The sequence below is a fragment of the Streptomyces sp. 5-10 genome, assembly GCF_014712245.1.
Taxonomy (GTDB): Bacteria; Actinomycetota; Actinomycetes; order Streptomycetales; family Streptomycetaceae; genus Streptomyces; species Streptomyces violaceusniger.
On record NZ_JACVYG010000013.1, the window covers coordinates 1 to 115,343 of the forward strand.

Here is a 115,343-nt window from a genome sequence, read left to right on the forward strand (position 1 = left end):
CGCCGCGGCAGCCGCAGGGCGCGCCCGCCGCCGGAGGGCCCATCGACTACCAGCACCCGGGCCGCCGTACGGCCGCGCCGCCCACGCCCCCGCCCACGGCGCCGCCCGCCGCCCCCGGGCAGCCCGCCCAGCCGGTCGCGGGCGACGCCTCCGGCTGGTCCATGGACGAGCGGCTCTACAACCAGGTCTGGGGCATGTTCGAGGACCTGGCCCGGACGACCGCGGCCTACCGCAGTGCCGTCGACTTCGCCGAGTCCCGCATGGAGCAGGAGCTGGACCGGGTGCTCTCCGACCCGCGCACCCGGGTGGGCCCGGCCGCCGACTCCGCCCGCGCCGAGGCACGCGCCAAGCACACCGACCTCGTCGAGCAGGCCCGGGCCGCCCTCGATCGCGATCTGGCGCAGCTCATCGCCGAGGCCGAGGTGGTGGAGCCCGCGCTGCCGCCCGCCTACGCCCGCTGGGACAGCCCCGTATGGCAGGCGTACCAGGTGCCCATGGAGGTCCCGATGGCCTTGCGCCTGGGCGATCTGAGCCTCCCGGAGTGCGCCGATCTGCGCATCCCCATGCTGGTGCGGCTGCCGCTGGAGCGCGGGCTGTGGATCGACGCCGGGCGTTCGGGCTCGTTCGACGGGCCGGCCGACTCGGGTGAGCTGCGCAGGCTGGCGGCGGACGCGGCGGTGGCGATCGTGGCGCGGATGCTGGCGGTCTATCCGGCGGGGGAGTTCGCGGTGCATGTGATCGACCCGGCGGGTTCGGCCGCGGGCTCGTTCGCGCCGCTGGTGGGGTCCGGTGTGCTGGCCGAGCCGCCGGCGGCCGGGGCCCAGGGGGTCTCGGCGGTGCTCGCCGCGCTGACCCAGCGGGTCGACCTGGTGCAGATGGCGATCCGCAGCCGGGCCACGGACGCGCTGCCGCCGGATATGGACACCGCCGAGCAGCTGCTGATCGTCCATGACTTCCCGCACGGCTTCGACGACCGGGCCGTCACCCAGCTGCGCTATCTGGCGGACGAGGGGCCCTCGGTGGGCGTGCATCTGATGATGGTCGCCGACCGCGAGGACGCGCGGGCCTACGGTCCGGTGCTGGACCCGCTGTGGCGGTCGCTGCTGCGGCTCACGCCGGTGGCCGACGACCACCTCGCCGACCCCTGGGTGGGCCATGCGTGGACGTACGAGCCGTCGATGGTGCCGCCGGGCAGCCGGGTGCTGGGCCAGGTGCTGGGGGAGGTGGGGAGGGCCGCGCAGGCTCTGAGGGCCGCGCGGGCCCGCCAGTCATACGGCGGCTGACCCTGATTGTCCCGCTCCGACCAGGGCTTTTGCCTTTTTCTTTACTCTCTCATGGGGATTCCTGTACTCTCTTTTACGCGGAGGGGAGTACTCCTTAGCGGTGTTCCCGTCACCACGGATTCCGTCCGGCACCAGGAGGCCGGACGGAATCCCGGGACACCGGTCCACGGCGCGGTCCATGGGCGGAAGAGACCTCCGGCAGCGACGACGCTGAGACTGCCGTACGAATGCCGGAGGAACCGTGGACGTTTCCGTGACCATGTGGGGGCTGACGATCATCGGCCTCTGCGCCCTGATCGCCGTCGACTTCTTCATAGGCGGCCGCAAACCGCATGAGGTCTCCCTCAAGGAGGCCGGGATCTGGACCGCCGTCTGGGTCGCCCTCGCCGGGCTCTTCGGGCTCGGGCTGCTGGTCTTCGCGGGCGGCCAGCCCTCCGGCGAGTTCTTCGCGGGCTTCATCACCGAGAAGTCGCTGAGCGTCGACAACCTCTTCGTCTTCGTCCTGATCATGGCGAAGTTCGCCGTGCCGACGATCTACCAGCAGCGCGTGCTGATGGTGGGTGTGCTGATCGCCCTGGTGCTGCGCGCGGTCTTCATCGCCGCGGGCGCCGCGATCGTCTCGACCTTCGCCTGGGTCTTCTACATCTTCGGCGCCTTCCTCATCTGGACGGCCTGGAAGCTCATCCAGGAGGCGCGGGCCGATGAGGAGGAAGAGGAGTTCGAGGAGAACCGGCTGCTCAAGGCGGTCGAGAAGCGGTTCCCGTCCACCGACCAGTACCACGGCACCAAGCTGTTCATCGTGGAGAACGGCAAGCGGCTGATGACCCCGATGCTGATCGTCATGCTGGCGATCGGCACCACGGACGTCCTCTTCGCGCTGGACTCGATACCCGCGATCTTCGGCCTCACCCAGGACCCGTACATCGTCTTCACCGCCAACGCCTTCGCGCTGATGGGCCTGCGCCAGCTGTACTTCCTCATCGGCGGCCTGCTCAAGAAGCTGGTCCACCTCTCGTACGGGCTGTCGATCATCCTCGGTTTCATCGGCGTCAAGCTGGTGCTGCACGCGCTGCACGAGTCCGGGGTGCACGTCCCGGAGATCAGCATCCCGGTCTCGCTCGGCGTCATCTGCGCGGTGCTCGCCGTCACCACGGCCACCAGTCTGTACGCCTCGAGGAAACAGGCCCTGGCGGAGGCGGGGAGCGGGGAGGACCGGACCCGGGACAAGGACAGCGTCGACGTCTGACGGCGTCCGCGGCGTCACCGCCCTGACGGCGCCCGAGAGCGCCCGACGGCGTCCGACAGCTGTCCCGTCCCGGATCCGGGAGACGGGCTCACACAGCCGCCTCCCCGGCCTCCAGAGGCCGTACGGCCGACCGTCCACCATCCGGACGGTCGGCCGTCGGCCGTGTCTCCGGCAGCAGGGCGAAGCAGCCCAGGCTCAGCAGCGCCACGGCGGTCAGATACGCGGCGACGCCCCAGGGCGGGCCGTCGCCGTGGGACACCGCCGTCGCCACGATCGGCGTGAGCGCCCCGCCCAGGACGCCCGCGAGGTTGTAGCCGAGCGCCGCCCCCGTACAGCGCACCCGCGCCTCGAACAGCTCGGGCAGATAGGCCGCGGTCACGGCGAACATGGTGATGAAGGCGAGCAGCGCGCCCAGGAAGCCGAGGAACATCAGCGGAGGCTCACCGGTGCGCAACAGCGCCACCAGCGGAAACATCCACACCACGGTGGCCACGCAGCCCACCAGACACATCGGCCGCCGCCCGAAGCGATCGCCGAGATGGGCCGCCAGGGGCGTCAGGGCGCCCAGGACCGCCACGGCCGCCATGACGCAGCCCAGCAGGGTGGTGCGGGCCACCCCGAGCCGCTCCGTGCCGTACGCCAGGGACCAGGTCGTGACCGCGTAGAAGACCGCATAGCCCACCGCAAGCCCGCCCGCGGTCAGCAGGACCAGCCGCCAGTGGCCGCGCACCACCTCGGCAAGCGGCGCGGCGGCTTGTTCGCCGCGCTCGGCCAGCTCCCGGAACCGCGGGGTCTCGGTCACCTGGGCCCGCAGTAGCAGCCCGGCGCCCACCAGCAGCCCCGCGCCCCAGAACGGCACCCGCCACCCCCAGGACCGGAACTCGCCGTCGCTGAGCGTGGCCGACAGGGCCAGCATCGTGCCGTTGGCCAGCAGAAAGCCGATGGACGGGCCCACCTGCGGAAAGCCCGACCACAGCCCGCGCCGCCGCGCGGGCGCGTGCTCGGCGGTCAGCAGCACCGCGCCGCCCCATTCACCGCCGAGCCCCAGCCCTTGCAGGAAGCGCAGCACGAGCAGCAGGACGGGGGCGGCGATGCCGATCGAGTCGTAGTCCGGGACGAAGCCCACGGCGACGGTCGCGAGACCGGTGAGCAGCAGGGAGGCGATGAGCACCGGACGGCGCCCGTGGCGGTCGCCGAGGGGCCCGAAGAGCATCGAGCCCAGCGGCCGGGAGACGAAGCCGACGGCGAAGGTGCCGAAGGCGGCGAGGGTGCCGGCCAGCGGCGAGAAGGTGGGGAAGAACAGCGGGCCGAGGACGAGCGCCGCGGCCGTGCCGTAGACGAAGAAGTCGTAGAACTCGATCGCGGTGCCCGCCATGGACGCGGCGGCGAGGCGGGCCATGGACGGAGGGCCGTCATGCTGCGGAGAGCGGTCGTGCTGCATGACGCGACAACCGCCCCGGCCCGCCGGGGGTCACGGGGCGTACGGAGGCGCGCGGCGCTCCGGGGCCGTGCGAGCGGCGCTACCAGCCGCGCTCGCGCCACTCCGCGAGGTGCGGGCGCTCGGCGCCGAGGGTGGTGTCGTCGCCGTGGCCGGGGTAGACCCAGGTCTCGTCGGAGAGCTGGTCGAAGAGCTTGGTCTCCACGTCGTTGATCAGGCTCTCGAACGCCTTGGGATCCTTACGGGTGTTACCGACCCCGCCCGGGAAGAGGCAGTCGCCGGTGAACACGTGCGGATGGCCGTGCGGATCGTCGTAGATCAGGGCGATGCTGCCCGGGGTGTGGCCGACCAGATGGCGGGCGGTCAGCTCGACCCGCCCGACCCGCAGCGTGTCGCCGTCCTCGACCAGGACATCGGTGCGCGCCGGGATGCCCTCCGCGTCGTAGCGGCCCGCGTAGGTACGGGCGCCGGTGGCCTCCATCACCTCGCGCAGCGCGCCCCAGTGGTCGGGGTGGCGGTGGGTGGTGACCACGGACGCGATCCCGCTCTCGCCGATGAGGGAGAGCAGGGTGTGCGGCTCCGCGGCGGCGTCGATCAGCAGCTGTTCGTCGGTGGCCCGGCAGCGCAGCAGATAGGCGTTGTTGGCCATGGGGCCCACCGCGACCTTCGAGATCATGAGATCGGGCAGTTCATGCACGTCGGCCGGTCCGCCGACCGTCACCACTCCGCTGTAGGTCATGGCCTCAGCCTAGTGCGGGCGGGGCGGGCGGGGGGCCGTCGGGGCAGAAGAGACCGGCGCCGCCCATGAGTGGGGCGTCCGGTGTGCCGGACGTCCGCGTCGCCGGGCCCGGTGACCGGGCGCGGCGGGGGAATATCCGGGTGCCCGGCGCACCTTGTAACAAGGCGAACCTTGTATCAAGGAGCACGGCGAGCTGATGCCCCGCGGGGCCACCTCGTACGGCGGGCGCTCCGCGGGGTGGGCCGGCACATGGCCGCGGGTTCAGCCGGCCGGAGGGCGCACCACACGATCGGGTGAAGTCGGCTCCCGCGTCCCGCAAATCGAATGTGCGTGCTATAGGCTCGGTGTGCTGCATCCTTAAGACATCGTCGTCGTGCCCCCATACCCTGGGTTGGGGGCTTCGCTCCGCTCCGCCTCTGCTCCGACCGGCAGGGCCGCCCCGCGAGCGGGCTCGGCGCACCCCGACTCTCTCAAGAAAGGTGCCGACCGGCGTGGCCGACCGTCTCATCGTTCGTGGCGCTCGCGAGCACAACCTCAAGAACGTCTCACTCGACCTTCCTCGCGACTCGCTCATCGTCTTCACCGGGCTGTCCGGGTCGGGCAAGTCGTCCCTCGCGTTCGACACGATCTTCGCCGAGGGGCAGCGCCGGTACGTCGAGTCGCTCTCCTCCTACGCCCGCCAGTTCCTGGGGCAGATGGACAAGCCCGATGTGGACTTCATCGAGGGCCTGTCCCCCGCGGTGTCGATCGACCAGAAGTCGACCTCGCGGAACCCGCGCTCGACGGTCGGCACCATCACCGAGGTCTATGACTACCTCCGGCTGCTGTTCGCCCGTATCGGCAAGCCGCACTGCCCCGAGTGCGGCCGTCCGATCGCCCGCCAGTCGCCGCAGGCGATCGTGGACCGGGTGCTGGAGCTCCCCGAGGGCAGCCGCTTCCAGGTGCTCTCCCCGCTGGTGCGCGAGCGCAAGGGGGAGTTCGTCGACCTCTTCTCCGATCTCCAGACCAAGGGCTACAGCCGCGCCCGGGTGGACGGCGCCACCATCCAGCTGTCCGACCCGCCGAAGCTGAAGAAGCAGGAGAAGCACACCATCGAGGTGGTCGTGGACCGCCTCACCGTCAAGGACAGCGCCAAGCGCCGGCTGACGGACTCGGTGGAGACCGCGCTCGGCCTCTCCGGCGGCATGGTGATCCTCGACTTCGTGGACCTGGAGGAGGACGACCCGCAGCGGGAGCGGATGTTCTCCGAGCACCTCTACTGCCCGTACGACGACCTGTCCTTCGAGGAGCTGGAGCCGCGCACCTTCTCCTTCAACTCGCCCTTCGGCGCCTGCCCGGAGTGCACCGGCATCGGCACCCGGATGGAGGTCGACCCGGAGCTGATCGTCCCGGACGAGGAGAAGTCGCTGGACGAGGGCGCCATCCACCCCTGGTCCCACGGCCACACCAAGGACTACTTCGGCCGCCTGGTCGGCGCGCTCGCCGACGCGCTCGGCTTCCGTACGGACGTCCCCTGGGCCGGGCTTCCGCAGCGTGCCAAGAAGGCGCTGCTCAATGGCCACCGGACCCAGATCGAGGTCCGCTACCGCAATCGCTACGGCCGCCAGCGGGCGTACACCACGGCCTTCGAGGGCGCGCTGCCCTATGTGAAGCGGCGCCACTCGGAGGCGGAGAGCGACGCCAGCAGGGAGCGGTTCGAGGGCTATATGCGCGAGGTGCCCTGCCCCACCTGTGAGGGCACCCGCCTGAAGCCGATCGTGCTGGCCGTCACCGTGCAGGACAAGTCCATCGCGGACGTCTCGGCGATGTCGATCAGCGAATGCGCCGAGTTCCTGCGCGGCATGGAGCTGAGCGCGCGCGAGAAGACCATCGCCGAGCGGGTCCTCAAGGAGGTCAACGAGCGGCTGCGGTTCCTCGTCGACGTCGGCCTGGACTACCTCTCGCTCAACCGCGCCGCGGGCACCCTCTCCGGCGGCGAGGCCCAGCGCATCCGGCTGGCCACCCAGATCGGCTCCGGTCTGGTCGGTGTGCTCTATGTGCTGGACGAGCCGTCCATCGGCCTGCACCAGCGCGACAACCACCGGCTGATCGAGACGCTGGTGCGGCTGCGCGACCTCGGTAACACCCTGATCGTCGTGGAGCACGACGAGGACACCATCAAGACCTCGGACTGGGTGGTGGACATCGGCCCGGGCGCGGGCGAGCACGGCGGCAAGGTGGTGCACAGCGGGCCGCTGAGCGAGCTGCTGGTCAACCAGGAGTCGGTGACCGGGCACTATCTGTCCGGCAAGAAGGCCATCCCGCTGCCGCCGACGCGCCGGCCCGTGGACCCCAAGCGGCGCCTCACGGTCCACGGCGCCCGGGAGAACAACCTCCAGGACATCGACGTGTCCTTCCCGCTCGGGGTGCTCACCGCCGTCACCGGTGTTTCGGGATCGGGTAAGTCCACGCTGGTCAACGACATCCTCTACACCCATCTGGCCCGCGAGCTGAACGGCGCGCGGGCGGTTCCCGGGCGGCACACCCGGGTCGCCGGTGACGATCTCGTCGACAAGGTGGTGCATGTCGACCAGTCGCCCATCGGCCGCACCCCGCGCTCCAACCCGGCCACGTACACCGGCGTCTTCGACCATGTGCGCAAGCTGTTCGCGGAGACGATGGAGGCCAAGGTCCGCGGGTACCAGCCCGGGCGGTTCTCCTTCAACGTCAAGGGCGGCCGCTGCGAGAACTGCTCCGGTGACGGCACCATCAAGATCGAGATGAACTTCCTGCCGGATGTGTATGTGCCGTGCGAGGTCTGCCACGGCGCGCGCTACAACCGGGAGACCCTGGAGGTGCACTACAAGGGCAAGTCCATCGCCGAGGTGCTGGACATGCCCATCGAGGAGGCCCTGGACTTCTTCGAGGCGGTGCCCACCATCGCCCGCCATCTGCGCACCCTCAACGAGGTCGGGCTGGGCTATGTCCGGCTCGGGCAGCCCGCGCCGACCCTCTCCGGCGGTGAGGCCCAGCGCGTCAAGCTGGCGAGCGAGCTCCAGAAGCGGTCGACCGGCCGCACGGTGTATGTGCTGGACGAGCCGACCACCGGTCTGCACTTCGAGGACATCAGCAAGCTGATCAGCGTGCTCTCCGGCCTGGTCGACAAGGGCAACACGGTGATCGTCATCGAGCACAACCTCGATGTGATCAAGACGGCCGACTGGGTCGTGGACATGGGCCCCGAGGGCGGCAGCGGCGGCGGTCTGGTGATCGCCGAGGGCACCCCGGAGGACGTGGCCTCGATCCCGGTCAGCCACACCGGGAAGTTCCTGCGGGACATGCTGGGCGACCGGGTGAGCGACGCGACGGTGCCCGCCGCGCGCAAGGGCGGCGCGACCACCAAGAAGGCGCCCGCCAAGAAGGCCGCCGCCAAGTCCACGGCGGCCAAGAAGACCGCGGCGAAGAAGACCGTGGCCAAGAAGGCGGCGGCCAAGACCACGGTCGCCTCCAAGCGGGCGGCCGCGAAGTAGCCCCGAGCTCCTGTGCCCGCGCCGCGCCCGGACCGACCGGGCGCGGCGCGAGCGCAGGCGTAGCGGCGGGCTCAGGCCAGCTCGGAAGCGTAGGGCGGCTCCGCGCCCGCGCGGGAGCAGGTGATCGCGGCGGCGCGGGCGGCGAAGCCCAGCACATCCCGCCAGGCCGCCTCGTCCAGCTTGGCCAGCGCGGGCGACGACAGCGCCTGGTGCTCCGCCAGCCGGTGCAGCAGCGCGGCGTTCACGGTGTCGCCCGCCCCGATGGTGTCCACGATGTCCACCCGCTCGCCCGGCACCGAGATCACCGAGCCGTCCTGCCGCCGTACGCTCAGCCCCTCCCCGCCGTGGGTGAGCACCACGGCCGCCGGGCCCGCCGCCAGCCACGCGCCCACGGCCCTCTCGACATCCCCCGCGTCCTCCGAATCGGCCAGCCACCTGGCGTCCTCTATGGACAGCTTCAGCAGGCCGATATGGGGCAGCCAGCCGTGGAAGCGGGCCCGGTAGGCATCGGCGTCGGGGATCAGACCGGTGCGGATATTGGGGTCCAGCGTGGTGAAGACCCCGCGCGCGGCCTCGCGCCGCAGCAGCTCCTCGTACGCGCTCGCGCCCGGCTCCAGCACCAGCGAGCAGGTGCCCAGCGACAGCGCGCTCACCCCCTCCGGGAGGGACGGCGGCAGGGTGAAGAGCCGGTCCGCGGTGCCCTGCACATAGAAGCCGTACCCGGCCGAGCCATCGGCCCCGATGGAGGCGACGGCCAGGGTTGTGGGCTCCCCGCCGCGCTGCACCAGCGCGGTGTCCACGCCGTCCTTCCGCAACCCCTCCAGCAGCGCCTCCCCGAAGCCGTCCGTGGAGACCCGCGAGCAGAACGCGGTGGGCGAGCCGAGCCGCCCCAGCGACAGCGCGGTGTTGTACGGGCCTCCGCCGCGCGCCGGCCGCAGCGCGGGCAGCCGGTCACCCGCCGCGGCGCTCGACGTGCGCTCGGGCACGAGGTCGATCAGGGCTTCTCCGGCGACGACGATCACGAGACGGGGTCCTTTCCGGCGATTCCGGGGGTTCCGGGGAGCGGTCGGTCGAGGGCATCGGCCACACAGCCGCACGAGGTGCGGTGGACGAAGGCGCAGGGCAGCCGGACGGTGCGCGGCGGCCGCCCCGGGTTCTCCAGCCGCTCGAGCAGCAGCCGGACGGCGGTGGCGCCGATCTCCCGGCTGGGCTGGGAGATCGCGGTGAGCCCGGGGGAGAAGACATCCGCCCAGGAGAAGTCGTCGAAGCAGACCAGCGCGAGATCGTCCGGCACGCTCAGCCCCGCCGTCCGCAGGGCGCGCAGCGCACCGATGGTCATCGCGTTGTTCGCGGTGATGATCGCGGTGGGCGGCTCGGGGGAGTCCAGCAGCCGGTGAACGGCGTCCTCCGCGCCCCGCGCCTCGGAGTGGCCCTCGGCCAGCAGCCCGGGGCGGAACGGCAGCCCGTGCCGCTCAAGACCGGCCCGGTAGCCCGCGATCCGCTCGATGGTGGTGCTCAGGCCAGGCAGCCCCGCGACCAGTCCGACGCGGGTGTGGCCGAGATCGGCGAGGTGGCCGACCAGCTGTTCGACGGGGCGGGCGTTCTCGGCGCACACCTGGTCATGGGCGTCACCGACCAGCCGGTCGAGGAAGACGGCGGGGATCTCACGGCGGGCCAGATACTCCAGCAGCCCGGCGGGCTCGGCCGACGGGGCGACGATCACGCCGTCCACCCGCCGCTCATGGAGCAGCCGGACGACGGTGAGCTCATGCGCGGGGTCGTCATGTGGATCGGCGATCAGCAGACCGTAGCCCCGCTCCAGGGCGCTGGATTCGACGCCCTGGAGGATCTCGGTGAAGTACGGATTGCTGATCGCCGAGACGGCCAGGCCGATCGAGCGGGTGCGCGCGGTCACCAGGGAGCGCGCCAGCGTATTGGGGATGTAGCCGAGGTCGTCGATGGCGTCCAGCACGGCCTTACGGGTGCCGGGGCGGACCGGCCGGGTCTCGTTGAGCACATGCGAGACGGTGGCCACGGACACCCCGGCGCGACGGGCGACATCGACCATGGTTGCCATCCGCTGCGGTCCTTAACGTCGGGGTCGTCGGGAGAGCCGGTCCGAGGGGAGACGGGGGCACGTAACGTATCGCATCGGGCGCCGGACGTAAACGTTTGCGCAAGCGTTTACTCCCTCCCCGGGGGCGGCGGCGAACGGAAGGATCTGTACCGGTATGGTCGGAGGGCCGCCACACCCCAGGAGCCGCAGATGTCCAGCCAGCCCGCCTCCCGACGAACCGTCCTGTGCTGCGCCGCGCTGGCCGGAGCCGCCGGACTCGGGGCGGCGGCCTGCTCCCCGGACGGGTCGGGCAAGAAGGCGTCCCCGACGCCCACCGCCCCCGTCGAGCTCGGCTCGGCCGGTGTCGTGCCGGTCGGCGGCGCCAAGATCTACCGCGAGCAGCGGGTGGTGGTCGCCCAGCCGGCCAAGGGGGAGTTCACGGCGTTCAGCGCGGTGTGCACGCACGCCGGATGTGTCGTCGACACCGTCGAGGACGGCAAGATCAACTGTCCCTGCCACGGCAGCCAGTTCGACGCCCGCACCGGCAAGGTCGTCCAGGGGCCCGCGGAGAAGCCGCTGCCGTCGGTCCCGGTCACCGCGAAGGGCGGACGGCTCGTCGCGGGCCCCGACGCCTGAGCGGGCGACATCCTGGGCGGACGACGCGGACGACGCGGACGACGCGGACGACGCGGGCGACGCGGACGACGCGGGCGACGCCGCCCGGCCGCCCGGCGCCCGCCCGGCGCGCGCCCGGGCGTGCCGCGGAATCCCCAAATCCCCTGGACCTCACCGAACCGCGTCCCGAGGGCACCGGATGTGTCACTCCCCGCAAGTAGGGTGGTGACCATGGCCGACCCGAGCAGCTACCGCCCCAAGCCGGGACAGATCCCCGACTCGCCGGGGGTCTACAAGTTCCGTGACGAGCACGGCCGGGTGATCTACGTCGGAAAGGCGAAGAGCCTGCGCCAACGGCTCTCGTCGTACTTCCAGGACCTGGCGAACCTCCACCCGCGGACCCGCACCATGGTCACCACGGCCGCCGCCGTGGAGTGGACCGTGGTCTCCACCGAGGTCGAGGCCCTGCAGCTCGAGTACTCCTGGATCAAGGAGTTCGACCCCCGGTTCAACGTCAAGTACCGCGACGACAAGAGCTACCCCTCCCTCGCCGTGACCCTCAACGAGGAGTTCCCCCGGGTCCAGGTGATGCGCGGCGCCAAGAAGAAGGGCGTGCGCTACTTCGGCCCGTACGCCCACGCCTGGGCCATCCGCGAGACCGTCGACCTGATGCTGCGCGTGTTCCCCGTCCGGACCTGCTCCGCCGGGGTGTTCAAGCGCTCCGCCCAGATCGGCCGCCCCTGTCTGCTCGGCTACATCGGCAAGTGCTCGGCCCCCTGCGTCGGCCGTGTCACCGCCGAGGAGCACCGTCAACTGGCCGAGGAGTTCTGCGACTTCATGGCCGGGCGCACCGGCACCTATCTGCGCCGCCTGGAAGAGCAGATGCACGAGGCCGCCGAGGAGATGGAGTACGAGAAGGCGGCCCGGCTCCGCGACGACATAGGGGCGCTCAAGCGCGCCATGGAGAAGAACGCGGTGGTGCTCGCCGACGCCACCGACGCCGACCTGATAGCGGTCGCCGAGGACGAGCTGGAGGCCGCCGTCCAGATCTTCCATGTGCGCGGCGGCCGGGTGCGCGGTCAGCGCGGCTGGGTCACCGACAAGGTCGAGGCCGTCGACACCGCCGGGCTGGTCGAGCACGCCCTCCAGCAGCTCTACGGGGAGGAGCGCGGCGACGCGGTCCCCAAGGAGGTCCTGGTGCCCGCCGTGCCGGAACCGGCCGAGCCGGTCGCCCAGTGGCTCGCCGACCGCCGCGGCTCCCGGGTCGATCTGCGCATCCCGCAGCGCGGCGACAAGAAGGACCTCATGGAGACCGTCCAGCGCAACGCCCAGCAGGCGCTCGCGCTGCACAAGACCAAGCGCGCCTCCGACCTCACCACCCGCTCCCGGGCGCTGGAGGAGATCGCCGAGGCCCTGGGTCTTGACTCCGCTCCGCTGCGCGTGGAGTGCTTTGACATCTCCCACCTCCAGGGCGATGACGTGGTGGCCTCCATGGTGGTCTTCGAGGACGGGCTCCCCCGGAAGAGTGAGTACCGCCGCTTCCAGATCAAGAGCTTCGCCGGGCAGGACGATGTCCGCTCCATGCACGAGGTCGTGAGCCGCCGCTTCCGCCGCTATCTGCAGGAGAAGCAGAAGACGGGGGAGTGGCAGGAGGAAGCCACCGGGGCTGAAGGGGTTCCCGGGGCCACCGAGGCATCTGCAATCGCCGGGGTTCCCGGGACCGCCGGGCAGCCCATCGACCGACCCGAAGGACCCGGTGGTCCCGAAGGACCCGACGGACCCGGCCAGGGGCCCTCCGGCCCGATCGACGAGGAGGGCAGGCCGAAGCGGTTCGCCTACCCGCCCCAGCTCGTCGTGGTCGACGGCGGCAAGCCGCAGGTGGCCGCCGCCAAGCGGGCCCTGGACGAGCTCGGCGTCGACGACGTCGCCGTCTGCGGCCTCGCCAAGCGGCTGGAGGAGGTGTGGCTGCCGGACGAGGACGACCCGGTGGTGCTGCCCCGCAGCAGCGAGGGCCTCTACCTCCTCCAGCGGGTCCGCGACGAGGCCCACCGCTTCGCCATCACCTACCAGCGCAGCAAGCGCGCCAAGTCGCTGAAGGCCGGGCCGCTGGACACCGTTCCGGGCCTCGGTGACAGCCGTAAGCAGGCCCTGCTGAAGCACTTCGGCTCGGTCAAGCGGCTGCGCGCCGCCACGGTCGAGCAGATCTGCGAGGTGCCCGGCGTCGGCCGTAAGACGGCCGAGACGGTCGCCGCGGCGCTCGCCGGGTCCGCCCCGGCCGCGCCCGCCGTGAACACCGCCACAGGAGAGATCATTGAGGACGAGGCCGCCGGCGCGGCGTCGTCGAACGGGGGGACCAGACCATGACCGAGCACGAGAACCATGGAGACGGAGCGCAGGTGAATACGGGCACGTCGGGCGAGTCCGCCGAGGCGGCGGCCATCCCCGAGCTGGTGATCATCTCTGGAATGTCGGGCGCGGGCCGCAGCACCGCCGCCAAGTGTCTGGAGGACCTCGGCTGGTTCGTCGTGGACAACCTGCCGCCCGCGCTGATCCCCACCATGGTCGACCTGGGCGCCCGCTCCCAGGGCAATGTGGCCCGGATCGCCGTGGTGGTGGACGTCCGCGGCCGCCGCTTCTTCGACAACCTCCGCGAATCCCTCGCCGACCTCGCCGCCAAGAACGTCAAGCGGCGCGTGCTGTTCCTGGAGGCGTCCGACGAGGCGCTGGTGCGCCGCTTCGAGTCCGTGCGCCGCCCGCACCCCCTCCAGGGCGACGGCCGGATCGTGGACGGTATCGCCGCCGAGCGCGATCTGCTGCGCGAGCTGCGCGGGGACGCCGATCTGGTGATCGACACCTCCAGCCTCAACGTCCATGAGCTGCGGGCCAAGATGGACGCCCAGTTCGCGGGCGAGGAGGAGCCCGAGCTGCGGGCCACCGTGATGTCGTTCGGCTACAAGTACGGGCTGCCGGTCGACGCCGATCTGGTGGTGGACTGCCGCTTCCTGCCCAATCCGCACTGGGTCCCCGAGCTGCGCCCCTTCACCGGGCTCAACGAGGAGGTCTCCAGCTACGTCTTCAACCAGCCCGGCGCCAAGGAGTTCCTGGACCGCTACGCGGAGCTGCTCCAGCTCATCGCCGCGGGCTACCGCCGCGAGGGCAAGCGCTATGTGACCATCGCCGTCGGCTGCACCGGCGGCAAGCACCGCAGCGTCGCGATGTCCGAGCGGCTGGCCCCACGGCTGGCCGCCGAGGGAGTGGAGACCGTCATCGTCCACCGGGACATGGGGCGCGAGTGACCATTCGTAGCAGTCGGCTGCGGCGGCTGGTCGGGGCGCGGACGAACCGGGGCGCGCAGCCCAAGGTGGTCGCCCTGGGTGGCGGCATGGGCCTGTCGGCGTCGCTCGCGGCGCTGCGCCGGATCACCGGCGATCTGACCGCCGTCGTCACCGTGGCCGACGACGGGGGTTCCAGCGGACGCCTCCGCGACGAGCTGGGCGTGCTGCCGCCCGGCGATCTGCGCAAGGCCCTGGCCGCGCTGTGCGGCGACGACGACTGGGGCCAGACCTGGGCGCGGGTCATCCAGCACCGCTTCGCCAGTGAGGGCGATCTGCACGGCCACGCGGTCGGCAATGTGCTGATCGTCGCCCTGTGGGAGCAGCTGGGCGACCATGTGAAGGCGCTCGACCTGGTCGGCAAGCTGCTGGGAGCCCACGGCCGGGTGCTGCCCATGTCGGCCGTCCCCCTGGAGCTCCAGGCGTACGTCCGGGGCCATGACCCGGCGCGCCCGGACGAGGTCTCCACCGTCGCCGGGCAGGCCACCGTGGCGCTCACCCCCGGCGAGGTGCAGTCGGTCCACCTGGTGCCGCACGATCCGCCGGCCGTCCCCGAGGCCGTCGAGGCGGTCATGGACGCCGACTGGGTGGTGCTGGGGCCCGGCTCCTGGTTCTCCTCCGTGATCCCGCATCTGCTGGTCCCCGAACTGCTCAAGGCGCTCACCGAGACCAAGGCCCGGCGCGTGCTCTCGCTGAACCTCGCCCCTCAGCCGGGAGAAACCGAGGGCTTCTCCCCGCAGCGTCATTTGGAGGTTTTGGCCCGACACGCCCCTAAACTCGCCTTCGACGTGGTGCTGGCCGACGAGGCCGCCGTCCCCGACCAGAGCAGTCTGTGCGACGCCGCCAAGCGGCTGGGCGGCACGGTCGAGCTGGCGCCGGTGGCCGCGACCGACGGTGCCCCGAAGCATGACCCGGAGCTTCTGGCGGCCGCGTACGACCGTATTTTTCGGATGCATGGAAGGATCGGCCCATGGCGATGACGGCAGCGGTGAAGGACGAAATCTCCCGGCTCCCCGTCACCCGGACCTGCTGCCGGAAAGCGGAGGTCTCGGCGATCCTGCGGTTCGCGGGCGGGCTGCACCTGGTCAGCGGGCGCATCGTGATCGAGGCGGAGCTGGACACCGGGATCGCGGCCCGCAGAGTCCGCAAGGACATCCTGGAGATCTTCGGCCACTCCTCGGATCTGGTGGTGATGGCCCCCGGCGGGCTGCGCCGCGGCAGCCGGTACGTGGTGCGGGTGGTGGCGGGCGGTGACCAGCTGGCGCGGCAGACCGGCCTGGTCGACGGCCGCGGCCGGCCGATCCGCGGGCTGCCGCCGCAGGTCGTCTCCGGCGCCACCTGCGACGCCGAGGCCGCCTGGCGGGGGGCCTTCCTCGCCCATGGCTCGCTCACCGAGCCCGGCCGCTCGTCCTCCCTGGAGGTGACCTGCCCCGGCCCGGAGGCCGCGCTCGCCCTGGTCGGCGCCGCCCGCCGGCTGCAGATCGCCGCCAAGGCGCGCGAGGTGCGCGGGGTGGACCGGGTGGTCGTCCGGGACGGTGATGCCATCGGCGCGCTGTTGACGCGGCTGGGGGCGCATGAGTCGGTCCTCGCCTGGGAGGAGCGGCGGATGCGCCGCGAGGTGCGGGCCACCGCCAACCGCCTGGCCAACTTCGACGACGCCAATCTGCGCCGCTCGGCCCGCGCCGCCGTCGCCGCCGGGGCGCGGGTGCAGCGGGCCCTGGAGATCCTGGGGGAGGAGGTGCCCGAGCACCTCGCGGCGGCCGGGCGGCTGCGCATGGAGCACAAGCAGGCGTCCCTGGAGGAGCTGGGCGCCCTCGCCGACCCGCCGCTGACCAAGGACGCCGTCGCGGGCCGTATCCGCCGGCTGCTGGCCATGGCCGACAAGCGCGCCCAGGACCTGGGCATCCCCGGCACCGAGTCCAGCCTGACCGAGGAGATGGCCGAGGGCATGGTCGGCTGACCGCCCTACGAGCTGACGCCCGCGGCAGCTGACGGCCCGGGAAGCCGTACGAGAGCCGCACCCCACGCCCCCGGATCACACGAGCGATCCGGGGGCGTGGTGCGTCACAGGGCATGTGACAGCGGTTCCGCGCGCCGCTGTTGACATGACCATGTGTCGTGACAAGTCTGGAGCGCTGCGCACCCGCGTGTCTTCATACGAAAGCCAGGGGGGCTCATGAAGCTCAGACGCACGGTGAGATCGAGCGGCGCGGTGGTGGCACTGGCCGCGCTGCTCCTGGGGGGACTGGCCGCGGCACCCGCGGCCCCCGCGCCACCGCCGGCGGAAGCCGCCGGCGACGCGCTGTCCGTATGGACCGCCCAGGTCACCAAGGACCAGATTCCGCTGCTGCTCCGCGCCGGAGCGGACGGCACCGAGCTGGGGCGGCAGGTGCCCGACAAGGGCACCGGCCCGGTCGAGCTCTACCTCACCGCCGAGCAGGCCGCCGCACTGCGCGGCAAGGGCGTGCGGCTCACCGAGAAGAAGATCTCCGCACAGAGCCGCAACCGGCTGAAGGCCGCGGGCGACGGCGTCTTCCGCCCCTACAGCGGCGAGGGCGGGCTGAAGCAGGAGATCGTCGAGACCGGCCGGGCGCACCCCGGCCTCACCAAGGTCGTCAGCATCGGCAAGACCGGCCAGGGCAAGGACATCCTCGCGCTCAAGCTGAGCAAGGGCGCAGCGAAGACCCGCGACGGCAGCAAGCCGTCGGTGCTGTACATGTCCAACCAGCACGCCCGTGAGTGGATCACGCCGGAGATGACCCGCCGGCTGATGCACTACTACCTCGACAACTACGGCAAGGACGACCGCGTCACCCGGATCGTGGACCGCACGGAGCTGTGGTTCGTCCTGTCCGCCAACCCGGACGGCTACGACTACACCCATCAGAGCCCGGCCAACCGCCAGTGGCGCAAGAACCTGCGCGACAACAACGGCGACGGCAAGATCACCTCGGGCGACGGCGTCGACCTCAACCGCAACTTCGGCTACAAGTGGGGCTACGACAACGAGGGTTCGTCCGCCGACCCGGCCGATGAGACCTACCGGGGTCCGGCGCCCGCCTCCGAGCCGGAGACCAGGGCGCTGGACGCCTTCGAGAAGCGCATCGGCTTCACCTACGGCATCAACTACCACTCGGCCGCCGAACTGCTGCTCTACGGCGTCGGCTGGCAGGTCGCCACCCCGACCCCCGACGACGTCCTCTACAAGTCCCTCGCCGGCACCCCGGAGCACTCCGCGATCCCCGGCTACCACCCGCAGGTCTCCTCCGAGCTGTACACCACCAACGGCGAGGCGGACGGCCACGCGGCGAACGTCAACGGGATGATGATGTTCACCCCGGAGATGTCGACGTGTCAGACCGCCTCCAACGTCGACCCGGACGACCCCTGGCAGCCGCGCGACTGCGCGTCCGTCTTCACCTTCCCGGACGACGAGAAGCTGATCGCACAGGAGTTCACCAAGAACATCCCGTTCGCGCTCTCCGTAGCCGAGACCGCCGAACACCCCGACCGCCCGTCCTCGTCCGTCGGCCTCACCGCGCCCGACTTCACCCCGGACGCCTTCACCACGTCGTACGCGCGCGGCGGCGACCAGGACGTCTCGGTGACCGTCCGCAAGAGCGTCCGCGACAAGAAGCTCAACTACCGCGTGGACGGCGGCCGTACCCACACCGCCCCGCTGAAGGCATGGCGGGGCGGCGAGACCTACGGCGGCGAGGACAACGTCCGCTTCGACCAGTACCGCGCCGCCGTCAAGGGCGCGGACCCAGGGCAGAAGGTCAAGGTCTGGTTCACCGGCCGTACGAAGAGCGGCAAGCGGACCGCGAGCGAGCCGTTCACCTACGCCGTGGCGAAGCGGTCCCGCGCCGACACGCTGGTGATCGCCGAGGAGGGCGGCACCTCCCCGGCCCGGCACACCGCCGCGTACACCCGGGCGCTGGCCGACAACGGCCGTAAGGCGGCCGTCTGGGACGTGGCCACCCAGGGGGCGCCGTCCGCGCTCGGAGTGCTCAGCCACTTCAAGACCGTGCTCTGGTACACCGGCGCCGAGCGGCCCGGCGGCCCGACCCTGCTCGCGGTGCGCGACTTCCTCAACGAGGGCGGCAAGCTGATCACCACGGGTGAACGGGCGGGCGGCAGCTCCGAGGTGGGACCGGCCGACACCGACGACTTCAGTCAGTACTACCTGGGCGCCGACAGCCGGCTCACCCTGAAGTCGCCCACCGCCTTCCAGGGCGCCGGCGCGCTCGCAGGCGCCGGCGCGAACCTCGGCGACGCCCCCGGCAACCCCCTGGATGCCGCGGGCGCCTACACCGTCACCTCCGATGTGCTGCCACCCGAGGACTTCCCCCAGTTCCGCAGCGCGGGCGCGGGGGAGTACCCGAACACGCGCACCCCGTACCAGCCTTATGAGGGCGACTGGATGGCGGCCGCGGGCCACCGTGACAACTCCTGGATGCGGCTGTCCCGCACGGTGGACCTCACCGGCGTGTCCGCCGCCGACAAACCGGCCCTGGACTTCCGGCTCAGCTATGACACCGAGCCCGGCTACGACCATGTGATCATCGAGGCGCGCACCGCGGGCCAGGACGACTGGACCACCCTCCCCGACGCGGGCGGCGGCTCCTCCACCAAGGTGCCCGCCGAGTGCGAGGCGGGCTTCCTGCTCAATCTGCACCCGTTCCTCAAGCACTACCTGACCCCCGGTGACGACGGCTGCACCGCGCGGGGCAGCACGGGCTCCTGGAACAGCCTGACGGGCTCCTCCGAGGGGTGGCGGCCGGTCTCACTGGACCTGAGCGGCTACGCGGGCAAGAAGGTCGAGCTGGCGCTCTCGTACGTCACCGACCCGGGCACCGGCGGCCGGGGCGCCTTCGTGGACGGCACCGAGCTCACCGTCGGCGGCGCCGCCGAGGACTCCGAGGGCTTCGAGACCGCGCTCGGCCCCTGGACGGTGCCGGGGGCGCCGGAGGGCAGCCCGGCGAACGCCGGTGACTGGTCCCGCTCCCGGGAGCTCTTCCACACCGTCGCGGGCGTCACCACGCGGGACACCGTGCTGCTGGGATTCGGACTGGAGCACGTCCCGGACGCCGCCCAGAGGGCCCGGCTGGTGGGCGACGCGCTACGTGCGCTGCGTCGTTGACAGCGCGTGACACATCGTGACTGAATCGGCGGTCCGTACCACTTTCCGGTGGTCATGGGCCGCCGATGCCAATGTCACGTACGTCCCGTGATAGCGGTAGGGTCGGAGGCGGTCGGGGACATCCCATACACGTTCGCCGGCGTCCAGACCGGCACACCAACGAGGAGATCGGTTCGTGACGATCCGCGTAGGCATCAACGGCTTCGGCCGCATCGGTCGCAACTACTTCCGCGCGCTCCTTGAGCAGGGCGCGGACATCGAGATCGTCGGTGTCAACGACCTGACCGACAACGCCACCCTGGTCCACTTGCTCAAGTACGACTCCATCCTCGGCCGGCTGAAGCACGAGGTCAGCCACACCGAGGACACCATCACGGTGGGCAACCAGACCTTCAAGACGATGGCCGAGCGCGACCCGGCCGCCCTTCCGTGGGGCGAGCTCGGCGCCGACGTCGTGGTGGAGTCCACCGGCATCTTCACCAAGCGCGAGGACGCCGCCAAGCACCTCGCCGCCGGCGCCAAGAAGGTCCTGATCTCCGCGCCCGCCAAGAACGAGGACATCACCATCGTGATGGGCGTCAACCAGGACAAGTACGACCCGGCGAACCACCACGTCATCTCCAACGCCTCCTGCACCACCAACTGTGTGGCGCCGATGGCCAAGGTCCTCGACGAGAGCTTCGGCATCGTCAAGGGCATGATGACGACGGTCCACGCGTACACCAACGACCAGCGCATCCTGGACTTCCCGCACAAGGACCTGCGTCGCGCCCGCGCGGCGGCCGAGAACATCATCCCGACCTCCACCGGTGCCGCCAAGGCCACCGCGCTGGTCCTCCCGCAGCTCAAGGGCAAGCTGGACGGCATCGCGATGCGCGTCCCGGTCCCGACCGGCTCGGTCACCGACCTCGTCCTGGAGCTCGACCGCGAGGTCACCAAGGACGAGATCAACACCGCCTTCCAGAAGGCCGCCGAGGGTCAGCTCAAGGGCATCCTCGAGTACACCGAGGACCCGATCGTCTCCTCGGACATCGTCAACTGGCCCGCGTCCTGCACCTTCGACTCCTCCCTGACCATGGTCCAGGGCAAGCAGGTCAAGGTCGTCGGCTGGTACGACAACGAGTGGGGCTACTCCAACCGCCTCGTCGACCTGACCGTCTTCGTCGGCGGCCGGCTCTGACCGCCGTCCCGATGAGCTAGGGAACGGGGCCCGCTACGACGCCGTCGTAACGGGCCCCGATCCATGATCAAGGAGTCATCCCTGTGAAGACGATTGACGATCTTCAGGTCGCCGGGCAGCGGGTCTTCGTCCGCGCCGATCTGAACGTTCCGCTCGACGGCGAGACGATCACCGACGACGGCCGGATCCGCGCCGCCGTCCCGACGATCACCAAGCTCCTGGACCGGGGCGCCAAGGTGATCGTCGCCTCGCACCTGGGCCGCCCCAAGGGTGCCCCGGACCCCCAGTACTCGCTCGCGCCGGTCGCCCGGCGGCTCGGCGAACTCCTCGGCAAGCAGGTCGCCTTCGCGACCGACACCGTGGACGAGAGCGCCCGGGCCACCGTGGCGGGGCTCGGCGACGGCGAGGTCGCGCTGCTGGAGAACCTGCGTTTCAACGCCGGTGAGACCAGTAAGGACGACACCGAGCGCGGTGCCTTCGCCGACCGGCTCGCCGCCCTCGCCGACCTCTACGTGGGCGACGGCTTCGGCGCGGTCCACCGCAAGCACGCCTCGGTGTACGACCTCCCGGCGCGGCTGCCGCACGCCGCGGGCGATCTGATCGCCGCCGAGCTCTCCGTCCTGAAGAAGCTCACCGAGGACGTCAAGCGGCCCTATGCGGTGGTCCTCGGCGGCGCCAAGGTCTCCGACAAGCTCGGCGTGATCGACCACCTCCTGGAGAAGGCCGACCGCATCCTGATCGGCGGCGGTATGGCCTACACCTTCCTCAAGGCCCAGGGCCACGAGGTCGGCGGCTCGCTGCTGCAGGAGGACCAGGTCCCGGCGGTCCAGGACTATCTGCGCCGCGCCGAGGAACGCGGTGTGGAGTTCGTGCTCCCGGTCGATGTCACGGCCGCGCCCGAATTCCCGGACCTGAAGACCAAGGCCCCCGCGAACCCGCGGCTCGTCGCCGCGGACGCGATCCCGGCCGACCTCCAGGGCCTGGACATCGGCCCGGAGACCCGCAAGCTGTACGCCTCGAAGCTGGCCGACGCGGCCACCGTCTTCTGGAACGGCCCCATGGGCGTCTTCGAGCACCCCGACTTCGCCGAGGGCACCCGGGCCGTGGCCCAGGCGCTCGTGGACAGCCCGGCCTTCACCGTGGTCGGCGGCGGCGACTCCGCCGCGGCCGTGCGCATCCTGGGCTTCGACGAGAACGCTTTCGGCCACATCTCGACCGGCGGTGGAGCGAGCCTCGAATACCTCGAGGGCAAGACGCTCCCCGGCCTCGCCGCACTGGAGGACTGAACACCGTGAGTGACCGTAAGCCGCTGATGGCGGGCAACTGGAAGATGAACCTCAACCACCTCGAGGCCATCGCCCACGTCCAGAAGCTCGCCTTCGGGCTCGCCGACAAGGACTACGAGGCCGTGGAGGTCGCGGTGCTGCCGCCCTTCGTCGATCTGCGGTCCGTGCAGACCCTGGTCGACGGCGACAAGCTGAAGATCAAGTACGGCGCCCAGGACATCTCGGCGCATGACTCCGGCGCCTACACCGGCGAGATCTCCGGCCCGATGCTGGCCAAGCTCAAGTGCACCTACGCCGTCGTCGGGCACTCGGAGCGGCGCCAGTACCACGACGAGACCGACGAGCTGTGCAACGCCAAGGTCAAGGCGGCCTTCCGCAACGACCTCACCCCGATCCTGTGCGTCGGCGAGGGCCTCGACGTCCGCAAGGCGGGCAACCAGGTCGCGCACACCCTCGCCCAGGTGGACGGCGGCCTGAAGGACGTCCCGGCCGAGCAGGCCGAGACGGTCGTGATCGCCTACGAGCCGGTCTGGGCGATCGGCACCGGCGAGGTCGCGACCCCCGAGGACGCCCAGGAGGTCTGCGGGGCCATCCGCGGCCGGCTCGCCGAGCTCTACGGCCAGGAGGTCGCCGACAAGGTCAGGATCCAGTACGGCGGCTCGGTGAAGTCCGGGAACGTCGCCGCGATCATGGCCCAGCCGGACGTGGACGGCGCCCTGATCGGCGGCGCCTCGCTGGACGCGGACGAATTCGTCAAGATCGTTCGTTTCCGCGACCAGTGAGTAGGCCCTAGCGCGCGCGTCGTCGTACCCTGTCGGGGGTCGAGGCGGTGGGAATCGCACCGTCCGGCCCCCGACGTCCGTACAAGCCCGAGAAGGTTGGTCCAGCCGTGATCATGGGGTTCTCGATCGCCCTCATCATCTTCAGCCTCCTGTTGATGATGTTGGTGCTCATGCACAAGGGGAAGGGCGGCGGCCTGTCCGACATGTTCGGTGGCGGCATGCAGTCCTCGGTGGGCGGCTCCTCGGTCGCCGAGCGCAACCTGGACCGCATCACCGTGGTGGTCGGGCTGCTGTGGTTCGTCTGCATCGTCGTGCTCGGGCTGCTGATGAAGCTCGACTGAGGGTCCGGCGGGGCCCGTCCGGGGCCCGGCTGACGCCCGATAACTGACGTACCGTCGTCAGCGGGGCCCATATGCGGCCTATGATGGCATGGCGTCCACGGTGACGGGTGTAACTCCTCTCACTGGACGCGCGTTGGGCCTTACGTAGACTGGGGCGCCGGGCGGCGAAGCTGCCAATCGAGGCTTCGCGGCACCATCACGCAGGGAGTTACGACCGTGGCAAGTGGCAACGCGATCCGTGGAAGTCGGGTCGGGGCGGGGCCGATGGGAGAAGCCGAGCGAGGCGAATCGGCGCCGCGCCTGCGCATCTCCTTCTGGTGCTCGAACGGGCATGAGACCGTGCCGAGCTTCGCCAGCGACGCGCAGATCCCTGACACGTGGGACTGCCCCCGCTGCGGCTTCCCGGCCGGCAAGGACCGGGACAACCCGCCGGACCCGCCGCGCACCGAGCCGTACAAGACGCACCTGGCGTACGTACGGGAGCGGCGCAGCGACGCCGACGGCGAGGCGATCCTCGCCGAGGCACTCGCCAAGCTCCGGGGCGAGATCTAGACACACAACGCGGTACGACGGCCCGGCCGGGCACCTCCCGTGAGGGGTGCGCGGCCGGGCCGTTGTCAGTGGTGCGGGCTACGGTCGTGGAGTGCTGACCGGGGGGAGCCGTCCCGCCGGGTGGGGCCGACGCAGGGGGCGGAGGGGGATCGTCATGGCCGCGGTGGACGCCGGTGAGCTGGGTGCCGGGAAACCGGCGGGGCCCGCGTGGCGCGGGGGGTTCGGGCGGCTGTGGGCGGCCGCGGTCGTCTCCCGGTTCGGGGACGCGCTGCGGGGTGCGGCGCTGCCGCTGCTGGCCGTCTCGCTGACCGATTCGCCGGTACTGGTCTCGCTGGTGACCGCCTGCGGCTTCCTGCCCTGGCTGCTGTTCGGGCTGATCGGCGGGGCGATCGCGGACCGGGTGGACCAGCGGCGGGCGATGTGGGCGGTGGACGGCGTGCGGGCCGTCCTGATGGCGGGGTTCGCCGTCGCGGTGTGGCTGGACCGGGCCACCATCGGGCTGCTGCTCGCCCTCGCCTTCGCCCTCACCACGCTGCAGACCCTGTTCGACAACGCCGCCACGGCGCTGCTGCCGTCCGTGGTGGGGCAGGAGGCGCTGGGCCGGGCCAACGCCCGGCTGATGACCGGGCAGGAGGTCATGGGCCGGTTCGTGGGTGCCCCGCTGGTGCCGGTGCTGCTCGGCCTCGGTGCCGCGATGCCGTACGCGGCGGACGCGGCCACCTATCTCGCCGCCGCCGCGCTGGTCGCCTCGCTGGGGGCGACACCTCCAGAGCGGGCCCCGCGTCCGCCGGGCGGGTCGCTGCGGCGCGATATCGCCGAGGGCCTGGCCGTGCTGTGGCGGGACCGCACACTGCGGGCGCTGTGCGCCTCCACCACGCTGTGCAACATCGGCATCGGCGCGCTCATCGCCACCCTGGTACTGCACATCACCGGCTGGCTGGACGCCGGGAACACCGGCTACGCGGCCGTCATCACCGTCTACGGGATCGGCAGCGTGGCCGGAGGCCTGGTGGCCGCCGGGCTCACCGAGAAGCTGGGGCGCGCCCGTGCCCTCGTGGTGTGCGGCACCGCGCAGATCGGCGCCCTGGCCGCCCTCGGGGCGATACGGAGCCTGCCGGTCGCGGTCGCCGCCATGGGCCTCTTCGGCTTCGCGGGGATCGTCTGGAACGTCACCGAGGTGACGATGATGCAGCAGCGCAGCCCCGACGGGGCACTCGGGCGGGTGAGCTCCGCGTTCCGCACCCTGTCGATCGCGGGCACCCCGCTCGGCGCGCTGCTGGGCGGGGTGATGGCCGAGGCGTGGGGCCTCAACACCCCCGCGCTGGGGGCCGCCGCGCTCTTCGTCTGCGGGGTGGCGGCCCTCGTTCCGGGAATGCGGTCCGTCATCAATTAGGTTGGTGGCCACGGGGGCCAGGTACCGACGAGAAGTGGGCTGATGTCCGAGATGAACATGGAAGGCCGCACCAGGCTGGACCAGCTGCCGGAATGGCACGCGCTGGCCGCACACCGCAAGGAGCTGGGCGACGCGCATCTGCGCGACCTGTTCGCGGGCGACCCGGAGCGCGGGCGCCGCCTCACCCTTCAGGTCGGCGATCTCCACGTCGACTACTCCAAGCACCTGGTGACCGACGAGACCCTGCGGCTGCTGCGCGAGCTGGCGAGCGCCACCAAGGTGGCCGAGCTGCGCGACGCCATGTTCCGCGGCGAGAAGATCAACACCACCGAGAACCGCTCGGTGCTGCACATCGCGCTGCGCGCACCGCACTCCGCGGAGATCAAGGCGGACGGGCAGGACGTCGTCGGCGAAGTGCACGCCGTGCTTTCCAAGATGGCCGTCTTCGCCGACCGCGTCAGGTCGGGCGACTGGACCGGCCACACCGGCAAGCGGATCCGAAACGTCGTCAATGTCGGCATCGGCGGCTCCGATCTGGGCCCGAAGATGGCCTACGAGGCGCTGCGCTCCTACAGCGACCGTTCGATGACGTTCCGGTTCGTCTCCAACGTGGACGGCGCGGATCTGCACGAGGCGGTGCGCGACCTGGACCCCGCCGAGACGCTGTTCATCGTCGCCTCCAAGACCTTCACCACCATCGAGACCATCACCAACGCCGTCTCCGCCCGCGACTGGCTGCTGACCGGGCTCCGGGCCGGTCAGGAGGCCGTCGCCAAGCACTTCGTGGCGGTGTCGACCAACGCCGAGAAGGTTGCCGAGTTCGGCATCGACACGGACAACATGTTCGGGTTCTGGGACTGGGTCGGCGGGCGTTACTCCTACGACTCGGCCATCGGCCTCTCCCTGATGGTCGCCATCGGCCCGGACTGCTTCCGCGAGATGCTGGCCGGTTTCCACCTGGTCGACGAGCACTTCTCCACCGCCCCGCCGGAGCAGAACGTACCGCTGCTGATGGGCCTGCTGGGCATCTGGTACGACAACTTCCACGGCGCCCAGGCGCATGCCGTCCTGCCGTACAGCCACTATCTGTCGCGGTTCACCGACTATCTGCAGCAGCTGGACATGGAGTCCAACGGCAAGCATGTGGACCGGGACGGCAACCGCGTCGGCTGGCAGACCGGCCCCATCGTCTGGGGCACCCCCGGCACCAACGGCCAGCACGCCTACTACCAGCTGCTCCACCAGGGCACCAAGCTGGTCCCGGCCGATCTGATCGGCTTCGCCCGGCCGGTGAAGGACCTGCCGCCCGGCCTGGAACCCCACCACGACCTGCTGATGGCCAACCTCTTCGCCCAGGGCCAGGCGCTGGCCTTCGGCAAGACCGCCGAGGAGGTCGCGGCCGAGGGGGTGCCCGAGGAACTGGTGCCGCACAAGACCTTCGACGGCAACCGCCCCACCACCACGATCCTCGCCCCCGAGCTGACCCCGTCGGTGCTGGGCCAGCTGGTCGCCCTCTATGAGCACAAGGTGTTCGTCCAGGGCGCGGTGTGGAACATCGACTCCTTCGACCAGTGGGGAGTGGAGCTGGGCAAGGTGCTCGCCAAGCGCGTCGAGCCCGCCCTGACCGAGGGCGCCGAGGTGCCCGGTCTGGACGCCTCCACCGAGCACCTGGTCGCCACCTACCGCTCGCTGCGCGGCCGCTGAGGTCCTTGACGTACACATGAACGATCCCCCGGGCGCTTCGTTCGGGCGCCCGGGGGATCGTTCACGTGCGATACGAGGGTTACGGCGAGGCCGGGGGGTACAGCTCGCGCGGCAGCCCCGCCGCCGCGGCCCGGTCCAGCAGCCACAGCGTCCGGCCGCGGCCGCGCGCGCCCGCCGCCGGAGCCTGCAGCTCCCCGGCGCCCGACAGCGCTATCGTGACCGCCTTCGCCTTGTCCTCACCGGCCGCCAGCAGCCACACCTCCCGTGCCGCGCGGATCGCGGGCAGGGTCAGCGAGATCCGCACCGGCGGCGGCTTGGGCGCGCCGCGCACCCCGACCACCGTCCGCTCGGTCTCCCGGACGGCGGGCAGCTCGGGGAAGAGCGAGGCCACATGGGTGTCCGGGCCGACGCCGAGCAGCAGCACGTCGAACGACGGCGCCGCGCCGTGGTTCTCCGGCCGCGCGGCCCGGGCCAGCTCGGCCGCGTACGCCTCGGCGGCCGCGTCCACATCGCCGCCGTGGGGCCCGTCGGACGCGGGCATCGCGTGCACCCGCGCCGGGTCCAGCTCCACCGCGTCCAGCAGCGCCTCGCGGGCCTGTGTGACATTGCGGTCCGCATGGCCGTCGGGCAGGAATCGCTCATCGCCCCACCACAGGTCCAGCCGCGACCAGTCGACCGCGTCGCGCGCCGGGGAGGCGGCGAGCGCGGCCAGCAGGCCGTTGCCGTTGCGCCCGCCGGTCAGGACGACCGAGGCCGAGCCACGGGCGGCCTGGGCGTCCACGATCTTCGTGATCAGCCGTGCCGCCGCGGCCTGGGCCATCAGCTCCTTGTCGCGGTGGACGACCACCTGCGGTGCGGTCATGTGTCCGCCTTCCCGTCCGCCTTCCGCTCCTGGGACTTCTGCTCCTGGGACTTCTGCTCCTGGGACTTCTGCTCCTGGGACTTCGGGGGGTGGGGCTTGGGAACCGGCGGCTGTGCCGGTGCCTGCGGCGGGTTCTTCGGCGAGCCCGGAGCGTGCTCCGACGGCGTCTCCGGGTCCCGGGTCGGCAGCGGCGGCAGCGGGTCCGCCCCGGGCGGCGCCACCTGGGTCGCCGGGGCGGCCTTGGCGTCCCGCTCCAGCGTCCCCACGCCGCCCTTGCCCAGCTTGCTCACGCCGAACTTCACCGACGACTCGTAGCTCTCGTCGGGGTCCAACCGGCGCAGCTCCTCGGCGATCAGCTCCGACATCTCACGCCGCTGCAGCGCCACATGCCGGTCGGGCTGGCCCGGCATCGCCAGCTCGGCCAGCGAGCCGTTCGCCCGGTCCAGGCAGATCACGCCGTCGGCCGTCTCCAGCCGCACCGCGGTCAGCCCGGGGCCCTCCGAGACCTGCCGGTCCACCGGAACCTCCAGCCGCTGGGCGAGCCACAGCGCGAGCAGCTCGCTGCTCGGGTTGTACGCCTCGCCCTCGACGACCGCGGAAGTGATCGGGGAGTGCCGCTGGTCCAGGGCCGCGGCCAGGACGCTGCGCCACGGGGTGATCCGGGTCCACGCCAGGTCGGTGTCGCCCGGGGTGTAGGTGGCGGCCCGCAGCCCGAGGGCCGCGACCGGGTCCTCGGTGGCCTGGGCGTCGGTGATCCGGCGCTGGGCCAGCCGCCCGAGCAGGTCCTCGGCCGGGTGCTCCGGGGCGTCCTCCGGCCACCACACCACCACCGGGGCGTCCGGCAGCAGCAGCGGCAGGACCACCGAGTAGGCGTGGTTGGCGAGTTCGCCGTGCAGCCGCAGCAGCACCGTCTCGCCGGTGCCGGTCTCGCCGCCGACCCGTACCTCGGCGTCCAGCCGGGCCATCTTGCGGTCGCGCGGCGACCGGCCCGGCCGCTTGATGACGACCAGGGTGCGCGAGGGGTGTTCCTTGGACGCCTCGCTCGCCGCCCGCAGCGCGTCGTAGTGGTTGCCCTCGTCGGTGACGATGACGAGGGTGAGCACCATGCCCACGGCCGGGGTACCGGTGGCCCGGCGCGCCTGGACCAGAGCGGAGTTGATCCGGCTGGACGTGGTGTCCGTGAGATCGATGTTCATGGCCGCCGCCAGCTCCGTCCGTCTCGTGCGAGCATCTCGTCCGCGGCTTTCGGCCCCCAGGTCCCGGAGGTGTACTGCTCGGGCTTGCCGTGCTGGTCCCAGTACTCCTCGATCGGGTCCAGGATCCGCCAGGACTGCTCGACCTCCTCATGGCGGGGGAAGAGGTTCGCCTCGCCGAGCAGGACGTCGAGCAGCAGCCGCTCGTACGCCTCGGGGCTGGACTCGGTGAAGGACTCGCCGTACTGGAAGTCCATCGTCACGTCCCGGATCTCCATGGAGGTGCCGGGCACCTTGGAGCCGAACCGGATGGTGACGCCCTCGTCCGGCTGCACCCGGATGACCAGGGCGTTCTGCCCCAGCTCCTGGGTGTCGGTGGCATCGAAGGGGGAGTGCGGGGCGCGCTGGAAGACCACCGCGATCTCGGTGACCCGCCGCCCCAGCCGCTTGCCGGTGCGCAGGTAGAAGGGGACACCCGCCCAGCGGCGGTTGTCGATCTCCAGCTTGATCGCGGCGTAGGTGTCGGTCTTCGAGTGGGGGTCGATGCCCTCCTCCTCGAGGTAGCCGTGCACCTCCTCACCGCCCTGCCAGCCGGAGGCGTACTGCGCGCGCACCGTGTGCTTGCCCAGGTCCTTGGGCAGCTTGACCGCCCTGAGCGCCTTCAGCTTCTCGGTGACCAGGGAGGACGCGTCGAAGGAGGCGGGCTCCTCCATGGCGGTCAGCGCGAGCAGCTGCAGCAGGTGGTTCTGGATGACGTCGCGGGCCGCGCCGATGCCGTCGTAGTAGCCCGCGCGCCCGCCGATGCCGATGTCCTCGGCCATGGTGATCTGTACGTGGTCGACGTACGACCGGTTCCAGATCGGCTCGAACATCGTGTTGGCGAAGCGGAGCGCCAGGATGTTCTGGACCGTCTCCTTGCCCAGGTAGTGGTCGATCCGGAAGACGTCGCTGGGCCGGAAGACCTCGTGGACGACCTGGTTGAGGTCCTGGGCGCTCTTCAGGTCGTGGCCGAAGGGCTTCTCGATGACCGCGCGCCGCCAGGAGTCGCCCTGCCCGTGCGACAGCCCGTGCTTCTTGAGCTGCTGGACGACGGTGGGGAAGAACTTCGGCGGGACCGACAGGTAGAAGGCGAAGTTGCCGCCGGTGCCGCGCGCCTTGTCGAGCTCCTCTATGGTCGCCTTCAGCTGGATGAACGCCTCGTCGTCGTCGAACACGCCGGGGACGAAGCGGAACCCCTCGGCCAGCTGCTGCCAGACCTCCTCGCGGAACGGGGTCCGCGCGTGTTCCTTGACCGCGTCATGCACGACCTGGGCGAAGTCCTCGTTCTCCCAGTCGCGGCGGGCGAAGCCGACGAGCGAGAAGCCCGGGGGCAGCAGGCCGCGGTTGGCCAGGTCGTAGATGGCGGGCATCAGCTTCTTACGGGACAGGTCGCCCGTGACGCCGAAGATCACGAGGCCGGACGGCCCCGCGATGCGCGGGAGCCGCCGGTCTCGTGGGTCACGCAGCGGATTGCTGCTGCTCACGATGTCACGCCTCCGAGGGTGCGAGGCGCTTGAGCTCCGCCTCGGTGGACTTCAGCAGGTCGTTCCACGAGGCCTCGAACTTCTCGACGCCCTCGTCCTCCAGCACCTGGACGACGTCGTCGTAGGAGATCCCGATCCCGGCCAGCGCGTCGAGGTCGGCCTTGGCCTGCTCGTACGTGCCGCGCACGGCGTCACCGCGGATCTCGCCGTGATCGGCGACCGCCTCCAGGGTGGCCTCCGGCATGGTGTTGACGGTGCCGGGGGCGACCAGATCCACGACGTACATGGTGTCCTTGTACGCCGGGTCCTTGACACCGGTCGAGGCCCACAGCGGACGCTGCTTGTTGGCGTTCGCCCGGTCCAGCGCGGCCCAGCGGTCGGAGCTGAAGACCTCCTCGTACGCCTGGTACGCGAGGCGTGCGTTGGCGACCGCGGCCTTGCCGCGCAGCGCCTTGGCCTCATCGGTGCCGATCTTGTCGATGCGCTTGTCGATCTCGGTGTCCACGCGGGAGACGAAGAAGGACGCCACCGAGTGGATCTTCTGCAGGTCGAGACCCGCGGCCTTGGCCTTCTCCAGACCGGCCAGGAAGGCGTCCATGACCGCGCGGTACCGCTCCAGGGAGAAGATCAGCGTGACATTGACGCTGATGCCCAGGCCGATCACCTCGGTGATCGCGGGCAGCCCCGCCTCGGTCGCCGGGATCTTGATGAAGGTGTTGGGCCGGTCCACCAGCCAGGCCAGCTGCTTGGCCTCGGCGATGGTGGCGGCCGTGTTGTGGGCCAGGCGCGGGTCCACCTCGATGGAGACCCGGCCGTCCTGGCCGCCCGTCGCGTCGTACACCGGCCGGAGGATGTCGGCCGCGTCGCGGACGTCCGCCGTGGTGATCATGCGGACGGCTTCCTCGACGGTGAGCCGGCGGACCGCGAGGTCGGCCACCTGCTGCTGGTAGCCGTCGCCGCCGGAGATCGCCTTCTGGAAGATCGACGGATTGGTGGTGACGCCTACGACATGCTGCTGGTCGATCAGCTCGGCCAGATTGCCGGAGGTGATCCTCTTGCGGGAGAGGTCGTCGAGCCAGATCGCGACGCCTTCGTCGGCCAGCCGCTTGAGTGCGTCTGTCATGGGGTGTGTTCTCCTACTCGTCGCACTTACGTCGTCTGTGGGGGTCAGCGCCCGGCGGCGTCGAGGGACTCGCGGGCGGCGGTGACCACGGCCTCGGCGGTGAGGCCGAACTCCCGGAAGAGCACCTTGTAGTCGGCCGAGGCGCCGAAGTGCTCCAGCGAGACGATGCGGCCGGCCTCGCCGACGTAGCGGTACCAGGTCAGGCCGATACCCGCCTCGACGGCCACACGAGCCTTGACGGACGGCGGCAGCACTGTCTCCCGGTACCCCTTGTCCTGCTCCTCGAACCACTCGACCGAGGGCATTGACACGACGCGGGTGGGAATCCCGGCGGCCTGGAGCTGCTCGCGCGCCTCCACGGCGAGCTGCACCTCCGAACCGGTGCCGATGAGGATGACCTGCGGCCGGCCACCCTCGGCCTCGAAGAGGACGTAGCCGCCCTTGGCGGCGTTCTCGTCGGCCTCGTAGGTCGGCACGTTCTGCCGGGTCAGGGCCAGGCCGTGCGGAGCCGGGTTCGCGGTGTGGCGGCGGGTGATCTCCCGCCAGGCGATGGCCGTCTCGTTGGCGTCGGCCGGGCGGACCACGTTCAGGCCCGGGATGGCGCGGAGCGCGGACAGGTGCTCCACCGGCTGGTGGGTCGGGCCGTCCTCGCCGAGGCCGATGGAGTCGTGCGTCCACACGTAGGTGACCGGCAGCTTCATCAGCGCGGCGAGCCGGACGGCCGGGCGCATGTAGTCGGAGAAGACCAGGAAGGTACCGCCGTAGACGCGGGTGTTGCCGTGCAGCGCGATGCCGTTCATGGTCGAGCCCATGGCGTGCTCGCGGATGCCGAAGTGGATCGTGCGGCCGTACGGGTCGGCCTCCGGCAGCGGGTTGCCCTTCGGGAGGAAGGACGAGGACGCGTCGATCGTGGTGTTGTTGGAGCCCGCGAGGTCGGCGGAGCCGCCCCACAGCTCGGGGAGCACCCCGCCGAGTGCCTTGAGCACCTGGCCGGACGCCTTGCGGGTGGCGACGTCCTTGCCCGGTTCGAAGACCGGCAGCGCGCTCTCCCAGCCCTCGGGCAGCTCGCCGGCGGTGATCCGGTCGAACAGGGCGGCCCGCTCGGCGTTGGCGTTCCGCCACTCCTGGAGCTTCTTGTCCCAGGCGGCGTGGGCCTCGCGGCCGCGCTCGACCAGGGCGCGGGTGTGGTTGATGACGTCCGTGTCGACCGCGAAGTGCTGCTCGGGGTCGAAGCCGAGGACGCGCTTGGTGGCGGCGACCTCGTCGGCGCCGAGCGCCGAGCCGTGGGAGGCCTCGGTGTTCTGCGCGTTCGGGGCGGGCCAGGCGATGATCGTACGGGCCGCGATGATCGAGGGGCGCTCGGTCTCGGCCTGCGCCGCCTTGAGCGCCGCGTACAGCGCGTGGACGTCGAAGTCGCCGCTCTCGGCCTGCTCGATGCGCTGGACGTGCCAGCCGTACGCCTCGTAGCGCTTCAGCACGTCCTCGGAGAGCGCGGTCGCGGTGTCGCCCTCGATCGAGATGTGGTTGTCGTCGTACAGGGCGACGATGTTGCCCAGCTTCTGGTGGCCGGCCAGCGAGGACGCCTCGGCGGAGATGCCCTCCTCCAGGTCGCCGTCGGAGACGATCGCCCAGATGGTGTGGTCGAACGGAGAGGCGCCCTGGGGCGCCTCCGGGTCGAACAGGCCACGCTCGTAGCGGGCGGCCATCGCCATGCCCACCGCGTTGGCGATGCCCTGGCCCAGCGGGCCGGTGGTGGTTTCGACACCGGTGGTGTGGCCGAACTCGGGATGGCCCGGGGTCTTGCTGCCCCAGGTGCGGAACGACCGCAGATCGTCGAGCTCAAGACCGAAGCCCGCCAGGTACAGCTGGACGTAGAGGGTCAGGCTGGTGTGCCCGGGGGAGAGGACGAAGCGGTCCCGGCCCGCCCAGCCCGCGTCGGAGGGGTCGTGCCGCATCAGCTTCTGGAAGAGCAGGTACGCGGCGGGCGCGAGGCTCATGGCCGTGCCAGGGTGGCCGTTACCGACCTTCTGTACGGAATCCATGGCCAGGACCCGGGCCGTGTCGACGGCTCGCTGGTCCAGATCGGTCCACTCGAGGTCTGTGGTAGTCGGCTTGGTGCTCACCCTGAGTCAGGGCTCCTCTCCACAATGTCGAAATCCGGTGACCGTATGTACACCGGCGCTGTCGAGCCTACCCCTGGAACAACGGTCATCTTTTCGAGTTCCACTCAACGGGATAAGGAACGAATTCCGAGGTTGCCGCATTCCCTCCGGGGCCTGTCCGAAGGGCGTCCCAGGCCCTACGGAAGGCGCGGTTCCGGGCCCTTCGTCCCCCGGGCACGGCCGCCTTACGGCCGCCGTGCCGTGCCCCTCCAACACGAGGGACCCCGGCGGCGGGCGGCGCATCCGCTACGTCTAGAGTGGCGTGGTACGCGCAAGTCTTTACCGGCTCTTCATGTCCGGTGCTTGCTTGTTCTTGCTTCCACCAGGGGTGTGCGTGACGGCCGTCGAATCCCGTCCTGCGGGGGTGCTCGAGACGAGCGAAACGAGCTCCGGTCACCGGCCGTTCGGGGCCCGTGTCAAGGCGTTCGTGGCGCTGACGAAGCCGCGTGTCATCGAACTGCTGCTGATGACGACGGTGCCGGTCATGTTCCTGGCCGCCCAGGGTGTCCCGGACCTGTGGCTGGTGGTCGCCACCTGTGTGGGTGGCTATCTGTCGGCCGGTGGCGCCGCCGCGTTCAACATGTATTACGACCGGGACATCGACGCGCTGATGGAGCGCACCGCGCAGCGCCCGCTCGTGACCGGCATGGTCTCGCCGCGGGAATGCCTCGTCTTCGCCTTCGCGCTCGCGGCGGGGTCGACGGCCTGGTTCTGGGCGCTGGTCAACCCGCTGTCCGCGATGCTGTCGCTCGGCGCGCTGGTCTTCTACGTCGTCGTCTACACGATGTGGCTCAAGCGCCGCACCTCGCAGAACATCGTCTGGGGCGGCATCGCGGGCTGCATGCCCGTGCTCATCGGCTGGTCCTCGGTGACCGACGAGGTCTCCTGGGCCGCGGTCATCCTCTTCCTCGTCATCTTCTTCTGGACGCCGCCGCACTACTGGCCGCTGTCGATGAAGGTCAAGGACGACTACGAGCGGGCCAGCGTGCCGATGCTGCCGGTGATCGCGGGCAACAAGGCGGTCGCCAAGCAGATCGTCCTCTACAGCTGGGCCATGGTCATCGTCTCGATGCTGCTGTGGCCGCTGGGCTACACCGGCTGGTTCTATCCGGTCGTGGCGGCCGTGCTGGGCGGGTTCTGGCTCAAGGAGGCGCACGGTCTCCAGGCGCGCGCCAGGGCCGGGATCACGGGCGCGAAGCTCAAGGAGATGCGGCTGTTCCACTGGTCGATCACCTATGTGTCGCTGCTGTTCGTCGCCGTGGCCGTGGACCCTTTCCTGCGGTGATTACCGGCGGGTAGCATCGGCTGTATGGCAGACACCACCCAGCCGGAGACGCCCGAGAGCGGCGAGTCGGCCGCCCAGCCCTCCGCGCCGGAAGCACCGGCCAAGCCGTCCAAGCCGTCCAAGGGCGAGAAGCGGGCCGAGCGGCTCGCCCGCCAGATCACGGCCTTCGCCGGGAGCCACGGCGGCGCCGAGGGACAGATCGCCCACATCGGGCGTGGCGCCGTCCGGATCGCCCTCGTCGGCGCCGACGGCGAATGGGGCGTCCTGGTGGCCCCCTCCCAGGACGGCGCGCGGCGCGCCGCCGAGATCGCCGGGCTGACCCTCAGGGACGACTTCGACGGCGAGCTCGCCGCCAAGGTCCGCACCGGTCCGTACGAGTGGACGCGCATGGCGGGCATCCAGCTCGGCGGACCCGGCAACCCTCCGGCAGCCGCCTCGTAGAACGCCTGGACGCGGGTCCGGCGACACCTCGCGCCCCTTCCGTCCGTTAAGCCCATCGATGCCGGAGGGCGAGGAGGCGGGCGGCGATGCACGAGGCGACGGACTCCCCGAACACCGTGTGCCCGCCGACCGGCCCGGTCCCCCGCGACGGGCCGGGCCCGGCGGCGGGGCCGATCACCCTGCCGCCGCTGGTCGACCAGCACAGCCACGGCACGGTCGACGGCGAGCTCGGAGTCGGCTCGTTCGAAACCCATCTGGCGGCCGCCGCCGGGTCGGGCGCGGCCCCGGCCGGCACCACCTTCTTCGACAGCTGGACCGGCCTCGCGGTGCGCCGCTGGTGCCCCCCGCTGCTGGGCATGGAGCCCCACTGCGCCCCCGTCAGCTATCTCGCCCGCCGCCGTGAACTGGGCGCCTACCGCGCCGCGCGGCTGCTGCTGCGCGGCTCCGGCATCGGCACCTTCCTGCTGGAGTCCGGCGCCCGGGACGACCTCAGCACCCCGGACGAGCTGGCCGCGGCCGCAGACGGCACGGTCCTCGAGGTGGTCCGCCTGGAGCCGCTGGCCGAGCAGGTCGCCGACACCTCAGGCACCGTCGACGCCTTCATCGGCAACACCGCCGAGGCGCTGTACGCGGCGGCCCAGCACGCGACCGCCTTCGCCATGGGGATCGCCTTCTGTGACGAGATCCCGCCCGACCCGCGCGAGGTGCGGCGTGCCGCCGCCCGCTGGCTCGCGCTCACCGTACGCCCGGCCCCAGGCCGCGCCCCCGACCCCGCGCTCGCCCAGCATCTGCTGTGGAGCGCCGTGGCGACCGGCCTTCCGGTGCAGCTGCACTGCGCCGATCCGCAGTCGCTCAGCGGCTTCCTGCGCGCCACCGCGGGCTTCGGCACCGATCTGGTGCTGCTGCCGGAGCGGCCGCACCACCGGCGGGCGGCCCAGCTCGCCGCGGCCTTCCCGCACGTCTACGCGGACGCCGGGCCGCGGCCCGGGGAGACCCTGGGCGAGGCGCCGTTCGGCAAGCTGCTGTTCTCGACGGGCGCGCGGGCGCTGCCCGAGCTGTATGTGACCGCGTCCCGGCTGTTCGGCCAGGCCATGGCCCGGCTGGCGGAGGAGTGGGTCGGCGAGGGGATCTGCACCCGGGCCGAGGCCCAGCGGATCGCCGGGCTGGTCGCGGCCGGGACCGCGCGCCGGGTCTACCGGCTGGACGCGGCCGGCTCGGGCTGAACGGCCTCGTGGTCGCCGGTGGGGGCCAGGGCGGGCACGGCCGCCGGGAGCCCGGGGCGCTCGCGCTGGGTGAGCAGCACCCGCAGCACCGCGATCCACACCAGGCAGGAGCCGAGCATATGGATGCCGACGACGACCTCGGGCAGATGGGTGAAGTACTGCACGTACCCCACCACGCCCTGCGCGAGCAGCACGACGAGGAGCTCCAGGACCGTGCGGCGCTGGGCGGCGGAGGCCTTCACGGCCCGCAGCGTGAACCACAGGGCGACGGTGAGGCCCAGCACGACGTAGACGAAGTCCACGTGCAGCTGGGTGATCTCCTGCCAGTTCAGCGGGATGCGGTGCACCTCACGGGCGTCACCGGCGTGCGGGCCCGCGCCGGTGACCACCGTGCCGATCAGGATCAGCGCGAGGGTCGCGCCGACCAACAGCCAGGTCAACTGGCGCACCGGGCGGGCGACGAGGTCGCGTGGCTCGCCGTCGCCCTCGCGAGCCCGCTGCCAGACGATCACCGCGACCGTGAGGAGCGCGGAGGCCAGCAGGAAGTGCGAGCTGACGATGTACGGGTTGAGCCCGGTGAGGACCACGATGCCGCCGACGACGGCGTTGCCCATCACGATCCAGAACTGGGTCCAGCCCAGCCGGGTGAGGGATCGGCGCACCGGCGTGCGGGCCCGGGCGGCGATGATCAGTACGCCGACGAAGACGCACAGGACGTACGTCAGCATGCGGTTGGTGAACTCGATGACGCCGTTGATGCCCATGTCGGCGGTGGGCGTCAGGCTGGACGGGGTGCACTTGGGCCAGGTGTCACAGCCCAGGCCGGACTGGGTGAGCCGGACCGCGCCCCCGGTCACCACGATGACGACGGCCATCACCACGGTGGCCAGCGCGGCCCGCTCCACGAAGCGCGCGGAGGGCTGCCAGCGCCGGGCGATCAGCTCGAACGGATTCAGCGAATTCGGCACCCGCCCATCGTAGGCCGCCGCTTGTGCAGCTTTTCACGAGGGGGTTGTGTTCCGGTAAAGCCGCAGTCCGTAAGGGCGCCTCGGGCCTACTCCCAGCGGAAGAAGCGGGCCGCCGCGCCCAGCCCCAGCACCGCCCAGACCGCCAGGATCCCCAGATCCCGCCACGGCATCCCGGCCCCGTCCTGGAGGACGTCCCGCAGCCCGCCCGAGAGCGCCGAGATCGGCAGCAGCTCCAGCGCGCTCCGCACGGGGCCCGGGAACTTGTCCAGCGACACGATGACGCCCCCGGCCACGAGCAGCAGCAGGAAGACCAGATTGGCGGCGGCCAGGGTCGCCTCGGCCTTCAGGGTGCCCGCCATCAGCAGCCCGAGGCCGGAGAACGCCGCGGTGCCCAGGACCAGCAGCAGCGCCACGGAGAACGGGTCGCCGTGCGGCGACCAGCCGAGCGCCAGCGCGATCGCGGTCAGCAGCACGATCTGCATCACCTCGGTGACCAGCACCGCACAGGTCTTGGCGGCCATCAGTCCCCACCGCGGCAGCGGTGAGACGGCGAGCCGCTTGAGCACGCCGTAGCGCCGCTCGAAGCCGGTGGCGATGGCCTGTCCGGTGAACGCCGTGGACAGCACGGCGAGCGCCAGCACACCGGGCGCCAGGAAGTCCACCGCGCTGCCGTCGGCGCCGGTGTCCACGATGTCGACGGTGCTGAAGAGCACCAGCAGCAGGGACGGGATGACGACGGTCAGCAGCAGCTGCTCGCCGTTGCGCAGCAGCATCCGGGTCTCCAGCGCGGCCTGCGCCCGGATCATCCGCGGCAGCGGGGCCGCCCCCGGCTTGGGGAGGAAAGTGCCCGTGGCGGTCACGCTCGCAGCTCCTTACCGGTGAGCTCCAGGAAGACGTCCTCGAGGGTGTGCCGCTCGACCGAGATCCGGTCCGGCATCACCCCGTTCTGCGCGCACCAGGAGGTGACGGTGGCCAGCATCTGGGGGTTGACCTTGCCGGTGACGCGGTACGAGCCGGGCGTCAGCTCGGCGGCCGTGGAGTCGGCGGGCAGCGCCTTGAGCAGCGAGGCCAGGTCGAGCGCGGGGCGGCCGATGAAGCGCAGGGTGTTCTCGGCGCCGCCCCGGCACAGCTCCTCCGGGGTGCCCCGGGCGATCACCTTGCCGCCGTCGATGATCGCCACATTGTCGGCGAGCTGCTCGGCCTCGTCCATGTAGTGGGTCGTCAGCATCACGGTGACCCCGTCGTCCCGCAGATCGCGGATGAGGTCCCAGGTGGCGCGGCGGGCCTGCGGGTCGAGCCCGGCGGTCGGCTCGTCGAGGAAGACCAGCTCGGGGCGGCCGACGACGGCCATGGCGAGCGCGAGCCGCTGCTGCTGGCCCCCGGAGAGCCGCCGGTAGGTGGTCCGGCCGCAGGAGTCGAGGCCGAGCCGCTCGATCAGCAGGTTCACGTCCACCGGATGCGCGTGGAGGGAGGCGGTGTGGCGCAGCATCTCTTCTGCGCGCGCGCCGGAATAAACGCCTCCGGACTGGAGCATCACCCCGACCCGGGGGCGCAGCGCCGGCGCGTCCGCGACCGGGTCGAGCCCGAATATCCGGACCGTCCCGGCGTCGGGGCGGCGATACCCCTCGCAGGTCTCGACGGTGGTGGTCTTACCGGCTCCGTTGGGGCCCAGAACGGCGGTCACGGTGCCCCGGCCGACGGACAGATCGAGCCCGTCGACCGCGGTCTTGGGGCCGTACCGCTTGACCAGGCCGACGATGTCGACCGCGGGCTCTTCTCGCATGCCCGGCAGTCTACGAATCGCCGGGCCGTCCGTGGGCGGCAGGGCCGGAAGCCGTTGTGCCCGCCATCCGGGCCCGGACACGTCGCCGCAGGTGAGCCCAGGTCTCGGACTTAGGTAGACCTAAGTGATGTACCCCACCGGACCCGGCGAACTCCTCGCTTGTGGATCGCCGGGGAATTACGCAACAATGGCGTTGTGAAATACGCGAGCGAGGCTCCGAACGAACGCGCGGCCGAAGCGGCCGCGCGGTCTGGCGCGCCCGCGTCCGCGCCGGAAGAGCAGCACGGCACCCGCAACCGGGTGGCGCGCTCCATCCTCGACCACGGTCCCTCCACCGCGGCGGAGCTCGCGCTGCGGCTGGAGCTGACCCAGGCGGCCGTCCGCCGCCACCTGGACACCCTCGTCGCCGACGGCGTCGTCGAGCCCCGAGAGAAGAGGGTGTACGGGGCGCGGGGGCGCGGCCGCCCGGCCAAGGTCTTCGCGCTCACCGACTGCGGTCGCGACGCCTTCGACCAGGCCTACGACAAGCTCGCCGTCGACGCTCTGCGCTGGATCGAGCAGAGCGCCGGAGGCGGCGAGGCGGGGCGTGCCGCGGTCGCGGCGTTCGCCCGCGCCAGGCTCGCCGCCCAGGCGGAGGGGTACCGCGGCGCCGTCGAGGCCGCCGCCCCCGGCGGCCGCACCCAAGCGCTCGCCGGAGCACTCTCCGCGGACGGGTACGCTGCTACGGCGCGCAGCGCGCCGGTCGGCGAACAGCTCTGCCAGCACCACTGCCCGGTCGCCCACGCAGCCGAGCGATATCCGCAGCTGTGTGAGGCGGAGACCGAGGTCTTCTCCCAGCTGCTCGGAACCCATGTGCAGCGTCTGGCCACCATCGCCCATGGCGACGGGGTGTGCACGACGTTCGTTCCGAAGACCGGCAAGGTCGAGAAGACCGACACCAGCACCACCAAGACCACCACCGCATCTGCCAGCACGGCCGGGAGGAACCCCGAATGACTCTCCCCACGGAGACCGCTCACCCCGAGCTCGAGGGCCTGGGCAACTACGAGTACGGCTGGGCCGACTCCGACGTGGCCGGCGCCTCGGCCAAGCGCGGCCTCTCCGAGGAGGTCGTACGCGACATCTCGGCGAAGAAGTCCGAGCCGGAGTGGATGCTCAAGCTCCGCCTGAAGGGCCTGCGGCTCTTCGACAAGAAGCCCATGCCCACCTGGGGCTCGGACCTGTCGGGTATCGACTTCGACAACATCAAGTACTTCGTCCGCTCCACCGAGCAGCAGGCCGCCTCCTGGGAGGACCTGCCCGAGGACATCAAGAACACGTACGACAAGCTGGGCATCCCGGAGGCCGAGAAGCAGCGCCTCGTCGCGGGTGTCGCGGCCCAGTACGAGTCCGAGGTCGTCTACCACCAGATCCGTGAGGACCTGGAGGAGCAGGGCGTCATCTTCCTGGACACCGACACCGCGCTCAGGGAGCACCCGGAGCTCTTCAAGGAGTACTTCGGCACCGTGATCCCGGCGGGCGACAACAAGTTCGCCTCGCTGAACACGGCGGTCTGGTCCGGCGGCTCGTTCATCTACGTGCCGAAGGGCGTGCACGTGGAGATCCCGCTGCAGGCGTACTTCCGCATCAACACCGAGAACATGGGCCAGTTCGAGCGGACGCTGATCATCGTCGACGAGGACGCCTACGTCCACTACGTCGAGGGCTGCACCGCGCCGATCTACAAGTCGGACTCGCTGCACTCCGCGGTCGTCGAGATCATCGTCAAGAAGGGCGCCCGCTGCCGCTACACGACCATCCAGAACTGGTCGAACAACGTCTACAACCTGGTCACCAAGCGCGCCGTGGCCTACGAGGGCGCGACCATGGAGTGGGTCGACGGCAACATCGGCTCCAAGGTGACCATGAAGTACCCCGCCGTCTACCTGATGGGTGAGCACGCCAAGGGCGAGACCCTGTCCATCGCCTTCGCGGGCGAGGGCCAGCACCAGGACGCCGGCGCCAAGATGGTCCACATGGCCCCCCACACCTCGTCGAACATCGTCTCCAAGTCGGTGGCGCGCGGCGGTGGCCGCACCTCCTACCGCGGTCTGATCGAGATCGGCGAGGGCGCCGAGGGCTCCAAGTCCAATGTGCTGTGCGACGCCCTGCTCGTCGACACGATCTCCCGCTCGGACACCTACCCGTATGTGGACGTCCGCGAGGACGACGTGTCCATGGGCCATGAGGCGACCGTCTCCAAGGTCAGCGACGACCAGCTCTTCTACCTGATGAGCCGCGGTCTGTCCGAGGACGAGGCCATGGCGATGATCGTGCGCGGCTTCGTCGAGCCGATCGCGCGCGAGCTGCCCATGGAGTACGCGCTGGAGCTCAACCGGCTGATCGAGCTGCAGATGGAGGGCGCGGTCGGCTGACGCCACCCCCTCCCCGCCCGGGCGGGGGCCGAAGCCTCCGCCCGGGCACCCCATTCAGGCCCATCAGGCAGAAAGAGAGCAGTACGACAGCCATGGCTGAAACCATCCCGGCCGGATCCACCACGGACGGCGTCATCCAGGTGGGCCAGCCCACCGATGCCCGGGTGAGCGCGCCCGCGTCGTACGACGTGGCCGACTTCCCGGTGCCCCATGGCCGCGAGGAGGACTGGCGGTTCACCCCCCTGGAGCGGCTGCGCGGTCTCCACGACGGCACGGCCGTCGCCGACGGCGGCGTCAGGGTCGAGGTGACCGCCCCCGCGGGCGTCACGGTCGAGACCGTGGGCCGTGACGACGCGCGCCTGGGGAAGGCCGGCAAGCCGGTGGACCGGGTGGCGGCGCAGGCGTACAGCTCCTTCGAGAAGGCGTCGGTCGTCTCGGTGCCCAAGGAGACGGTGCTCACCGAGCCGGTGCGGATCGCCGTGCACGGCGAGGGCGGCACCGCCTTCGGCCACCAGGTGATCGAGGTCGGCGCCTTCGCCGAGGCGGTCGTGGTCATCGACCACACCGGTGACGCCACGGTCGCCGCCAACGTGGAGTACCTGATCGGCGACGGCGCCAAGCTCACCGTGGTCTCCGTCCAGGACTGGGACGACACCGCGGTCCACGTCGGTCAGCACACCGCGCTGGTCGGCCGGGACGCCACCTTCAAGTCCGTGGTCGTCACCTTCGGCGGCGACCTGGTGCGGCTCCACCCGCGCGTCGTCTACGGCGCCCCGGGCGGTGAGGCCGAGCTCTACGGCCTGTACTTCACCGACAACGGCCAGCACCAGGAGCACCGGCTCTTCATCGACCACGACACCCCGCACTGCCGCAGCAACGTGGCCTACAAGGGCGCGCTGCAGGGCGCGGAGGCGCACGCGGTGTGGATCGGCGATGTGCTGATCCGGGCCGCCGCGGAGGGCACCGACACCTACGAGCTCAACCGCAACCTGGTCCTCACCGACGGCGCCCGCGTCGACTCGGTGCCGAACCTGGAGATCGAGACAGGTGAGATCGTCGGCGCCGGTCACGCGAGCGCGACCGGCCGCTTCGAGGACGAGCAGCTGTTCTACCTGATGGCGCGCGGCATCCCGGCCGACGAGGCCCGCCGCCTGGTGGTCCGCGGCTTCTTCGCCGAGCTCGTCCAGCAGATCGGGATCCCCGAGCTGGAGGAGCGGCTCATCGACAAGATCGAGGCCGAGCTGGAGGCGTCCGTAGGATGACCCCAACCTTCGTACGCGCCTGTGCGCTGGACGAACTCGAGGAAGACACCCCCAAGCGGGTCGAGCTCGAGGGCGTGCCGATCGCTCTTGTGCGCACCGAGGGTGAGGTGTTCGCGGTCAACGACATCTGCTCGCACGCGAACGTCTCGCTGTCCGAGGGCGAGGTGGAGGACTGCCAGATCGAGTGCTGGCTGCACGGCTCCAGCTTCGACCTGCGCACCGGCAAGCCGTCCGGCCTCCCCGCGACGCGCCCGGTCCCCGTATACCCCGTAAAGATCGAAGGGGACGATGTGCTCGTCTCCGTCACCCAGGAGTCCTGAGGCACCCATGGCCACGCTTGAGATCCACGACCTGCACGTTTCCGTCGACGCCGAGGGCGGTCCCCGCGAGATCCTGCGCGGTGTCGACCTGACCGTGAAGCAGGGCGAGACGCACGCCATCATGGGCCCCAACGGCTCCGGCAAGTCCACCCTGGCCTACTCGCTCGCCGGTCACCCGAAGTACACGGTCACCGGCGGCACCGTGACGCTGGACGGCGAGGACGTGCTCGCGATGTCCGTCGACGAGCGCGCCCGCGCCGGTGTCTTCCTCGCCATGCAGTACCCGGTCGAGGTCCCCGGCGTCTCGGTCTCCAACTTCCTGCGCACCTCCGCGACCGCGATCCGCGGCGAGGCGCCCAAGCTGCGCACCTGGGTCAAGGAGGTCAAGGAGGCCATGGAGCGCCTCTCGATCGACCCCTCCTTCGCCGAGCGGAACGTGAACGAGGGCTTCTCCGGCGGTGAGAAGAAGCGCCACGAGATCCTCCAGCTGGAGCTGCTGAAGCCGGCCATCGCGATCCTCGACGAGACCGACTCCGGCCTCGACGTGGACGCGCTGCGGGTGGTCTCCGAGGGCGTCAACCGGGTCCGCGAGTCCGGCCAGGTGGGCACCCTGCTGATCACCCACTACACCCGCATCCTGCGGTACATCAAGCCCGACCACGTCCACGTCTTCGCGGCGGGCCGGATCGCCGAGTCCGGCGGTCCCGAGCTCGCCGACAAGCTGGAGGAAGAGGGCTACGAGGAGTACGTGAAGGGAGGCGCGTCCGAGTGACACAGTTGCCGGGCCTCCTCGACACCGAGGCGATCCGCAAGGACTTCCCGATCCTGGACCGGGTCGTCCACGACGGCCAGCGGCTCGTCTACCTGGACAACGCGGCGACCTCGCAGAAGCCGCGCCAGGTGCTGGACGTGCTGAACGACTACTACGAGCGCTCCAACGCCAATGTGCACCGGGGCGTCCATGTGCTCGCCGAGGAGGCCACGGCGCTGTACGAGGGCGCTCGTGACAAGGTCGCCGCCTTCATCAACGCTCCCAGCCGCGACGAGGTGATCTTCACCAAGAACGCGTCGGAGTCCCTCAACCTGGTCGCCAACATGCTCGGCTGGGCCGATGAGCCCTACCGGGTGGACCAGGACACCGAGATCGTCATCACCGAGATGGAGCACCACTCCAACATCGTTCCGTGGCAGCTGCTCTCGCAGCGCACCGGCGCGAAGCTGAAGTGGTTCGGCCTCACCGAGGACGGCCGCCTCGACCTGTCGGAGATAGAGCAGATCATCACCGAGAAGACCAAGGTCGTCTCGTTCGTGCTGGTCTCCAACATCCTCGGCACGGTCAACCCGGTCGAGGCGATCGTCCGCCGCGCCCAGGACGTCGGCGCCCTCGTGGTGATCGACGCCTCCCAGGCCGCCCCGCACATGCTGCTGGACGTCCAGGCGCTCCAGGCCGACTTCGTGGCCTTCACCGGCCACAAGATGTGCGGTCCGACCGGTATCGGGGTGCTGTGGGGCCGCCAGGAGCTGCTGGAGGACCTGCCTCCGTTCCTCGGCGGCGGCGAGATGATCGAGACCGTCTCGATGCACTCGTCCACCTACGCCCCGGCGCCGCACAAGTTCGAGGCCGGTACGCCCCCGATCGCCCAGGCCGTCGGCCTCGGCGCGGCCGTGGACTACCTCACCTCGATCGGCATGGACAACATCACCCGCCATGAGCACGCCCTCACCCACTACGCGGTCGGCAGGCTCCTGGAGGTGCCGGACCTGCGCATCATCGGCCCCACCACGGCCGAGGAGCGCGGTGCCACGATCTCCTTCACGCTCGGCGACATCCACCCCCACGACGTGGGCCAGGTGCTGGACGAGCAGGGGATCGCGGTCCGGGTCGGTCACCACTGCGCCCGTCCCGTATGCCTGCGCTACGGAATTCCGGCGACCACCCGAGCGTCGTTCTATCTGTACTCCACGCCGGCCGAGGTCGACGCCTTGGTGGAGGGCCTGGAGCACGTACGGAACTTCTTCGGGTAGGGGCGTGCCGCGTGAAGCTGGATTCGATGTACCAGGACGTGATCCTGGACCACTACAAGAACCCCCATGGCCGGGGGCTGAGGAACGGCGACGCAGAGGTACACCACGTCAATCCCACCTGCGGTGACGAGATCACGCTCCGGGTGCGGCTTGACGGCGACACCATCGAGGACGTGAGCTACGAGGGCCAGGGCTGTTCCATCAGCCAGGCCAGCGCCTCGGTCCTCAATGAGCTGCTGGTGGGCAAGGAGCTGGCCGAGGCCCGCAGAATCCAGGAGACCTTCCTGGAGCTGATGCAGTCCAAGGGCAAGGCCGAGCCGGACGACGCGATGGAGGAGGTGCTGGAGGACGCGATCGCGTTCGCCGGTGTCTCCAAGTATCCGGCCCGGGTGAAATGCGCCCTGCTGAGCTGGATGGCGTGGAAGGACGCCACGGCGCAGGCGCTGGGCGAGACCGCCGGAGGGAAGACCGCATGACTGAGAACGCCACCACCACCAAGCCCGCCAGTGAGGAAGAGGTCCGCGAGGCCCTGTACGACGTCGTGGACCCCGAGCTGGGCATCGACGTGGTCAACCTCGGTCTGGTCTACGGCATCCATGTCGACGACGGCAATATCGCCACCATCGACATGACGCTCACCTCGGCGGCCTGTCCGCTGACCGATGTCATCGAGGACCAGGCCAAGTCCGCGACCGACGGCATCGTCAACGAGCTGCGGATCAACTGGGTCTGGATGCCGCCGTGGGGCCCGGACAAGATCACCGACGATGGGCGTGAGCAGCTGCGCGCGCTCGGCTTCAACGTCTGACAGCTCCTCCCAGGGCTTTTCGAGCGGCCCCCGCGCTTCGGCGCGGGGGCCGTTCGCGTGTCCGTAACCCTGCGGTGGACCGGTTGTGTACGCCCGTACGCATCGTTGTGTACGCTCGTACGCATGGCATATGTGACGCTCTCCGGGGCCATCCTGGCCGAGATCCTGGCGACCACCTCGATGAAGTACAGCGAAGGCTTCAGCAGGCTCTGGCCCTCGCTGGCCACCGGCGCGGGCTATCTGCTCTCCTTCGTGCTGCTCGCCCACACGCTCAAGTCCATCTCCGTCAGCACCGCCTACGCCATATGGTCCGGGGCCGGGACCGCCGTCATCGCCGCGATCGGCATGCTCTTCCTGGGGGAGGCGATGACCGCCGCCAAGGTGCTGGGGGTGCTGCTGGTCATCGCCGGGGTGGTGGTGCTCAATCTGAACGGCGCCCACTGATGGGCCGCCGCTATGACCCCGAGCGGCGGCAGCGGATCATCGACGCCGCGGCCGCCGTGGTCCGCGAGCGCGGCATCGCGGGGCTCGGCCACCGGGCCGTGGCCGCCGCGGCCGATGTGCCGCTGGGCTCGACGACCTACCACTTCGCGACCCTCGACGACCTGCTGATCGCGGCGCTCCGCCAGATCAACGCGGAGTGGCTGGCGGAGGTGGAACGCTGGGTGGAGGGCGTCGACCCGGCCGCACCGCCCGCCGACGAGCTGGCCCGGTGGCTGGAGGAGCAGATCACGGGCGACCGGGCGCGACTGGAGCTGGAGTACGAGCTGTACTTCGCCGCGCTGCGCCATGAGGGGCTGCGGCCGCTCGCCGCCGAGTGCCTGGACGAGATGGCCCGCATGCTGACACGACTGGTGCCCGACGCGGCCACGGCGCGCGCGGTGGTGGCTCTGATCGACGGGCTGACCTTGCAGGTGCTGCTGGCGGACCGCCCGTACGACCGGGAGGACACCCGCGCGGCGCTGGCGCGGATCATGGGCGGGGACGGCGGCGACGGGCCGCCCGGGACCGCTCGCTGAGACCGTACGGCGGGCCGATCGCTCGCTGAGACCGTACGGCGGACCGCCCGTTCGCTGAGACCGTACGGCGGACCGCCCGGGACCGCTCGCTGAGACCGGTTCGCCTCCCGGGCCCGGCTCCGGTTAGCGTTCTGACCATGACCGATGCACCCACCACCGCCCCCACCGGCGCCGTCGCCGCCGGTCTCGCCACCCTCACCGAGGACGGCACCGTCCTGGACACCTGGTTCCCGGCCCCCGAGCTGACCGCCGAGCCCGGCCCGGCCGGGACCGAGCGGCTCGACGCCGAGCGCACCACGCAGCTGCTGGGCGAGACCGCCCTCAAGGCGGTCGGACCGGACCCCCGGCGCGGCGTCGAGGTCGTCGCCGTCCGCACGGTCATCGCCTCGCTGGACGAGAAGCCCGGGGACGCGCACGACGTCTATCTGCGGCTGCATCTGCTCAGCCACCGCCTGGTCAAGCCGCACGGCCTGAGCCTGGACGGCCAGTTCGGCCTGCTGGCCAACGTCGCCTGGACCTCGCTCGGCCCCGTCGCCGCCGACCAGGTGGAGCGGGCCCGGCTCGCCGCCCGCGCCGAGGGGCTGCAGCTGTCGGTGACCAGTGTCGACAAGTTCCCCCGGATGACCGACTACGTCGTCCCCGCCGGCGTCCGCATCGGCGACGCCGACCGGGTCCGCCTCGGCGCCCACCTCGCCTCCGGGACCACGGTCATGCACGAGGGCTTCGTCAACTTCAACGCCGGAACGCTCGGCACCTCCATGGTCGAGGGCCGGATCAGCGCGGGCGTCGTGGTCGGCGACGGCTCCGACGTCGGCGGCGGTGCCTCGATCATGGGCACCCTCTCCGGCGGCGGCAAGCAGACGATCACCATCGGCGAGCGCTGCCTGCTCGGCGCCGAGGCGGGCCTGGGCATCTCGCTCGGCGACGACTGCATCGTCGAGGCGGGGCTGTATGTGACGGCGGGCACCCGCGTCACGCTCCCGGACGGCAAGATCGCCAAGGCCCTGGAGCTCTCCGGCGTCAACAACCTCCTCTTCCGCCGCAACTCCATCACCGGCACGGTGGAGGCGCTGCCCCGGACCGGTTCTTGGGGCGGGCTGAACGAGGCGCTGCACAGCCACAACTGAGTTGGCCGGGGTTCGCCCCCGTTGGGTTTCGTCGCCGGGTGCGGGCGGGTGGGTGGTGTTGTGCCCACCCGTCCCGCCAGGGGGCACCTCCCAGCGGTAGCTGGGGGAGTGACGATTGCCCACAACCTCCACTCAGGGGCGCACTCGCACCACCTGCGGGTCGTGGTCGCTGGACTGGTCCGAGAACTCGGCGTTGATGTGCACGATGTCGTAGTCGGCGCGGCGCAGCGCGCGGCTGGTCAGGATGTGGTCCAGCACCTGCGAATTGCCGTTGTAGACATAGCCGTAGCGCTCGTCCTCCGGCAGCCGGGTCACCAGGTCCGTCAGCACACCGCCCTCGGTGAGGTCGGCCAGCGCGGGCGAGAACTGGTAGTCGTTGAGGTCGCCCGCGACGACCACGGACGCCTTCGGGTCGGCGTTCAGCAGCGCCTTGACGAAGGTGTTGACCGCCGTGGCCTGCCCGGTGCGCTGGGTCTCCGAGGAGCGGGCCGGGGGCTGGAAGCGGCTGTCCAGGCCCTGGTCGCCGCCCTTGGAGTTGAAGTGGTTCGCGACCACGAAGACCGGGCGGCCCCGGAAGGAGAACTGCCCGACCAGCGGCTTGCGGCTGTTCTTCCAGACGCCGTTCGCCGGGTCGATACGGCCGGGGGAGGCCGACAGCGTGGCCTTGCCGCCCTTCTCCTCGACCTTGACGGGGGTGGTGGAGTCGCCGCCGGGGATGTCGGTGAAGGAGACCCGCTCGGGGTTGTAGAGGAACGCCACGCGGATGTTGCCGCCCGGCTCACCGCCGTCCTGGTCGTCCACCGGGTTGATCTGCCGCCATTGGTACGCGGGACCGCCCGCCGCCTTGATGGCGTCGGTGAGCTTCTTCAGCGTGGCGTCGGCGCTGACCACCGAGTCGTTCGTCGCGCCGTTGTCGTCCTGGACCTCCTCCAGGGCGACGATGTCCGGCGAGGCGAGGTGCTCCACGAGGCCGGTGGCCAGCCGGTCGAACTTCGACTGGGCGGTCTTGGGGGAGAGGTTCTCCACGTTGTAGGTGGCGATGGAGAGTTCGTCCGCCTTCTGCTTGCGGGTGGTCTCCCGCTGCGGGCCGTGGTCGGCCAGTTCGCCCATCGCGGTGGCCGCGATCGTGTAGCCGCCGAAGTTGTCGTAGTCCAGCGGCCCGGCCGTGGTGCCGGTCAGCGCGTCGCCGACGTCCGCCACGGGGAAGGGGTGCTGGGCGTAGGGGAGGAGCGAGACCACCTTCACCCGGCCCGCGTTCGGGTCGCGGTACGAGCTGTAGAGGGCGCCGCCGCGCGCGGTGCGCCGGTGGTGGGGCTCGGCGGTGACCCACAGCTCCTTGTAGGTGTTGGTCGCGCCGACCACGGGGGCGTTCTCGACCGAGACCCGCATGCCCTCCAGCGACTCGTAGCGGTCCAGGGCGTAGGAGCGCGGCCGCAGCGCCAGCCCCTCGATGGGGTCGCCACCGGCGTCCGGGGCGTAGCGGTCGGGGATCGTGGAGGGGTTGAGCCGGTAGGCGGCGGGCAGCGCGTTGCCGGAGGACCGGACCGTCCAGGTCGCCTTGGAGAGCTCGGTGAGCGACTGCCCACCGGCGTCCTTGCCGCCCGGGTAGTACTCGGACACCGTCCCGGAGACCAGCACCGAGTCGCCCACGGCGACCGAGGGCGTGGTCGACCCGGTGAAGACGAAGATCGCCTCGCTGGTGGCCGCGTCCTTGTCGGGCTGGGTGTCCTGGATCCAGAAGCCGCGCGAGGAGCCGAAGGCGCGTATCGCCGTGACCGTGCCGGGGACGTCGCTCACCTGCTGTCCGGCGAGCGGGGATATCCGGGTGCTGCCCTGGATGTCATGGATGCGGACCTCGGCGGCGGAGGCCGACGAGGGCACGGCGAGCAGCCCGGCCGCGAGGGCCGAGGCGGCGACGGCGGTGAGGGCGACGGGTCCGCGCGGGGCGCGAAGGGACATGGCGGAGCCTCCGGAAAGGAGTGAACGGCGAGGAATCTGCCTCTACGCGCGTCAATCTCTTTCGTCGCCAGGGAAGTTGTCAAGGGAGGACGGGTGGCCCGGGCATGGCGGAAACGGGACGGAGACATGAACGAGGGCCGCCCCCCACCCCTCGCCGTGGCCGGTTCCCTTCAGTCCGCCGGCTGGATTCACCGCATGCCGTGGCGCGGGATACGGCACCGTATGCGGCACGTGAGGGGGCGCGGGATGTGGCACGGGAGGGGGCGCAGACCACATCGGGACGAAAGTGCCGTCCCGTTCCGTCTACGCTGGGGTCCGGGCCGTATCCGCGCACCCGCGCCGGTACACCCGCATCGCCGTACCCCCATGGCTCCACGGTCCCGTGGACCCATGGCGCCACAGCCCCATAGCCGTACAGCCGCATAGCCCCGCATTCGCGCCCGCGACCTCCGCGCCCGCGACTTCCGTGCCCTCGAGGAGTGACGTCCGCCCATGCCAGAAGAGCGCCCCACCATGCCGCCCGTGCGGCTTCGCACCGACGCGGAACTCGCGCGGGACGCACTCGCCGCGCCGCTGCTCGCCCGCGCGGTCCGGCTCGCCCGCTGGGCCGAGCAGGGGAAGCCGGTGGCGTCGGGCGGGGCGCTGCCGGAGGGGGAGCTGCGGGAGGCGACCGAGCTGCTGGGGCTCACGGAGGACGAGGACGGGCCGCTTTACGTGGCGCAGGCGTGGCAGCTGGCGGTGGACACCGGGCTGGTCGAGATCGAGGAGCCGACCGGGGCCGACGGCGACGGCGATGGTGCCGGTGGTGACGCGGAGGGCGAGGCGACGGCCGAGGACGAGTTCTCCGCCGTCGCGACCAGCGGCGAGGAGCTGCGGCTGATCACCGGGGGCGGCCCCCGCGACATCCTGGACATCTGGCTCGACGGTTTCGAGACGGTGCTGGCCGACGCCGCCGCCCCCGATCTGAGCGACATCGCCGCCCAGATCGGCGATGGCGGTGAGCTCGACCTCGACGCGCTCGACTGGGACCCGGAGGAGGAGGCCGAGTTCCTCGACGGGGTGCTGGGCAACCTCTATCTGCTGACCGCCCTGGACGAGGAGGCCGCCACGGCCCCCGTACCGCTGCCCGCGCTGGTCGCCTCCATGATCATCCCCGAGGACATGGACGAGCCCACCGACGACATCCTCGAAGAGGTCTCCGAGGCGATGGTGCGGCTGGACGACCAGTTCCGGCTGCTCGCCCCGACGGGCCTGGTCGACTACCAGCCGGTGGACGAGGCGCTGATCCAGGAGGTCGACGGCGAGGGCCGGATCCAGGAGCCCGAGACGGCCCAGGAGCTCGAGGACGAGGACGTCTCCCGCTACGGCATGGTGCGGCTCACCCCGCTCGGCGTCTACGCCGTACGGGCCCGGATGCTCGAGGCGGGCATCGACGCCCCGGCCGTGGGCGACCTTGCCGACAGGGGCGCCGACATCCTGCTGGGCGCCCTCCCCGGCCACCCCGAGCCCGCCGCGCAGGCCGAGGCCGAGCAGTGGCTGGCCCGCCGTACGCCCGAGGAGGCCGCCCGCGAGCTGCTGGCCGCCGCCCGCGGCGACGACGAGGACGCGCCGCTGCGCCGCCTCACCTGCCAGCAGACGCTCTCGCTGGCCGGGCCCGAGGCCGAGCCCGCCCTGCGCGAGGTGCTCGACGACCGCCACCTGGGCGGGCTGGCCCGGGTCTGGCTGGCCGAGCGCGGGGTGGTGGGCGTGCCGGAGCCGTCGGAGGAGATGGTCTTCTGGCTCACCGTGGACACCCTCGCGGCCCAGCTCGCCTCCGAGGGCGACTCGGCGGAACTGCGTGACCTGGTACGGGGTCTGGTGGACCAGTCCGGCAGCTTCTTCGACTCGGCCTGGCGGGTGGACCACCCGGCGACGGCGGACGTGCTGGAGGCGATGGGCCGCCTGCATCCGGACAAGAAGGCCGCCAAGGAGGCTCGCAAGGCCGCCTTCAAGGCCCGCTCAAGGGCATAACCGCACCCCGACAGCCGCCGGCGTCTCGCCTCCCCCGCCGCGCGGGAGGACGCCTGCGGCGGGCTGCTCCCCTCCCCGCCCCTTCCCGCAGTACCGATATGCGGCTCCGCCGCGTGGCAGGGCTCTGCCTCAGACTCGGGGTCCAGGGGCAATGCCCCTGGTATCGGGAAGGGGCGGGGAGGGGAAAGATCCGTCGGGCACGCCCGGGTGCGGGTGCGGCCCGGGTGCGGGCGCGGGTGTGGGCGGGGCCGGTCTCGTCCCGGGGGCGCGCCGTGAGGGCCCGCGGCGTCCGTCGGCCGGAAAGTTGAGCGCCGCGCAGAGCCGTAACTCTTTCCCCGCCGTATAAGGGATCGGCGGCCATTCGTCCGTTGATGTCGCGTGCCGTTCAACTGATGTTCGGCCAGGGACGGGAGCGTATGGCCGCAGTCCGGAGGACACCATCCTGCGTTGGGGAGAAGACATGTCGCTCAGCCGAAGAGACTTCGCGAGGCGTTCCGCGTACACCGGGGCCGGGCTCGCCCTGGTCGGAAGCGCGGGGGTGCTCGCCACCGCACCCGGCGCGCTCGCCGCTGAGGCGACCGAGGAGGGCGTCGCGGGCACCGCGGGCCACGGCGGCTCGTCGCTCGGCTACGGCCCGCTCATCGCGGACCCCAAGGGCATCCTGGCCCTCCCCGAGGGCTTTCGCTACAAGATCATCACCCGCACCGGTGAGACGAAGCTGGAGTCCGGCGAGTCCACCCCGTCCAACCACGACGGCACCGCCACCTTCGAGGGCTCGCGCGGTGCGACGCTGCTGGTCAACAATCACGAGCTGAGCGGCCCCCGCAGCAAGTGGCCGCACCCGGTCCCGCTGACCGAGGGCCTGGTCTACGACCCGGCGGCCTCCGGCGGCTGCACCGTCGTCGAGGTCTCCAAGCACGGCGACCACGTCACCGAGTGGGTCGGCATCGCGGGCACCTCCACCAACTGCGCCGGTGGCCGCACGCCCTGGGGCACCTGGCTGACCTGCGAGGAGACCGAGGACAAGGCCGGTCAGAACGGCATGACCAAGGACCACGGCTACGTCTTCGAGGTCGACCCGCACGACCGCAAGGCCAACCGCGGCCCGAAGCCGATCAAGGCCCTGGGCCGGTACGCCCACGAGGCCGTCGTCGTGGACCCCAAGAGCGGCCACCTCTACCTCACCGAGGACGCCTCCAAGCCGAACGGCCTGCTCTACCGCTGGGTTCCGCCGAAGGGCTTCCAGCACGGGCGCGGCAAGCTGGCCACGCTGGCCGACGACGCGGGCGAGCTCCAGGCCCCCAAGTGCTACGACTCGGGCGGCAACTTCGTGGACGACCTGTCCCGCGCCACCAAGATCGGCACGGTCTACGGCGTGGACTGGGAGCCGGTGCCGGACCGCGACGCGAAGTCCGTGCCGGTGCGCAAGCAGTTCGCCGACGGCCAGATCACCCGGGCCCGCAAGCTGGAGGGCATGTGGTGGGCGGACGGCGGCGCGTACATCGTCTCCTCGTACGCCCGTGAGGAGAGCCCGGTCCAGCACGACGGCCAGGTCTGGTTCTACGACCCCAAGCGCCGCACCCTCACCCTCAAGGTGCTGCTGGGCGTCAACCCCGACCCGTCGAAGGACGGCGCCTTCGACGGCCCGGACAACATCACGGTCTCGCCGTACGGCGGTCTGGTCATCGCCGAGGACGGCGAGGGCATCCAGCACCTCTTCGGCGCCACCGAGGACGGCCGGACGTACCCGATCGCGCGCAACGACCTGAACATCGGCAGCGCGGAGGAGCCGGAGTTCAGCGAGTTCACCGGTGTGGTCTTCTCGCCCGACGGCTCGACGCTGTACGCCAACATCCAGGTGCCGGGCATCATGCTCGCGATCACCGGCCCCTGGCGCCGCCAGCGCTGACGCCGAGCGAGAACGGGGGGCTGACGCCGAGCCCGGCCCGGGGGCTGACGCCGAGCCCGGCCGGGGGCTGACGCCGAGCGCGGCCGGGGAATCGTCCCGGCCGGGGCACGCGTTGACGTGAGTGTGACCTCACGCCTGCGCACCACCCCCTTCTCCATCCTGGACCGCTCCCGCACCCGTCAGGGGCGGGAGCGGTCGCAGGCGCTGCGCGACACCGTACGGTTCGCGCAGGCCGCCGAGGCGCTCGGCTACCACCGCTTCTGGGTCTCCGAGCACCACAGCGTGCCCGGCGTCGCCGGTTCGGCGCCCACGGTGCTGGCGTCCGCCGTCGCGGCGGCGACGGTCCGCATCCGCGTGGGCACGGGCGGCGTGATGCTGCCGAACCACCGACCGATGGTCGTGGCGGAGCAGTTCGGGGTGCTCGAATCCCTCTTCCCGGGCCGGATCGACATGGGCCTGGGCCGCTCCGTCGGCTTCACCGACGGCATCCGGCGCGCCCTGGGCGCCGAGAAGGACGCCGCGCGGGACTTCGGCGCCCAACTGGACGAGCTGCTGGGCTGGTTCACCGGCGAGCAGGACGCCCACCCCCAGGTCCACGCCCACCCGGCGGAGGGGCTGCGGCCGCCCGTCTTCGTCCTGGCCACCGGCGCCGGCGCGGACCTGGCGGCGCGGGCCGGACTCTCCCTGGTGATCGGCGATCTGCGGGGCCGGGACGAGATGCTGCGGGCGATCGACCGCTACCGCGCGGGCTTCCGCCCCTCGGCGTGGTCCTCCGCTCCGTACGTCGTCGTCTCGGGCAATGTCGCGGTCGCCGGCACCACGGAGGAGGCCCGCGGACTGCTGCTCCCCGAGGCATGGTCGATGGCCCACTCCCGCACCCACGGCGTCTTCCCGCCCCTGGCCCCGGCCTCGGAGATCGAGGCCCGGGAGATGACCGAGAAGGAGCGCGGCTTCTACGAGCGGGGCCTGCGCGGCCAGCTGTACGGCACGGAGGACGAGGTCGCCGCCGCGCTCGAGGAGCTGATCGGGCGCAGCGACGCCGACGAGGTGCTGGTCACGACGAGCACCTACGACCGCGACGCCCTCCTGGACTCCTACCGCCGCCTGGCCCGCGTGGCGGGGCTGTCCGGCGACTCCGGCCCCGGCCCGGCTGCCGCTTCCGTACCGGCCGCAACGCCATCGCGTTGACCGCAGGCCGAGCCGAGGGCATGGGCGGCGCATCCGCGGTGACGCGACAACGGGACTCCCGGCCTTCGGCCGCGGACCAGACGTCCGCGGCCGCTTGCCGCTCCCCGGCCGTAACTCACAGGGCCTTGCCGGCGGGCTTGGCCATGCCCCGGACGGTGCGCGAGTCCACGTACTCGCCCATCGCGGTCATCTCCCACTCGCCCGAGAACTGCTTGATCAGCTTCGCCATCATCACGCCCGTGCGCGGCTCGGCGTGGGTGAGGTCGAAGCGGACCAGCTCCTCGCCGCTCTGGGCGTCGAGCAGGCGGCAGTACGCCTTGGCCACATCGGTGAACTTCTGGCCGGAGAAGGAGTTGACCGTGAAGACCAGGCCGGTGACCTCGGGCGGGAGGCCGCCGAGGTGGACGGTGATGGACTCGTCGTCGCCCCCGCCCTCACCGGTGAGGTTGTCGCCGGAGTGCTGGATGGCGCCGTTGAGGATGGCCAGCTTGCCGAAGAAACAGGCGTCGATCTTCTTGCGGTCGACACCGAAGGCGATCACGGACGCGTCCAGGTCGATGTCCTTGCCGCGGAAGGCGGGCTCCCAGCCCAGGCCCATCCGCACCGAGCTGAGCACCGGGCGGCCGCCCTTGACCAGGGACACCGTCTGGTTCTTCTGCAGGCTGACCCGGCCCTTGTCCAGGTTGATCTTCCCGGTGGCCGGGGCCGGTGCGGCGGCGGGCGCCGCGGCCGGGGGTGCGGTCGGCATGGGCGGCGGGGGCTGGAAACCGGCGGGCGGACCGCTCGGCGGGGGCGGCGTCTGGGCGGCGGGGGTGACGGGGGCGGCCGGGGCGGCGGGCTCCTCGACCGTCACGCCGAAGTCGGTGGCGATGCCCGCCAGACCGTTGGCATACCCCTGCCCGACCGCGCGCACCTTCCACGCCCCATTGCGCCGGTACACCTCCACGACCACCAGCGCGGTCTCGTTGCCCAGCCGCGGCGGGGTGAACGTGGCGATCACCGCGCCGTCGTCGGCGCCGCGCACGGTGGCGGTCGGCTCGGTGCCCGCGAACGTCGCCCCGGGGGCGTCCAGGCTCGCGGTCACCACGATCTTCTCGATATCGGCGGGGACGGCGGCGGTGTCCACCGTGATGGTGTCGCCCGCGCCCGCCGCCCCGGCGCGGTGGGTCACGCCCGGTCCGGTGGGCTGGTTGTAGAAGACGAAGTCGTCGTCGGAACGCACTTTGCCGTCGGCGGTGAGCAGCAGGCCCGATACGTCGAGCCGCACCGGAGCGGTGACGTCAACCGCCACGCGCGCGACGGAGAGGGGGAGGTTCGAGCCGGGTGTCATAGCGGTCATGCCCGGGGTAACGAACGTCCCCGCTTTACGGTTCCTTGACCTGCGGAGTGACTTCTGCTGGGCCCTGTCCCGGCGCGGTCGGCCCGGTTGGAAGCCGCGGCACCGCTCGATCACGGACTGGATCCTCCGCGAGCCGCGCCGACCGGTCGGGGCGGCGGCGCGCGGTGGCCGCCGTCACCCCGATCACGCACACCGCCATGCCCGCGAGCGCCGTCCAGCCGGGCGCGTCCCCGAACATCGCGTACGCCCACACCAGCGTGGTCGGGGGCGTGAGGTAGATCAGCGCGCTGGTGCGGGTGACGCCGTTGCGGCGCAGGCTCAGCCAGTAGAAGCCGTAGCCGCCGACCGTGGAGAGCAGCACCGTCCAGGCCACCGCGGCCCAGAAGCCCCCGCCCGCCGGGGGCGCCGCATGGCCTCCGGCCACGGCGACCCCGGTGAACAGCACGGCGCTCACGAGACAGTGCAGCGGTATGGCGTCCACGGGGTCGAGCGGCGCCCGCACCCTGCGTTCCAGGAAGCTCGCGGCCAGCAGCGCCGCCATGGCGGCGAAGGGCAGCCCGTACGCCCACGCCGGGGCGGCCGGGCCCGCCGACAGATCGCCCTGGACGACGAGCGCGACCCCGCCGAGGCCGATGGCCAGCCCCGCCCACTGGCGCGGGCTCACCGTCTCCCCCAGCAGGCGCCCGGCCAGCGCGCCCGCCGCGAGCGGCTGCAACGCGGCGATCAGCGCGGCGGTGCCGGACGGCACGCCGAGCCCGACCGCCCAGACGATCCCGCCGAGATAGCCGCCCTGCGAAAGCGCGCCGATCACCGCCTGCTCGGCCACGGCGCGCGGGCGCGGCCTGCGGCGCCTCAGCAGCGCCCAGGCGCCGCCCAGGACCGCCGCCGCCGCGAGGAAGCGCCACATCAGCAGGGTGTCGGCGGCGGCCTCCCGGGTGCCGAGCTCGGCTCCGATGAAGCCGGAGCTCCACATCACGACGAGGCCGATGGCGGTGACGGCGGCGCTGACGGGCATGGGGCGTTCCTCGTTCTGGGTTGGGGTTCCGGATCCGTTCCGGGTATACCGGTCTGTTTACTCCCTCGCCCACTAGACTAAACAGATCGGTATACGCGTCAACCCTTCACCCGGAGGTGATCACGGCATGGAAGCGCTCACCCCCGCCGCGCGCCGCATCCTCGACACCGCCGCCGAGCTGTTCTACGGGCAGGGGATCCACGCGGTCGGAGTGGACCTGATCGCCAAGCGCGCCGGAGTCACCAAGAAGACGCTGTACGACCGCTTCGGCTCCAAGGAGGCGCTGGTCGCCGCGTATCTGCGGGAGCGCGATGAGCGGTGGCGGGCGTGGCTCACCGCCGAGGTCGAGAAGTCGCCCCCGGCGGATCGTGCCCTCGCCACGTTCGACGCGCTCGCCGAGTGGGTGCGCCGCGAGAACCCGCGCGGCTGCGGCTTCGTCAACGCGGCGGCCGAACTGCCGGACGCCGGGCATCCGGCGCGGCAGGTGATCGCCGACCAGAAGCGCTGGCTGCGGGGCTATCTGCGGCAGCTGTGCGAGGAGGCGGGCGTGGCGGCCCCCGACGAGCCGGCGGACGAGCTGCTGCTGCTCCACGAGGGGGCCACGGTGCTGACCGGTCTCTCGGTGGTCGGCGATCCGGTCGGCACCGCGCGTGAGCTGGCCCTGCGGGCGCTGGAGCGGGCCCGGGCAGCCTGACCCGGGCGCGTCGCTCCAGCGCGTGGTTTGACCTTGAGCGCGCTCGAAACCGTACGTTCCCCGCATGACGACCCAACAGCATGCGATCGGCTCCGGTTTCGGGGTGCGCAGTACGACGAGCGACGTTCTCACGGGCATCGACCTGTCCGGGAAGCTCGCGCTCGTGACCGGCGGTTATTCGGGGCTCGGGCTGGAGACGACGCGGGCCCTCGCCGGTGCGGGTGCCCATGTCGTCGTGCCCGCGCGGCGGCGTTCGACCGCCGTCGAAGCGCTCGGCGGGATCGAGGGCGTGGAGGTCGCCGAGCTGGATCTCGCGGACCTGGACAGCGTCCGGGCCTTCGCGGAGGAGTTCCTCGCGTCCGGTCGCGGTATCGACATTCTGATCAACAACGCCGGGATCATGGCCGCGCCCGAAACCCGGGTGGGTCCCGGCTGGGAAGCCCAGTTCGCCATCAACCACCTGGGGCACTACGCCCTGACCAACCGGCTGTGGCCCGCCATCGCCCGGAGCGGCGCACGCGTGGTGTCCGTCTCCTCCAATGGGCACCAGCTCTCGGACGTCCACTGGGACGACCCGCACTTCGAGCGGCACGCCTACGACAAGTGGCAGGCGTACGGGCAGGCCAAGACCGCCAACGCCCTGTTCGCGCTGCACCTCGACGCGCAGGGGCGGAACGCCGGTGTGCGGGCGTTCTCCGTGCACCCCGGCACGATCGCCACTCAGCTGGGCCGCCATATGTCCCCGGAGGAACTGGCGGAGCTGACCGAGACGATCGACACCAGCCCCACCAACGTCGGCTGGAAGACGCCCGAGGAGGGTGCGGCCACCCAGGTCTGGGCGGCGACCTCGCCGCGGCTCGCGGGCATGGGCGGTGTGTACTGCGAGGACTGCGACATCGCCGAGCCGGCGCCGGAGGGCACCGAACTGGGCGGCGGGGTGAGCGCCTGGGCCACCGACCCGGAGCGGGCGGCGCGGCTGTGGGCGCTGTCGGCCGAGCTGACAGGGGTCGACGCCTTCGCCTCATAGCCGGGTAGATAGGCAGTCCAGTCTGTTCAGTTTTAACTGGACAGGCTGGGCTGAAGAAATTACCGTGAGGGGCATGGCAGAGACCCCTGGCGGCATGTCCGCGTCCGCCGTGCGCGCCGCGCATGAGATCCGTGTCGTAGTCGGTCGGCTGCGGCGGCGGATCAAGGAGACGTACGACCTCGAGGAGCTCACCCCCTCGCAGACGTCCGCGCTCAGCAGGCTCAGCAAGGAGGGCCCCGCCTCGGCCAGCGCGCTGGCGGCGGCCGAGCGCGTACGGCCGCAGTCGATGGCGGCCACGCTCGCCGTGCTGGACCAGCGCGGGCTGATCCAGCGGCGCCCCGATCCCGACGACGGTCGGCGGCAGCTGGTCTCGGTGAGCGACACCGGCAGCGCGTTCCTGGACGACAAGCGGCGGGCGGGCGAGGAATGGCTCGCCCAGGCCCTGGAGGCCGGCTATACGGAAGCGGAACGGGAGACCATCCTCGAGGCGCTGGCCCTGCTGGACCGGCTCAGCCGCGCATGATCGAGCGGCTCGTACGGCGAAAGACCAAAACCACCGCGCGGGGCGCCTTCGACCGTAAGCTCCTCGCGCCGATGATCCTGGGTTCGGTACTGAACCCGGTCAACTCCTCCATCATCTCCGTGTCGCTGGTGCCGATCGGCGCCGCGTTCGGGGCACCGCCGTCGCAGACGGCCTGGCTGGTCTCCGCGCTCTATCTGGCCACCTCGATAGGCCAGCCGGTCATGGGCCGGCTGATCGACCTCTACGGGCCGCGCCGCCTCTTCCTCGCCGGGGCGACGCTGACGGGGATCGCGGGGCTGATCGGTCTGCTCGCCCCGAACCTGGGGACGCTGGTCGTCGCGCGGGTGGTGCTCGGGTTCGGCACCTGCGCGGGCTATCCGGCCTCGATGTACCTCATCCGCGGGGAGGCCCGGCGGACCGGCCAGGAGAGCCCCGCCGGGGTCCTCGCCACGCTCGCGGTCGCCAGTCAGACCATCGCGGTCATCGGACCGCCCCTGGGCGGACTGCTGATCGGGCTGGGCGGCTGGCGCACCACGTTCGCCGTCAACATCCCGCTTGCGGCGGCCGGTCTGATCCTCGGCGTATGGCGTCTGCCGAAGGAGCGGCCCCTGGCGGAGCGCACCGATGAGCGTGTCCGGCTGGATCTGATCGGCATGGGGCTGTTCGCCGCGATGCTCGTCTCGCTGCTGCTGTTCCTGATGGAGCCCCGGGCCGACCGGTGGTACCTGCCGTTGCTGATGGCGGTGGCGGCGGCCGGGTTCGCGGTGCGGGAGCTGCGGGCGGCGGAGCCGTTCATCGATCTGCGGGTGTTCGGCGGCAATCCGCCCCTGCTGCTCACCTACGCCCGCGCGCTCCTCGTCTCCGTCGTCTCGTACGTCTTTCTGTACGGCTACACCCAGTGGCTCCAGGACGGCCGGGGGCTGACGGCCTCACAGGCGGGGCTCGCCCAACTGCCCCTGTTCCTGACCGGCATCGCGGTGTCCACGGCCACCGGCCGCCGCGCCGCCGTGCGCGGCAAGCTGCTGGTGGGGGCCGTGGCGCAGATCGTCGGCTGCGCCCTGCTGCTCCCGCTCCAGCCGGACAGCGCGATATGGCCGCTGATCGTCGTCGCGCTCGTCTTCGGCGTACCGCAGGGGCTGATGAACCTCGCCCTGCAGAACGCGGTCTACCACCAGGCCGATCCGGAGCGGATGGGCTCCTCGGCGGGGCTGCTCCGCACCTTCTTCTACCTCGGCGCGATCGTCGCCTCCAGCGCCAACGGCGCCTTCTTCGGCGCCCGCGCCGACACCGGCGGGCTGCACGGCCTGGCCTGGTTCATGCTCGCCATCACCGGTCTGTGTCTGGCGCTGACGCTCGTGGACCGCTCGCTGGGCCGTATCGGTTCGGACGACTCCTCTTCCGCGCAACGAAAGGCCTCATGAACATGAACGCGAACAAGACGGCTCTGCTCGTGATGGACGTCCAGGAGGGCATCGTGGCCCGCGTCCAGGACCCCGGCTATGTGGAGCGCGTGAGCCGTGCGGTCGACGCGGCCCGTAACGCCGGGATCCCCGTCGTGTATGTCGTCGTCGGCTTCCGCTCCGGCCGTCCCGAGGCCTCGGCCCGCAACAAGATCATGGGCTCCCTGCCGCCGGGTCTCTACACCGAGGACGACCCCAAGATCGCCATCCATGCCGGTGTGGCGCCCCGGCCGGACGAGGTCGTGGTCACCAAGCGGCGGGTCAGCGCGTTCGCCGGCAGCGACCTGGACGTGGTGCTGCGGTCCGGCGAGATCACCCATCTCGTCCTGACCGGCGTCGCGACCGGCGGCGTCGTCCTGTCCACCCTGCGCCAGGCCGCCGACCTCGACTTCCGGCTCACGGTCCTGTCCGACGCCTGCTACGACCCGGACCCGGAGGTCCACCGGCTGCTCATCGAGAAGGTGTTTCCGTCGCAGGCCGAGGTCACGACGGTGGAGGAGTGGGCCAAGACGGCGGGCTGAGCCCCGGCCGGTGGGGGGCGGGGCCCGATGGCGGCTCCGGTGCTCGGGTGCCAGGGTCGCGCCCGAACGCGTCAGCGCGGCCAGATGGGCGGGTTGGTGCAGAACGCGCCGCCGAGGTACTCGTGGTCGGGGTTGCCCGGCTCCAGTTCGCCCTGTTCGGCGATCAGCTTCGCGGCGTACGGCTCGGAGTCGTCCCTCGGCTCGTACCCCAGGGCGCGGGCCGAGGAGAGGTCCCACCACAGGCGGGTGTTGGCCGAGCTGCCGTAGACCGTCGTGAAGCCCACGTTCTCCGCCGTGAGGGCGGCGTGGAGGAGCCGGGCGCCGTCCGCCGGGCTCATCCAGATGGACAGCATGCGGACCGTCGTCGGCTCGGGGAAGCAGGAGCCGATGCGGATGGCGACCGTCTCGATGCCGTGCTTGTCCCAGTAGAAGGAGGCCAGGTCCTCGCCGAACGCCTTGGACAGCCCGTAGTAGGTGTCGGGGCGGCGCGGGGTGTCGAGCGGGATGAGCGGGTCGTCGCCCACCGGGCGCGGGGTGAAGCCCACGGCGTGGTTGCTGGAGGCGAAGACGATCCGGCGGACCCCGGCCTCGCGGGCCGCCTCGTACACGTTGTACGTGCCCTCGATATTGGCCCGCAGGATCTTCTCGAACGGGGCTTCCAGGGAGATACCCGCGAGATGGATGATCGCGTCAACGCCCCGCACGGCCTCGCGCAGGGCGTCCCGGTCGGACAGGTCCGCGGTGATCGCGTCCGGCTCGCCCTCGATGGGGAGCTGGTCGAGCAGCCGCAGCTGGTATCCGTACGGCGGCAGCAGCTCGCGCATCAAGGTGCCCATGCCGCCGGCGGCGCCGGTGAGGAGGACGGTGCGGGGAGCGGGCATGGGCGGATCCTCCGTAGGGGTATCGCGTTATGGGGTTGTCGCGCAGAGGGCTCTTGCGTAGGGGGTTTTTATTCATGTATGTGGTTCAGATTCATGGACACCGTAAGGATCGGCGCATGGGCCGTCAAGGGTGGCGCGTTGCCAGGGAATTCACCGTCGGGTGAGTGGCGTCACCCCGTTGGCGCCCTTGACCGGCGGGCGATGGCTGCCTTACGGTGAACTTGTTCACGAATGTAGATGACGATCAGAAACGTGCACACTGCGTCGGTGGGTGACGGCGGGTCGGTGTACACGACAGGGAGAAGCCCGTGACCTCAGCCTCACTCGCCGAGCGCCTTGACGGACTGCTGTTCTTCCCCGTGACCGCCTACGGTCCCGATGGCGCCCTGGACCTGGAGATCTATCGCGCGCACGTCCGCGCCGGGATCGAGGCGGGAGCGGGCGCCGTCTTCGCGTGCTGCGGCACGGGCGAGTTCCACGCCCTGACGCCCGAGGAGTTCCACGACTGCGTCGCGGTCGCCGTGGAGGAGGCCGCCGGGCGGGTGCCGGTGGTCGCGGGCGCCGGGTACGGGACCGCGCTGGCGATCCAGTACGCCAAGCTGGCCGAGCGGGCCGGTGCGGACGGGCTGCTCGCCATGCCGCCGTATCTGGTCGTGGCCGATCAGGAGGGGCTGATCCGCCACTACAGCGCCCTCGCGGGCGCGACCGACCTCGACATCATCGTCTACCAGCGGGACAACGCCGTCCTGACCCCGGACTCCGTGGCCCGGCTCGCCAAGGTGCCCGGCATCATCGGCCTCAAGGACGGCATCGGCGACCTCGACCTGATGCAGCGCGTCGTGAGCGCGGTGCGGGCGGACGCCCCCGACGAGGACTTCCGCTACTTCAACGGGCTGCCGACCGCCGAGCTGACCGGCCTCGCCTACCGCGGCATCGGCGTGACGCTCTACTCCTCGGCCGTCTTCTGCTTCGTCCCCGAGGTCGCCCTCGCCTTCCACAAGGCGCTCATGACGGGCGACGACGAGACCGCCAACAAGCTGCTGGACGGCTTCTACCGGCCGCTGGTCGAGCTCCGCAACCAGGGCCGCGGCTATGCGGTGTCGCTGGTCAAGGCGGGGGTCCGGCTGCGCGGGCTGGACGTCGGCGAGGTGCGCCCGCCGCTGAGCGAGCCCAGCCCCGCCCACGTCAAGGAGCTGGCCGAGCTGATCGAACGCGGCATGGCGCTGGTCGGGGACGGGGAAGGGGACGGAGACAAGAACGGGAACGGGGACGGGGAGGGGCGGTGAAGGCTTCCGCCTTCGTCTACCCCTGGGACGTCGTCGGGGACCCGGACGCCGCGCGCCGCATCGCTGACCTCGGCGTCCAGCAGGTGACGCTGGCCTCCGCCTACCACTCCACCCGGGCCCTGACCCCGCGCCACCCCGGCCACCGCATCGTCACCGCCCGCCACGCGGCCGTGCTCTACCCGCCGAGCGCCGAGCGCTGGCAGGGGCGCGAGCTGCGGCCGTACGAGCAGTCGTGGGTGCCGGGCGACGACCCGTACGGCGAGGCGGCCGCCGCGCTGGCCGACGCCGGTCTCGAGGTCCACGCCTGGGTGGTGCTCGCGCACAACACCCGGCTGGGCGAGGAGCATCCGCGGATCGCCGTGCGCAACGCCTATGGCGACCGCTACCCGTGGGCGCCGTGCATCGCCCGCCCCGAGGTGCGCGGCTATCTGGTGGACCTGGCCGCCGAGGCCGCCGTACGGCCCGGCGCCCGCGGCACCGAGCTGGAGTCCTGCGGCTGGTACGGGCTGGCCCATCTGCACGCCCACGACAAGATCGGCGGGGTGCCGCTGGGCGGCGCCGGCCAGTATCTGATGTCGCTGTGCTTCTGCGAGAGCTGCGAGGCGGGCTACGCCGAGCTGGGCGCCGACCCCGAGGAGCTGCGCGAGCTCGTCGTGCGGGCCCTGCGGCCGGTGTGGGCGGGCGAGACGACCGCGGACGGCGGTGACCGCGCGGGGGAGTGGGCCGAGGTCGAGAAGCTGCTCGGGGCCGACCACGCCGCGCTCTTCGCGGCCTGGCGCGACCGGATCGCGAGTGGTCTGCGGGCCGAGGCCGTGGCCGCCGTAAGGGCCGCGGCGGACGAGGACTTCCAGGTCCTGCTGCACGCCGACCCGGCCCCCCACAGGCTCGGCGCCAACGTGGGCGTGGATCCGGCCGATGTGCTGGCCCAGGCCGACGGGGTGGTACTGCCGTGCACGGGGGGCGAGGCAGCGCGCTCCGGGGTCCTGCCGCCGTTCGTCCCGCACCGGACCGAACGGACCGTGCTCGCCGCCAACTTCACGGTGGTGGCGGGGATGGGCGGCAGCCCGGCGACGCTGGCCCGGGACGCGGCCCACGCGGTGGAGCTGGGCGCGGACGAGCTCCGCCTGTACCACGCCGGTCTGGCCTCGGACCAGGACCTGGCGGCCGTCCGCACGGCCCTGGCCGAGCTGAGCTGAGCCCAGCTCGGAGACGCGAAGACGAGGAGACGCGCGGACCCGGCCCGGGACCCACCGCCCTGAAGGGGCCCGGGGCTGTGTCAATGTGCGGCTCCGTCGTGGCGGGGCGCGCCCCGCCACGACGGAGCCGCAGACGATCGACGGCAGGCCGGGGCACTTCCAGCGGAGCGCCTGGCGGGTTTCCGGGACAGCGCGGCGGATGATCGGAAGCGCGACACCCGGTGGCATCGCCACCATCGAAGGGTGTCGACGAAACGCACCACGAAACGGACCACCGCACACCGCAGGCCCATCGCGCTGATGTCCCTGGGACACGCCTGCGTGGACATCTACCAGGGAGCGGTGGCCGCGCTGGTGCCGTTCCTCGTCTCGGAACGGGCCTACGGCTACGCCGCCGCCTCCGGTGTCGTCCTGGCGGCCTCGCTGCTGTCGTCCGTCGTACAGCCGCTGTTCGGGGCGCTCACCGACCGGTGGGCCATGCCGTGGCTGCTGCCGGTGAGCACGCTGGTGGGCGGTGCGGGGGTGGCGCTGAGCGGGGTCACCGGCTCCTATGCGGCGACCCTTGTGGTGGTCGCGGTCTCCGGGATCGGCGTGGCCGCGTACCACCCCGAGTCCGCCCGGGTGGCCCGGCTCGCCAGCCGGGGCAGCCACACCGCGATGAGCTGGTTCTCCCTCGGCGGCAACATCGGCTTCGCCGCCGCGCCGCTCGCGGTCGCCGCCGTCATCGCCACCGGCGGTCTGCGCGCCTCCCCGCTGCTGGCCGTGCCCGCCGTCGCCGGAGCCGCCCTGTGCGCGGCCGCGCTGCGGGCGCTCAGGGCCCCGGGCGCGGCGGCCGGATCGCCGCGGGCGAGCCGCGGGGGAGAGGGGCGGGACGACTGGCCCTCCTTCCTCCGGCTGTCCGGCGCCATCATGTGCCGCTCGATCGTCTTCGTCGGGCTGAGCGCGTTCATCTCCCTGTACGTCCGCGAGCGCGTGGGCGGAGGCGAACTGGCCGGTACCGCCGCCCTGTTCGTGCTCTACGCGGGCGGCGCGGCGGGCACGGTGGCCGGGGGCGGACTCGCCGCCCGCCACGGCCGCGTCCCGGTCGTCCGGTGGTCGTACGCCCTGACCGTCCTCGCCGTCGCGGGCGTCGTCCTCGTCCCCGGCCCGGCGCTCTACCTCTGCGTGGCCCTCGCCTCGGCCGGGCTCTACGTGCCGTTCTCCCTGCACGTCACCCTCGGCCAGGACTACCTGCCCCGCCGCGTGGGCACCGCCAGCGGGGTCACCCTGGGCCTGACGGTCAGCGTCGGCGGCCTGGCCAGCCCCCTCATCGGCGCCCTGGCCGACGCCACCACCCTCCAAACCGCCCTGGCCCCCCTGATAGCCCTCCCCGCCCTCGGCTGCCTCCTCCTCCGCCCCCTGAACGAACCCGCCCTCCCCGAAGCCATCACCCAACACCCCCACCCGGCGCCCACCGACGCCCCCGAGCGGGCGTAAGGGCGGCACGCGCCCGGCTTTGGCCACCCTCGGACAGTTTTTGTCAGAACCGTTGACGAACCACTGTGGTCGCCCTAATTTCATCGCGTCGTACTTCGTATGTCATATATGAGACGCGATACGCGAGATCTGAGAGCATCCATGGACATCGCCCCGAGCCCGATCCCCTCCCGCACCCAGTATGTGCTGGAGGCGGTCAAGCACGCGATTCTCACCGGGGGGTTGCGGCCCGGGCAGGCGTTGGTGGAGGCCGAGTTGGCCGCGCAGTTCGGGGTGTCCAAGACGCCTGTGCGGGAGGCGCTCAAGACGCTCGCGGGGCGGGGGCTCGTGGTGATGAGCGAGTACAAGGGGGCCACGGTCAGGACCGTGGACGCCGCGATGGCGCACGCCGTCTACGATGTGCGGCTGCTCCTCGAGCCCGAGGCGCTGCGCCGGACCGTGGCCGCGCGGGCCGGGCTGGAGGCGGCCGGGGCCGCGCTGGAGCGGTCGGACGCGGCCGCCGATCCGGCCGGGCGGTCGCTCGCCAACCGCGACTTCCACCGGGCGCTGTATCTGCCCTGCGGCAACCCCCTGCTGACCCGGATGCTCGACGAACTGCGCGACCAGGCCGCGCTGGTGTCCACCATCGCCTGGCAGGCGGTGCCCTCCTGGGAGCGGGAGGCCCGTGAGCACCGGGAGATCCTCGCCCGCGCGCTCGACGGCGACGCCGACGGGGCGGCCCGCGCACTGCACGAGCACATCGCCTCCTTCGTCCGGCGCGCCTTCCCCGAAGGGGAGTAGCACCCGGCGGCCCCGGCCGCCGACCCCAGCACTCAGCACCCAGCACCCAGCACCCAGCACTCAGCACCATCCGAACAGCTCGTCCCGATGCCGACCATCGAGAGAAAGGGTTCGTATGGACTACTCACCGCTGAGGACGGCGCTCGCGGACGTCGTGGCGATCCCGGTGACCCCGTACGACACCGAGGGCGCCGTGGACCGAGCCGCCTACCGCGCCCTGCTCCGCCGGCTCCTCGACGGCGGGGTCAAGGCCGTCACCCCGAACGGCAACACCGGGGAGTTCTACGCCCTCACCCTCGAGGAGCGGCGGCTGGTCACCGAGCTGACCGTCGAGGAGGCCGCCGGGCGGGCCGCCGTCCTCGTCGGGGTCGGTCATGACGCCGCCACCGCGGTCGAGGCCGCCCGGCACGCCCGCGCGGCCGGGGCCGACATGGTGATGGTCCACCAGCCGGTGCATCCGTACGTCGCCCAGGACGGCTGGATCGACTACCACCGCACCATCGCCGAGGCCGTCCCCGAACTCGGCGTGGTGCCGTATCTGCGCAATCCGCTCATCGAGGGCGCGGCGATCGCCCGGCTCGGCGAGGCGTGCCCCAATGTCATCGGGGTCAAGTACGCGGTCCACGACGCCACCCGCTTCGCCGCCGTGGCGCGCGACGCCGGTCTTGACCGGTTCGTCTGGGTGGCCGGGCTCGCCGAGCTGTACGCGCCCTCGTACTGGGCGGTCGGCGCCACCGGCTTCACCTCGGGCCTGGTCAACGTGGCCCCCAATGTCTCGCTCAACATGCTGGGCGCGCTGCGCGCGGGGGACTACCCGGGCGCGATGAAGGTGTGGGAGCAGATCCGGCGGTTCGAGGACCTCAGGGCCGAGCGGCAGTCCGCCAACAACGTCACGGTGGTCAAGGAAGCGCTTGCCGCGATGGGCTTATGCCGGCGCGACGTCCGCGCCCCGAGCAAGCCGCTGCCCGAGCCGAGGCGCGCGGAAGTCGCCGCGATCGTCGAGGGGTGGTCGGTATGAGTGCCCCACGGCGCACGCGCAGGCGCCCCGACGAGCTGCGCAGCCACCAGTGGTACGGCACGGACGGCCTGCGCTCCTTCAGCCACCGGGCCCGCACCCGCCAGCTCGGCTATCTCCCCGAGGAACACCTGGGCAAGCCGGTCATCGCGATCCTCAACACCTGGAGCGACATCAACCCCTGCCATGTGCACCTGCGCGACCGCGCCCAGGCGGTCAAGCGCGGGATCTGGCAGGCGGGCGGCTTCCCGCTGGAGTTCCCGGTCTCCACGCTCTCCGAGACCTTCCAGAAGCCCACCCCCATGCTCTACCGCAACCTCCTCGCCATGGAGACCGAGGAGCTGCTCCGCTCGTACCCGGTCGACGGCGCCGTGCTGCTGGGCGGCTGCGACAAGTCCACCCCGGCGCTGCTGATGGGCGCGGCCAGCGCCGACCTCCCGGCGGTCTTCGTCCCGGCCGGGCCGATGCTGCCCGGCCACTGGCGCGACCAGGTGCTGGGCTCGGGCACCGACATGTGGAAGTACTGGGACGACAAGCGGGCCGGGCTGATCGGCGACTGCGAGATCTCCGAGCTGGAGCGGGGACTGGCCCGCTCACCCGGCCACTGCATGACGATGGGCACCGCCTCCACGCTGACGGCCGCCGCCGAGGCGCTGGGCGTGACCGTGCCCGGCGCCTCGTCCATCCCGGCCGTGGACTCCGGGCACGACCGGATGGCCGCCGCCTCCGGGTTACGCGTGGTCGAGCTGGTCTGGCAGGACCTCCGGCTCTCGGAACTCCTCACCAGGGAGGCGTACGAGGACGCGGTCGCGACCGTGCTCGCCCTCGGCGGCTCGACCAACGCGGTGATCCATCTGATCGCCATGGCGGGCCGGTCCGGGGTGCGGCTCACCCTCGACGACTTCGACCGGATCGCGCGTACCGTCCCCGTGCTGGCCGACCTGCGGCCCGGCGGCCGGTACCTGATGGAGGACTTCCACTTCGCGGGCGGGCTCCCGGGTTTCCTCTCCCGGCTCACGGACGTCCTGCACCTGGACCGCCCCACCGTCGCCCACCCCACACTGCGCGAACAGCTCGACGGTGCCCTGGTGCACAACCCCGAGGTGATCCGGGACCGCGACCACCCGCTGGCCGAGGAGGGCGGGGTGGCGGTGCTGCGCGGCAACCTGTGCCCGGACGGCGCCGTCATCAAGCACATCGCGGCCGAGCCCCGGCTGCTGAAACACACCGGCCCCGCCGTGGTCTTCGACGACTACAGGACGATGCAGGCCACCATCAACGACCCCGGTCTCGGCATCACCGAGGACAGCGTGCTGGTGCTGCGCAACGCGGGTCCCCTCGGCGGCCCCGGAATGCCCGAGTACGGGATGCTGCCGATCCCCGACCACCTGCTGAAGCAGGGGGTGCGGGACATGGTGCGGATCTCCGACGCCCGGATGAGCGGCACCAGTTACGGGGCCTGTGTGCTGCACATCGCGCCCGAGTCGTATGTCGGCGGCCCGCTCGCCCTCGTCCGCGACGGCGATCCGATCACCCTGGACGTCGCGGCGCGGGTGCTGCGGCTGGAGGTGGACGACGCCGAGCTGGAGCGGCGCCGGGCGCGCTGGACGGCCCCGCCGCCCCGCTACGAGCGCGGCTACGGCGCGCTCTACCAGGAGCAGATGACCCAGGCCGACACCGGCTGCGACTTCCGCTTCCTGGCCCGCCCCGGGGCGGTGCCCGAACCCTACGCGGGCTGACGCCATCTCCCGGCGCGAAAAATTTTGTACGAGATCCCGAACGGCATTCGGTAAGCGCTTCACGGAAGCGCTTCACCAGCCCCCGCCCCTCCGAGACCGCCCGCCCGCGCACCTGTTGAGAACGGAGAAGCAGTCATGGCCCACGCCGTGGCGAAACCACCCCGGGGCACACGGCGCCGTACGGGAGGACCGGCCCGCCGCCTCCCGTATCTGCTGATCGCCCCCGCCGGGCTGCTGATGCTGGGCTTCATCGCCTATCCGATGCTCAGCGTCCTCTACTACAGCCTGCGGAACTACAACGTCACCAAGCCCTGGCGGAACGGCTACGCGGGCCTGGACAACTTCACCCGGATCTTCACGGACGACCCGCAGTTCTGGGACACGCTCGTCTTCAGCGGCAAATGGGTCGTCACCGAGGTGCTGTCGCAGCTCCTGCTCGGCCTCGCGCTCGCCCTGCTGGTGAACCAGACCTTCCTCGGCCGTGGTCTCGCCCGCGCCCTGGTCTTCTCGCCCTGGGCCGTGTCCGGCGTGCTGACCACCACCATCTGGATGCTGCTCTACAACCCCTCGACCGGCATCAGCCGCTATCTCGCGGATGCGGGGATCGGCACCTACGGCACCTCGGTGCTCTCGGACACCGGGACCGTCTTCTGGGCCGCCGTCGTCGCCGAACTCTGGCGCGGCGTCCCCTTCTTCGCGATCCTCCTCCTCGCCGACCTCCAGTCCATCCCCAGGGACCTCTACGAGGCGGCCTCGGTCGACGGCGCGGGCCGGGCGCGGCGGTTCCTCCACATCACCCTGCCGCACCTGAAGGACGCGATCATCCTCTCCACGCTGCTGCGCGGCGTCTGGGAGTTCAACAACGTCGATCTGCTCTACACCCTCACCGGCGGCGGACCGGCCGGGCAGACCACCACCCTCCCGCTGTACGTCGCCAACACCGGGATCAACGGCCATGACTTCGGCTACGCCTCCGCGCTGACCACCGTCGCCTTCGTGATCCTCCTCTTCTGCTCGATCCTCTATCTGCGCCTGAGCAAGTTCGGAGGCGAGACCAAGTGACCACCGCACTCGCCGAGCAGGGCACCCTGCCCACCGCCGCGGCCGCCCCGCCGCCCACCGCCCGCGGAAGGCGCCGGCGCGGATCCGACCAGGGCGTGCCGCGCTGGCAGATCTATCTGCCGCTGGGCCTGTATCTGCTGTTCACCCTCGTCCCCTTCTACTGGATGCTGCTGTTCGCGCTGCGCCCCGCGGGCTCGAACGCGCTGGTGCCCTGGCCGATCACCGGTGAGCACTTCCAGAAGGTCTGGAACGAGCGCAGCTTCGGGATCTTCTTCCAGAACAGCATGATCGTCGGCGTCGCCTCACTGGTGATGACGACGGCGGTCGCGCTGGCCGGCGGCTACGCCCTCGCCCGCTTCGAGTTCCGGATCAAAAAGGGCTTCATGCTGGCGCTGCTGGCCTCGCAGTTCATCCCGGGCGCGCTGATGCTGGTGCCGCTCTTCGAGATCTTCAAGAACCTGCAGATGATCAACTCGCTGGGGAGCGTGGTCATCGCGGAGACGGTCTTCCAGCTGCCCCTGTCGATCATCCTCATCAGCGGCTTCATCAGGAACGTGCCGGTGTCGCTGGAGGAGCAGGCGTGGGTGGACGGCTGCGGCCGCTTCCGGGCCTTCTGCGCGGTGGTGCTGCCGCTGCTGCGCCCCGGGCTGGTCGCGGTCGGCTCCTTCGCCTTCGTACACAGCTGGAACCACTTCCTGTTCGCGCTGATGTTCCTCAGCTCCCAGGACAAACAGACGATCCCGGTCGGCCTCAACACCCTCATCGGGGCGGACAGCGTCGACCTGGGCGCGCTCGCGGCGGGCGGGGTGATCGCCGCGGTGCCCGTCGTCCTCGTCTTCGCCTTCATCCAGAAGTGGCTGATCACCGGCTTCAGCGCGGGGGCGGTCAAGGGCTGACCGAAACCTGACCCGTTGGATCGGCGGAACGAGCATTCGCGAACGAGTCGGACAAGGAGGTCCGAGCATGGGTACGGCCCCGGAACCGAAGGAACCGACGGAGCCGCAGGAACCGATACCTCTCGTCCTCGCGGGAGCCCGCGGGCACGGCCGCTGGCACCTGGACAACATCCGGCGGCTGACCGCCGGGGGAAGGGTCCGGCTGGCCGGGGTGTGCGAACTCGCGCCGCTCACCCGCGAGGAGCTGGGCGACGGGCTCGGCGAGCCCGAGCAGTCCGCCGACCTCGCCGCGCTCGTGACCCGCACCGGCGCCCGGATCGCGGTCATCTGCACCCCGATCCACACTCACGCCGACCTCGCCCTCACCGCCGCCGAGCGCGGTGCGCACCTTCTGCTGGAGAAGCCGCCCACACCCTCGTACGCCGAATTCACCCGGATGAGCGAAGGACTCCGCGGATACGGAACCGCCTGCCAGATCGGCTTCCAGTCGCTCGGCTCCCATGCCCTGCCCGCCATCCGGAAGCTCGTCGCCGACGGCCGCATAGGGGCGATCCGTGGCATCGGCGCGGCCGGGGCATGGGCCCGCGACGAGGACTACTACACCCGCGCCCCCTGGGCCGGACACCGCACCCTCGACGGCCGCGACGTCGTGGACGGCGTCCTCACCAACCCCCTCGCCCACGCCATCGCCACCGCCCTGCACCTCGCCGACGCCGACCGGGCCGAGGACGTGGCCGGTGTCGAGCTGGAGCTGTACCGGGCCAACGCCATCGAGGCCGACGACACCTCCTGCGTACGGATCCGCACCACCCGCGGCACCACGGTGGCCGCCGCCGTCACCCTGTGCGCGGAGGAGCCCGGTGAGCCGTATGTGGTCGTCCACGGCGACCGGGGCCGGATCACCTTCTGGTACAAGCTGGACCGGGTCCGTATCGAACGCGACGGTGCGCCGCCCGAGACCACCGACCACGCGCGCACCGATCTGCTGGACAACCTCGTCGCGCATCTCCGCGACGGCACCGAACTGCTCGTTCCCCCGGACCGCACCGGCGCCTTCATGCGCGTCGTCGAGGCGGTCCGCACCGCCCCCGCACCGGTTCCGCTGCCCGCCGGCGCCTGGCGCACCGAGCCCGGTGCGGGCGTCACCGCGCGGGCGGCCAAGCGGCGCGTGGTGACCGGCATCGACCGACTGGTCACCGCCGGCGCCGAGCGCCTCGCCCTGTACTCCGAACTGCGCGCCCCCTGGGCCGCTCCCCCCACGGAGGTCCCGCACCCATGACACCGCTGACCCCCTCCAACCCCCTGACTCCCTCCCACGCCCTGGCCCCCTCCACCCCGCTCACTCCCTCCCTCACCCGCCGTCCCCCATGCACCTTGCTGCGCCATGAGCACCGGGTCGTCGGGACGTATGTGCACCGCCCCGAACTGCCCGGCACGGTCGCGCCGCGCCCGTATCTGCACCCCGTGCGCACCCTCGGCGGTGTCACCGTCACCGGGCTGCGGCCCGCCGAGGATCCGGCCCGCCTGGGGGTGTCCATGGCCATCCCGGAGGTGGCCGGATGGAACTTCCGGGGCGGCCCGGGCCGACGGGACCACCAGGGCGGCCAGCGTCACCTCAGCTGGCTGCTGCGCGACCCCGACGGGTTCGTGGAAGAGCTGTCGTGGACGGCCGGCGGGCGGCAACTGCTGCTGGAGCGGCGCACGGTGGCCGTACGGTCCCTCGGAACGGAGTGCTGGGCGCTGGACTTCACCTCCGCCCTCACCAATGTGACCGGCGAGGAGATCGCCCTCGGCGGGGCGGGCCACGCGGGTGGCTTCTTCTGGCGGGTCCCCCGGCGCCCCGAGCCCGCGCACGCCTTCAGCGCCGACGGCGAGGGCGAGGCGGCGGTGCACGGACGGCCAGCGGACTGGCTGGCGCTGGCCACCGACGACTGGACGCTGGTGTTCGTCGGCGCGACCGGCGACACCCGGGCCGACCCGTGGTGGGTCCGCACCGGCGACCACCCGGGCGTCGGCTCGGCCCTCACCTGGCAGCGCCCTCTGCCCATAGCCCCCGCCGACACGGTCACCCGCCGCATCGTCACGGCGATAGCCGACACCCGCCTGCCCCACCCGGCGGCAGCCCGCCTGGCAGCCCACCTCTCCGACAGGGGAGCGGCCGTATGAGCAGGGTTGTGGGCAATCCTTCTTCCCCCAGCTACCGCTGGGAGGCGCCCCCTGGCGGAACGGGTGGGCACAACCAGCCTGCACATGGCCATTGCCTCAACCACGACGGCGCGATCCCCAACGACCAGCAACCGCAAGGGAACCCACAAAAGATGAACCCACGCACCCGCAGAACCGCAGCCGCCCTGGCCGCAACCCTCACCCTCGCCCTGACAGCCACAGCGTGCGGAGACGACGGCTCGACCACCGGCGAGGAAGGCTCCGGCAAGGGCACCATCACCTTCTGGGACAACAACGGCGGCCCCCGCACCAAGATCTGGAAGCAGATCATCGCCAAGTTCGAGGACAAGTACCCCGACATCACGGTCAAGTACGTCCCGATCCCGATCGCCAACGTGCAGTCGAAGTACGACACCGCCATCCAGAGCGGCGGCGACAGCCTGCCCGACGTCGGCGGCGTGGGCACCGCGTATCTGGCCAATCTGGTCGCCCAGGGCGCCCTCGACCCCGTGACCGACCGCATCGGCGACAGCGCCCTCAAGGGCAAGCTGATCAAGAACATGGTCGAGAGCGTCCGGGCGGCCGGGGGTGACGACAAGGAGCTGTACTCCGTCCCGACCTCCGCCAACCAGGGCACCCTCTGGTACCGCACCGACCTCTTCAAGGCGGCGAAGCTGCCCGCGCCCGACAGCTGGCAGAACTTCTACAAGGCCGCCGAGGAGCTGACCGACAAGGGCCGGAACACGTTCGGCTTCACCCTGCGCGGCGGCGCGGGCTCGATCGCCCAGGCGCTGGACATGATGTACGCACAGTCCGGCATCTCGTCCTTCTGGAACGGCGAGGACGGGGACAAGACCACCCTCAACGACCCCAGGAACGTCGCGGCGCTCGAGAAGTACATCGCCCTCTTCAAGAAGGTCACCCCCGCCGCCGACCTCAACAACGACTTCGCCAAGATGGTCGCCCAGTTCGACCAGGGCGACATCGGGATGCTCCAGCACAACCTCGGCAGCTATGTGGACCACGTACGGCTGCTCGGCAAGGACAAGGTCGCGGGCATACCGCTGCCGCCGTCCCGGCCGGGCGCGGCGCGCACCATCGTCTCCAACCCGGTCGACGGCCTAGGGCTGTTCAAGGCGAGCAAGAACAAGGCGGCGGCCTGGAAGTTCATCGAGTTCGCGGCCTCCCCGGAGATGAACAGCCTCTGGAACGAGGATGTCGGCGCGATCCCCGCCAACGTCGGCGCCGCCGACGACGACTGGATCGCGAAGGCCCCGCCGACCAAGGCCGCGCTGGAGTCGCTCAACGATCCGCGGACCAAGGTCGTCCAGCTGCCGTACTACCTCCCGGACTGGAACAACATCAGCAAGGCCGACAACGAGCCCAGCTTCCAGAAGGTGCTGCTCGGCCGGATGACCGCCAAGGCGTTCTGCGACAAGGTCGCGAAGGAGCTCAACGCGGCACAGGCGGACTGGAAGAAGCACCAGAGCTAGCCGGCCGGCCGCCATGGCCGGACAGCCGTATGAGCCGCGCGCATCGGGGCGGCCGCGCCACGGCGGCGGCCGTCCCGGCACCCGTCACACCTCGGCGGCAACCCCGTTCACCGCCGCCCCTTCGCCGTTTTGTCTCGTCATCCACAGGAGCCGTCATGCCCAGATGCCATGCCCGCGTCGCCGCCGTGCTCGGCTGTGCCGCGTTCGCCCTCGGCTCGTTCGCCACCGCTCCCGCCTCGGCACATACGCCGTCGGCCCCCGCCCGTGCCGCCCTCCCCGCGGGCGACGGCTGGGCCTCCGCCGACGGCGGTACGACCGGCGGCGCCAAGGCCGACCGGGCGCACACCTTCACGGTCAGCAACCGGGCGGAGCTGGCCGGGGCGCTGAACGACGCCGATCCCACGCCAAAGATGATCTACGTCAAGGGCACGATCGACGCCAACACCGACGCTGCCGGAAGGCCATTGTCCTGCGCGGACTACGCGACCGACGGCTACTCCCTGGACGCCTATCTCACCGCCTACGACCCGGCGACCTGGGGCAGGACCGAGCCGTCCGGCCCCCAGGAGGACGCCCGCGCCGCCTCCGCCGCCCGGCAGGCCGAACGGGTCGAGCTGACGGTGGGTTCCAACACCACCATCGTGGGCCTCGGCCGCTCCGCCCGGCTACTGGGCGCCAGCCTCCAGGTCCGGGGCGCGGACAACGTCATCGTCCGCGATCTCACGTTCGAGGACGCCTTCGACTGCTTCCCCGCCTGGGATCCGACCGACGGCGACGACGGCAACTGGAACTCCGAGTACGACAACCTGGTGGTGTACGGCTCCACCCACGTCTGGATCGACCACAACACCTTCACCGACGGCCGCCGCCCGGACAGCGCCCAGCCCAGCTACTACGGGCGGCTCTATCAGCAGCACGACGGTGAGCTGGACGTGGTGCGCGGCGCCGATCTCGTCACCGCGTCCTGGAACGTCTTCGCCGACCACGACAAGACGCTGATGATCGGCAACAGCGACGGCGCGGGCGCGACGGACCGCGGCAGGCTCCGGGTCACCCTCCACCACAACCTGTTCAAGAACATCGTGGAGCGGGCGCCGCGGGTGCGGTTCGGGAAGGTGGACGTCTACAACAACCACTTCGTCGCGCCGAAGAGCGGATATGTCTACAGCTGGGGCGTGGGCATCGAGTCCCAACTCGTCGCCGAGGCCAACGCCTTCACGACGCCCTCCTCCGTTGACCCCGCGAAGATCATCAAGAAGTGGAACGGCACGGCGCTGACCGCGCGGAACAACCTCCTCGGCGGTCGCCCGGCCGACCTCCTCGCCCTCCACAACGCGGGTGTCCCCGGGGAGACGCTGGGCGATGACGCGGGCTGGACGCCGACGCTGCGCCCGCGGATCGACGCGCCGCGCGTGGTGCCCGGTGCCGTGGACGGGGGCGCGGGCGCGGGCCGTCGGCTCTGACGGCCCGCTGCCACCGAAAGCGGGGAGGCCGGGCGTTACTGGCCCCGCCCGGCATCCCTTTCCCGTCCCCGACTATGAACCCCGTGTATACGTGCGATGTATAGTGCTCGCAGCTTGTGCTGCCAACTTTACGCATTTGGGCGGACGTTGGCGGCATGGCGACCACTATTGACCACAAGGGGACTTCGGGGGCATCAATGGGGCGAAAAGGTCGAATATCCGGGCTGTGTGTCGGTCTCGTCAGCGCCGTCTGCCTGACGTTGGGCCTCAGCGGCTGCGGCGCGTCGTACGACACCACCTCGCCGCGCAGCGCCCGGGAGCACGCGGCGTCGGACGCCGACGGCTCGACACCGGCCGCCTCCAAGCCGGACGTGCTCAAGGGGGGTGACGGGGCGAACGACGCGAACGGCTCGGTCGACTGCGCCGTCGCCAAGTGCGTCGCCCTCACCTTCGACGCGGGCCCCAGCGGCAACACCCCCCGGCTGCTGAAGATCCTCGAGCGCGAGAAGGCCCACGCGACCTTCTTCATGCTCGGCAGGAAGCACATCGACCGCCACCCGGACCTGGTGCGCCGCATCGCGGACGAGGGGCATGAACTGGCCAACCACACCTGGTCGCACAAGATCCTGACCAAGACCGACTCCGACGAGGTCCGCACGGAGATCACCCGCGTCCAGACCGCCGTCAAGAAGCTCACCGGCCGTACGCCGCTGCTGATGCGCCCGCCGCAGGGGCGTACGGACGAGCGGGTCTCCAAGATCTGCCGCGAGCTGGGCGTGGCGCAGGTGCTGTGGAGCGTGACGGCGAAGGACTACCAGACGAACGACTCCGCGCTGATCGAGAAGCGGGTGCTGGACCAGACGAAGCGCGACGGGATCATCCTGCTGCACGACATCTACCCGGGCACGGTGCCGGCGGTGCCGGGGATGCTGGCGAAGCTGAAGAAGGAGGGCTACACGGTGGTGACGGTCTCCCAGTTGATGGCCCCGGCCGTCCCGGAACCGGGCAAGGTCTATCGCCCATGAGGCAACAAACCAACACCATCTCCGTCGCGTTCGAACACCCTCGGCCACAAAATGATCAAGAGTTGTCGCAAGCTATCGCGATGCGATCGGGATTTCGTAATCTAAGAATCCTCGGGAGTGCGGCAACCTAATCTGGACTGGCGGCAACTACGACATGGAGCGGGCCGGTTCGGATCCTCCGGCCCGTTCTCTCGACGCGGAACAGGAGTTGCCATGGGGCTGAGACGCAAACGGGGCCGTCACCGCCGCCGCAAGGATCGCACGCTGCCGTTGGGCAGCGCCGTGATCGTGGCGTCGGCCGTGGCCGGGGTGTATCTGACGGCTTCGCCGGAGGGCGCGAGCGCCGTGCCCACCACCCTGTATGTGGCCACCAACGGCAGCGACGGCAACACCGGCACCCTCAAGTCCCCCTACCGAAGCCTGGAGAAGGCGTTCTCCACCGCCAAGGCGGGCACCACCATCGAGGTCCGCGGCGGCACGTACTACCCCTCCAGGACCCTGCGCAGCTCCGTCAGCGGCACCCCCCGCGAGCGCGTCCAACTGCGGTCGTACCGGGCGGAGAAGGTCCGGCTCGACGGCTCCCGGCTGGGCGAGGGCTCCTCCCTGGTCTCCCTCGCCGCCGACTACTGGACGGTCTCCGGCATCGAACTGCGCAACGCCCCGGGCGGCGGCCTGGTCTGCACCTCCTGCGCGCGCAACGTCTTCCAGAACCTCAGCACCCACGGCAACGGCGACACCGGGCTCACCCTCCGCGGCGACGACACCAACGGCAACGTCATCCGGAACCTGGACTCCTACGCCAACCACGACGACGCCACCGGCGGCCAGCGAGCCGACGGCATAGCCATCACCCACGGCTCCGGCACCGGCAACGTGGTCACCGGATCCCGGCTGTACCACAACAGCGACGACGGCCTCGACCTGTGGATGTGGGCGAGCCCCGTCACCATCGAGCACTCCTGGGCCTTCGGAAACGGCCGGAACCGCTGGCACATCCCCTACTTCAAGGGCGACGGCAGCGGCTTCCAGCTCGGCGCCGACCGCCGTGGCGCCCCCTCGCCCGCCCATGTCGTACGGACCTCCGCCGCCTGGGCCAACACCAAGAGCGGCTTCGACGCGGGCGGCAACACCGGAGCCCTCCGGCTCCAGCGCACCACCTCCTTCGACAACTGGGGCAAGGGCTACTCCGTCGCCGGCTCCCACGCCCGGCTGACCCGCAACCTCGCGCTCTCCAACGGCCGCGGCAGCGCCGACGCCGGCCCCCTCGCCGTCTCGCGGGACAACAACTGGGCGCCGGGCGGCCGGGCCACCCCGCCCCTGGTCACCACCGACCCCACCACGGCCTTCGGCCCCCGGCGGCCGAACGGCTCCCTGCCGCTCACCGGCTTCCTCGTGGTCATGGACCGCACCGACATCGGTTCGCCGATGAAGTGAAACCCCGGTGGGAGCCGCCCCGCCCCCGTCAGCTGTGGCCCATGATGGGGCGCGGGCGGTAGGGGGCCTCCAGGCGGGCCACCTCCCTCTCGTCGAGCGTCAGCCCGACCGCCGCGACCGCGTCCTCCAGATGGCGGGTCTTCGTGGCCCCGACGATCGGCGCGGTGACCGCGGGCCTGCTGAGCAGCCACGCCAGCGCGACCTGGGCCGGGGACACCCCGCGTTCCTCGGCGACCGCGCGGGTGGCGTCCACGATGGAGAAGTCCGCGTCCGCGTACCACCGCTCCACCATCGGATCGTTGCCCGCCCGGACCGTCTGCCCGGTGCGGTCCCGGTCGCGGGTGCCCGCCAGCAGCCCGCGCGCCAGCGGGCTCCAGGGGATGACGCCCACGCCCTGGTCCAGGCAGAGCGGGTTCATCTCCCGCTCCTCCTCGCGGTAGAGCAGGTTGTAGTGGTTCTGCATCGAGACGAACCGGGTCCAGCCGTGCGCCTCGGCGATGTGCTGCGCCTTGGCGAACTGCCAGGCGTACATGGAGGACGCGCCGATGTACCGGGCCTTTCCGGCCCGCACCACATCGTGCAGCGCCTCCATCGTCTCCTCGAGCGGTGTCTCGTGGTCGAAGCGGTGGATCTGGTAGAGGTCCACGTGGTCGGTGCCCAGCCGCCGCAGCGAGGCGTCGATGCCCGCCATGATGTGCTTGCGGGAGAGACCGCGGTCGTTGGGGCCCTCGCCCATCGGGCTGTAGACCTTCGTGGCCAGGACGTAGTCGTCGCGGCTGGGGAAGAGCTCCCGCAGCAGCTCACCGGTGATCTCCTCGCTCCGGCCCACCGAGTACATGTCGGCGGTGTCGAAGAAGGTCACCCCCTCCTCGACCGCGCGCCGCACGATGGGCCGCGCGTCGTCGATGTCCAGCTGCCAGGGCCGGTGCTCGGGGCTGCCGTAGCTCATCATGCCCAGGCAGATCCGCGACACCTTGACGCCCGACGCGCCCAGCCGTACGTACTCCATGCGTCTGCTCCTCCTGCTCGTCCGCCCGTTCGGCCGACCCGTCACAGCAGACCACTCCGGCCGCCGGATGTCAGCCCGGTGTGACGAAACCGCTTTCGTACGCGGCGATCACCGCCTGGGTGCGGTCCCGGACGCCCAGCTTGGTGAGCACCGCCCCCACATGAGTCTTGACGGTGGCCGGGCCCACCGCCATCCGGGCCGCGATCTCGGAGTTGGACAGCCCGTCGGTCATCAGCCGCAGCACCACGGCCTCCCGCTCGGAGAGCCGCTCGCGCAGCGCCCGCGCCGTCGCCTCGCGGTCCGGGCCGCGGGCGGCGGCGTGCTCGGCGGCCAGCGCCCGCACCGCGGCCGGGAACAGCAGCGAATCGCTGCGCGCCACCACCCGCACCGCGTCCACCAGCTCCGCCGCGCGGGCCCGCTTGAGCAGGAAGCCGCTGGCCCCGGCGCGCAGCGCGTCGTACACGTAAGCGTCGTTCTCGAACGTCGTCACCACGATGACCCGCGGCGGGTCCGGCACGGTGCCCAGGATCCGCTCGGTGGCGCGGATGCCGTCCACATCGGGCATCCGGACGTCCATCAGCACCACGTCCGGGCGCAGCTCACGGACCACCGGCACGGCCTCGGCGCCGCTTCCGGCCTCGCCCACGACCTCCAGGTCCGGCTCGCTGGAGAGGATCGCGCGCAGCGCGGTGCGCACCATCCGCTCGTCGTCGACGAGCACGATGCGCAGGGGGGACGGCGGGGCGCTCACCGGGACGCCTCCACCGGGAGCCGGACCGTCAGCCGCCAGACGCCGTCCACGGTGTCCCACGCGCAGGTGCCGCGCAGCAGGGTGGCCCGCTCGGCGATGCCGCGCAGCCCGCGGCCGCCGGTGGGCCGTTCCCGGGTGGTTCCGTCCACCGGGTTCTCCATTGTGATTTCCACCTTCTTCCGGTCCTCGGCGATCCGGAGCCGCACCGGCACCCGGCCCGCGTGGCGCAGCGCGTTGCTGAGCCCCTCCTGGACGATGCGGTACGCCTCGCGGGAGACCACGGGCGGCAGCCGGTCCAGCGTGCCCGGGGCCGTCAGCTCGACGGCGACGCCCGCGGCCCGGGTGCGGGCGAGCAGCCCGTCCAGATCCATCAGGGTGGGGGAGGGGGCGGGGGCCGGGGCGCCCTCCCCTTCCCGCAACAGGCCCAGCACGCTGTCGAGTTCCCCGACCGCGTCCCGGGTGGTCTCCTCGATGGCCGCCAGCGCCTCCCGGGCGAAGTCCGGGTCGGAGTCGAGGACCTTACGGGCCGCGCTCGCCTGGAGGGTCACCGCGCTCAGCGCATGGCCGACCGAGTCGTGCAGCTCGCGGGCGAGCCGGTTGCGGGAGGCGAGCCGGGCGGCCCGCCGCTCGGCGGCGGCGAGCCGCTCGGCGGGGGACGGGCCGAGCAGCGCGGGCGCGCAGCGGGCCAGCAGCGCCCCGGCGGCCGCGGCGATCCCCATGAGCAGGGCCAGCAGCGCCGCCCCGGCCAAGGGCGCCAGCGCGGTGGGGGCCGAGCCGAACGAGTCCGGCCAGCCCAGCCCGTCGGCGTACGAATCGTCGGTGAACGGCAGCGCGACCAGCATCGCCGAGGCGGGCAGCAGGGACAGGAAGAGCCCGCTGACCAGCCCGCCGATGGCCAGGTGCAGTCCGTACCAGAGCGCGGTGCGGGCGCGCGCGTCCCATGAACCGGCGGGCCCGGCCGCGAGCTCCGCGGACTCCGGCAGCCCGCACAGCGAGCGCGCGGCGGTGGCCTCCAAGGGGCGTACGAGCGGCAGCAGCGCGGTCGGCGCGGCCAGCGGCAGGGCCGAGGCGAAGGTGCCCAGCTGCCAGCGCAGGGAGGTGAAGGGATCGGCACCCCGGACCAGCATCGCGAAGACCACGGTGGTCAGCAGGTAGTACGGCATCAGCAGGGCGCCGCCGAGCACCAGATGGACCCAGCGCAGCTGAACCCGGCGGCCGATCACCGCACGGACCGCCCGCCGCCACCACACCCCGGTCACCGGGCGGGGCGTTGCGCCGCGCGACCCGCGGAGCCGCGCTCGCGGAAGAAGCGCCCGCCGGCCGTGCGGGCGAGTGATCCGACGGTCATCCGCACAGCGTAGGTCAGTTTCAGCGGCGCGGTCGGCTCCTTGGCGGCGCTCCGGGCGGTCGGCCGGACGCACGCCGGGGAGGGGCTGGGTCATGGCCACCAGCCTCCCGGCGCGCCGCGCGCCGCGCGTCACCCCGCCCGACGATCCACCTCCGCTGTGCGGCGGAGGGGAGCGTCCTCCCGTGGGTCAGAGGCGGCGCGTCGCGAGGGTGAGCCGGTCCCGGGCGTCGAACAGGGCGTCCTTGATCATCTGCTCATGGGCGGGGGTGAGCCGGGCCACCGGCACCGAGCAGCTGATGGCGTCGCGCGAGGGGGTGCGGTACGGGATGGCGATGCCGAAGCAGCGCAGGCCCAGGGTGTTCTCCTCGCGGTCCACCGCGTACCCCTGCTCCCGGATGAGGTGCAGCTCCTCGATCAGCTTCTCGCGGTCGGTGATGGTGTGGTCGGTGAGCTGGCCCAGCGTCTCCGGCAGCAGCTTGCGCACCTGCTCGTCGGAGTACGTGGCCAGCAGCGCCTTGCCCAGCGAGGTGGAGTGGGCGGGCAGCCGGCGGCCGACGCGGGTGAAGGGGCGCAGATAGTGCTGGGACTGCCGGGTGGCGAGATAGACGACATTGGTGCCGTCGAGCCGGGCGAGGTGGATGGTCTCGGTGGTGTCGTCCGAGAGCCGGTCCAGGGTGGGGCGGGCGGCGGCCACGACCTCGTCGCCGTCGATGTAGGAGGTGCCGACGAGGAGGGCGCGCACCCCGATCCCGTAGCGGGTGCCGGTGGCGTCCGTCTCCACCCAGCCGAGCTCCACCAGGGTGCGCAGCAGCATGTAGAGGCTCGACTTGGGGTAGCCCACGGCCTCCTGGACCGCGGCGAGGCTGTGCATCCCCGGCCGCCCGGCGAAGAACTCCAGCAGTTCGACCGTGCGGACTGCCGATTTGACCTGGGCCCCGCCTGTCTCGGCAGCTGACATCGCCTTGACCCCTCTGTTCGACCAGCCATAGAGTCCCGAGGGGAAATTCATCACCCGGGACAGCGTTCAGCATATCGAACACCGTCGATGTGTGAGACGCAAGCAGCGGTAACACCACAGCAGGAGGAATCCGCGGTGTCAGCACCAGTGTGGAGCGTCGACCCCCGAACCGGAAAGCAGCGCGAGCAGGTAGCGGTCGAAGCCACGGCGGAGGAGGTCGACCGCGTGGTGCGCGCGGCCCATGCCGCCCGCGGCTCCCTGGCCGACCGTGCGGTGCGCGCCGCCCTGCTGCGCACCGCCGCCGATCTGCTCGACGAGGCCCGTGACCAGCTGGTCGAGGCCGCCGACGCGGAGACCGCACTCGGCCCCGCCCGGCTCACCGGCGAACTCGCCCGCACCACCTACCAGCTGCGGGCCTTCGCGGCCATCGTGGACGAGGGCGCCTTCCTCGACGTCCGCATCGACCACGCCGACGCCACCCAGACCCCGCCCTGGCCCGATCTGCGCCGCTACAAGCTGCCGCTCGGCGTCGTCGCCGTCTACGCCGCCAGCAACTTCCCGCTCGCCTTCTCCGTGCCCGGCGGGGACACCGCGAGCGCCCTCGCCGCGGGCTGCCCGGTCGTCGTCAAGGCCCACCCGGACCACCCCGCCACCTCCGAGGTGGCCGCCTCCGCGCTGCGCCGCGCCGCCGAGCGGGTCGGGGTGCCCGCCGATGTGATCGCGGTGGTGCACGGCTTCGACGCGGGTCTCGAGCTGGTCAAGCATCCGCTGATCGCCGCCGCCGGGTTCACCGGCTCGGTCCGCGGCGGCCGCGCCCTGCACGACGCGGCGGCCTCCCGGCCGGTGCCGATCCCCTTCCACGGCGAACTGGGCAGCCTCAACCCGGTCGTGGTCACCGAGGCCGCGGCCGCCGAGCGCGGCGACCAGATCGGCGCGGGGCTCGCGGGCTCCATGACGCTGGGCGTCGGCCAGTTCTGCACCAAGCCCGGCTTTGTGCTGGCCCCGGCAGGACCGGCGGGCGACGGCCTGCTGAAGTCCCTCACCGACGCGGTCAGCAACACCGACGCCGGGGTCCTGCTCGACCACCGGATGCGGGACAACTTCGTCGCCGGGATCAAGGAGCGCGTCGAGCTGGAGGACGTGGCGGCCCCGGTCACCCCGGGCTCCGGCGGTGAGCACACGGTCAGCGCGGGCTTCCTGACCGTCCCGGCGCGGCGGCTCGCCGAGGGCGGCCCGCACGATGTGCTGCTGGAGGAGTGCTTCGGGCCGGTGACCGTCGTGGCGCGCTACGAGAGCGACGACGAGATCAGCGCGGTGCTCGGCCGGCTCCCGGGCAACCTCACCGCCACCGTCCACCTCTCCGCCGCCGAGGGCGAGGGCACCGAGGGCCGGGCCGGTGAGCTGATCGCCGAGCTCACCCCGCTGGCCGGCCGGGTCCTGGTCAACGGCTGGCCGACCGGTGTCGCGGTCGCCCCGGCCCAGCACCACGGCGGCCCCTACCCGGCCACCACCTCCACCTCCACCTCGGTCGGCGGCACCGCCATCGAGCGCTGGCTGCGGCCGGTCGCGTACCAGGACACCCCGGCCGCCCTGCTGCCGCCGGAGCTGCGCGACGAGAACCCGCTGGAGCTGCCGCGGCGGATCAACGGCGTCCTGGAGCAGCGCGGCTGACCCCCGGAACGGCGAATCGGCCGCCGGACTCGCGGATCTGCCCCGCGCGTCCGGCGGCCGATTCGCGTCGGCCGGCGGCCGATTCGCGTCGGCGTTCACCCGGGCGCCGACCAAGCCATGAGAATCACCGCAGGTCAGCGGGTATGTATAAGGATCGCTTGAAGGCATCCGACACGGAAACGCGATAGACGCCGGGGTGCGCCCGTCCCATAGTGGATGGACATGGAGAGCCTGGCGGGCGCCGAATTCGCGCCACACACGACGTATCTCACCACCGCATCCAGCGGTCTGATCCCCGCACGCTCCGTGGCTGCCATGAAGGCGGCCCTCGACGGCTCGGCCGCCGGACAGCCCGTGATCGGCGTGGCCTTCGAGGCGGTCGAGGCGGCCCGCGCCGCCTACGCCCGGCTCGTCGGAGTACCGGCGCGGCAGGTCGCGGCGGGCAGCTCGGTCGCCGGGTACGCGGGGATGATCGCGACCTCGCTGCCGCCCGGCGCCGAAGTCCTGGTGGCCGACGGCGACTTCAGCTCCCTGGTCAACCCCTTCGCCGTACGCGGCGACCTCAAGTTGCGCATCGTGCCGCTGGAGGAGATCGCCGAGGCGGTGCGGCCCGGTACCGCGCTGGTGGCCGTGAGCGCGGTCCAGTCGGCGGACGGGCGGATCGCCGATCTCGCCGCCATCCGGGAGGCCGCCCGGGCCCACGGCGCCCGCACGCTGGTGGACGTCAGCCAGGCGGCCGGCTGGTTCCCGGTGAACGCCGCCGAGGCCGACTACACCGTCTGCGTGGCCTACAAGTGGCTGATGTGCCCGCACGGGGTCGCCTTCCTCACCGTGCCCGAGGACCTCGGCGACCTCACCCCCGTCTTCGCGGGCTGGGTCGCGGGCGAGAGGCCCTGGGACAGCTGTTACGGCCCGGTGAGCGAACTCGCCCACTCCGCCCGCCGCTTCGACGAGGCCCCGAGCCTGTACTCCTACCTCGCGGCCCGGCACTCCCTCGCGCTGATCGAGGAGCTGGGCACCGAGGCCATCGCCGCCCACGACCGCGCGCTCGCCGACCGCTTCCGGGCCGGGGCCATCGCGCTCGGCCACCAGCCCGTGGCCGCCCCCGGCTCGGCCATCGTCTCCGTACCGGGCCTGGGCGACGCCGCGTCCCGGCTGGCGGAGGCGGACGTGCACGTCTCGGCGCGGGCCGGCAACCTCCGCGCCTCCTTCCACCTGTACAACACCGCGGCCGATGTGGACCGGCTGCTGGAGAAGCTGTCCGGCTGAGCCGGGCCGGTCCCGGCGCGGGGACTCGCGGCACAAAAATCTGAGGGAAGCAAAAATCTGAGGGAAGCCGGGGCACTCCGGCTTCCCTCAGATCACGGACGTCACGTCATCGCACGGCGGTCATCACCGAACGGGCGTGAAGTCCCTCGCGCCGATGAACTCCGGCCGGCGGACCGGTGCGGCGAACGGCTCGACCGCCGTGTTCTCCACGCTGTTGAACACGATGAACACATTGCTGCGGGAGTACGGCGTGATGTTGTCGCCGGACCCGTGCATGCAGTTGCAGTCGAACCAGACGGCCGATCCGGGCTGCCCGGTGAACAGCTTGATGCCATGCTTGTCGGCGAAGCCGCTGAGCGCCTCGTCGGACGGGGTGCCCGCGTCCTGCATCTGCAGCGACTTCTTGTAGTTGTCCTTCGGCGTCGCGCCCGCGCAGCCCAGGAAGGTGCGGTGCGACCCCGGCATGATCATCAGGCTGCCGTTGTACGCGTAGTTCTCGGTGAGCGCGATCGAGACCGACACGGTCCGCATGTTCGGCAGCCCGTCCTCGGCGTGCCAGGTCTCGAAGTCCGAGTGCCAGTAGAAGCCCGAGGCGCCGAAGCCCGGCTTGACGTTGATCCGGCTCTGGTGGACGTACACGTCCGAGCCGAGGATCTGCCGGGCGCGGCCCACGACCCGTGGGTCGCGCACCAGCTTGGCGAAGACCTCGCTGATCCGGTGCACCTCGAACACCGACCGTACGTCCTGCGACTGCGGCTCGATGATCGAGCGTTCGTCGGCGCGCACGTCCGGGTCGGCGATCATCCGCTCCAGTTCGGCGCGGTACTCCGCCACCTCGACCGGAGTGATCAGCTCGTCGATCGCCAGGAAGCCGTCGCGATCGAAATCGCTCAGCTCGGACGGTTGCAGCGGCCCCGGAGCCCCGGGTTCGGACCACACCACCGGGTCCACGCGTGGTGTGGCCACCTCCACGGCCCCGCGGGTCGGGTACAGGTCAGTGACCGCGGTCATCGGATCATGCCTCCTCGGTCTCGGTGATCAGCGGGTATACGCCGTTCTCATCATGGTCCTCCCGTCCGGTGATCGGCGGGTTGAAGACACAGACGCACCGGAAGTCCGTCTTGGGACGCATCGTGTGCTTCTCATGCCCGTCCAGCAGGTACATGGTGCCGGGCGTGATCCAGTGCTTTTCACCGGTCTCGTCGTTGGTGAGCTCGGCCTCACCCTCGACGCACAGCACCGCCTCGATGTGGTTGGCGTACCACATCGACGTCTCGGTGCCCGCGTAGAGGATGGTCTCGTGGAGCGAGAAGCCGACGCCCTCCCGGGCGAGCACGATGCGCTTGCTCTCCCAGGTGCCGGACTTGGACTTGATGTGCCTCTCGGTGTCCTCGATGTCCTTGAAGGATCGGACGATCACGGTGAGTTCTTGCCTTTCTCTTCTCTGCGGTGCGGGAGGGGTTACGCGGTCTCGCGGACCGCGCGGGCGAGGGTCCGCAGCCCCTCGTCCAGGTCATCGGGGGAGATCGTCAGCGCGGGCAGCAGCTTGACGACCTCGCTCTCGGGGCCGGACGTCTCCAGCAGCAGCCCCAGCTCGAAGGCGCGCTTGCAGACCGCCGAGGCGCGCGGCTTGTCCTCGAACTCCAGGCCCCACACCAGGCCACGGCCGCGGAAGTGGGTGCCGGACTGCTCCTCGCAGATGGCGCGCAGGGCCTGCTCGACCTGCTCGCCGCGGGCGAGGGTCTGCTTCTCCATCTGGCCGTCCGCCCAGTAGGTGTCCAGGGTGGCGGCGGCGGTGACGAACGCGGGGTTGTTGCCGCGGAAGGTGCCGTTGTGCTCGCCGGGCTCCCAGATGTCCAGCTCGGGCTTGAAGAGGGTGAGCGACATCGGCAGGCCGTAGCCGCTGATGGACTTGGAGACGGTCACGATGTCCGGGGTGATGCCCGCCTCCTCGAAGGAGAAGAAGGCGCCGGTACGGCCGCAGCCCATCTGGATGTCGTCGACGATCAGCAGCATGTCCTGGCGCTCGCACAGCTCGGCCAGGGCGCGCAGCCACTCGGGCCGGGCCACGTTGATGCCGCCCTCGCCCTGCACGGTCTCGACGATCACCGCGGCGGGCTGGTTGAGGCCGGAACCCTGGTCCTCCAGCAGCCGCTCGAACCACAGGAAGTCCGGGACCGTGCCGTCGAAGTAGTTGTCGAACGGCATCGGGGTGCCGTGGACCAGCGGGATGCCCGCACCGGCGCGCTTGAAGGCGTTGCCGGTCACCGCCAGCGACCCCAGCGACATGCCGTGGAAGGCGTTGGTGAAGGAGACGATCGACTCGCGGCCCTTGACCTTACGGGCCAGTTTCAGCGCGGCCTCGACGGCGTTGGTCCCCGTCGGGCCCGGGAACATGACCTTGTAGGGCAGGTCGCGCGGCCGCAGGATGTTGTTCTGGAACGACTCCAGGAACGCGCGCTTGGCCGTGGTGGACATGTCCAGGCCGTGGGTGACGCCGTCACGCTCGATGTAGTCGATCAGCGCCCGTTTCAGCACCGGGTTGTTGTGGCCGTAGTTGAGCGACCCGGCCCCGGCGAAGAAGTCGAGGTAGGTGTGGCCGTCCTCGTCGTACATGTGGCTGCCCTGCGCACGGTCGAAGACGGCGGGCCAGCCACGGCAGTAGCTGCGCACCTCCGACTCCAGGGCCTCGAAGACGCTCAGGGCGGGCGGGGTGATGGTCACAGCGTTCTCCTGGGAGAGGGATGTGAGGGGGGTGAGGAGGGTGGGGGATCGGGGGTGAAACGAGGTCGGGGTCAGGTGCGGTCTCCGCGCGGCCCGAGCGGGCCGAGCGGACCGATGCGGTAGAGCACCTCGGGCTCGTGCCCACCGTCGGGGAACAGACCGCCGTGGAAGAGCACCTCGCGCTCGAGCGGCGCTTCGTGCCGTTCGGCGAACGAGGTGAACAGCCGGTTCGAGGCGGTGTTGTCCGGGGTGATCGTCGTCTCGATGCCGCGGACGCCCGTCGCGGCGACCCGCTTGACCAGTCCGTCGAGCAGGGTGGCGGCCAGTCCGCGGCCACGCCAGGCGTGGTCGACGGCGACCTGCCAGACGACCAGGGTCTCGGGCCGCTCGGGGCGGACGTAGCCGGTGATGAAACCGACCGGTCCGCCGTCGGCGTCGCGCGCCACTACGGATGTGGCGGCGAAGTCGCGGCACCACAGGAGGTAGCTGTAGGAGGAGTTGAGGTCCAGGGCTTTGGAGTCGCGAGCGATTCGCCAGATCGCGGCTCCGTCCTCGACGCACGGGGTGTCGAGGGTCAGGCCCTCCGGCAAATCCAATTCGCTACGGACTACGTCTGCTTGTGCGGCGGTCATGCAAATTCAATTTACCCAGCAGAATCAGAAAATGCATCGTGGTGGGGGGTTACGCGGAGGGGGGTCGATGTGTTATCACGCGGGGGCGCGTGCGCGCGCGGCCGCTCGCCGAAAGGCGGTGATTTGTGGGGGAGTTACTGGGGCAAAGCGCGCCGCGTGTGGGGTCTGTCACATGTGTGTAACCGGCCGGTGACCGGCTTGAATTTCGGGGCGGGATCTCGTGAAAAATTTTGTGTTTAGGAATCACAAAAGCGGGCAGACGAATATGGAAGCAGTAGCGGAAAAACGCGGGGAATTTCTGGCCAAGCTGCCATGAATTCAATCTCCCACGGTGGACTGAGGGAAGTCGCCCCGCACCGCGAAGGCCCCGGAGGCGCCGTTGCCCGAGGCCGCGTACGCGTCCCGGCCGGTGTCCCGGTCGCCCTCGGCGTGGTTGTACTGCCCCGCGAAGACATACCGGCCCGCGGGCACGGTCGCCCCCTTCCGGAGCGTCCAGCGGTAGACCAGCACACCGTCCTCGACGCGGGTGGCGGTGGTCACATCGCCGGTCGGCAGGGAGTGCCAGGACCCGGTGGACCGCACGTCCCCGGTGTCCGCGACCCGCAGCTCCACCGTCAGCGAGGTCAGCGGCCTGCCGATGGTGAGCGTGATGTCGCTCTGCGCCCAGTACGGGTTGGAATGGGCGTTGATGGCGCCCTCGGACCGCACGGTCGGCTCGGCGAGGTGGTTTGGACCGGCCGCGGTGGGATAGGCGCTCGGCGTGTGCCGCTCAGCATCGCCCTGCGAACCGGCGTCCGGCTCGTCCCCGGGCCGCCGGTCCGTGCCGGCGCTCGCGCTGTCCCGGCCGGCGCCCGCGCCCGCCGGGGGTGCGGGCGGCTCGCTCGAGGTGCGCACCGTCTGCGGCCGCTCGGCACCGTCCGTGACCACCACCGCGATCCCCGTCGCGGCGACCGCCGCGGCCAGCCCGGCGACCGGGCCCACCACCCGGGCCCAGCGCGGGCTCGTCCGCGGGGCGCGGCGCCGGTCACCGGCCGTCATGCCCGCCGTGACCCGGGCCAGCATCCGGATCCGGTCCGGCTCATGGGAGGCGGCGGCCGTACGCAGCTCGGCGACGACATCGCGGCCCTCGGGGCGGCCGCGGCTCTCGGGGCGCTCGCGATGCTCGATCATCAACTGCCCCCTCCTGCGTGTCCGGCGTGGCCCATATGACCGGAGTGGCGGGCCGGTCCTGTGTGGCTGGTGCGGCTCGTGTGGCCTGTGTGGCTCGTGTTCCCGGCGCGGAGCGTTCGTACCGTCCGTCCTGTCCGCTCGGCCTCGGTCGCCGCGGACAGCTCGTCCTCGTCCTCGCCGTCCGGAGGACCGAGCAGCCGCTCCAGCTCGGCGATGCCGCGCGAGGTCTGACTCTTGACCGTGCCCACCGAAATGCCCAGCGTACGGGCCGTCTCCCGCTCGGAGAGGTCGAAGGCGTGGCGCAGCACCACACACGCGCGCTTGCGGAACGGCAGCCGGACCAGCGCGGCCTGCACATCCACCACGGCGGACACATCCGGGTCGTCCACGCGGTCGGGCCGCTGCGAGGAGAAGAGCGCCACGCGGCGCCGCTCGCGCACCAGGCTGCGGATCCGGGAACGGGCCAGGTTGGCGACCACGCCCCGGGCGTACGCGGCCGGATGGTCGGCGGCCCGGACCCGGTCCCACTGGTGCCAGACCGCCACCAGCGCGTCGGCCGCCAGGTCGTCCGCCCCGTCGGAGCTGCCGAGCAGCAGATGGGCGAGGCGGGCCAGCTCGGCGTGGTGCCGCTCGAAGAAGTCCCGGAACTCGGCTTGTGGGTCGGCCGGTGAGGAGTCGGCGGGTAGGACGTGGGCCGGTGAGGCGTCGGCGGATAAGGCGTCGGCCGGTACGGCGTCGGCCGGTAAGCCGTCGGGGTTCTCCGGCGCGTGGGCCGCCCGCGGGGAGACGTCCCCCGGGGCCCCTGGACCCCGTGGCGTGTCCGCCATGCGCGTCGCGTCCATCCGTACGGCTCGCGCGGTGCCCGAGGCGGCCGCGTCATCGGTGGGAGCGCTCACGAGGACCTCCTCACTGCCGCTCGTCCGGTGGGTTGCGTGAGCGTAGCAGCGCTGTGCGTGTTGTTCGAGTGGCGTCGTTCCCGCTGATGGGAATTGGCCGGTCAACGCCCTGCTCGGGTCTCGTACAGTGCGTTGCATGAGGGATAGCGCGGTGCTCCACATCAAGGGCCGGGTCCTGGTCGGACCGGACACCGGCGACGCTGCCGGGGACGTACGGGACGAGCTGTGGGTGGTCGACGGCAGGATCACCTTCGAGCGGCCGTCCGGGGCCAGGGACATCCGGCTGATCGAGGGCTGGGCGCTGCCCGGACTCGTCGACGCCCACTGCCATGTCGGACTCGACGCCCATGGGGCGGTGGACGACTCGACGAGCGAGAAACAGGCGCTGACCGACCGCGACGCCGGGGCGCTGCTGCTGCGGGACGCCGGATCGCCGGCCGACACCCGCTGGATCGACGACCGCGAGGACCTGCCCCGCATCATCCGGGCCGGCCGCCATATCGCCCGCACCAAGCGCTACATCCGCAACTACGCGCATGAGATCGAGCCCGAGGACCTGGTCGCGTATGTGGCCGCGGAGGCGCGGCGCGGTGACGGCTGGGTCAAGCTGGTCGGCGACTGGATCGACCGGGAGACCGGCGATCTGGGGTTCTGCTGGCCTCGCGGCGCGGTCGAGGAGGCCATCGCGGAGGCGCACCGGCTGGGCGCGCGGGTCACGGCGCACTGTTTCGCCGAGGAGAGCCTGGCCCCGCTGGTCGAGGCGGGGATCGACTGCGTCGAGCACGCCACCGGGCTCACCGAGGAGACCATCCCGCTGTTCGCCGAGCGGGGCGTGGCGATCGTGCCGACCCTGGTCAACATCGCCACCTTCCCCCGGCTGGCGCTGGGGGGCGAGGCGAAGTTCCCGCGCTGGGCCGACCATATGCGGCAGCTGCACGCACGCCGCTACGAGACGGTGCGGGCGGCCTACGACGCGGGCATCCCGATCTACACCGGTACCGACGCGGGCGGCGGCCTGGCCCATGGGCTGGTCGGGCAGGAGGTCGCCGAGCTGGTGAAGGCGGGCATCCCGGTGCGGGACGCGCTCTCGGCGGCGACCTGGGGAGCGCGGGACTGGCTCGGACGGCCGGGGCTGACCGAGGGTGCCTCCGCCGATCTCGTCGTCTACGACACGGATCCGCGCGCCGATGTGCGGGTGCTGACGACGCCGCGGCGGGTGGTGCTGCGGGGACGGGTGGTCGGCTGACGGGGCGCCCTGGGGAGGGGGCGATACGGGCGGGGACAGGTGGGGCGGGGGGTGCCCGAAGGGAACGTGGTTCGAACTGGGCGGCGAACCACACCCTTTGGGATGAACGGACATCATGTGTCTGCCTGTTTACCGTCGGTGCGCAAATATGGCGTGGTCGAGGCCGTCGGCGCCCGTGGAGTCCCCCGCGGCAGGCGCCGGCGGCTCCATGTCTCCTGTGGGGGTCAACTCACGTGTCCTGTTCCAGTAACACCTACTTCGGCATGCCCACCCGTCGGCTGGCGGCCGCCACCGCCGCTGCCGCGGTCTCCGTCCTGGGCCTGCTGCCCGCGGCGACCGCGCAGGCCGACACCGGCGTGACCACCGGTAAGGCGGGTGCGGTCGTGCTCCGCACCGACCTCGATGTCTCCCTGCTCAACAAGACCGTCAGGGCTCCGCTCACGGTCGCGCTGAACGATGTGCACGCGCCCGCGACCGCCAGCAAGACGGCGCTCAGCGCGACCCTGGACGGCGTGGACGGGGGCCGGCCGTTCAATGTGCTGCGGGCCGATGTGGCCACCGCCCGGGCCGCCGTGGACAAGCAGCGCGCCGAGGGGTACTCCAACCTCGTCAACGCCCAGGTGCATGTCCCGGGCCTGGCCGCGGTGCCGCTGATCACGGTCGAGCAGGTGACCTCGAAGGCGGTGTGCGCCGTCGGGAAGCGGCCGACCGCCCACTCCAACCTGCTCGGCAGCGTCAGCGTGCTCGGTCAGAAGGCCACCCTGCGCACGAGCGGCACCACCACGGTCGATGTGCCGTCGCTCGGCCAGGTACGGCTCGACCTGTCGCGGACGGCCACCACCTCGCGCACGGCGGCGGCCACGGCCCTCAACCTGAAGGTCTCCGTGAACCCGCTGAAGCTGAACGTCTCGGAGGTCGAGGGGCAGGTCACCCTCGCCCGGGCGACCTGTGAGTCGCCGGTGGCCGCGGCGGTCCAGCCCAGCCCGAGCGTGGGCTCCCAGACCAAGCCCGAGCCCAAGCCGGAGCACCTGGCCGAGACCGGCGGCAGCTCGGCCACGCCGTACCTGGTGGCCGGGGGCGCCCTCCTGCTCGCCGTGGGCGGCGGCGCCGTCGTCCTGGGCCGCCGCCGGCGCGCCGCCACCACCCGGGGCGACGCCGCCTGACGCCGGTTCGTCGGGCCCGGCACCCGCGCCACCCGGCGCGGGTGCCGGTGCGGGGCGGCCGCACGCATGGGCGTGCACGTCGGGCCGTGGACATCGGGCCTGGGGCGCGGGTGCGGTGCGGTTCGATTGCGCCCCGAAGGGGCGCGGGGCTGCGTCGATGTGCGGCTCCGCCGCGGCTGTGTCGATATGTGGCTCCGCCGCGTGGCCGGCCACGACGCAGCCGCGGATGAACGACCGCACCTCGCGTCACTTCCGCGGAGCGCTTAGGCGGCCGTGTCCGCTATCGCCTTCGCCAGGGCGATGACGAAGCGATCCGTCGTGGCGCGGTCGCGGACGGCGAGCCGGAGCCACTCCGGGCCGAGGCCCGGGAATGTGTCACCCCGGCGGACGGCGAAGCCCAGCTCCCGCAGCCGGGTGCGGATCGCCGCCGCGCCCACCACACGGATCAGCAGAAACGGCCCGGCCGCCGGGCCGCACACCCGTACCTCGGCCAACTCCGCCAACTCGGCGAGCCGGTCGGCCAGATGGGCCCGGTCGGCGGCCGTACGGTCCGCGGCCCGGGCCGCCTCGGCGAGGGCGGACGGGGTGCAGCATGCCTCGGCCGCCGCCAGGGCCGGGCTGGACACCGGCCACAGCGGCTGGACCCGCTCCAGCGCCGCTACGGTGCCCGGCTCCGCCAGTACGTAGCCGATCCGCAGCCCCGCCAGGCCCCAGGTCTTGGTGAGGCTGCGCAGCACCACCAGCCCCGGCACATCGGTGCGGGCCGCCAGCGACTCCGACTCACCCGGGACGGCGTCCATGAACGCCTCGTCCACCACCAGCGTCCGCCCCGGCCGGGCGAGCCCGGCCACGGCATCGGCCGGGTGCAGCACGGATGTGGGGTTGGTGGGGTTGCCGATCACTACCAGATCGGCGTCCTCCGGCACGGCGTCCGGGGCCAGCCGGAAGCCGTCCCGCTCATCGAGGACCACACGCGCCACCGTGTGCCCCGCGTCCCGCAGCGCGGCCTCCGGCTCGGTGAACTGCGGATGCACCACCACCGGCCGTCGGGCCGACAGGGCGCGGGCGAGCAGGACGAACGCCTCCGCCGCGCCCGCCGTCAGCAGCACCCGGCCGACCGGAAGCCCATGGCGCGCGGCGACCGCCTCCCGCGCCGCCCGCCCGTCCGGATAGGCGGCCAACCCGTCGAGGGACGCGGCGATATGGGCCTTGAGCCAGTCCGGAGGCGTACCGGCCCGGACATTGACCGCGAGGTCCGTCAGCGCGGCATCGGCACCGCGCACCTCCGCGTCACCGTGATGCCGCAGATCGAACCCGGCGGAGCCGCCCTCGTCGGGCGGGGCAGCGGGCAGGTCCGCCGACGGCTCAGCGGACATCGGCATGGGCGTCCGGATGCGCGAAGGCATGGGCCTCATCGCTGAACCTGGCGCGCTCGCTGGTGTCGGCCACCTCCTCATAGCGATCCATGACCAGGTCGGCCAACTCCCTCGCCGGGCCGATGACATCGGCCGAGACCACCTCGACCTCGGGGTGGGCGAGCCCCCAGCCCTCCGCCTGCTGCCGCACCCGCTCCAGGGCGTCGCCCTCGAACAGGAAGTACGGCAGCACCACGACCCGCCGCGCCCCCAGCTTGGCGCAGCGGTCCAGGCCGGACGCCACATCCGGGGCGGCGAGCGAGGCGAAGGCGACCTCGACGCCCGCGAAGCCACGGCCCTCCCACAGCAGCCGGGCCGCGCGGTGCACCTCGGCGTTGGCCTCGGGGAGCGGCGAGCCGTCGCCCACCAGCAGCACGGTCGTCTCCGCGCGGTCCGAGGGCAGCCGGGGCCGATCGCCCAGCGCCTCGTCGAGCCGCCGCTCCAGCAGGCTCAGCAGTGTGCGGTGCGGGCCGAGCGGCCGGGCGGAGGCGAACGAGGCGTCGGCGTGCCGCTCCGCCTCCTGGGCCAGCGCGGAGGCGATGCCGTCTCTCGGGGGAGCCGCCGGGATCAGCGTCATCGGGACGACCGCGAAACGGGTCACCCCTTCCCCGACGAGCCGGGTGACCGCGTCGGACAGCGGATGGCTGCCCGGTCCGGTGAGGCCACCCGCCACGGGCAGGTCCGGGTGGCGTGCGGCCAACTCCCTGACGAATGCCTGGAAGGCGGCGGCATGCCTTTCGTCTCGCGTGCCGATACCTGCGATGAGCAGGGCGGGCGGGGTCGTCACGAGGTCTCCTTGGTGCAAATGGTGCGGGTGTCACGGTCGGCGGGGGGCGGGCTGTTCCGCCCCGAGACGTTACTGACCTGCGTCGGGGCGGTCGACGGCAGGTCTTCGCTGCCCGCCCTGCCCGGATTTGACCGCCGCCGGGCGGCGAGCGACGGCGCAGGTGGCCTTCCCGGGGCGGCCGGCGGGCGTGGACTTCCGCTTGGCGACGAGCAGTTGGCCCCCCGGACCGGCGGCCAGCAGCGCGGCCGCCTCGGCGACCCCGGCCGTGCCCACGGCGGCGAGCGGTGCCGCGGACGGGTTCGGGACCTCCACCGCGGCCAGCGCCTCCGCGGGGTATCCGCACAGCGGCACCCCCAGCCGCTCGGCCGCCGTCAGCAGTCCGGCCTCCCCGGACTTGGCCTCCACCGTGGCCAACTCGGCCACGCCGCGCGGGGAAAGGCCCGCCTCCGCCAGGGTGGCCTCGACCAGCCCGAGCACCTCGCCGGCGGATACGCCCCGGCCGGCCCCGACCCCGACGACAAGCGGTGCCCCGGGCGGGGGAGGCGCCGTGCCCCGGCCGATGACCTCCACGTCAGCTCACCGCCTCGGCTCAACCGGCAGGGGACGCACATCTGTCGACGAACCGGGCCGCCGCCCCGGGGACCGAGGCCCAGTGCACATGCAGATAGGAGGCGTGCACATCTCCCTGTGCGAACCCTTCGGTACGACGCTCCGGGTGGACGAGCCCCCAGGCGGGCTCCGGCCCCGCTCCGGGCACGATGGTCGTGCGGTGGAACTCATGGCCGCGCACCCGTGTCCCCGCGGCGGCGAGTGAGGTGTCGGAGACGGCCACGGCCTCACGGTAGCCCAGCGTCAGACGTTCCGACATCCGTGCCTTCGCGGCCAGCACCCCGCACATCGGCTCCCCGTCCAGCGAATGCGCCAGATACAGCAGTCCGGCACATTCGGCGGCGATGGGCGCGCCGGACGCGGCGAGCCCGGCGACGGCGGCGCGCAGCGGCTCGTTCGCGGACAACTCGGGGGCGTAGACCTCCGGGAAGCCGCCGCCGATCACCAGACCGCCGGTGCCCTCGGGGAGGCGCTCGTCCCGCAGCGGGTCGAAGGGAACGACCCGCGCCCCGGCCGCCGTGAGCAGCTCGGCGTGCTCCGCGTACGAGAAGGTGAACGCGGCCCCGCCCGCCACGGCGACCACCGGCCGCGCCGCCCGGTCGCCCCGGGCCCCGGCACCGGGGACGGCGTCCATCGCCCGGCGTATCTCCTCCTCCGGATCCCAGGCCCGCCCGGACAGCGGCGGTGCGCCGCGCGCCAGCGCCAGCAGTCCGTCGAGATCGCAGCCCTCCCGCACCCGCGCCGCCAGCGCGGCCGCCGAATCGACCGCCTCCGCATGGCGCTCGGCCACCGGCACCAGACCCAGATGGCGGCTCGGGGCCCGCACCGCCCGCGTCCGGCGCAGCGCGCCGAACACCGGCACCCCGCACCCCTCCAGCGCCTCGCGCAGCATCGCCTCGTGACGGTCCGAAGCGACCTTGTTGAGGATCACCCCCGCGACCCGCACCTCGGGGTCCCAGGAGGCGAAGCCATGCACCAGAGCGGCCACCGACCGCGACTGCGACGACGCGTCCACCACCAGCACCACCGGCGCCCGCAGCAGCTTGGCCACATGCGCCGTCGAGGCCAGCTCGCCCTGCCCGGCCGCCCCGTCGAACAGGCCCATCACCCCCTCGACCAGGGCCAGATCGCAGCCCGCCGCCCCATGCAGGAACAGCGGCGCGATCCGGTCCGGACCGCACAGATAGGCGTCCAGATTCCGGCCCGGGCGCGCGCCCCCGGCCCGCGACCGGCCGGCCCCTGAGGCGCCCGAAGAGGCGGCCGAGGAGATGGCCAGCGCGTGATAGCCAGGGTCGATGTAGTCCGGGCCGACCTTGTGCGGGGACACATCCAGACCGCGCTCCGCGAAGGCGGCCATCAGCCCCGCCGTGACCGTCGTCTTCCCGCTGCCGGAGGCGGGCGCCGCGATCACCAGGCGCGGAACACTCACCACTCGATGCCTCGCTGGCCCTTCTGACCGGCGTCCATCGGATGCTTGACCTTGGACATGTCGGTGACCAGGTCGGCGAAGTCCAGCAGCTGCGCCGGTGCGTTACGCCCCGTGATGACGACGTGCTGCGTTCCGGGCCGGTCCCGCAGCACCGCCACCACCTCGTCGGGGTCCACCCAGCCCCAGTGCATCGGATACGCGAACTCGTCCAGTACATAGAGCCGGTATGTCTCCGCCGCGAGATCGCGCTTGACCTGTTCCCAGCCCTCGCGTGCGGCCTCCTCGCTGGAAGCCATGTCGCGCTGGACCCACGACCAGCCCTCGCCCATCTTGTGCCATGCGACGGTCCCCCCTTCGCCCGAGTCGCCGAGGACGCGCAGCGCACGCTCCTCACCGACCCGCCATTTCGCGGACTTTACAAACTGGAATACACCGACCGGCCAGTTCTGGTTCCACGCCCGCAGCGCCAGCCCGAACGCCGCGGTCGACTTGCCCTTGCCCTGACCTGTGTGGACGAGCACCAGCGGACGGTTGCGGCGCTGGCGGGTGGTCAGCCCGTCGTCCGGCACGACGGTCGGTTGTCCTTGCGGCATCAGGCGGCCCTCCGAGGGTTCGAAACGGTTCGTACATCGCGTACCAGCGCGGTCACGCTGTCCGCGCGCAGCTCGTCGAGTGTCACCGGCGTGCCCCGCAGTTCGCGGGCGAGCGCGCCCGCGAGCCCCAGTCGCACCGGCCCCGACTCGCAGTCCACGACCACCGAGGCGACCCCGTCGCCCGCGAGCATCCGCGCCGCGCGCCCGGCCCGCTCGACCGGCGTGGGCCCGCCGGACCGCCGCGCCTCCGTGGCCCGCCCGTCGGTCACCACGACCAGCAGCGGACGGCGTGCGGGATCCCGCAGCCGCTCCACCCGCAGCACCTCCCGGGCCTTCAACAGCCCGGCCGCCAGCGGCGTACGGCCGCCCGTCGGCAGCCGCTCCAGCCGTGCGGCGGCCGCGTCCACCGACGAGGTGGGCGGCAGCGCCAGCTCGGCGCCCGCGCCCCGGAAGGTGATCAGCCCGACCTTGTCCCGCCGCTGGTAGGCGTCCAGCAGCAGCGACAGCACCGCGCCCTTGATCGCGCTCATCCGCTTGCGCGCGGCCATCGAGCCGGACGCGTCCACCACGAACAGGACGAGATTGCCCTCCCGGCCCTCGCGCACCGCCTCGCGCAGATCGTCCCGGCGCACCACGAGTCCGGGCCCGCGCCGTCCGCGCGCCAGCTGATGCGGGGCGGCCGCCCGGACGGTCGCCGACAGATGCAGCGCGGAGAGCGTTCCCCGCGGGCGGCGCGCTCCGGTGGTGCGGCCGTGCGCGCTGCGGGCGCGCGAGCGACGGCCCGCAGCGCCCTCGCCCAGGCCGGGGACGTCGAGCCGCCGGGTACGGAACGGCTCGGCGGCGCCCACGGCCGCCCGCTCACCTCCGGCTCCGCCGGCGCCGGCGTCCGATTCTCCTGCCCCGCCGTCCTGATCGGCCGGGGCGGGGTCGGGCTCGCGGTCGGCCGTCCCGTGCTCACCCGTGCGCTGGTCGGGGACGGACGGCTCGGGCTCGGCGGGCGGCGCCTGCTCCCGCGCCCCGCCGCCCGCGCCCTCCTGCGGTCCGCCTTCGGGGCCGCCCGGGTCGTCCGGCCCGGAGCCGCCCGGCCCGTCCTCGGGGCCCGGGTCCGGATCCGGTTCGGGGTCGTCCTCCTCGAACCGCCGCAGGATCTCGTCGAGTTTGTCCTCGTCGAGCCCCGGCGCGTCGAACGGCGCCCGCCGCCGGCGGTGGGGGAGCGACAGCAGCGCCGCCCCCCGTACGTCCTCGGTCCGGACGTCGGTGCGCCCCGCCCAAGCCGCCAGCGCGGTCGCCGTACGGGCCGTCACGATGTCCGCGCGCATCCCGTCCACCTCGAACCCGGCGCACACCGCCGCGATCTGCCGCAGCGCGCGGTCGCCGAGCCCCACCCGCGGCAGCAGGGCGCGCGCCGCCGCGATGCGCTCCCGCAGGGCCTCCTCGTCCGCCGCCCAGCGCGCCGCGAACCCCTCGGGGTCCTCGTCGTACGCCAGCCGCCGCCGCACCACCTCGACCCGCTCCTCGGTGTCGCGGGACGCCGCGACCTCCACCGTGAGACCGAAGCGGTCCAGCAACTGCGGCCGCAGCTCGCCCTCTTCGGGGTTCATGGTGCCCACCAGGAGGAAGCGCGCCGCGTGCCGTACGGACACCCCCTCGCGCTCGACGTAGGAGGCGCCCATGGCGGCCGCGTCGAGCAGCAGGTCGATCAGATGGTCGTGCAGCAGATTGACCTCGTCGACGTAGAGCACCCCGCGGTGGGCGTCCGCGAGCAGCCCGGGCTCGAACGCCTTCACCCCGTCCGACAGCGCCCGCTCGATGTCGAGCGCGCCGACCAGCCGGTCCTCGGAGGCGCCCACGGGCAGTTCGACCATCCGCGCGGGGCGCGCCTCGCCGGTGCCCGGCTCATGGGGCCCGTCCGGGCAGGACGGGTCGGGCGCGGCCGGATCGCAGGAGAACCGGCACCCGGCCACCACGTCCACCTCGGGCAGCAGCGAGGCGATCGCTCTTACGGCGGTGCTCTTGGCCGTGCCCTTCTCGCCGCGCACCAGGACACCGCCCACGGCGGGCGAGACGGCGTTGAGGAGCAGGGCGAGCCGCAGGCCGTCCATGCCGACGATCGCGCTGAAGGGGTAGGTGGTGGTCACGCGGCGGTACCTCCTGGGGTGCGTGGGGGTGGCGGTTCGGTGTGGGGGCGGGGGTTCGTCACGTCGTCCCCCCTGGCACCCCCGGAGGGACGAACGGCAGCCCCTCCGGGACGCCCTCCTCGATGAGCCGCAGCAGCGCGTCCGTGTCGGCGTGCTCCTCGATCAGGTCGCCGAGGCGGTCGAGCTGCTCCTCGCGCAGCTCGCCGAAGTGGGTGTCCGGCGCGGGGACGAACGCCCGGCCCGCCGCGGCGGCCACCCGCCGCAGGAACGCCCGCCGGAAGCCGTCGCTCTCCAGCGAGCCGTGCCAGTGCGTGCCCCACACCGAGCCCACCCGGCAGCCGTCCAGGAAGGGCTCATCGGCCCCGTCCAGCAGCTCGGCGACCCCGTGGTGGATCTCGTAGCCCTCCACCCGCTCGCCGAGCGCCTCGCCCACCGGCCGGGCCAGGGTCTTCTCGGCCGCGAACCGCACCCGCACCGGCAGCAGCCCGAGCCCGGCGACCGTCCCGGCCCTCGACTCGACCTCGTCCTCGATGCGCTCCCCGAGCGCCTGGAAGCCGCCGCAGACGCCCAGCACCGGGCGGCCCTCGGCGGCCCGCCGGGCGATCGCGTCGGCCAGCCCGCGCTCACGCAGCCACTCCAGCGCCCTTACGGTGCCCCGGGTGCCCGGCAGCACCACCAGATCGGCGTCCGCCAGCTCCTCGGGCCGGTCCACGAACCGCACGATCACGCCCGGTTCGGCCGCCAGCGCGTCCACGTCCGTGAAGTTGGACATCAGCGGCACGGCGGCCACCGCGATCCGCAGGACGTCCGCGCCGTAAGGAGGCGCCACGACGCTCTCCCGCACCGCGCCGCGCAGTGACACCCGCAGCCCGTCCTCCTCGTCGATGCCCAGCCCGTGGGCGAACGGGAGCACCCCGACGGTCGGGCGCCCGGTGAGGCCGCGCAGCATCTCCAGGCCGGGCTCCAGAAGGCTCACATCGCCGCGGAACTTGTTCACCAAGTAGGCGGCCACATGCCGTTGGTCCGCCGCCGACAGCAGCGCGGTCGTGCCGAAGAAGGACGCGAAGACGCCACCGCGGTCGATGTCCCCGACCACCACGACCGGAAGCCCTGCGGCGCGCGCCAGCCCCATGTTGACGATGTCGGTGCGGCGCAGATTGATCTCGGCCGGGCTGCCCGCGCCCTCGCAGATCACCGCGTCATGGGCGCTCCGCAGCTCCTCCAGGCACTCCGTGACGGTCTCCAGCAGCGCCTCACGCCCCGTGGAGAGCCTCTCGCCGGGCGAGGGGGCTCCGGGCCCGCCGAAGTACCCGCGCGCGCTCAGCTCGCCCACCGGCTTGCCCAGGAGCACCACTTGGCTGCTGCGGTCGCTGCCCGGCTTCAGCAGGACCGGGTTCATCAGCGCGCTGGGCTCGACGCGCGCGGCGGCGGCCTGCATGGCCTGTGCCCGCCCGATCTCCGCTCCCTCCCGGGTGACGAAGGAGTTGAGCGACATGTTCTGCGCCTTGAAGGGCGCCACGCTGACGCCCTTACGGGCGAGCCAGCGGCAGATCCCGGCCGTCACCACGCTCTTGCCCGCGTCGGAGGTCGTGCCCGCGACGAGCAGCCCCCCGCCGCGCGCCCCGGAACCGTCCGTGCCGCCCTTACCGCGTATCCCGCTCATCCGCCGCCCCTTTCCAAGGCCCGGGGCCGCCCCGTCAACGCCCTCAGGACCGGCCGGGCCGCTACGGACACCCCGAGCGACAGGACGCCGACGCACCGCGACAGCCGTATCGCCCGCTCGATGTCGGCCGACTCCACCGGCCGCCCGCCGGAGTTGAGCACCGGCCGGTGCTCGACCCGGCCGCCGTACGCGAGGGTGCCGCCCAGCCGGACGCCGAGCGCGCCCGCGAAGGACGCCTCCACCGGGCCCGCGTTGGGGCTCGGATGGCGCCGGCCGTCGCGCCGCCAGGCGCGCCACGCACCGCGCGGATCGGGGCCCGCGAGCGTCGCCAGGGCAGCCGTAAGGCGCGCACCGGGCCAGCCGGCCACATCGTCCAGCCGGGCCGCCGCCCAGCCGAACCGCCGGTAGCGCGGCGACTTGTGGCCCACCATGGCGTCCAGGGTGTTGACGGCGCGGAAGCCGATGAGCCCCGGCACACCGCCCACGGCGCCCCACACCAGCGCGCCCACGACCGCGTCGGAGGTGTTCTCGGCGACCGATTCGACCACCGCGCGGGCGATCTGCGGCCCGTCCAGCGCCTGCGGGTCGCGGCCGCACAGATGCGGCAGCCGCTCCCGGGCGGCCTCGAGGTCCCCGGCGGCCAGCGCACCGCCGACGGCCCGTGCCTCACGGCCCAGGCTCGTGCCGCCCAGCACGGCCCAGGTGGCGGCGGCGGTCAGCGCGACCTCCGCGCCACGGCGGCCCCCGAGGCCCCGTACGGCGCGGGTCAGCAGCGCGGCACCGGCGGCCGCGCCGCCCGCGCACAACGCGGTGTGCAGGGCCCCGTAGCCCCGGTGGTCGCGCCACAGCCGGCGCTCGGCGGCCCCGGCGGCGCGCCCGAACGCGGCCACCGGATGGCCGCGGCGCGGATCACCCGTGGCGAGGTCGCCGAGGAAGCCGAGGGCCGCGCCGCACGCGAACGAGGCGTGGTCGGCACGCATCCGTCAGGCCGCCGTCACGCCTCGGCGCGGCGATACGGAAGGCGATACGGAAGCGGATCGGCCGGAGGGGCCGGAAGAGCCGGAGCGGACAGGGAGGGCTGGCGGCGTGGCGGTGCCGGGCATGGCGGTATGTCCTCACTCAGGGTCCTCGCCCTGGTTCGACGTGACCGGCGGTGAGAGTCTCCTGGCTCCCGGATCCGCGGCCCTCCCGGTCTTCCAGCCCCGCGTACGCGACGAACCGTACGGACGAGCCGTGACCCCATACAGGCGATGGGAGGGTGCTCCCCGGTGACAGTGGCGGGACCGCGCCGGATTCTCACCGGCTTCCTCTCCTGCCGCCGTTTGGCTCGGGAAGTCCACCATGGGCCGCGAATGGCCGTCAACTCGCATATGACCCATCACGCCCGAGTGTGCCGAGCCCCACAGACAACCGCCCCTCACAGGACGGCCGCCGGACGGTCGGCGCTGGTCAGCGCCACCATCCGGCGGCCGGTGGGTGGTTTGGGGAAGCGGCGTCCTCAGGCGACGATCAGATAGATGCCGTACGCCACGACCGCGGCGCACACCGCGAAGCAGGCGTACGCGCCGGTGCGCGCGAGCGGGGAGCCGTCCACCGCGCCCCCGGGCACGGTGGCGGCCGTGCCGCCCTGCTCCGGCGTCGCCTTACGGGAGGTGCCGACGATGCCCAGGGTGAAGACGCCCACCATGCCGACCGTCACCGCGAGGCTGACGCCGAAGACCTGGCCGAGTGCCGCCCAGTCGATGTTCATGTTTCCTGGCTCCTTAACGGGTGGTGCTGCTCGCGGCGGCGGGGGTGGGGGTCTGCTCGGGCGTGTTCTCCGAGGTGCCGTCCTCGGGGGCGGCGCTCGCCGTACCGGCGGGCGGCGGGGCCACGGACCGCAGTGCGGCCGTGACGGCGCCCACCGGCTCCTGGGCGGCGACCTCGTTGACGTTGGTGTGGTCCACGGGCTTGCGGCGCGACAGCATCCAGATCGCCCCGCAGGCCAGGACGGCGAGCACGGCCACCGCCGTGATGCCCGCGTTCCCCTGGTCGGCCAGGAGCGCGGCGGCGCCCGCCACCAGACCTGCGGCCGGCAGGGTCAGCACCCAGGCGACCACCATCCGGCCCGCGGTCGACCAGCGCACCACGGCGCCCTTACGGCCGACACCCGCGCCCATGACGGCGCCGGAGCAGACCTGGGTGGTGGACAGCGCGAAGCCGATGTGGGAGGAGGCGAGGATGACGGTCGCGGCGCCGGTCTGGGCGGCGAAGCCCTGCGGCGGCTGGATGTCGGTGATGCCCTTGCCCATGGTGCGGATGATGCGCCAGCCGCCCAGGTAGGTGCCGAGCGCGATGGCCAGGCCCGCCGAGACGATGACCCACAGCGGCGGGTCGGAGTCGGGCGCGACCACGTTCCCGGTGACCAGCGCCAGGGTGATCACGCCCATCGTCTTCTGGGCGTCGTTGGTGCCGTGGGCCAGGGAGACCAGGGCGGCCGAGGCGATCTGCCCCGCGCGGTAGCCCTTCGCGGTGTCCTCCGGGGAGCGGTCGCGGCCGAGCCGGTAGGTGAGCCGGGTGGCGGCCAGCGTGGCGATGCCGGCCACGACCGGCGCGGCGACGGCGGGGATCAGGACCTTCATGACGATCGCGTCGCCGTTGACCCCGTCCAGGCCGACGGAGACCACCGTGGCGCCGATCAGACCGCCGAACAGGGCGTGCGAGGAACTGGAGGGGAGTCCGGCGAGCCACGTCACCAGATTCCACAGGATCGCGCCGACGAGTCCCGCGAAGATCACTTCTGGCTGGATACCGGATCCCTCGTCGATGATCCCGCCGGAGATGGTCTTGGCCACCTCCACGGACAGGAACGCGCCGACGAGATTGAGGACGGCCGACATCGCCACCGCCACCCTGGGCCCGAGTGCTCCCGTGGAGATGGTGGTGGCCATGGCGTTAGCCGTGTCGTGAAAGCCGTTCGTGAAGTCGAACACCAAGGCCGTGACGATCACGATCCCGATGAGAAGCGTGATGTGTTCCATACACCCGGTCAATCAGTTCGAAGGTCGTTAGTGGCACGGTGAACGTAAGGAAACAGGGTGAACGGGAGATGAACTGAGTAGGGCATCGGGGTGACATGGTTGCGGGATCGCCAAGGCCCTGTGAATTCCAGCCTACGTTCCCGTGTCGTACGGGAGTTGAGGCGCGATCGAGAGCCGCCGGAGCGGGCCCCGGGGCCGCCCCCGCGGCCGCCCGCCGTCCCCCCACGTTCACCCTTCCGGAGCCGGGTGCCCACGAAGCGCGGCCGTAGTCGCCCGCCGCGCCCGTTCCGGTCCCGCCGCCGCGCGGCCGGCGGCCGCCTGGAAGGATCGGGCCCCGGAGGTGAGGGCAGGTGACCCAGTCGCGATCCACGCGGCAGCCGCAGCCGCGGCTGACCCATCCCCTGCGGCAGGCATGGACGCAGGTGGTGAGTACGGCCCGCAGGACCACCGCCGACGGCCTGGTCGTCGGCACCTCGGGCAATGTCTCGGCCCGGGTCGGCGACACCGTCCTGGTGACCCCGAGCGGCGTCCCCTACGACCGGCTCGGCCCCAGGGACGCCGTCGCCGTCGATCTGGACGGACAGCAGGTCCTCGGCACGCTGAAGCCCACCAGCGAGCTGCCCATGCACCTCGCGATCTACCGGGAGACCGACGCCGAGGCCGTGGTCCACACCCACGCCGTCCACGCCACGGCCGTCTCCACGCTCGTGGACGAGCTCCCCGCGATCCACTACATGACCGCCGCCCTCGGCGGCCCGGTCCGCGTCGCGCCGTACGCGCTCTACGGAACCGACGAACTGGCCGACGCCATGCTCGAGGCGCTGCGCGACCGCAGCGGCTGTCTGCTGCGCAACCACGGCACCGTCGTCCACGGCGCCACCCTGGACCAGGCCTACGACCGCACCGCCCAGCTCGAATGGATGTGCCAGGTCTGGCTCACCGCGGTCTCCGTGCCCGGCCGCACCCCCTCCCTGATCCCGCCGGACGAGATGCGGCGCGCCGCCGAGAAGCTGAGCGGCTACGGCCAGAAGGGCTGAGCCCGCCCGGCACGCCCCCGGGCCCCGGCCGGGCGGTCACCCGGCCGGGCACGCCCGCTGGCCGGGGGCCGCCTCCCCGACCACACTGGGAGGGATGCGTCTGCGAACAACGGCGGTCGCGGCCGCCACCACCCTGCTGAGTGTCGGCGTGGCCGCGGTGGCGGCCGGACGGTACGCCACCAGCGCTGCGCTGAAACCGTCCGCCAACCGTCCGCTGCCGAACGAGGCGCCGCTGACCGTCCACGCGACCGCGGCCGGCCAGATCACCCTGACCCGTTCGCTCGCCTCGCTGCGCCCCGGCACCTACGGCCTCACCGGCCGCTCCTGCCACGCCGTCGTCGGCCCCGTCATCGAGGACGCCCCGCACCCCGCCGACTGCGTCGTACGCCGCCTGGAGCGGGTCACCCACGGCGAACTCACGCCCGGCACCCGGGTGCGGCTGACCCCCCAGGTGCACATCGGCAACCCACGGGACGCGCTCGGCATCGACCACGCCGACGTGGACGTGCCCGCCGAACTCGGTCCGCTGCCCGCCTGGTTCATCCCCGGCGAACGCTCCACATGGGTGATCACCACCCATGGTCTCGGCACCACCCGTGAGCACCCTATGGTCGTCATGCCCTTCCTGCGGCAGCTGCGGGTGCCGGTGCTCGACCTCGCCTACCGGGGGGACCCCGGCGCCCCGCGCTCCGAGGACGGCATATCCCACCTCGGCGACACCGAGTGGCGCGACCTGGACGCGGCCATCCGTTACGCGGTGTCGTACGGGGCGACCGGGGTCGTGCTGCACGGCTGGTCCATCGGCGCCTCGATGGCCCTCCACGCCGCCGCGAACTCCGCGCTGCGGCACCGCGTCACCGGCCTCGTCCTGGACTCCCCGGTGCTCGACTGGCAGGCCACCCTGCGCGCCCTCGCCGCGGCCCGCGGCATCCCCGCGCCGCTGCTCCCGCTCGCCCTGCGCGCCGCCGAGGGGCGCACCGGACTCCACGACAGCAGGCTCCCGGAGGTGGCCGACCCGGAGCGGCTGTCCGTGCCCACACTCGTCGCCCACGGCCCCGACGACACCCTCGCGCCCTGGCACGTCTCGCGCGAACTCGTCGACCGCAGACGGGATCTGGTGACCCTTCACACGGTGCGGCAGGCCCCGCACGCGGCCATGTGGAACGCGGACCCCAAGGCGTACGAGGAGGCACTGCGGCGCTTTCTGGTACCGCTCCTGTGAGCCCCGTGAGGCGACCTCCAAGCCCCGTGAGGCGACCTCCCGCGCCGCCCTGACCTCCCGCGCCGCCCGACCTCCTGTGGCGCCCGTAAGCCGCCCGACCTCCCGAGGCGCCCGTAAGGCGATCTGTAGCGGCCGTAAGGCGGTCGCGAAAGCGCGTGCCGGGCGGCGCGGGAAGCGTTCGCGGGGCGGCGGCGGAAGCGTCCGTAAGATGGCGTGAACCCTTCGCGGCGACCGCCGGACGGGTGCCGATTGGGCTTTCGGGCCGTCAAAGGCGAGACTGCTTCCGTGACGTCCCGTACTCCGCGCGACTCCCGGCTCCGACTTGTCCGCAACCGGCCGATGGCCACGGCCCGCCGGCCCGCGGTGAACCGCGGCTCAAGACCGGCGCCCCGTCCGCCGGAGGGCACTCCGCCCCCGTCGGAGCTGGCCAGACAGGCCAGGGCGGGGCTCACCGGGGCCGTGGCGATCGCCCACTGGGCCGCGGCCGAGCACGGCGCTCCCGGCGCCCTGTCCGACGAGGCCGCCGCCCGCGCCGCCGCGGCGCTCGGGGTGAGCGAGCGGGAGGTGCGGAGCGACTGGGACCGCGCCCGCCTCATCGGCCTCATCGAGCACCACGCGGGCACCACCCGCCCCGGCTGGCGGCTCCAGGCATGGGACCGGGACGACAGCGCGGTGCTGCGGGGCTGGGTCGCGCTCCTGGACGCGTGGTCCCTGGCCTGCCCCGCCCCCGAGACGGCCGAGCCGACGGCGGTCGCCGAGGTCGTCGAGGCCGTACCGCAGTTGCTCTCCCTGCTGCAGCTCTCGGCCGGTCCCGTGCAGATCTCCGCCCTGCTGGACATGCTCCGGCAGCGGGTCGCTGAACTGCGCACCGAGCGGTGCGAGGTCCCCCAGGAGGCCACGGAGCCCCGGGAGCCCGCCGATGGCGCCGGGGACGCCGCGAGTGCCGCCGGCGCCGACGACGCCAAGGAGGCCGAGGACGCCGAGGACGCCGCCACGCTGGAGGGGCTGCTCGACTGGGCCCTGGACGCCCTCTGGTCCGTCGGGGCGCTCACGGTGCGGGAGGGGCCCGAGGACGGGCCGGAGGGCGCCGGGAGCGCGGCCGACGACGCCAAGGGCGACGGCCGGGAGGCCGAACTGACCGCGCTCGGCAACTGGGCGGTGTGGGTCAAGCTGGAGCAGATCTGCGTCGCCGCCCAGAGCCCGGCCGGGAACATCGAGCAGCCCGCCGCCGACATGCTGCGCGGCTGTGCGGGCCTGACCCCGGGCCCCGCCCGCGCCGAGTACCGGGCCTGGCTGGCGGCCCGCCCCGTCGGCAGCGCCGTCACCGAGCTCATCGACGCGGCGCGCGGCGACGACGCGCTGCTGCGCGGGCTCGCCTTCGAGGCGCTGCGCGTCGTCGGGGCGCCCGCCGAGCCCCACGTACGGGCGGTCGTCGACGAATCGTGTCTGCGGCCGTACGCGCTCCTGTGGCTCGCCGAGCACGAGGGCGCCGACCCGGACGAGGCGCTGGACGCGCTCACCCGCGAGGAGGCCACCTGGCTGTGGGTGGACACCGCGGCGGCCATCTCCGACCACGGGGAGGGCCCGCTGCTCGTCCGCCACCTGGAGTCCGCCGTCCAGGGCACCGTGCCCGCGCTGCTGGCGGAGGTACGGGCCGTGGGGCACCCCCGCACCGTGCAGGTCCTGGTGGCGCTGGCCGCGGCCCACCCCGATCCGGCCCTGGCCAAGGCGGTGCGCCGGGCGGCCTTCCAGGTGCACACGGGCGGGGCCTGAGGGGAGCGGCGGCGGGGAAAGCCGGGGGAAAAACGACTTGCCCGCCCCGCTAAACTAGCCGCATGGCAATTCTCCTCGTGCATTAGACGGCGTCGGCCGCCCTCGTCCGTCCCGTCCGCCGTCCACCCTGCCCAGGAGTAATTCCCGTGATCACCGCCTCCGGCGTCGAGCTGCGTGCCGGCGCCCGTGTCCTCATCGAGTCCGCCTCCTTCCGTATCGCCAAGGGCGACCGCATCGGTCTCGTCGGCCGCAACGGCGCGGGCAAGACCACCCTCACCAAGTGCCTGGCCGGTGAGGGCATCCCGGCCGGCGGCACCATCACCCGCTCCGGTCAGGTCGGCTACCTCCCGCAGGACCCGCGCACCGGCGATCTCGACGTCCTCGCCCGCGACCGCATCCTCTCGGCCCGCGAGCTCGACTCCGTGCTCCGCAAGATGCGCGAGAACGAGGACCGGATGGCCAACGGCAAGGGCGCCACCCGCGAGCGCGCGATGAAGAAGTACGAGCGCCTGGAGACCGAGTTCCTCACCAAGGGCGGATACGCCGCCGAGGCGGAGGCCGCGACCATCGCCGCCAGCCTCGGCCTGCCCGACCGGGTGCTCGGCCAGCCGCTCCATACGCTCTCCGGAGGTCAGCGGCGCCGGGTCGAGCTGGCCCGGATCCTCTTCTCGGACTCCGACATCCTGCTGCTGGACGAGCCCACCAACCACCTCGACGCCGACTCGATCACCTGGCTGCGGGACTACCTCAAGACCTACAGCGGCGGCTTCATCGTCATCTCCCACGACGTCGACCTCGTCGAGACGGTGGTCAACAAGGTCTTCTACCTCGACGCCAACCGCTCGGTGATCGACATCTACAACATGGGCTGGAAGCTGTACCAGGCCCAGCGCGAGGCCGACGAGAAGCGCCGCAAGCGCGAGCGCGCCAACGCCGAGAAGAAGGCCGCGGCGCTCAACGCGCAGGCCGACAAGATGCGCGCCAAGGCGACCAAGACCGTGGCCGCGCAGAACATGGCCCGCCGCGCCGAGAAGCTGCTGGCCGGTCTGGAGGAGGCCCGGCAGTCCGACAAGGTCGCCAAGCTGCGCTTCCCCGATCCGGCCCCGTGCGGCAAGACCCCGCTGACCGCGGAGGGGCTGTCGAAGTCGTACGGCTCCCTGGAGATCTTCACCGATGTCAACCTGGCCGTCGACAAGGGGTCCCGGGTCGTCATCCTCGGGCTGAACGGTGCCGGTAAGACGACCCTGCTGCGGCTGCTGGCCGGGGTCGAGAAGCCGGACACCGGCCAGGTGACCCCCGGCCACGGGCTGAAGCTGGGCTACTACGCGCAGGAGCACGAGACGCTCGACCCGGACCGCACCGTCCTGGAGAACATGCGCTCCGCCGCCCCGGATCTCGACCTCGTCGACATCCGCAAGACGCTCGGGTCGTTCCTGTTCTCCGGCGACGACGTGGACAAGCCGGCCGGGGTGCTCTCCGGTGGTGAGAAGACCCGGCTGGCACTGGCCACCCTGGTGGTCTCCTCGGCCAATGTGCTGCTGCTGGACGAGCCCACCAACAACCTCGACCCGGCCAGCCGTGAGGAGATCCTCGGCGCGCTGCGCACCTTCGCCGGTGCGGTGGTCCTGGTGACCCACGACGAGGGCGCCGTGGACGCGCTCCAGCCGGAGCGGATCATTCTGCTGCCGGACGGTGTCGAGGACCTGTGGGGTCAGGAGTACGCGGACCTCGTCGCGCTCGCCTGACGAGCCCCGGCAGCGGGCGGGGCAGGCCCGGCGGAGGGGCAGGGGGCGGCGTTCCGGACGTCGCCCCAAGAGTCCGGTTCCTCCGGTCCGATCCCCTACTTGTAGATCATTCGGCCTAGGCGTGATCCATCATCTGAGTGAGAACGGCTGGTATCGCGGCGCGTCGCGGGCGACCGGCGCACACCACGTGCCGTGCGCCGGTCCGGATCTCTACGACGTAGCTCACGTATGCCCTGACCTGCCTCTTCGTCGGTGAACACGAAAGAGTGTCAGGTTGAACAGCGCCGGAATCCTTGCTTCCGAAGGCCGTCGTGCCGCGATTTCCCGCAATCCTTCATCCACAGACCTTGCCGAATGGGTGGCCAGGAAGCCCTGTAGGGGTGATCATGAGAGTCCAGAGCGCACTTCCCATGAGGAGGCACGGGTGGCCGAGACTCTGAAGAAGGGCAGCCGGGTGACCGGCGCCGCGCGCGAAAAGCTCGCGGCAGACCTGAAGAAGAAGTACGACTCCGGGGCGAGCATCCGGGCGCTGGCCGAGGAGACCGGCCGTTCCTACGGATTCGTTCACCGGATGCTCAGCGAATCCGGAGTTTCCCTACGGGGACGCGGCGGTGCGACGCGAGGCAAGAAGGCCGCCTCGGCCTGATCGCCCGCATGCTCCATCACCATCAGCAGGCAGGGACAGAGGTGCCACCCGGCTGATCGTCGGTTCGGCCGGGTGGTTACTGTGCAGTCACTTGTACTGACCGCACCCGACCGGAGGCCCCTGTGACCCTGCTCGACAAGGACGGCGTATCGCTCACCGTCGATGACACGGTCGCCACGGTGACCCTGAGCAACCCGGCGAAGCGCAACGCCCAGTCGCCCGCCTTGTGGCGGGCGCTGGCCGAGGCCGGAAGGCTGGTGCCGGGCACCGTGCGCATCGTGGTGCTGCGCGCCGAGGGCAAGTCCTTCTCGGCGGGTCTGGACCGTCAGGCGTTCACGCCCGAGGGGTTCGACGGCGAGCCGTCGTTCTTCGACATGGCGCGCGGTTCCGACAGCGAGCTGGACGCGACCATCGCCGGATACCAGGACGCGTTCACCTGGTGGCGGCGGAACGACATCGTGTCGATCGCCGCCGTCCAGGGCCATGCCGTCGGGGCCGGTTTCCAACTCGCGCTCGCCTGTGATCTGCGGGTCTGCGCGGACGACGCACAGTTCGCCATGCGCGAGACCAGCCTCGGGCTGGTGCCGGACCTCACCGGCACCCATCCGCTGGTCGGGCTGGTGGGATACGCCCGGGCGCTGGAGATCTGCGCCACCGGGCGCTTCGTCCATGCCGAGGAGGCCGAGCGGACCGGGCTCGCCAACCTCGTGGTGCCCGCCGCCGAGCTGGACGGCGCGGTCCAGGACCTGGCGGCGGCCCTGCTCGCCGCACCCCGCGACGCCGTGGTCGAGACCAAGGCGCTGCTGCGGGGCGCCGTGGACCGCACCTACGAGGAGCAGCGTGCCGCCGAGCGCGCCGCCCAGGCCCGCCGGCTGCGCGACCTGGCGGGGCTGGTGGACTAAGAGGGCGCGTTACGGACCAACGGGCGCCGATGGGCACTGGCGCGAACCGTTCAACGCCGCCCCCGGTGGGGCCGCCCGCGCCCGTCAGGGCATCCGCTGCGGCTCCACCGCCGGCACCGCCTCCAGCACCAGCACCGCCAGATCGTCGTCGATCGGCTCGGGGCTGAAGTCATGCGTGGCGCGCCGCACCCGCTCCGCGACCGCCTTGGCGCCCAGCCCCACACAGCCCCGCAGGATGTCCGACAGGCCGTCGTCGTCATCCAGCTGACGGAGGCCGTTGCGCCGCTCGGTCACCCCGTCGGTGACGCACAGCAGCGTCTCGCCGGGCTCCAGGGCCAGCGTGTCGGCGTGGAAGTCCGGGTTCTCGTCGATGCCGAGCAGCATCTGGGGGGAGGCGGCGGGCGCCACCGCGCCCTGGGTGGTCAGCCGCAGCGGCAGCGGATGGCCGGCGCTCGCCAGGGTGCAGCGGGCGCCGCCCCCGGCCGGGTCCGGCTCCAGCTCCCCGTAGAGCAGGCTCAGGAAGCGCGGCCGGGACTGCTCGCCGTCGATCTCCGCCGCCTCCGCGTCCTCCTCCACCAGCGCCTGGTTCAGCCGGTTGAGCACCGACTCCACCCCATGGCCCTCGCGGGCCAGCAGCCGGACCAGATGGCGGGCCAGTCCGGTGACCGACATCGCCTCGGGGTCGCTGCCCTGGACGTCGCCCAGCAGGAAGCACCAGCGGCGGCCGCCCATGGGGAACAGATCGTAGAAGTCGCCGCCGACGGTCTGCCCCTCGCCGTGCGGCTCGTAGACGATCGCCGTGTCCACCCCTGGGATGTGGGCGAGCGACATGGGCAGCTGGCGGCGCTGGAGCGCCCGGCTGATCGTGGCCTGACGGGTGTACTGCCGGGCCGTGGCCACCGCCTGGGCCACCCGCCGCGCCACGTCCTCCGAAAGCCGCACCACGCTCTCCGCCATGCGTGGCACGCCGGCCCGGCCGAGCAGCAGGACGCCATGGCTGCGGCCGTGTGCGATCAGCGGGAAGCACACCGCCGATCCGCCCGCCCCCTGGCTGTCCGCGACCCCGGGCCAGGGCCAGGAGGTGCCCGCGGAGCCGAGCCCGGTCGGCGGCGGATGCCGCTCCAGCGACACGCGGAGCGCGCCGATACGCTGCTCATTGCTGTGCCAGACGCGGGCGAGCTGCAGCCCGCCGCTCTCGGTGGTCAGCCAGACCGCGCACCAGTCGGCCAGCCGGGGCACCAGGAGTTGCCCGGCGAGAGCGGCCACCATGTTCTCGTCAAGCTGACCGGTGAGCAGTTCGCTGGCCTCGGCGAGGAAGGACGGTCCGCCGCGGTCCACCCAATCGGCGGTCGGATCGCGCTGCTCACGCGGCGATATGGGGGCCAGTGTCTCGGCGAACCGCAGCTCACGCCCGAGGGCGCTGGTGGGGACGGCGTCGAGCTCGGTCCCCGCTCGCTCGGCGTCCAGCCGGAACCAGACCGCCTTACGGGTGCGGTGATAGGTCACGCCCCAGGACTCGGCGAGCGCCCCGATCAGCTGGAGCCCGCGGCCGCGGCCCCGGCGCTGGGTCTCCGGTCCTCCGTAGACGGTGCTGGCGGGGTGGAGGTCCGCCACCTCGATGACGATCCCCGGCCGCCTCGGCACGTCCCTCGGCACATCGTCCGGACCGCTCGTCTCCTCGGGCCCGAGGGGGTCGTCCGCCGACCCGAAGTCCTCCCCGGTGGCGCCGTCGCCCGGCTGGAGCCGGCAGACCACCTCGACCTGGGTGCCCGCGTGCAGTACGGCATTGGTGACCAGCTCGCTCACCAGCAGCACCGCGTCGCCGATCGACCG

The 115,343-nt window shown here is 72.0% G+C and carries 97 protein-coding genes, 2 pseudogenes and 1 riboswitch (1 of these 100 running past the window's edge); of the genes and pseudogenes, 62 read left to right on the forward strand and 37 right to left on the reverse strand.

Annotation, left to right across the window (positions count from 1 at the left end; translation table 11 throughout):
- Together IEJ02_RS17280 and IEJ02_RS17285 are read left to right on the forward strand one after the other, a co-directional pair.
- Window positions 1-1,283, forward strand: a pseudogene (locus tag IEJ02_RS17280) (TerD family protein); the annotation flags it as partial.
- Between the two features lie 241 nt (window positions 1,284-1,524).
- On the forward strand, window positions 1,525-2,529 hold the full coding sequence (locus IEJ02_RS17285; protein WP_191065702.1) for a TerC family protein: 1,005 nt from the start codon (window positions 1,525-1,527) through the stop codon (window positions 2,527-2,529).
- A gap of 88 nt (window positions 2,530-2,617) precedes the next feature.
- Here IEJ02_RS17285 and IEJ02_RS17290 read toward each other — a convergent pair whose 3' ends face one another.
- Together IEJ02_RS17290 and IEJ02_RS17295 are read right to left on the reverse strand one after the other, a co-directional pair.
- Window positions 2,618-3,928, reverse strand: coding sequence for an MFS transporter (locus IEJ02_RS17290; RefSeq protein ID WP_191065703.1), 1,311 nt, complete (start codon window positions 3,926-3,928; stop codon window positions 2,618-2,620).
- A gap of 121 nt (window positions 3,929-4,049) precedes the next feature.
- A complete protein-coding gene (locus IEJ02_RS17295) occupies window positions 4,050-4,706 on the reverse strand; it encodes an MBL fold metallo-hydrolase (protein ID WP_137977474.1) in 657 nt (218 codons plus the stop codon).
- A gap of 491 nt (window positions 4,707-5,197) precedes the next feature.
- Here IEJ02_RS17295 and uvrA point away from each other — a divergent pair, with 491 nt between their 5' ends.
- Window positions 5,198-8,215 carry an excinuclease ABC subunit UvrA gene (gene uvrA, locus IEJ02_RS17300; protein ID WP_191065704.1) on the forward strand — a complete coding sequence of 1,006 codons (3,018 nt, stop codon included), beginning with the start codon at window positions 5,198-5,200 and terminating at the stop codon, window positions 8,213-8,215.
- A 71-nt stretch (window positions 8,216-8,286) separates the two neighbouring features.
- Here uvrA and IEJ02_RS17305 read toward each other — a convergent pair whose 3' ends face one another.
- Entirely contained in the window at window positions 8,287-9,237 is a 951-nt protein-coding gene (locus IEJ02_RS17305; protein ID WP_191065705.1) for a carbohydrate kinase family protein, read from the reverse strand.
- Window positions 9,234-10,292 carry a LacI family DNA-binding transcriptional regulator gene (locus IEJ02_RS17310; protein WP_191065706.1) on the reverse strand — a complete coding sequence of 353 codons (1,059 nt, stop codon included), beginning with the start codon at window positions 10,290-10,292 and terminating at the stop codon, window positions 9,234-9,236. The genes IEJ02_RS17305 and IEJ02_RS17310 overlap by 4 nt, the downstream gene beginning before the upstream one ends.
- 189 nt (window positions 10,293-10,481) lie before the next feature.
- Here IEJ02_RS17310 and IEJ02_RS17315 point away from each other — a divergent pair, with 189 nt between their 5' ends.
- The 13 genes from IEJ02_RS17315 (at window position 10,482) to pgi (ending at window position 26,599) form a co-directional block, all read left to right on the forward strand.
- Complete coding sequence (locus IEJ02_RS17315) at window positions 10,482-10,907, forward strand: QcrA and Rieske domain-containing protein (RefSeq protein WP_191065707.1); 426 nt, start codon at window positions 10,482-10,484, stop codon at window positions 10,905-10,907.
- Between the two features lie 210 nt (window positions 10,908-11,117).
- Window positions 11,118-13,250 (forward strand): excinuclease ABC subunit UvrC, encoded by a 2,133-nt coding sequence (uvrC, locus tag IEJ02_RS17320; RefSeq protein ID WP_191065708.1) that lies wholly within the window; start codon window positions 11,118-11,120, stop codon window positions 13,248-13,250.
- Window positions 13,247-14,182 (forward strand): RNase adapter RapZ, encoded by a 936-nt coding sequence (rapZ, locus tag IEJ02_RS17325; protein ID WP_137977472.1) that lies wholly within the window; start codon window positions 13,247-13,249, stop codon window positions 14,180-14,182. The genes uvrC and rapZ overlap by 4 nt, the downstream gene beginning before the upstream one ends.
- On the forward strand, window positions 14,179-15,198 hold the full coding sequence (locus IEJ02_RS17330; protein WP_191065709.1) for a gluconeogenesis factor YvcK family protein: 1,020 nt from the start codon (window positions 14,179-14,181) through the stop codon (window positions 15,196-15,198). The genes rapZ and IEJ02_RS17330 overlap by 4 nt, the downstream gene beginning before the upstream one ends.
- On the forward strand, window positions 15,189-16,178 hold the full coding sequence (gene whiA / locus IEJ02_RS17335) for a DNA-binding protein WhiA (RefSeq protein WP_065958444.1): 990 nt from the start codon (window positions 15,189-15,191) through the stop codon (window positions 16,176-16,178). Before IEJ02_RS17330 ends, whiA begins: the two co-directional genes overlap by 10 nt.
- A 216-nt stretch (window positions 16,179-16,394) precedes the next feature.
- The gene (locus IEJ02_RS17340) at window positions 16,395-19,361 is read left to right on the forward strand and encodes a M14 family metallopeptidase (protein WP_191065710.1); all 2,967 of its coding nucleotides are present in this window, start codon (window positions 16,395-16,397) and stop codon (window positions 19,359-19,361) included.
- A 175-nt stretch (window positions 19,362-19,536) separates the two neighbouring features.
- Complete coding sequence (gene gap, locus IEJ02_RS17345) at window positions 19,537-20,541, forward strand: type I glyceraldehyde-3-phosphate dehydrogenase (protein WP_191065711.1); 1,005 nt, start codon at window positions 19,537-19,539, stop codon at window positions 20,539-20,541.
- Window positions 20,542-20,624: 83 nt separating this feature from the next.
- The gene (locus IEJ02_RS17350; RefSeq protein WP_137977470.1) at window positions 20,625-21,827 is read left to right on the forward strand and encodes a phosphoglycerate kinase; all 1,203 of its coding nucleotides are present in this window, start codon (window positions 20,625-20,627) and stop codon (window positions 21,825-21,827) included.
- Window positions 21,828-21,832: 5 nt separating this feature from the next.
- Window positions 21,833-22,609 carry a triose-phosphate isomerase gene (tpiA, locus tag IEJ02_RS17355; RefSeq protein ID WP_137977469.1) on the forward strand — a complete coding sequence of 259 codons (777 nt, stop codon included), beginning with the start codon at window positions 21,833-21,835 and terminating at the stop codon, window positions 22,607-22,609.
- 113 nt (window positions 22,610-22,722) lie between these two features.
- Window positions 22,723-22,950 carry a preprotein translocase subunit SecG gene (secG, locus tag IEJ02_RS17360; protein WP_014059875.1) on the forward strand — a complete coding sequence of 76 codons (228 nt, stop codon included), beginning with the start codon at window positions 22,723-22,725 and terminating at the stop codon, window positions 22,948-22,950.
- Window positions 22,951-23,166: 216 nt separating this feature from the next.
- Window positions 23,167-23,502, forward strand: coding sequence for an RNA polymerase-binding protein RbpA (locus tag IEJ02_RS17365; protein WP_009718803.1), 336 nt, complete (start codon window positions 23,167-23,169; stop codon window positions 23,500-23,502).
- 154 nt (window positions 23,503-23,656) lie between these two features.
- Window positions 23,657-24,895: an MFS transporter gene (locus IEJ02_RS17370; protein WP_191065712.1), complete on the forward strand. Its 1,239-nt coding sequence runs from the start codon at window positions 23,657-23,659 to the stop codon at window positions 24,893-24,895.
- Window positions 24,896-24,946: 51 nt separating this feature from the next.
- Window positions 24,947-26,599 (forward strand): glucose-6-phosphate isomerase, encoded by a 1,653-nt coding sequence (gene pgi / locus IEJ02_RS17375; RefSeq protein WP_191065801.1) that lies wholly within the window; start codon window positions 24,947-24,949, stop codon window positions 26,597-26,599.
- Between the two features lie 79 nt (window positions 26,600-26,678).
- Here the strand turns inward: pgi and pgl are convergent, their stop codons facing one another.
- Genes pgl through tkt form a run of 5 tightly spaced genes read right to left on the reverse strand, consistent with a single transcriptional unit; the run spans window position 26,679 to window position 33,423 of the window.
- A complete protein-coding gene (gene pgl / locus IEJ02_RS17380; protein ID WP_191065713.1) occupies window positions 26,679-27,461 on the reverse strand; it encodes a 6-phosphogluconolactonase in 783 nt (260 codons plus the stop codon).
- Window positions 27,458-28,657 (reverse strand): glucose-6-phosphate dehydrogenase assembly protein OpcA, encoded by a 1,200-nt coding sequence (gene opcA, locus IEJ02_RS17385; protein ID WP_223863979.1) that lies wholly within the window; start codon window positions 28,655-28,657, stop codon window positions 27,458-27,460. Before opcA ends, pgl begins: the two co-directional genes overlap by 4 nt.
- Window positions 28,654-30,180: a glucose-6-phosphate dehydrogenase gene (gene zwf / locus IEJ02_RS17390; protein ID WP_191065802.1), complete on the reverse strand. Its 1,527-nt coding sequence runs from the start codon at window positions 30,178-30,180 to the stop codon at window positions 28,654-28,656. The genes opcA and zwf overlap by 4 nt, the downstream gene beginning before the upstream one ends.
- A 1-nt stretch (window position 30,181) precedes the next feature.
- Complete coding sequence (gene tal / locus IEJ02_RS17395; RefSeq protein WP_191065714.1) at window positions 30,182-31,300, reverse strand: transaldolase; 1,119 nt, start codon at window positions 31,298-31,300, stop codon at window positions 30,182-30,184.
- 44 nt (window positions 31,301-31,344) lie between these two features.
- Window positions 31,345-33,423, reverse strand: coding sequence for a transketolase (tkt, locus tag IEJ02_RS17400; protein WP_191065715.1), 2,079 nt, complete (start codon window positions 33,421-33,423; stop codon window positions 31,345-31,347).
- Between the two features lie 373 nt (window positions 33,424-33,796).
- Between tkt and IEJ02_RS17405 the strand changes: the two genes are divergently transcribed.
- The 3 genes from IEJ02_RS17405 to IEJ02_RS17415 all read left to right on the forward strand — a co-directional run bounded on the left by IEJ02_RS17405 (window position 33,797) and on the right by IEJ02_RS17415 (window position 36,411).
- On the forward strand, window positions 33,797-34,747 hold the full coding sequence (locus IEJ02_RS17405; RefSeq protein WP_191065716.1) for a heme o synthase: 951 nt from the start codon (window positions 33,797-33,799) through the stop codon (window positions 34,745-34,747).
- Window positions 34,748-34,771: 24 nt separating this feature from the next.
- The gene (locus IEJ02_RS17410; RefSeq protein WP_191065717.1) at window positions 34,772-35,188 is read left to right on the forward strand and encodes a hypothetical protein; all 417 of its coding nucleotides are present in this window, start codon (window positions 34,772-34,774) and stop codon (window positions 35,186-35,188) included.
- 86 nt (window positions 35,189-35,274) lie between these two features.
- Window positions 35,275-36,411, forward strand: coding sequence for an amidohydrolase (locus IEJ02_RS17415; RefSeq protein ID WP_223863981.1), 1,137 nt, complete (start codon window positions 35,275-35,277; stop codon window positions 36,409-36,411).
- Here the strand turns inward: IEJ02_RS17415 and IEJ02_RS17420 are convergent.
- From IEJ02_RS17420 to IEJ02_RS17430, 3 genes are all read right to left on the reverse strand, one after another.
- Entirely contained in the window at window positions 36,381-37,379 is a 999-nt protein-coding gene (locus IEJ02_RS17420) for a COX15/CtaA family protein (protein ID WP_191065718.1), read from the reverse strand. The two genes, IEJ02_RS17415 and IEJ02_RS17420, sit on opposite strands and share 31 nt — an antisense overlap.
- Before the next feature lie 86 nt (window positions 37,380-37,465).
- Complete coding sequence (locus tag IEJ02_RS17425) at window positions 37,466-38,239, reverse strand: ABC transporter permease (RefSeq protein WP_191065719.1); 774 nt, start codon at window positions 38,237-38,239, stop codon at window positions 37,466-37,468.
- Entirely contained in the window at window positions 38,236-39,162 is a 927-nt protein-coding gene (locus IEJ02_RS17430; protein ID WP_191065720.1) for an ABC transporter ATP-binding protein, read from the reverse strand. The genes IEJ02_RS17425 and IEJ02_RS17430 overlap by 4 nt, the downstream gene beginning before the upstream one ends.
- A 195-nt stretch (window positions 39,163-39,357) precedes the next feature.
- On the opposite strand from IEJ02_RS17430, the gene IEJ02_RS17435 reads away from it, so the two are divergent.
- The 11 genes from IEJ02_RS17435 to dapD all read left to right on the forward strand — a co-directional run bounded on the left by IEJ02_RS17435 (window position 39,358) and on the right by dapD (window position 48,137).
- Complete coding sequence (locus tag IEJ02_RS17435) at window positions 39,358-40,158, forward strand: helix-turn-helix transcriptional regulator (RefSeq protein ID WP_191065721.1); 801 nt, start codon at window positions 39,358-39,360, stop codon at window positions 40,156-40,158.
- Complete coding sequence (gene sufB, locus IEJ02_RS17440) at window positions 40,155-41,576, forward strand: Fe-S cluster assembly protein SufB (protein WP_191065722.1); 1,422 nt, start codon at window positions 40,155-40,157, stop codon at window positions 41,574-41,576. The genes IEJ02_RS17435 and sufB overlap by 4 nt, the downstream gene beginning before the upstream one ends.
- A 92-nt stretch (window positions 41,577-41,668) precedes the next feature.
- Window positions 41,669-42,838 (forward strand): Fe-S cluster assembly protein SufD, encoded by a 1,170-nt coding sequence (sufD, locus tag IEJ02_RS17445; RefSeq protein ID WP_191065723.1) that lies wholly within the window; start codon window positions 41,669-41,671, stop codon window positions 42,836-42,838.
- On the forward strand, window positions 42,835-43,158 hold the full coding sequence (locus IEJ02_RS17450) for a bifunctional 3-phenylpropionate/cinnamic acid dioxygenase ferredoxin subunit (protein ID WP_137977456.1): 324 nt from the start codon (window positions 42,835-42,837) through the stop codon (window positions 43,156-43,158). Before sufD ends, IEJ02_RS17450 begins: the two co-directional genes overlap by 4 nt.
- Before the next feature lie 7 nt (window positions 43,159-43,165).
- Window positions 43,166-43,930: a Fe-S cluster assembly ATPase SufC gene (gene sufC, locus IEJ02_RS17455; protein ID WP_137977455.1), complete on the forward strand. Its 765-nt coding sequence runs from the start codon at window positions 43,166-43,168 to the stop codon at window positions 43,928-43,930.
- Window positions 43,927-45,183, forward strand: a complete 1,257-nt coding sequence (locus IEJ02_RS17460; RefSeq protein ID WP_137977454.1) for a cysteine desulfurase — start codon at window positions 43,927-43,929, stop codon at window positions 45,181-45,183. Before sufC ends, IEJ02_RS17460 begins: the two co-directional genes overlap by 4 nt.
- Window positions 45,184-45,194: 11 nt before the next feature.
- Window positions 45,195-45,659, forward strand: coding sequence for a Fe-S cluster assembly sulfur transfer protein SufU (gene sufU, locus IEJ02_RS17465; RefSeq protein WP_037949640.1), 465 nt, complete (start codon window positions 45,195-45,197; stop codon window positions 45,657-45,659).
- Window positions 45,656-45,991 (forward strand): metal-sulfur cluster assembly factor, encoded by a 336-nt coding sequence (locus IEJ02_RS17470; protein ID WP_020872231.1) that lies wholly within the window; start codon window positions 45,656-45,658, stop codon window positions 45,989-45,991. Before sufU ends, IEJ02_RS17470 begins: the two co-directional genes overlap by 4 nt.
- 123 nt (window positions 45,992-46,114) lie before the next feature.
- On the forward strand, window positions 46,115-46,435 hold the full coding sequence (locus IEJ02_RS17475; RefSeq protein ID WP_137977453.1) for a DMT family transporter: 321 nt from the start codon (window positions 46,115-46,117) through the stop codon (window positions 46,433-46,435).
- Window positions 46,435-47,010, forward strand: a complete 576-nt coding sequence (locus tag IEJ02_RS17480; protein WP_191065724.1) for a TetR/AcrR family transcriptional regulator — start codon at window positions 46,435-46,437, stop codon at window positions 47,008-47,010. The genes IEJ02_RS17475 and IEJ02_RS17480 overlap by 1 nt, the downstream gene beginning before the upstream one ends.
- A gap of 137 nt (window positions 47,011-47,147) precedes the next feature.
- Window positions 47,148-48,137 (forward strand): 2,3,4,5-tetrahydropyridine-2,6-dicarboxylate N-succinyltransferase, encoded by a 990-nt coding sequence (gene dapD, locus IEJ02_RS17485; protein ID WP_137977451.1) that lies wholly within the window; start codon window positions 47,148-47,150, stop codon window positions 48,135-48,137.
- Window positions 48,138-48,269: 132 nt separating this feature from the next.
- On the opposite strand, the gene IEJ02_RS17490 is transcribed toward dapD, so the two are convergent.
- A complete protein-coding gene (locus IEJ02_RS17490) occupies window positions 48,270-50,096 on the reverse strand; it encodes a DUF8508 domain-containing protein (RefSeq protein ID WP_191065725.1) in 1,827 nt (608 codons plus the stop codon).
- Window positions 50,097-50,588: 492 nt separating this feature from the next.
- Here IEJ02_RS17490 and IEJ02_RS17495 point away from each other — a divergent pair, with 492 nt between their 5' ends.
- From IEJ02_RS17495 to IEJ02_RS17505, 3 genes are all read left to right on the forward strand, one after another.
- Complete coding sequence (locus tag IEJ02_RS17495) at window positions 50,589-52,106, forward strand: hypothetical protein (RefSeq protein ID WP_191065726.1); 1,518 nt, start codon at window positions 50,589-50,591, stop codon at window positions 52,104-52,106.
- A gap of 460 nt (window positions 52,107-52,566) precedes the next feature.
- The gene (locus IEJ02_RS17500) at window positions 52,567-54,015 is read left to right on the forward strand and encodes an alkaline phosphatase PhoX (RefSeq protein WP_191065727.1); all 1,449 of its coding nucleotides are present in this window, start codon (window positions 52,567-52,569) and stop codon (window positions 54,013-54,015) included.
- A gap of 123 nt (window positions 54,016-54,138) precedes the next feature.
- A complete protein-coding gene (locus IEJ02_RS17505) occupies window positions 54,139-55,203 on the forward strand; it encodes an LLM class flavin-dependent oxidoreductase (RefSeq protein ID WP_191065804.1) in 1,065 nt (354 codons plus the stop codon).
- A 115-nt stretch (window positions 55,204-55,318) separates the two neighbouring features.
- Here the strand turns inward: IEJ02_RS17505 and IEJ02_RS17510 are convergent, their stop codons facing one another.
- Together IEJ02_RS17510 and IEJ02_RS17515 are read right to left on the reverse strand one after the other, a co-directional pair.
- Window positions 55,319-56,533 carry a TerD family protein gene (locus IEJ02_RS17510; protein WP_191065805.1) on the reverse strand — a complete coding sequence of 405 codons (1,215 nt, stop codon included), beginning with the start codon at window positions 56,531-56,533 and terminating at the stop codon, window positions 55,319-55,321.
- 34 nt (window positions 56,534-56,567) lie between these two features.
- Window positions 56,568-57,557: a DMT family transporter gene (locus tag IEJ02_RS17515; protein WP_223863983.1), complete on the reverse strand. Its 990-nt coding sequence runs from the start codon at window positions 57,555-57,557 to the stop codon at window positions 56,568-56,570.
- A 127-nt stretch (window positions 57,558-57,684) separates the two neighbouring features.
- On the opposite strand from IEJ02_RS17515, the gene IEJ02_RS17520 reads away from it, so the two are divergent.
- The 5 genes from IEJ02_RS17520 to IEJ02_RS17540 all read left to right on the forward strand — a co-directional run bounded on the left by IEJ02_RS17520 (window position 57,685) and on the right by IEJ02_RS17540 (window position 61,782).
- Complete coding sequence (locus IEJ02_RS17520) at window positions 57,685-58,251, forward strand: TetR/AcrR family transcriptional regulator (protein WP_191065728.1); 567 nt, start codon at window positions 57,685-57,687, stop codon at window positions 58,249-58,251.
- 64 nt (window positions 58,252-58,315) lie between these two features.
- On the forward strand, window positions 58,316-59,278 hold the full coding sequence (locus tag IEJ02_RS17525; protein WP_191065729.1) for an SDR family NAD(P)-dependent oxidoreductase: 963 nt from the start codon (window positions 58,316-58,318) through the stop codon (window positions 59,276-59,278).
- 94 nt (window positions 59,279-59,372) lie between these two features.
- On the forward strand, window positions 59,373-59,801 hold the full coding sequence (locus tag IEJ02_RS17530; protein ID WP_191065806.1) for a MarR family winged helix-turn-helix transcriptional regulator: 429 nt from the start codon (window positions 59,373-59,375) through the stop codon (window positions 59,799-59,801).
- Window positions 59,798-61,222, forward strand: coding sequence for an MFS transporter (locus IEJ02_RS17535; RefSeq protein WP_191065730.1), 1,425 nt, complete (start codon window positions 59,798-59,800; stop codon window positions 61,220-61,222). Before IEJ02_RS17530 ends, IEJ02_RS17535 begins: the two co-directional genes overlap by 4 nt.
- Window positions 61,219-61,782: a cysteine hydrolase family protein gene (locus IEJ02_RS17540; protein WP_191065731.1), complete on the forward strand. Its 564-nt coding sequence runs from the start codon at window positions 61,219-61,221 to the stop codon at window positions 61,780-61,782. The genes IEJ02_RS17535 and IEJ02_RS17540 overlap by 4 nt, the downstream gene beginning before the upstream one ends.
- 71 nt (window positions 61,783-61,853) lie before the next feature.
- On the opposite strand, the gene IEJ02_RS17545 is transcribed toward IEJ02_RS17540, so the two are convergent.
- Window positions 61,854-62,663, reverse strand: a complete 810-nt coding sequence (locus tag IEJ02_RS17545) for an NAD-dependent epimerase/dehydratase family protein (protein ID WP_191065732.1) — start codon at window positions 62,661-62,663, stop codon at window positions 61,854-61,856.
- Between the two features lie 308 nt (window positions 62,664-62,971).
- Here IEJ02_RS17545 and IEJ02_RS17550 point away from each other — a divergent pair, with 308 nt between their 5' ends.
- The 14 genes from IEJ02_RS17550 to IEJ02_RS17615 all read left to right on the forward strand — a co-directional run bounded on the left by IEJ02_RS17550 (window position 62,972) and on the right by IEJ02_RS17615 (window position 79,694).
- Window positions 62,972-63,949, forward strand: a complete 978-nt coding sequence (locus tag IEJ02_RS17550; protein WP_191065733.1) for a 5-dehydro-4-deoxyglucarate dehydratase — start codon at window positions 62,972-62,974, stop codon at window positions 63,947-63,949.
- On the forward strand, window positions 63,946-65,145 hold the full coding sequence (locus IEJ02_RS17555; RefSeq protein ID WP_191065734.1) for a hypothetical protein: 1,200 nt from the start codon (window positions 63,946-63,948) through the stop codon (window positions 65,143-65,145). Before IEJ02_RS17550 ends, IEJ02_RS17555 begins: the two co-directional genes overlap by 4 nt.
- Before the next feature lie 300 nt (window positions 65,146-65,445).
- Window positions 65,446-66,621, forward strand: coding sequence for an MFS transporter (locus IEJ02_RS17560; protein WP_191065807.1), 1,176 nt, complete (start codon window positions 65,446-65,448; stop codon window positions 66,619-66,621).
- A gap of 141 nt (window positions 66,622-66,762) precedes the next feature.
- Window positions 66,763-67,401 (forward strand): GntR family transcriptional regulator, encoded by a 639-nt coding sequence (locus IEJ02_RS17565; RefSeq protein WP_191065735.1) that lies wholly within the window; start codon window positions 66,763-66,765, stop codon window positions 67,399-67,401.
- 115 nt (window positions 67,402-67,516) lie between these two features.
- Entirely contained in the window at window positions 67,517-68,419 is a 903-nt protein-coding gene (locus IEJ02_RS17570; protein WP_191065736.1) for a dihydrodipicolinate synthase family protein, read from the forward strand.
- Window positions 68,416-70,155 (forward strand): L-arabinonate dehydratase, encoded by a 1,740-nt coding sequence (araD, locus tag IEJ02_RS17575; protein WP_191065737.1) that lies wholly within the window; start codon window positions 68,416-68,418, stop codon window positions 70,153-70,155. Before IEJ02_RS17570 ends, araD begins: the two co-directional genes overlap by 4 nt.
- 135 nt (window positions 70,156-70,290) lie before the next feature.
- On the forward strand, window positions 70,291-71,217 hold the full coding sequence (locus tag IEJ02_RS17580) for a carbohydrate ABC transporter permease (RefSeq protein WP_191065738.1): 927 nt from the start codon (window positions 70,291-70,293) through the stop codon (window positions 71,215-71,217).
- The gene (locus IEJ02_RS17585) at window positions 71,214-72,113 is read left to right on the forward strand and encodes a carbohydrate ABC transporter permease (protein ID WP_191065739.1); all 900 of its coding nucleotides are present in this window, start codon (window positions 71,214-71,216) and stop codon (window positions 72,111-72,113) included. Before IEJ02_RS17580 ends, IEJ02_RS17585 begins: the two co-directional genes overlap by 4 nt.
- Before the next feature lie 67 nt (window positions 72,114-72,180).
- Complete coding sequence (locus tag IEJ02_RS17590; RefSeq protein ID WP_191065740.1) at window positions 72,181-73,392, forward strand: Gfo/Idh/MocA family protein; 1,212 nt, start codon at window positions 72,181-72,183, stop codon at window positions 73,390-73,392.
- Window positions 73,389-74,279: a DUF6807 domain-containing protein gene (locus IEJ02_RS17595; RefSeq protein WP_191065741.1), complete on the forward strand. Its 891-nt coding sequence runs from the start codon at window positions 73,389-73,391 to the stop codon at window positions 74,277-74,279. Before IEJ02_RS17590 ends, IEJ02_RS17595 begins: the two co-directional genes overlap by 4 nt.
- Before the next feature lie 152 nt (window positions 74,280-74,431).
- The gene (locus IEJ02_RS17600) at window positions 74,432-75,772 is read left to right on the forward strand and encodes an ABC transporter substrate-binding protein (RefSeq protein WP_191065742.1); all 1,341 of its coding nucleotides are present in this window, start codon (window positions 74,432-74,434) and stop codon (window positions 75,770-75,772) included.
- 155 nt (window positions 75,773-75,927) lie between these two features.
- Window positions 75,928-77,235 (forward strand): pectate lyase family protein, encoded by a 1,308-nt coding sequence (locus IEJ02_RS17605; protein ID WP_191065743.1) that lies wholly within the window; start codon window positions 75,928-75,930, stop codon window positions 77,233-77,235.
- Between the two features lie 197 nt (window positions 77,236-77,432).
- Window positions 77,433-78,260, forward strand: coding sequence for a polysaccharide deacetylase family protein (locus tag IEJ02_RS17610; RefSeq protein ID WP_191065808.1), 828 nt, complete (start codon window positions 77,433-77,435; stop codon window positions 78,258-78,260).
- A 213-nt stretch (window positions 78,261-78,473) separates the two neighbouring features.
- Window positions 78,474-79,694, forward strand: a complete 1,221-nt coding sequence (locus IEJ02_RS17615; protein WP_191065744.1) for a right-handed parallel beta-helix repeat-containing protein — start codon at window positions 78,474-78,476, stop codon at window positions 79,692-79,694.
- A gap of 28 nt (window positions 79,695-79,722) precedes the next feature.
- On the opposite strand, the gene IEJ02_RS17620 is transcribed toward IEJ02_RS17615, so the two are convergent.
- From IEJ02_RS17620 to IEJ02_RS17635, 4 genes are all read right to left on the reverse strand, one after another.
- A complete protein-coding gene (locus IEJ02_RS17620; RefSeq protein WP_191065745.1) occupies window positions 79,723-80,703 on the reverse strand; it encodes an aldo/keto reductase in 981 nt (326 codons plus the stop codon).
- Between the two features lie 70 nt (window positions 80,704-80,773).
- Window positions 80,774-81,454 (reverse strand): response regulator transcription factor, encoded by a 681-nt coding sequence (locus IEJ02_RS17625; protein ID WP_137977429.1) that lies wholly within the window; start codon window positions 81,452-81,454, stop codon window positions 80,774-80,776.
- Window positions 81,451-82,713 carry a sensor histidine kinase gene (locus tag IEJ02_RS17630; RefSeq protein ID WP_191065746.1) on the reverse strand — a complete coding sequence of 421 codons (1,263 nt, stop codon included), beginning with the start codon at window positions 82,711-82,713 and terminating at the stop codon, window positions 81,451-81,453. The genes IEJ02_RS17625 and IEJ02_RS17630 overlap by 4 nt, the downstream gene beginning before the upstream one ends.
- A 276-nt stretch (window positions 82,714-82,989) precedes the next feature.
- Window positions 82,990-83,760, reverse strand: a complete 771-nt coding sequence (locus tag IEJ02_RS17635) for an IclR family transcriptional regulator (RefSeq protein ID WP_137977427.1) — start codon at window positions 83,758-83,760, stop codon at window positions 82,990-82,992.
- Between the two features lie 87 nt (window positions 83,761-83,847).
- Between IEJ02_RS17635 and IEJ02_RS17640 the strand changes: the two genes are divergently transcribed.
- Entirely contained in the window at window positions 83,848-85,431 is a 1,584-nt protein-coding gene (locus IEJ02_RS17640) for an aldehyde dehydrogenase (NADP(+)) (RefSeq protein ID WP_191065747.1), read from the forward strand.
- Window positions 85,432-85,653: 222 nt separating this feature from the next.
- Window positions 85,654-86,700: an aminotransferase class V-fold PLP-dependent enzyme gene (locus tag IEJ02_RS17645; protein ID WP_191065748.1), complete on the forward strand. Its 1,047-nt coding sequence runs from the start codon at window positions 85,654-85,656 to the stop codon at window positions 86,698-86,700.
- Between the two features lie 123 nt (window positions 86,701-86,823).
- Here the strand turns inward: IEJ02_RS17645 and thpD are convergent, their stop codons facing one another.
- The 6 genes and pseudogenes from thpD to IEJ02_RS17675 form a co-directional block, all read right to left on the reverse strand.
- Entirely contained in the window at window positions 86,824-87,711 is an 888-nt protein-coding gene (thpD, locus tag IEJ02_RS17650; protein ID WP_191065749.1) for an ectoine hydroxylase, read from the reverse strand.
- Window positions 87,712-87,715: 4 nt separating this feature from the next.
- A complete protein-coding gene (locus tag IEJ02_RS17655; RefSeq protein ID WP_137977423.1) occupies window positions 87,716-88,120 on the reverse strand; it encodes an ectoine synthase in 405 nt (134 codons plus the stop codon).
- Window positions 88,121-88,161: 41 nt separating this feature from the next.
- On the reverse strand, window positions 88,162-89,424 hold the full coding sequence (ectB, locus tag IEJ02_RS17660; RefSeq protein ID WP_191065750.1) for a diaminobutyrate--2-oxoglutarate transaminase: 1,263 nt from the start codon (window positions 89,422-89,424) through the stop codon (window positions 88,162-88,164).
- A 71-nt stretch (window positions 89,425-89,495) separates the two neighbouring features.
- On the reverse strand, window positions 89,496-90,056 hold the full coding sequence (gene ectA / locus IEJ02_RS17665) for a diaminobutyrate acetyltransferase (protein WP_191065751.1): 561 nt from the start codon (window positions 90,054-90,056) through the stop codon (window positions 89,496-89,498).
- A gap of 318 nt (window positions 90,057-90,374) precedes the next feature.
- Window positions 90,375-91,226, reverse strand: a complete 852-nt coding sequence (locus tag IEJ02_RS17670; RefSeq protein WP_191065752.1) for a hypothetical protein — start codon at window positions 91,224-91,226, stop codon at window positions 90,375-90,377.
- Window positions 91,227-91,351: 125 nt separating this feature from the next.
- Window positions 91,352-91,876 (reverse strand): annotated as a pseudogene (locus tag IEJ02_RS17675) (SigE family RNA polymerase sigma factor); the annotation flags it as partial.
- Between the two features lie 382 nt (window positions 91,877-92,258).
- Here IEJ02_RS17675 and IEJ02_RS17680 point away from each other — a divergent pair.
- Both IEJ02_RS17680 and IEJ02_RS17685 read left to right on the forward strand, forming a co-directional pair.
- Window positions 92,259-93,368 (forward strand): amidohydrolase family protein, encoded by a 1,110-nt coding sequence (locus tag IEJ02_RS17680; RefSeq protein ID WP_191065754.1) that lies wholly within the window; start codon window positions 92,259-92,261, stop codon window positions 93,366-93,368.
- 263 nt (window positions 93,369-93,631) lie between these two features.
- Window positions 93,632-94,531: an SCO1860 family LAETG-anchored protein gene (locus IEJ02_RS17685; protein ID WP_191065809.1), complete on the forward strand. Its 900-nt coding sequence runs from the start codon at window positions 93,632-93,634 to the stop codon at window positions 94,529-94,531.
- 263 nt (window positions 94,532-94,794) lie between these two features.
- On the opposite strand, the gene cobC is transcribed toward IEJ02_RS17685, so the two are convergent.
- The 10 genes from cobC to IEJ02_RS17735 form a co-directional block, all read right to left on the reverse strand.
- Window positions 94,795-95,907: an Rv2231c family histidinol phosphate aminotransferase CobC gene (gene cobC / locus IEJ02_RS17690; RefSeq protein ID WP_191065755.1), complete on the reverse strand. Its 1,113-nt coding sequence runs from the start codon at window positions 95,905-95,907 to the stop codon at window positions 94,795-94,797.
- Window positions 95,897-96,733, reverse strand: a complete 837-nt coding sequence (locus IEJ02_RS17695; RefSeq protein WP_191065756.1) for a sirohydrochlorin chelatase — start codon at window positions 96,731-96,733, stop codon at window positions 95,897-95,899. The genes cobC and IEJ02_RS17695 overlap by 11 nt, the downstream gene beginning before the upstream one ends.
- 69 nt (window positions 96,734-96,802) lie before the next feature.
- Window positions 96,803-97,303, reverse strand: a complete 501-nt coding sequence (locus IEJ02_RS17700) for a cobalamin biosynthesis protein (RefSeq protein ID WP_191065757.1) — start codon at window positions 97,301-97,303, stop codon at window positions 96,803-96,805.
- Window positions 97,304-97,322: 19 nt separating this feature from the next.
- Window positions 97,323-98,774 (reverse strand): cobyrinic acid a,c-diamide synthase CobB, encoded by a 1,452-nt coding sequence (locus tag IEJ02_RS17705; RefSeq protein ID WP_191065758.1) that lies wholly within the window; start codon window positions 98,772-98,774, stop codon window positions 97,323-97,325.
- Window positions 98,768-99,364, reverse strand: coding sequence for a cob(I)yrinic acid a,c-diamide adenosyltransferase (gene cobO / locus IEJ02_RS17710; protein ID WP_037949564.1), 597 nt, complete (start codon window positions 99,362-99,364; stop codon window positions 98,768-98,770). The genes IEJ02_RS17705 and cobO overlap by 7 nt, the downstream gene beginning before the upstream one ends.
- Window positions 99,364-101,502 carry a putative cobaltochelatase gene (locus IEJ02_RS17715; protein WP_191065759.1) on the reverse strand — a complete coding sequence of 713 codons (2,139 nt, stop codon included), beginning with the start codon at window positions 101,500-101,502 and terminating at the stop codon, window positions 99,364-99,366. The genes cobO and IEJ02_RS17715 overlap by 1 nt, the downstream gene beginning before the upstream one ends.
- A 58-nt stretch (window positions 101,503-101,560) precedes the next feature.
- A complete protein-coding gene (locus IEJ02_RS17720) occupies window positions 101,561-103,165 on the reverse strand; it encodes a cobyric acid synthase (protein WP_191065760.1) in 1,605 nt (534 codons plus the stop codon).
- Entirely contained in the window at window positions 103,162-104,145 is a 984-nt protein-coding gene (locus IEJ02_RS17725; protein WP_191065761.1) for a cobalamin biosynthesis protein, read from the reverse strand. The genes IEJ02_RS17720 and IEJ02_RS17725 overlap by 4 nt, the downstream gene beginning before the upstream one ends.
- 158 nt (window positions 104,146-104,303) lie before the next feature.
- A riboswitch (cobalamin riboswitch) is annotated at window positions 104,304-104,521 on the reverse strand.
- Between the two features lie 142 nt (window positions 104,522-104,663).
- Window positions 104,664-104,915 (reverse strand): hypothetical protein, encoded by a 252-nt coding sequence (locus tag IEJ02_RS17730; RefSeq protein WP_191065762.1) that lies wholly within the window; start codon window positions 104,913-104,915, stop codon window positions 104,664-104,666.
- Window positions 104,916-104,928: 13 nt separating this feature from the next.
- The gene (locus IEJ02_RS17735) at window positions 104,929-106,185 is read right to left on the reverse strand and encodes an inorganic phosphate transporter (protein WP_191065763.1); all 1,257 of its coding nucleotides are present in this window, start codon (window positions 106,183-106,185) and stop codon (window positions 104,929-104,931) included.
- A gap of 350 nt (window positions 106,186-106,535) precedes the next feature.
- On the opposite strand from IEJ02_RS17735, the gene IEJ02_RS17740 reads away from it, so the two are divergent.
- The 6 genes from IEJ02_RS17740 to IEJ02_RS17765 all read left to right on the forward strand — a co-directional run bounded on the left by IEJ02_RS17740 (window position 106,536) and on the right by IEJ02_RS17765 (window position 113,510).
- A complete protein-coding gene (locus tag IEJ02_RS17740; protein WP_137977412.1) occupies window positions 106,536-107,222 on the forward strand; it encodes a class II aldolase/adducin family protein in 687 nt (228 codons plus the stop codon).
- 94 nt (window positions 107,223-107,316) lie between these two features.
- Window positions 107,317-108,444, forward strand: coding sequence for an alpha/beta hydrolase (locus tag IEJ02_RS17745; RefSeq protein WP_191065764.1), 1,128 nt, complete (start codon window positions 107,317-107,319; stop codon window positions 108,442-108,444).
- 285 nt (window positions 108,445-108,729) lie between these two features.
- The gene (locus tag IEJ02_RS17750) at window positions 108,730-110,217 is read left to right on the forward strand and encodes a hypothetical protein (protein WP_370467071.1); all 1,488 of its coding nucleotides are present in this window, start codon (window positions 108,730-108,732) and stop codon (window positions 110,215-110,217) included.
- A 146-nt stretch (window positions 110,218-110,363) separates the two neighbouring features.
- Window positions 110,364-111,962: an ABC-F family ATP-binding cassette domain-containing protein gene (locus IEJ02_RS17755; protein WP_191065765.1), complete on the forward strand. Its 1,599-nt coding sequence runs from the start codon at window positions 110,364-110,366 to the stop codon at window positions 111,960-111,962.
- A gap of 424 nt (window positions 111,963-112,386) precedes the next feature.
- On the forward strand, window positions 112,387-112,608 hold the full coding sequence (locus IEJ02_RS17760) for a helix-turn-helix domain-containing protein (RefSeq protein WP_009718933.1): 222 nt from the start codon (window positions 112,387-112,389) through the stop codon (window positions 112,606-112,608).
- 122 nt (window positions 112,609-112,730) lie between these two features.
- Window positions 112,731-113,510, forward strand: coding sequence for an enoyl-CoA hydratase/isomerase family protein (locus tag IEJ02_RS17765; RefSeq protein WP_191065766.1), 780 nt, complete (start codon window positions 112,731-112,733; stop codon window positions 113,508-113,510).
- A gap of 84 nt (window positions 113,511-113,594) precedes the next feature.
- Here the strand turns inward: IEJ02_RS17765 and IEJ02_RS17770 are convergent, their stop codons facing one another.
- Window positions 113,595-115,343, reverse strand: partial view of a SpoIIE family protein phosphatase gene (locus IEJ02_RS17770; protein WP_191065767.1) — the 3' portion only. 153 nt of this gene lie beyond the right edge of the window; the window shows 1,749 of its 1,902 coding nt (coding positions 154-1,902); the start codon falls outside the window, past its right edge — the gene reads right to left on this strand; the stop codon is at window positions 113,595-113,597.

Excerpts from the sequence above, each read along its gene's own strand:
- sufC (WP_137977455.1), top strand. The coding sequence starts at position 43,166 with ATGGCCACGCTTGAGATCCACGACCTGCACGTTTCCGTCGACGCCGAG.
- pgl (WP_191065713.1), bottom strand. The coding sequence starts at position 27,461 with ATGACCGCACCGCAGGTGGTCGTCCACCGCGACAAGGAGCTGATGGCC.
- IEJ02_RS17415 (WP_223863981.1), top strand. The coding sequence starts at position 35,275 with ATGCACGAGGCGACGGACTCCCCGAACACCGTGTGCCCGCCGACCGGC.
- IEJ02_RS17430 (WP_191065720.1), bottom strand. The coding sequence starts at position 39,162 with ATGCGAGAAGAGCCCGCGGTCGACATCGTCGGCCTGGTCAAGCGGTAC.
- IEJ02_RS17730 (WP_191065762.1), bottom strand. The coding sequence starts at position 104,915 with ATGAACATCGACTGGGCGGCACTCGGCCAGGTCTTCGGCGTCAGCCTC.
- IEJ02_RS17600 (WP_191065742.1), top strand. The coding sequence starts at position 74,432 with ATGAACCCACGCACCCGCAGAACCGCAGCCGCCCTGGCCGCAACCCTC.
- IEJ02_RS17725 (WP_191065761.1), bottom strand. The coding sequence starts at position 104,145 with ATGCGTGCCGACCACGCCTCGTTCGCGTGCGGCGCGGCCCTCGGCTTC.
- IEJ02_RS17490 (WP_191065725.1), bottom strand. The coding sequence starts at position 50,096 with ATGTCCCTTCGCGCCCCGCGCGGACCCGTCGCCCTCACCGCCGTCGCC.
- cobO (WP_037949564.1), bottom strand. The coding sequence starts at position 99,364 with ATGCCGCAAGGACAACCGACCGTCGTGCCGGACGACGGGCTGACCACC.
- IEJ02_RS17745 (WP_191065764.1), top strand. The coding sequence starts at position 107,317 with ATGCGTCTGCGAACAACGGCGGTCGCGGCCGCCACCACCCTGCTGAGT.
- ectA (WP_191065751.1), bottom strand. The coding sequence starts at position 90,056 with ATGACCGCCGCACAAGCAGACGTAGTCCGTAGCGAATTGGATTTGCCG.
- IEJ02_RS17510 (WP_191065805.1), bottom strand. The coding sequence starts at position 56,533 with ATGACACCCGGCTCGAACCTCCCCCTCTCCGTCGCGCGCGTGGCGGTT.
- IEJ02_RS17520 (WP_191065728.1), top strand. The coding sequence starts at position 57,685 with ATGGAAGCGCTCACCCCCGCCGCGCGCCGCATCCTCGACACCGCCGCC.
- araD (WP_191065737.1), top strand. The coding sequence starts at position 68,416 with ATGAGTGCCCCACGGCGCACGCGCAGGCGCCCCGACGAGCTGCGCAGC.
- IEJ02_RS17640 (WP_191065747.1), top strand. The coding sequence starts at position 83,848 with ATGTGTGAGACGCAAGCAGCGGTAACACCACAGCAGGAGGAATCCGCG.
- IEJ02_RS17470 (WP_020872231.1), top strand. The coding sequence starts at position 45,656 with ATGACTGAGAACGCCACCACCACCAAGCCCGCCAGTGAGGAAGAGGTC.
- IEJ02_RS17580 (WP_191065738.1), top strand. The coding sequence starts at position 70,291 with ATGGCCCACGCCGTGGCGAAACCACCCCGGGGCACACGGCGCCGTACG.
- tal (WP_191065714.1), bottom strand. The coding sequence starts at position 31,300 with ATGACAGACGCACTCAAGCGGCTGGCCGACGAAGGCGTCGCGATCTGG.
- IEJ02_RS17480 (WP_191065724.1), top strand. The coding sequence starts at position 46,435 with ATGGGCCGCCGCTATGACCCCGAGCGGCGGCAGCGGATCATCGACGCC.
- IEJ02_RS17525 (WP_191065729.1), top strand. The coding sequence starts at position 58,316 with ATGACGACCCAACAGCATGCGATCGGCTCCGGTTTCGGGGTGCGCAGT.
- secG (WP_014059875.1), top strand. The coding sequence starts at position 22,723 with ATGGGGTTCTCGATCGCCCTCATCATCTTCAGCCTCCTGTTGATGATG.
- IEJ02_RS17310 (WP_191065706.1), bottom strand. The coding sequence starts at position 10,292 with ATGGCAACCATGGTCGATGTCGCCCGTCGCGCCGGGGTGTCCGTGGCC.
- IEJ02_RS17565 (WP_191065735.1), top strand. The coding sequence starts at position 66,763 with ATGGACATCGCCCCGAGCCCGATCCCCTCCCGCACCCAGTATGTGCTG.
- IEJ02_RS17535 (WP_191065730.1), top strand. The coding sequence starts at position 59,798 with ATGATCGAGCGGCTCGTACGGCGAAAGACCAAAACCACCGCGCGGGGC.
- IEJ02_RS17495 (WP_191065726.1), top strand. The coding sequence starts at position 50,589 with ATGCCAGAAGAGCGCCCCACCATGCCGCCCGTGCGGCTTCGCACCGAC.
- IEJ02_RS17515 (WP_223863983.1), bottom strand. The coding sequence starts at position 57,557 with ATGCCCGTCAGCGCCGCCGTCACCGCCATCGGCCTCGTCGTGATGTGG.
- IEJ02_RS17570 (WP_191065736.1), top strand. The coding sequence starts at position 67,517 with ATGGACTACTCACCGCTGAGGACGGCGCTCGCGGACGTCGTGGCGATC.
- IEJ02_RS17615 (WP_191065744.1), top strand. The coding sequence starts at position 78,474 with ATGGGGCTGAGACGCAAACGGGGCCGTCACCGCCGCCGCAAGGATCGC.
- pgi (WP_191065801.1), top strand. The coding sequence starts at position 24,947 with ATGAACATGGAAGGCCGCACCAGGCTGGACCAGCTGCCGGAATGGCAC.
- IEJ02_RS17315 (WP_191065707.1), top strand. The coding sequence starts at position 10,482 with ATGTCCAGCCAGCCCGCCTCCCGACGAACCGTCCTGTGCTGCGCCGCG.
- IEJ02_RS17540 (WP_191065731.1), top strand. The coding sequence starts at position 61,219 with ATGAACATGAACGCGAACAAGACGGCTCTGCTCGTGATGGACGTCCAG.
- IEJ02_RS17450 (WP_137977456.1), top strand. The coding sequence starts at position 42,835 with ATGACCCCAACCTTCGTACGCGCCTGTGCGCTGGACGAACTCGAGGAA.
- IEJ02_RS17340 (WP_191065710.1), top strand. The coding sequence starts at position 16,395 with ATGAAGCTCAGACGCACGGTGAGATCGAGCGGCGCGGTGGTGGCACTG.
- IEJ02_RS17290 (WP_191065703.1), bottom strand. The coding sequence starts at position 3,928 with ATGGCCCGCCTCGCCGCCGCGTCCATGGCGGGCACCGCGATCGAGTTC.
- IEJ02_RS17295 (WP_137977474.1), bottom strand. The coding sequence starts at position 4,706 with ATGACCTACAGCGGAGTGGTGACGGTCGGCGGACCGGCCGACGTGCAT.
- sufB (WP_191065722.1), top strand. The coding sequence starts at position 40,155 with ATGACTCTCCCCACGGAGACCGCTCACCCCGAGCTCGAGGGCCTGGGC.
- IEJ02_RS17595 (WP_191065741.1), top strand. The coding sequence starts at position 73,389 with ATGACACCGCTGACCCCCTCCAACCCCCTGACTCCCTCCCACGCCCTG.
- dapD (WP_137977451.1), top strand. The coding sequence starts at position 47,148 with ATGACCGATGCACCCACCACCGCCCCCACCGGCGCCGTCGCCGCCGGT.
- thpD (WP_191065749.1), bottom strand. The coding sequence starts at position 87,711 with ATGACCGCGGTCACTGACCTGTACCCGACCCGCGGGGCCGTGGAGGTG.
- IEJ02_RS17590 (WP_191065740.1), top strand. The coding sequence starts at position 72,181 with ATGGGTACGGCCCCGGAACCGAAGGAACCGACGGAGCCGCAGGAACCG.
- sufD (WP_191065723.1), top strand. The coding sequence starts at position 41,669 with ATGGCTGAAACCATCCCGGCCGGATCCACCACGGACGGCGTCATCCAG.
- rapZ (WP_137977472.1), top strand. The coding sequence starts at position 13,247 with ATGACCGAGCACGAGAACCATGGAGACGGAGCGCAGGTGAATACGGGC.
- IEJ02_RS17610 (WP_191065808.1), top strand. The coding sequence starts at position 77,433 with ATGGGGCGAAAAGGTCGAATATCCGGGCTGTGTGTCGGTCTCGTCAGC.
- IEJ02_RS17620 (WP_191065745.1), bottom strand. The coding sequence starts at position 80,703 with ATGGAGTACGTACGGCTGGGCGCGTCGGGCGTCAAGGTGTCGCGGATC.
- IEJ02_RS17605 (WP_191065743.1), top strand. The coding sequence starts at position 75,928 with ATGCCCAGATGCCATGCCCGCGTCGCCGCCGTGCTCGGCTGTGCCGCG.
- IEJ02_RS17635 (WP_137977427.1), bottom strand. The coding sequence starts at position 83,760 with ATGTCAGCTGCCGAGACAGGCGGGGCCCAGGTCAAATCGGCAGTCCGC.
- IEJ02_RS17500 (WP_191065727.1), top strand. The coding sequence starts at position 52,567 with ATGTCGCTCAGCCGAAGAGACTTCGCGAGGCGTTCCGCGTACACCGGG.
- IEJ02_RS17645 (WP_191065748.1), top strand. The coding sequence starts at position 85,654 with ATGGAGAGCCTGGCGGGCGCCGAATTCGCGCCACACACGACGTATCTC.
- IEJ02_RS17530 (WP_191065806.1), top strand. The coding sequence starts at position 59,373 with ATGTCCGCGTCCGCCGTGCGCGCCGCGCATGAGATCCGTGTCGTAGTC.
- IEJ02_RS17545 (WP_191065732.1), bottom strand. The coding sequence starts at position 62,663 with ATGCCCGCTCCCCGCACCGTCCTCCTCACCGGCGCCGCCGGCGGCATG.
- IEJ02_RS17370 (WP_191065712.1), top strand. The coding sequence starts at position 23,657 with ATGGCCGCGGTGGACGCCGGTGAGCTGGGTGCCGGGAAACCGGCGGGG.
- whiA (WP_065958444.1), top strand. The coding sequence starts at position 15,189 with ATGGCGATGACGGCAGCGGTGAAGGACGAAATCTCCCGGCTCCCCGTC.
- opcA (WP_223863979.1), bottom strand. The coding sequence starts at position 28,657 with ATGAACATCGATCTCACGGACACCACGTCCAGCCGGATCAACTCCGCT.
- IEJ02_RS17670 (WP_191065752.1), bottom strand. The coding sequence starts at position 91,226 with ATGATCGAGCATCGCGAGCGCCCCGAGAGCCGCGGCCGCCCCGAGGGC.
- IEJ02_RS17410 (WP_191065717.1), top strand. The coding sequence starts at position 34,772 with ATGGCAGACACCACCCAGCCGGAGACGCCCGAGAGCGGCGAGTCGGCC.
- IEJ02_RS17720 (WP_191065760.1), bottom strand. The coding sequence starts at position 103,165 with ATGAGCGGGATACGCGGTAAGGGCGGCACGGACGGTTCCGGGGCGCGC.
- IEJ02_RS17475 (WP_137977453.1), top strand. The coding sequence starts at position 46,115 with ATGGCATATGTGACGCTCTCCGGGGCCATCCTGGCCGAGATCCTGGCG.
- IEJ02_RS17680 (WP_191065754.1), top strand. The coding sequence starts at position 92,259 with ATGAGGGATAGCGCGGTGCTCCACATCAAGGGCCGGGTCCTGGTCGGA.
- cobC (WP_191065755.1), bottom strand. The coding sequence starts at position 95,907 with ATGTCCGCTGAGCCGTCGGCGGACCTGCCCGCTGCCCCGCCCGACGAG.
- IEJ02_RS17735 (WP_191065763.1), bottom strand. The coding sequence starts at position 106,185 with ATGGAACACATCACGCTTCTCATCGGGATCGTGATCGTCACGGCCTTG.
- IEJ02_RS17560 (WP_191065807.1), top strand. The coding sequence starts at position 65,446 with ATGTCCCTGGGACACGCCTGCGTGGACATCTACCAGGGAGCGGTGGCC.
- IEJ02_RS17685 (WP_191065809.1), top strand. The coding sequence starts at position 93,632 with ATGCCCACCCGTCGGCTGGCGGCCGCCACCGCCGCTGCCGCGGTCTCC.
- uvrC (WP_191065708.1), top strand. The coding sequence starts at position 11,118 with ATGGCCGACCCGAGCAGCTACCGCCCCAAGCCGGGACAGATCCCCGAC.